A 115,343-nucleotide genomic window follows, 5' to 3' on the forward strand; every position below is an offset into this window, starting at 1 on the left:
GCAGATCTTCGAGTACGCGACGTAGTTACCGAACATGTACTCTTCCTTGCCCACCCGTACGTTCGCCTCGCGGGCGTCCTGCGCGTCGTCCTCGCGCAGGTGGATCAGGAGGGTCGGGGAGTCGGCGTGCTTGTTGGTCGCACCGTGCGGGATGCCGGGGAAGACCGTCATCTGGCCACCGGCGCTCACGTCCTCGGGGCGGATCGGGCTGCCGTCCTCCCGGGTCAGCCGGATCAGCTTCTTGGTGCCGTGGTCGTCGGTCGGGGCCCACCCGGTGGTGAACATCTGGTTCTTCTCGTGCGGCTGCTTGATCAGACCACCGATCAGCGGTGCCGCGGCGACCGCACCGACCGGAGCCAGACCGGCTAGCAGCGAGACACCGAGCAGCGGCCGGCGACGTACTCCCAGCTCGTCGGCGATGTAGGCCATGGTGCCGGCAGTGATCTTCCGGTCCTCCGGATTCGACGGTCCGTCGTGCCGGTCCTGGATCGCCACCTCCTTCGGCAGCAGCTTCTTGCCCCAGGTGAGGATGCCGAAGCCGACGCCGAGCAGCGCGACGCCCAGCGTCAGGCCGAGCAGCGGCGTGAACCACTTGTCCTGACCGGTGCCGGCGCGGTACTCCCACGGCCACCAGATGTAGATGGCCAGGAAGGCGGTAGCCGCCAGGCCGGTGAGCAGGAAGAAGAACACGACGGTACGGACCAGCCGACGCTCGCCCTTGGTCCCCGGGACCGGGAACTGCGGCTCGTAGTGGACGATCTCGATGTCGTCCCGGCGGAGCCCTTCCTTAAGGACGTCGAACCGGGTCAGCGTCGGGTCGTCGAGGTCCACCGGCTCCTGGCCGGCCTGGGATGCCTGCGTGCTCATGACTTCCCCGCAATCCAGAGGCTGGCGAAGACCAGGGCCACGATGCCGACCAGGAAGATCGCCACACCCTCGGTCGACGGACCGAGCCGGCCGAGGTTGAAGCCACCCGGGTCACGGTCGTTCTTCAGGGTCTCCTGCACGTACGCGATGATGTCGGCCTTCTCCTCCGGCCGCAGCTGGTTGTCGCCGAAGACCGGCATGTTCTGCGGGCCGGTCAGCATCGCCGCGTAGATCTGCCGGTCGGTCGCCGGGCCGAGGCCCGGAGCGAACTTGCCGGAGGAGAGCGCACCGCCGCCGCCGCCGAAGGAGTGGCAGGACGAGCAGTTGATCCGGAACAGTCGGCCGCCCGCCGCCACGTCGCCGTCCTTGGCCAGGTCCGTACCCTCGGGCAGCTGCGGGCCGCCACCGAGCTCCTGGACGTACTGGCCGAGCTGACGGGTCTGCTCGTCGGTGAAGACCGGGGGCTTCCGCTCGGCCTGCGCCTCCTGGCGGGCCATCGGCATCCGGCCGGTGCCGACCTGGAACTCCACGGAGGCCGATCCGACGCCGATCAGGCTCGGGCCACGGCCTTCGAGGCCCTGGGCGTCGCTGCCGTGGCAGGAGACACAGCTTACGTCGAACAGCGCCTTGCCGTCCTGGGCGGCACCGGTCAACTGGGGGGTGTCCTGCGCCTGCAGACCCGGTGCGAAGACGGTGTAGGCGCCGCCGGCCAGGGTCAGCGCAGCCAGTAGTCGTACCGCGGCACCCAGCCGGCGGCGGCCCCGGCTGCGTGGTGTGGATCGCCCACGGCGTAGCCGCGCGAGCACGCCTCGCCCGCCCGTCTCGGGGCGGCTCGCCGAGGATGCGGCCGCGCCCGGACGGGCGTCGGGGATGTCAGAAGTCATGGCCTGTGTCCTTAACGGTTTTCTCGACCTTGTTCCAGGGACGGAGCAGCTTGTCTCAGGGACGGCACAGTGGCGTAGCGGGTGGCCCTAGATCACTGGAGCCAGTAGATCATGAGGTATAGCCCGACCCACACCACGTCAACGAAGTGCCAGTAGTAGGAGACGACGATCGCCGAGGTCGCCTGAGCCGGGGTGAACCGACCCATGGTTGTGCGGATCATGAGGATGAGGAACGCGATGAGGCCACCGATCACGTGTAGACCGTGGAAGCCGGTGGTCAGGTAGAACACTGATCCGTACCCGTCTCCATTGATCTTGATGCCCTCGTGCACCAGCTCGCGGTACTCGTTGAGCTGGCCGAGGATGAAGATCAGGCCCATCACGAAGGTGATGGTGAACCAGCGCCGAAGCGCGTGCACATTGCCCCGTTCCGCAGCGATCACGCCGATCTGACAGGTGACCGAGGAGAGCACCAGGATCGCCGTGAAGGTCGTTGCGTACGGGACGTTGAGCACCTCGGTGTGCTTCTCCCACTGCTCGGGAGCAGCCGCACGGATGGAGAAGTACATCGCGAACAACGCCGCGAAGAACATCAGTTCGCTGGAGAGCCACACGATCGTCCCGACACTGACCATGTTTGGACGTGTCAGCGAGTGGATCCGGCTCTTGTCAATGGCTGGGGCCGCAGTCACGCGGTCATTATTGCCCGCGATCAGCCTCGCCGGACGCCGGGGTGGCCAAATGACCAGTCTTGCGGGGCGGTCGACCAGGCATGAGGACCCTGGCATAGCCTGAAATGCGTGTTGCACGTCGATCCGAGTCTGCGTACCGTGCCGGCCCTGGCGTCCGCCGTCGCGGCGGGCGGGGACGGGACGCCGCCACCCTTCACCGTCTCCGCGATCCTGACCGAGTCCACGCTGAACAACTGGCTGGCGGTCATGCTCGTGCTGGTGGCCGGCTGCTACCTCTACGGCGTACACCGGCTGCGCCTGCGCGGCGACCACTGGCCGGTGTCACGGACCGTGCTGTTCCTCGGTCCCGGGCTCGGCTCGATCGCGGCGGTGACCCTGACCGGTCTGGGCGCCTACGACACGACGCTGCTCTCGGTGCACATGGTCCAGCACATGGTGCTCTCCATGATCGCCCCGATCTTCCTCGCGCTGGGTGCGCCGATGACCCTCGCGCTGCGTACGCTGCCCGGCGTCCCCCGCCGCCGGTTGCTCGCCATCCTGCACAGCCGGGTGGCGAAGGTCGTGACCTACCCGCTGTACGCGTTCGCCATCTTCGTGATCAACCCGTTCGTGCTCTACTTCACCGACCTCTACCGGCTGTCGCTGGAGAACGCGTTCGCGCACGAGGTGGTCCACGCCCACTTCATCCTGACCGGCTGCCTCTTCTTCTGGCCGCTGGTCGGGCACGACCCGCTGCCGGGACGTTGGCCCTATCCAGCCCGGGCTCTGCTGATGGTGCTCTCCGTGCCGTTCCACACCGTGCTCGGGCTCACCATCATGGAAAGCACCACACTCTTCGGCGGCGACTGGTATCCGTCGTTGGGCCTCGACTGGTCCAATCCCTGGTCCGACCAGGAGGTGGCTGGCGGAATCCTCTGGGCCGGTGGCGAGTTCGTCAGCATCACCATGCTCGCCGTGCTGGTCGTGCAGTGGATTCGGCAGTCCGAGCGGGAAGCCCGCCGGCTCGACCGGGAACTGGACCGCCAGGAGGCCCGGGAGCAGCAGGAGCAGCAGGAGCAGCGGGAGCCGCAGTATCGGGATCGGGCCACGGCACCGGCTGGTGAGCAGGCCGCAGAAACTCGCAGCGAGTCCGCCGTCGAGCCGGCGACGCCCGCCTGATCTTCTTCCGGCCCGGAGCTGCCCAGCCCGGAGCTGCGCTACCGCCGCTGGTCAGCCGCGTGCCCGGATCAGTGCCTCGATCCCGTCGAGCACCCGTTCGAGACCGAAGACGAATTCCTCGTCGAGGTCGCCGTCGTTGCCGAAGGCGTCGGCCTCGACGACCGTGCTGAGCTCTGGGAACCGCTGGTTGTCGATCAGACTCCGGAGCAGTTGGGTGTAGCCCGTCATCACCTGGGCGAGCATGATGCCGGAAGCCTGGGCGGCGGCGTCGATATCGGCGGCCGTGGCGCTGACGTTGCGAACATAGCCGGTGAGCAGCAGGATCACCGACAACTTCTCGGCCGCGGTGAGCCCGGTGTCGCGCAGGCAGCGCAGGCCCTCCTCCAACCAGAGGAGGTTGTTGGGGGTGGCCGGTGGTCCGCTGATCGGTACCCGGAGCACCCAGGGGTGCTGTCGCAGTGCTTCCCGTTCGGCCCAGGACCAGCGGGTCAGTCCGGCCCGCCAGTCGTGGTCCGACCTGTCCGGCGTTGGCGGCCTCCCATAGGCGGCGTCCACCATCAGTACCAGCAGTTCGTCCTTTGAGACGACGTAGCGGTAGAGGGACATCGGTGCTGCGCCGAGTTCGGTGGCGACCCGGCTCATCGACACCGCAGCGAGGCCGTCGTTGTCCGCGACCCGGATGGCCGCGTCGACTATCCGCGGCAGGCTCAGGCCCCGCTTCGGTCCCTTCGGCGGTCGCTCCCGCAGCCCCCAGGCTGCCTCGATGCCGGGCGGCAGGGCGGTGCTGCTGTCGACTTCCATGGCCTTCGCTCTCCTCGGGTTGACCGCCATCCTAGTGGTGCGTATAAGGTACGCAAAAGAGCGTATGGCGTACGCATCAACGCGTACGTCATACGCAGCCATTGCGGTGGGTGACAGAAAAACGAGGTGTATCCGGATGAGCACGGTTATCCGACCCAGGGCGGGACGGCGGGAGTGGATCGGGCTGGTCGTCCTGCTCCTGCCGCTGTTGTTGGTGTCCATGGACGTGTCGGTGCTGTATTTCGCGGTGCCGTTCATCAGTCGGGAGCTGACTCCGACCAGCACCGAGCAGCTGTGGATCTTCGACATCTACGGATTCGTGCTAGCCGGGCTGCTGCTCACGATGGGGGCGATCGGTGACCGGATCGGTCGTCGTCGGCTGCTGATGATCGGCGCGGCGGCGTTCGGACTGGCGTCGGTTGCCGCCGCGTACGCCACCAGCCCGGAACTGCTCATCGCCGCCCGGGCGTTGCTCGGCATCGGTGGGGCGACCCTGATGCCGTCGACCCTGGCGCTGATCCGCAACATGTTCCACGACGACAAGCAGCGCGGTACCGCCATCGCGATCTGGTCCGCAGTACTGACCGGCGGTGTCGCGATCGGCCCGGTGATCAGCGGCCTGCTGCTGGACCACTTCTGGTGGGGCTCGGTCTTCCTGATCAACTTGCCGGCGATGGTGCTGCTGCTGGTGCTCGCACCGGTGCTGGTGCCCGAGTTCAAGCCGGCGCGGGCTGGCCGGTTCGACTGGATCAGTGCGGTGCTTTCCCTCGCCGCCGTCCTGCCGGTGATCTACGGCATCAAGGAGATCGCCGCGCACGGTGTCGACCTGACCCGAATTCTGATCATCGCGGCTGGTCTGGTCCTCGCCGCCGTGTTCGTCTGGCGGCAGCGGATCGCCGCGAGCCCGATGATCGACCCCGCGTTGTTCCGTAATCGGGGGTTCGGCAGTTCGGTCCTCACCAACCTGGTGGCGATGTTCGCGATCGTGGGCTTTGCCATCTTCACCACGCAGTACCTGCAGTCGGTGCTCGACATGCGCCCGCTGGAGGCGGCGCTGTGGAGCCTGGTGCCCTCGCTCGGGGTAAGCGTGGCGGCACCGCTGTCGCCAATGCTCGCCCAGCGGATCAACCGGGCCTACCTCATCAGCGCCGGCTTCCTGATCGCGGTCGTCGGCTTCGTCGTACTGGCCCAGGTCCAGGTCGACTCGCCCCTGTGGGTGGTGCTCACCGGTGCCGGGGTCTTTGCCGCCGGCACCGCCGTGGTGATGACCCTGATCACCGACCTGGTCGTGGGTGCCGCCCCGCCGGAACAGGCGGGCACCGCCTCGGCACTGGTGGAGTGCTCCTCGGAGTTCGGCGGCGCGTTCGGCATGGCGGTGTTGGGCAGCATCGGCCTGGCCGTGTACCGCGACGAGGTGACCGCCGGCGTGCCCGCCGGTCTGCCCGCGGAGGCGGTGGCCGGCGTACGGGAAACCCTGGCCGGTGCCACCGTGGTCGCCGAAGGCCTGCCCGGACCGGCCGGTGACGCGCTGCTCGCCGCCGCTCGGTTGGCGTTCGTGAACGGGATGCAGGTGGCAGCCGTCACTGCCGCGGTCGTGATGGCCGTCGCCGCCGTCGTCTCCCTGCTCGCCCTGCGGCGGGTACGACCCGGTCAGTCCGCTGATGGCGTACACCGAGTCCCACCCCCGGTCGGGGCGCACGAGCCGGCCTCTCCGTCGGTCCCCATCGGCTGACCGTCGGCCCACCGAGCGGCCTGACGAGGGATGCCAGCCGGGCCCTCGTCAGGTCGACCCGGCCGGGACGACGGGGCCCGACCTCGACCGGTACGATCGGCGGGCACGCCGGGGTCGTTCCACCAGCCCAAGTCCGTTGGACCTGGTGAATCACCCCACCGACGCGGGAGCCATGCGACTGATGACCGATCGTCTTTACACCGTCCTGCTCTACAGCCACGACCCGCAGGTCCGGGACCGGATGCGGCTCGCCATCGGTACCCGGCCGGCCAGCGATCTCAAGGTCGAGTTCGTCGACGCGGCCAGCTACGCCGAGTGCCTCCAGCTGGTCGACGACTACGAGATCGACCTGCTGCTGCTGGACGGCGAGGCCAAGCCGGCGGGCGGCCTCGGCATCGCCCGGCAGATTAAGGACGACCGCACCGACGCTCCGCCGACCTGTGTGGTGATCGCCCGGTCCGCGGACCGCTGGCTCGCCGCGTACGCCCAGGTCGACGCGACCCTGGTGCACCCGCTCGACCCGGTGACCACCGGCCAGACGGTGGCCAGCCTGCTGCGCTCCACCGACACCGGCACGACCAACGCTGCCTGACCCGGCAGCGTTGGCGGCCGTACCGCCGTATCCGCCGATCCACCGCCCGATCGGGAGGCCCACCATGGGCGAACGGACTTGGTCCAACCTGCTCAACGCGCTGCTGGGCAGCGAGGAGCTCTCTACCGCCGACACCGCCTGGGCGATGGGCGAGATCATGTCGGGGTCGGCGACCCCGGCCCAGATCGCCGGGTTCGCCGTGGCATTACGGGCCAAGGGGGAGACCCCGGCCGAGTTGGCCGGTCTGGTCGAGACGATGTTGGCCGAGGCCGTCCCGGTGGACCTTCCGGAGGCGCTCCGGCAGACCGCCCTCGACGTCGTCGGTACCGGTGGTGACCGGGCCCACACGGTGAACATCTCCACGATGACCGCCATGGTGGTGGCCGGTGCCGGGGTGCGTGTGGTCAAGCACGGCAACCGGGCCGCCTCCTCCTCCTGCGGTGCCGCCGACCTGTTGGAGTTCCTGGGCGTACCGCTGGATCTCGGCCCGGCGGGCGTGGCGCGGTGTGTCGCCGAGGCCGGGATCGGGTTCTGCTTCGCCCCCCGGTTCCACCCTGGCTACCGGCACACGGCGAGCCCTCGACGCGAGCTCGGCGTGCCCACCGCCTTCAACTTTCTCGGCCCGCTGACCAACCCGGCCCGCCCCCGCTCGGCCGCCGTCGGCTGCTTCGACGCCCGGATGGCCCCGGTGATGGCGAGTGTCTTCGCCGGTCGGGGCGACTCGGCGGTGGTGATGCGGGGGGAGGACGGGCTCGACGAGTTCAGCACCGCCGCACCCACCCGGGTCTGGGTGGCCCACCAGGGTCGGGTGACCGAGAGCGTGGTGGACGTCGCCGACCTCGGTGTCGCCCGGTCCGCCCCGGGCGACCTGCGCGGTGGTGACGCCGCGTTCAACGCCGACGTCGCGCGCCGGCTCCTCGCCGGTGAGACGGGACCGGTACGCGACGCCGTCCTGGTCAACTCCGCGGTGGCACTGGCCACCCAGGACGGCCTCGGCGGCGACCTCTCCGCCGCGATCCGGGCCGGACTGCGGCGCTCAGCCGAGGCGATCGATTCCGGCGCGGCCGGCCAGGTGCTGGACCGCTGGATCGAGGTGGCTCGGGCCGCCCAGGCCGCCGAATAACCGACGACTGCCCTCTATCGTCGGACTCCGGACAAGTCGGACTTTCGGTAGCAGGACTTCGCGACTCCCCGATTACATCAGGATGGTCCGGGTTGAACCCGCGTGGATGCCTAACACGCGGGTACGCCCGAGGTTCAGCCATTCGAGGGGGGATCAGAATGTTGGGGGTCAAACGCCTGGCGTCACTGGCCGGGCTGATAGTGCTGAGCCTGGCACCGGCGACAGCAGCGCACAGTGCCATGTCGGCACCGCACGCGGCAGCGCCGTCGACTCAGGACCAGCAGTTCCTGAAGGCCATCCACCAGGTGAACCTGATGGAGATCGCCGCCGGTAACCTGGCCCAGCAGAAGGGTGCGAACCAGCAGGTCAAGGACCTGGGGGCGCGGTTCGTGACGGACCACACGCAGCTGGACCAGACGGTGCAGAACACGGCGAAGTCGGTGGGGGTGGGCCTGCCGAACGCGCCGAACGCCGAGCAGGAGGCTGTGCTGAAGCAGTTGCGCGGGCTCAGCGGTAAGGCGTTCGACACACAGTGGGTCTCGTCCCAGTTGACCGGGCACGCGCAGGCTGTGCAACTGGTGCAGTCCGAGCTGGCCCAGGGCGTGGATTCGATGGTGAAACAGGTGGCACAGGACGCGTTGCCGGTGCTCCAGGCACACCATGAGGCACTTATCGCACTGGCTCAGCGGCTGGGCGTGACCGTGCCGGGCACACCGAGTCCGAGTGGTACCGGCACCCCACGGCCGGCTACGCCGGGCACTGGCACGCCCACTCCGGGCACTGGCACGCCCACTCCGGGCACTGGCACGCCCACTCCGGGCACGCCGAGCCCAGGCGGTACGGGTACCCAGGGACCTGGCGTCACCCCGACGGTGCCAGCGCCGACCGTTAGCTGATCTCGGTCAGCTGATCTGTGGATCAACGGCGGTCAGGCCGGCGGCGAACCCTGCCACCCGGGCGGCGAGCGGAGCAGAAGCTCGTACCCAGGTGAAATGATCCAGGGGGCCGCCGGCCTCTGCCGTCGTGTAACGCTCGCGGTGTACCGGCGCGGCGGTCAACATGCCGCACAGATAGTCGAGCGTCTCGTGCGGCGTGAACTGGTCGTTGTCCATACTCACGGCCAGGACCGGGGTCCGTACCGAACGGACGGCCACCTCCGGGTCGACTCCGTCGAGGATCGGGAACCGGCCGGTGCGCGCGGTGTAGGCCCAGTCGCGGATCACCCCGCGGGCCTGCCGGCCACCGAAACCCCAGCCGGGCCAGACCCCCAGCACGGTCGAAACGGCGGCAATGCCCTGGCTGTACGGCAGCAGACCGTAGCGTCGCAGGTCGGAATAGGACCGCCAGTACGGTACGCCGACGGCCAACAGGGCCAGGCCGTCCACCATCGTCTCCTCGGCTAGGGCGACGTGCAGCAGGGCCGCCTGCCCACCGAGCGAGTGTCCCAGCAGCAGCCGGGTACGACCGTCCAGCCGGGACTTGAGGCTCTCCAGCACCGCCCCGACGTCGGTGACCAGTTCGGCATAGCCGTAGCGGTCGGCGCGGCTCGGTGCCGGCGTACTGGCTCCGGTGCCTCGCAGGTCGGCCACCACGACGGCGAGCCCGGCCTCGCGCAGTGCCACCGCGAACGGCCGGTAGTAGCGTGCACGTACCCCCATCGCCGGGCAGATCACCACGACTGGTGCCCCGGTCACGCCCTCCGGCTCGGGATAGATCTGCACCCCGAGGCGTCCGCCGGGCACGTCCACGAACTCCTGTGCGTACTCCGGAGTAACTTCCACCGGCACAGGGTACGACGGCTGACGGCCGGCGCGGTACGAGGGCGGCTGACGGCCGGTCAGTCCGCGTTGGCCAGCCCGATGGCGAACGCCTCTTCCAGGTCGTGCTGGGAGTAGGCGCGAAACGCGATGTGCGACTCGGTGTTGAGCACTCCCGGCACCTTGGAGATCCGCCCGGCGATCACCTTGGCGATCTCGTCGAACTCGCGTACCCGGACCATGGCGATCAGGTCGACGTGGCCGGCGACCGAGTAGACCTCACTGACCCCGGGTAGGGCGGCCAACGCCTCGGCCACCTCGGGAATCGAGTCGGTGGCGCAGTCGATCAGGACGATCGCGGTGATCAAGGTGGTCCTCCCGTTCGCGGCCTACGTCGGCATCGTGGCCCATGCTAGATGGTCGACCAGACCGCCGAACGTGCTACCGCCCCGAACGTGCTACCGGGCCTGAACGTGCTACCGGGCCTGAACGTGCTACCGGGCCTGAACGTGTTACCCGGCCTGGACGTGTTACCCGGCCTGGACGTGTTACCGGGCCCCGGCCGGCACGGTCACGTCTCGGCCGACGCGTAGCACCTCGGTCAACCGCTCGCCTTCGGCCACCTCGGCGCCGGCCCAGACGACGGAGCGGGTGACGGTGCCCCGCACCACCGCCCCGGGCCCGACGATGGACTGCTGGCAGGCACCGGTCACCGTCGCGGTGGGATGGATCAGGTTCTCTCCGGCCGCCGCGTGCAGGTTCGCGGCCAGATAGTCGGCGGGGGTTCCGGTGTCGAGATAGGTGCCGGAGAAACTGACGACGGTCAGCTCGCCGGCGGCCTCCGCCGGCCGCCATACCGTCCGAACCAGCTCCGCCCGTTCCAGCGGCAGCTCCCGTACCCGGTGCCAGGGCAGCAGCGACCAGCCGGCGAACCGGTGACCGCTGAAGCTGCCCGGCTCGTCCGGGCCGGTGATCGGCTGGCCCAGCAGCCGTACGGTCCGGCCGTCCCAGCCGGAGAGCAGGGCAGCGATGTCCGCCCCGGGCGGTGCCGGCGGATCAGCGAGATAGCCGTCGGCGTTGCCGACCAGCACGCCGCGCCCGTCGATCCAGTCCCGCAGGTTGGCCAGCGCGCCGGCCGTGCCGAGCAGACCACCGGACTCCACCGACAGGTGGGCTCGCGATCCGACGTGCTCGACCACCTGCTCGCCGAGGTAACAGGCGTTGACGGCGACCCGGTCCGGTCCGGTGAGTCCGAGTCCGGCCAGCCGGGCCAACACCCGGTCCAGCAGCGGTACGTTGCCCACCGGGCACAGTGCCTTGGGTCGGTGCTCGGTCAACGGCCGGAGCCGGGTGCCCTCCCCGGCGGCGACCACCACCGCGCAGATCCCGTCCGGCAGCAACGCAGTCGCCGGGTTCGGGGCCGCCGGGGTGCTCATGTGGCGGTGGGGGAGGAGCCGAACTCCCCGGCTCGCGGGCCGATGCCGTAATGGCCGAGTAGGACGGCGGTCGCCCGGGTCAGCCGGGGCAGGTCGTCGAGCGGATGCCAAGCCGCCTCGTACACCTCGGCACCGTCCACCACCAGGTCGGTCGTCGACGCCGGCACCCGAGCCTCGAACACCACGTCCACCCAACCCTTGGCGTGCACCACAGCGTTCGGTACGGCCGGCTGGAGGTTCGTCGGGGAGAGTGCGACGCCGGTCTCCTCCCGTAGTTCCCGCGCCGCCCCGACGATGGGTGCCTCCGCACGGTTCAGCAGCCCGGCGGGCAGTCCCCAGCCGGGTCCGGACGGCTGGCGGAGCAGCAGGATCCGGCCGGGTGGCTCGGCCTCGGCGTCGAAGACCAGCGTGACCGCGCCCACGACGTACTTTCGCACGGTGAGCCGGACCAGCCGCCGTCGTACGGGGACGGGCAGCCGGTAGAAGACGCCGTACAGGAGGGCACGGGCGGGTGAGCGGCGAATGATCACGAGGCCAGGCTAGAGGTCGGCGGGCAGGCGGGTGAGGGTTGGGGCGGTCAGGGGCTAGGGACGCTGGTCGACCTGGGCGATGAGCTGCTCGACCACCGTATCGGGCTCGATCGCCCGGTCGAAGACCGCGACCAGCATGGTGTCCAGGTCGGGGTAGCCCAGTTCTTCCGCGAGTTGACGCAGCGGTGTGTCGTTCTTCAGGCCGCGGTTGTGCTTTCGTAGGGCCAGCCCGATCGTCGAGCGGCCAAGCCGGATCTTGTCGATGACCGAGATCCCGGGCTCGTGGTGCTCGGCGAACCACCGGTTGATCTGCATCCGGGTCTGAGGCGACTTGACGAAGCCGAGCCATTCCCGACGGGGGCCGGGCCGGGCGACCGCGACGTCGAACTCGGTGCGCCCGTCGGCCTCGGTGAAGATTTCCACCACGTCGCCCTCGTCAAGCTGTGACGAGAGCGGGGCCAACCGGCCATTGATCTTCGCCGCCAGGCAGTGGTCACCGCGTTCGGTGCCCAGTTCGTAGGCCAGGTCGACCAGGGTGGAACCTGCTGGCAGCACGACCGGGCGGCCCTCGGTGAAGACCTGGATCTGGGCTTCGGAGAGGTCACAGCGCAGCGACTGGAGGAACTGCGCCGGATCGGCGGTGTCCGGCTCCCAGTCGAGGACACGCCGCAGCCAGTCGAGCTGCTCGGTCCGAGCGGCGGCAGAGGCGGCGGCGGAGGCGTTCGGTTGCGGGAAGCGGTATTGCGCGGCGACGCCGTACTCGGCCAGTCGGTGCATGTCGACGGTGCGGATGAGTACCTCGACGGTCGTGCCGTCCGGACCGATGACGCTGGTGTGCAGGGATCGGTAGAGGTTGTTCTTCGGGGACGCGATGAAGTCCTTGAACCGGCCGGGCACCGGCCGCCACATGCTGTGGACGGCACCGAGAGCTGCGTAGCAGTCGGTCTCCGGCCCGTCCACGACGATGGCGATCCGGGGCAGGTCGAAGGGGGTCATGTGCTGCCCGGCGACGGTGTCCTTCCAGATCGAGTAGTAGTGCCGGGGCCGGGGCGTGATCGTCGCGACGACCCGGTCGCGCTTGAGGGCGACCTCGGTCGGGGCGATCACCGGCTTGAGGTAACCGTCCCAGCTCCCGCGTTCCTTGACGTGACGGCCGATCCGTTCGTATTCCTCGGGTTCGAGGTGTTCGAGCACCACGTCGTCCAGCTCGCGTTTGAGCCACTGGATGCCGAGCCGGTCACAGAGCGGGACCAGTACCTCCTGGGTGGCGCGGGCGATCCGGGCCCGGGAGGCGGGGGAGCGGACGCCGAGGGTACGCATGTTGTGCAGCCGGTCGGCCAGCTTGATGATCAGTACGCGGACGTCCTTGCCGGCCGCAATGATCATCTTGCGGATGGTCTCCGCCTCGGCGGCCTTGCCGTAGAACGCCTTGTCGAACTTGGTGACGCCGTCGACCAGGTGGGCCACCTCGGGGCCGAAGTCCTCGGTCAGGGCCTGCAACGTGTAGTGGGTGTCCTCCACCGTGTCGTGCAGCAGGGCGGCGACCAGGGTGGTGGTGTCCATGCCCAGGTCGGCGCAGATCTCGGCCACCGCGAGCGGATGGGTGATGTAGGGCTCCCCGCTTTTGCGGAACTGGCCCCGGTGCATGCTCTCGGCGATGGCGTAACTACGACGCAGCACAGTGGTGTCGGTGCCGGGGTGGATGCTGCGGTGGCTCTGGGTCAGCCGGGCCACCGGATCTTCCTGGGCCGGTGGGCGCGACAACAGGGCGCGCAGGCGTCGAGTCAGCGGGATCTCGGTCGGCTTCGTCAGCCGGGCGCCGCCAATGGCGGCCCCGTGGCCGGCGTCGAGGTCCACGTGGAGACACCTCCTTACGCAGCTTCCCGCTGGTGCGACCAGGCGAACGGAAGCAGGCCACGAAACGGGCAGGACTGCACTTCCTTAACACCCTATGTGAGTCGACGTTATCCGATCGGCCATATGCTTATGGGCGTTCGGTGGAGAGTCGCGCCAAAGTGGCCGCCTCCGCCTTGGCAAGCAGGTCACGGAAGCGGGCCGCACCCCTGATCGGTGACGCCCAACCGGTCGATGTGTGGACCAGCCGGGTGTCCGGTCGTTCCAACCAGGACAGGACGCGTTCGGACTCCTCAGCCGAGGCGTTGGGGACCGGGCCGTGGCCGGGCAGCACCGTTTCGGCGGTGGCGCGGACCAGATCGAGGGTGGGACGTGGGTCGATCCCCGGCGGGGTGGCACCCGCCCCGGACAACCGACCGTGCCGGACGACTGCGAGATCCCAGCCACCGTCGGTCCGCCGTCGGGCGGCGGCCAACTCGCCGATCCGGGTCAGCCCGGCCAGTCGCTGCATCCGTATGGCGGCCCGCAACAGTACGGCCAGCCGGCCGCGTACCACCGCCGCCTCCTCGAACCGTTGGTCGGCGGCGAGCGCGTCGATCCGGGCGAGCAGGGCGTCGACCACCGACTGCGGGTCGCCGGTCATGGCGGTACGGAACGGGTCGGCCGCCCGATGTGCGTAGTCCGACACGGAGATGCGGTGCTCGCAGGGAGCCGGGCAGCGGCCCAACTCCGCCAGTGCACAGGCCGGCATGGTGGTCCGGGTCGAGAGTCGATGGGTGCACTGTCGTACCGGCAGCGCGTCGTGGACGGCGGCCGCCGCCAGCTCCGCCGTACGCCGGGAGGTGAACGGCCCGAGGAAGGCGTCGTCGTCCGGGCCGATCGACCAGACCACCGACAACCTCGGGTACGCCTCGCTGGTCAGCTTCAGCCACACCGCCCGCTCCGGATACTTCGACCGGCGGTTGTACGGCGGCGCGTGCGCGGCGATCAGCCGCAACTCGCGTACCTCGGCCTCCAGCGCGTGCGCGCACTCGACCGCCTCGACCCGCTCGGCGGCGGCGAGCATCTCGGAGATCCGGGCCCGCTTCTCCGAGGCGGTGAAGTAGCTGCGGACCCGGGTGGCGATGTCCCCCGAGGTACCGACGTAGAGCGGGCGGTCGTCGGCGGCCCGGAAGATGTAGACCCCCGGCACCCGGGGCAGACCGTCGGCCAGGTGCCGTTTGCGGCGCTGGGTGGGGGTGACCGCCTTGGCGAACTCGATCGTGTCGCCCAGGGTGTGCACGCCGTGGCCGCTCAGCCGGCCGATCAGGCCGTGCAGCACGTCGACGGTGGCCAGGGCGTCGTCCAGCGCCCGGTGGGTCGGCTGGACGCTGGTCCGGAAGTAGGCGGCCAGGGTGCCGAGCTTGCGGTTGGGCACCTCGTCACGGGTCAGTACCCGGCGGGCCAGCGCGGCGGTGTCGACCACCCGGGGATTGGGCCAGGTATGGCCGTGCCGGGCACAGGCCGCCTTGAGGAAACCCACGTCGTACGGGGCGTTGTGGGCGACCAGCACCGCCCCCCGCAGGAACTCCAGGAAACTGGGGAGCACCGCCTCGATCCGGGGTGCGGGGGCGACCATGGCCTGAGTGATGCCGGTCAGCACGGTGACGAACGGTGGGATCGCCTCGCCCGGGTTGACCAGGGTGCCGAGGACGCCCAACTGCTCGCCACCGCGTACCTTCACCGCACCGATCTCGGTGATGCCCCCGCCGTCCGGGGCTCCGCCGGTGGTCTCCAGGTCGACCACCACGAAGGTGGTCTGGTGCAAGGGCAGGGCGTCGGCCGCGCGGCTGCCGTCGTCGTCGAGCAGCAGTCCATCCAGGGTGTCCTGCACATATCCGGGTTGAGCCACGCCGGCAGGGTACGGGTCCCACCTGACACTTCCGTCCCAGCGGTACCGACAGTGCCGGCTGGCTAACGCCGTGAGATCATCAGTGTCACTGAGCGGTGAACCTACTCGCGGTGGGAGACTGGTCACATGCCCCTCACCGAACCGTCCGACGACCGCCTCCACGAGGCGGCAGTCGCCGCTGACCCACGCGGTGGCGCGGACGGCGTGGTGGATGATCACACCGATTCGCCCGATTCTGCCCTACCGGATTCGATGCCGCCTGAACCGACAGCGTCGGACTCGACGGTGCCGGACTCAACGGTGTCGGACTCAACGGTGTCGGACTCGTCCGTGCCGGAGGTGTCGGAAACGACGCTGCCCGAGCCGACGTTGCCCGAGCCGACGTTGCCCGAGCCGGTCCGACAGCGGATCGTCACGCTGACCGCAGCGGCCCTACCTGGACTGCCGGCCGACGAACTACCCGCCCCGCTGCGCCGGGTGGCGAAGTTCGCGCCCAACCGCCGGGCCCGCCTCGGCGGCGGGGCGATCGCCACCCAGCTCGCCGGCGATCCACTCTTCCGACAGCGGGTGACCAGCCGGATCCTGACCGAGGCCGGTGACCTCGGTGCGGCGGTGGTCGATGGAGTCGTACCGGCCGCCGCCGACCCGGTGGAGGTGGCCGCGCTCGCCTACCTGGTCCGCCCACCCGGCTGGCGGGACCAGGTCGAGGCCGCCGGTGCCGCCGTGCAGGCCGACGTCGACAGTGCGGTCGTCGCCGAACTGGTCCGCAGCGCCGAGCAACGGGTGGCCCGGGCCGAGCACGACCGGGCCGTCGCCAAGGTGGAGGCGGACAAGCTGCGGGACGAGCTGGCCCGAGTCCGGGAAGAACTGGGCCAACTCCGCGAGGAGGCCCGGACGCTCAGCCGGTCGCTACGGGAGACACAGGGCCGGGAACGCAAGGCCACCGAAATGCTCGCCACCGAGAAGGGTCGGGCCGCGCGGGCCGCGAACGACCACGACGCCGAGCTGCGCCGGCTACGCGCCAAACTCGCCGAGGCCGAGACAGTAGCCGGAGCGGCGCGACACACCGCCAAGGAGGCGCGCTCGGTCGACGACGCCCGGCTCTGGCTGCTGCTGGAAACGATTGGCCGGGCCTCCGCCGGGCTGCGCCGGGAGCTGGCGCTCGACCCGGTCGACTGGCTGCCGGCCGACTCAGTGGCCGAGGCGTACGCCGAAGGGCCGACCGGCGCGACGACCAGCCGGGCACGGGACACCGACGATCCGGCCCGGCTCGACGAACTGCTTGCCCTGCCCCGGGCACACCTGGTGGTGGACGGTTACAACGTCACCAAGCGCGGATTCGGCGAGATGTCCCTGGAACAGCAGCGTAAGCGGCTCATCGCCGGGTTGGGCGGTCTCGCGGCGCAGACCGGCGACGAGGTCACCGTCGTCTTCGACGGAGCCGAACGGATGCACGGGCTTCCCCCCACGCCGCGCGGTGTCCGGGTGCTCTTCTCCCGTAAGGGGGAGACCGCCGACGAGCTGATCCGCCGGCTGGTCCGGGCCGAGCCCCGGGGTCGTCCGATCGTCGTGGTCTCTTCGGACCGGGAGGTCGCCGATGGGGTACGCCGACACGGGGCGTATCCGCTGGGGGCCGACTCGCTGCTTCGGCGACTCGCCCGATCCTGATCGGTCGCCGCCGGTCGTTGTCGTTTGCTGCCGGCCGCCCGCCTTGACCATCGCGGGGCGACTCGTCCGGTCCAGCCGGATCCTGGGCGACTCACCCGGCCCGTCGGTTTTGTCGTACCCCCGAACTACCGTCGATGTAACCGACGGTGTTCGGGTTGCGACTTGTGACCCGTCACCTCCATCATCGAGGAGGTAACCATGATCATTGACTGCAACCGCTGTACCGGACACGGAGCGGCCTGCGGTGACTGCCTGGTCAGTGCGCTGCTCGACGCGCCCCCGGTGGAGGCTCGCCTCACCGCCGACGAGCAGCGGGCGATCGAGGCGTTCGGCCTGGCCGGCTTCGACGTGCAGGTGCTCGACGACACGAGCGGCTCGGTCCCACCCACACCGATACCCGTGGCGCCCCTGCCGTCCATGCCGGCCCGACCCACCAGCCGCCCCCGATCCCGATCGCGCACCCGCCGTCCCCGGCAGGTCGCCTGACGCCGCGTCGCCCGTACCTCGCCCGCCCGGTTTCCGGGTGCCGGGCAATAGGATGGGCGGCGCGGTGCCCGGCGAGGAGGAGGAACGGCGTGCGGACTGGATGGTTCTTGGCCGCTGCCGAGGCCGAGTCAGAACGTGGCCGCGACCCGGACGCCTCGGACCGTGGCTGTGCCGAGCCCGACCCGGACCATGGCCGCAACCCGGACCGTGACCGTGGCAAGGTGTCGACGTGACCCCCCGAATCTGGGCAGCCGTGACGCTCGTCGGACTGGTCGTCGCACTGCTCGCCGCCGCCGTGCTACTCGTGCCCTGGGGACGGCCACCGGCCCCCCGATCGGATCAGCTCGCCGCCCTCGGAGACCTGCCCCATGCCGAGGTGGCCCGAGGACGGGAGTTCCGCGCCGCACTGCGCCCCGGTGGCTACGGCGCGCTGGCCATCGGCCTGCTGATCGCGTTGCTGCTCGGACTGACCCCGCTGGGCGCGAAACTCGTCAGCCTCGTCGGACGCCCCTTCGGTGACCACTGGATCGCCCAGGCGGTGCTCGGTGGGATGGCCGTGGTGCTGGTCGCCGACCTGGTCACCCTGCCCTTCGCCGCCTGGCGACACGCCATCGTCTCCCGCTACGGGCTCTCCACCCAGGGCTGGGGTGGGTGGACCGTCGACCTGCTCAAGTCGTACGCGGTCAGCGCCATCATCGGCGCGGTGGTGCTGCTCGGCTTCTACACCGTGACCCGGCTCGCCCCCCACTGGTGGTGGGCGTTCGGCGCGGCCGGTGCCGCCGCGCTGGTCGTACTGCTCTCCTTCATCCTGCCGGTTCTGGTCGAGCCGGTCTTCAACCGGTTCACCCCGATGGAACCGGGTCCGCTACGCACCGAACTGACGACCCTCGCCGCCCGCGACGGCGTACCGGTACGGGACGTGCTGGTGGCCGACGCATCCCGACGTACCCGGGCGGTCAACGCCTACGTCTCCGGATTCGGGCCGACCCGCCGGATCGTCGTCTACGACACCCTGCTGCGGGAGGCGCCACCGGCGGAGGTGGCCAGTGTGGTGGCACACGAGCTGGGGCACGCCAAGGACAAGGACGTACTCACCGGAACCCTGACCGGGGCGCTCGGTGCGGCGGCAGCGGTCGTCGCCCTCTATCTGCTCGGTTCCTGGGGCGCGCTGCTGCGGCTGGCCGGGGTCGAGTCGATCGCCGAACCGAGGGCGTTCCCGCTGCTGTTCGGGCTGATCACCGTGGCCGGTCTGGTGGCCACCCCGGCCCAGGCACTGGTCTCCCGGCACGTCGAGGCGCGGGCCGACGCGCACGCCCTGGCCCTGACCGGCGACCCGGCCACCTTCGAGGCGATGCAGCGCCGGCTGGCGACGATCAACCTGGGCGACCCGGACCCGCCCCGCTGGGAATACCTCTACTCCGCGACCCATCCGTCCACCGTGGAGCGGATGGCCGCCGCCCGCGCCCATGCCCGAGGAGGCGGCGGGTGACCCGTACGCTACTGGTCACCAACGACTTCCCGCCGCGTCCCGGTGGCATCCAGTCCTTCGTGCACAACCTGGCGATCCGGCAACCCACCGGATCACTGGTGGTCTACGCCTCGACCTTTGCCGGCGCGGAGAAGTTCGACGCCGAGCAGCCGTTCGAAGTGATTCGCGAGGACACCCAGATGCTGCTGCCCACCCCGGCGGTGGCGCGCCGGGCAGCCCGGCTGGCCGTCGAACACGACTGCGACACGCTCTGGTTCGGGGCCGCCGCCCCGCTCGGCCTGCTCGCCCGAGGACTGCGCAGCCGCACCGGGATCGAGCGGGTGGTGGCGTTGACCCACGGCCACGAGGTGGGCTGGGCCGCGCTGCCCGGAGCGCGAACCCTGCTGCGGCGGATCGCCCGGGACACCGACGTGGTCACCTACCTCGGCGAATACACCCGGGTACGGCTCGACCGGGCGCTGCACGGCCTCACCGACCTGCGTCGGCTCGCCCCCGGAGTGGACATCGACGTCTATCACCCGGAGGTGGACGGCTCCGAGGTGCGCGCCCGGTACGGCCTCACCGACCGGCCGGTGGTGGTCTGCGTGTCCCGGCTGGTGCCGCGTAAGGGGCAGGATACCCTGATCCGGGCGCTGCCCGAGATCCGTCGTCGGGTGCCCGACGCGGCGCTGCTGATCGTCGGTGGTGGGCCCTACCGTGATGCGCTGGGCAAGCTCGCCCGACAGACCGGGGCGGCCGATGACGTCTTCTTCACCGGCGCGGTGGAGTGGGCTGAGTTGCCCGCGCACTACGCGGCCGGGGACGTCTTCGCCATGCCGTGCCGGACCCGTAACCGTGGCCTCGACGTGGAGGGGCTGGGCATGGTCTTCCTGGAAGCCTCGGCGACCGGCCTGCCGGTGGTGGCCGGTGACTCCGGCGGCGCACCCGACGCGGTCCGTGAGGGCGAGACCGGGTTTGTCGTCGACGGTCGGAGTGTTGCCCAACTCGTCGACCGGATCGTGCCCCTGCTCGACGATCCGGAGCTGGCCCGACGGATGGGAGCCGCCGGTCGTACCTGGGTGGAACAGGAGTGGCACTGGGGCATCCAGGCCGCCCGGATGGCCGAGCTGATGGGGCGGACGGCCGACTCGACGCCCTGACCAGGAGAACGAACACCGGCAGCGTCACGCCGAAACGTGACACTGCCGGTGCATGTTTCGTCAGCCGAAGGCCTTGATCGTTGTCAGGTTCGTCGACAGGACGATCTTGACCGGCGCGCCGACGTTGGTCGTGGACGGATGGTAGACCCGGACTCGTCCATCCTCCCCGGATCGGACCCAGAGGTCAGGTATCCGGTCGCCGTTGACGTCGGGGATGCTGACGATCGCGCTTGCCTTCGCCTCGGTCCAGTCCGTTCCGTAGGAAACGTCTCCGCTGCGGGAGTTGGCTGCCGTCTTGAGCGAGTTCAGGTCGACGCTCCCCGCCACTGAGCCGGGCTTCCCATGCCGGATATACATGTTGCCGTTGTCCAGGTGGCGCCAGAGCAGGTCGGGGGTGCCGTCCAGATCGATGTCCGCCATATTGAGGATCTCCTGCCGGGCCCACGCGCTGCCCTCCATCAGGATCGCCTCCTGGAAGCTCGCCCCGGTGTAGCCGGTCAGCGTCCAGAACTGGGTGCCGACCCGCACGAGCAGGTCCGGGTGCTTGTCACCGGTGATGTCACCCACCGCCTTGATCTGCGTCCAAGTCGCGGGGGCAGGCACATTGGACGGCAGCAGGATCCGCAGCCGGTGGTCCACGTTGAAACTGCCGTACCCGTCACCGGGGTAGAGCCAGAAGCCGCCGTCCGGGGTCCGGGCGAACAGGTCGGTCGCGCCGTCGCCCGGATAGACGTCGGAGTGCTTGGTGATCAGGGCGGCCTTGCCGGTGACCGGGTCGTACCAGTGGCCGGGCGGGTTGAGGTGGTTGCCGGTGGTGTAGGAGGCGAGAAGCCCGCTGTACAACTCGCCGTCGACGTCGCCAGCGAAGGTCTGCAGCTTGCCCCCTCCGTCGATGAGAATCAGGTCGGGGATTCCGTCGCCGCCGGTGTCGCCCGGGCCGTCGGCCGCGTCGCGCGGTGGCACGTAGAAGGTGTACTGCTTGACAGGGCTCTGGTTGCCGGTCGCGTCGTAGGCGTACACCTCCAGGGTGTTGGGGCCGGAGTGCCGCGGTCGCAGATCGGGCACGGTGGCAACACCGTTGGTGGCCGGCACGTACGTGGTGCCGATGCCCCCGATGGAGTATTTGAACTGCACTGCGTCCGCAGCGCTGAAGGTGACCGCGCCGGTTCCGCCGAACTTCACCGTCGCCCAGGTCAGGCCGTTGCTGGTGGCTTCCTTGAACACGTCGCTGGCGACGGTCGGGGTGGAGGGAGCCTGGCCGTCGATGGTGAGCTGACAGGGCTGGTCGCCGGGCGGCGCGTACGCGGACGAGGCGTTGGACTTGTCCTCGGCGCGTACGTCCCACGAGTAGGTGACGTCGTTCTCCAGCGTGTTGGAGGGAATTGTCAGGCTCCCCTCGCCGCCGGTCAGGTTGGTGATCAGAGTGCCAGCGGGAGGCGTGGCACCCGTCTTCCAGAAGCGGAAACGCAGGCCATTGAGATTACCGTCGGGATCGGTGGCGGCCGCTGAGAGGACGATGTTGGTTTTGGCGACCGTGACACCATTGCCCGGCCCGACCACACAGGCACCGCCGGGTGCCGAGCTGACCTTCGTCGGCTCCGTGGGCGGCCGGTTGTATTCGACCTCCAGCACCGTCGAAGAAACCAGGAACCTACGCCAGGTATGCGTATCGGTCTCGCTGGTGGCCTGCATGCCGAGCGTGATGGTTGACCAGCCATTGGTGGCCCCCTGCTGGGCCGCGTTCTTTACGTCGAAGCTTACGTAGTCGTTGCCGCATTTTCCGTCGTAGCCATGGGCAAAGGACAGCTTCTGCTGCAAGGTCTTCCAGGCCGGCTGCTTGTTCCAGGTGGTGCCCGAGGAGATCGATCCGGTGAGCCAGAGCTGCATTTCCCTGGCGTCGCAGTTCCAGGAGTGGTTGTTGAGCACCTTGAAGGCGGCCGAGCTGACCGTCGCGCCCTTGAGGCTGGTGCTGTAACCCATCCGCCAGAAGGAGCGGGTCGTTAGGGGTGTGTTCTGCTCATAGCCAACCCGGGCGTCCGTGCTGCCGGAGTTGAAGTTGGTGCCGTTCCAGGTGTTGGTGTTGGGGCGCTGCTTGTAGACGGTTGCCCAGGCTTGCGTCTTGGTGTTGAGGGGCGGGTCCAGGAAGACCGGGAAGAGTGCCTTCTCGTCGGTGAGTAGGCCGGTGGCGGCGGCGTCCAGGTGGAGGTGGGCCTCACCCGTGCCGTCGCCGTCGAGGCGAGTGGGCATCTGGGCGTGCTGTGCGCCCGGCTCGACGCCGTTGAGGCCGGAGAGCCGGAGTACGTCAGCGGTGGTGGCCACCGAGGTGCGGGGGGTGGCTTCCGGGGCTGCTGGGTCCTGACCTGCGGAGTCCCAGGCGAACAGGCTGGGGATCGAGCCGATCTCCTGTCCGCTGCCGCGATCGACGATTTGCACGCCGCCGGTGGTGGCGTCGTGCCGGAAGACCGCCGTGGCGGACCGTAGGCCGTAGGTTGGGGCTTTGACGAGCGGATTCGTGGCCGCAGCGCGATTCTTGATGATCAGCAGCTGCCCGAAACCGCCATCGTCGCGGGCGACGAGGAGTAGGTCCACCCCGGGAAGGACTTCGGGATAGAGGGCACGTGGCCCGTCGAGCACCGGCTCGGGCAGCAGACCCGGCCAGGTGTACGCGACGGTGTGCCCGTCGATGTTCACCTCGGCCAGCACGCTCGTGCTGTCCGTGCTGCTGCCGTCCGTACCTCCGGCTACGCCGCTGCCGCTGGAGAAGCGGACCGGAGTAGGGGCGTTGACGGGCCGGACGCCGAGGCCGCCGGCCTCTTCTCCGGTGTGGGTCAGCGTGATGTCGATCGGTGACCACTGCCCCTTGGCGTCCTTGGTCCGCTGCGGGGTGGCGTGGATCGTGCTGCGAAGCCTCCCGCTCGGCAGTGCCCAGGTCAGCGAGGTGGCGCTGGTGGCGGTCTCCACGAGCACCTCCTTGCCGGTCCGCAGCGCCTCGGCCATGGCGGTCGCCTCATCCCGGAGGGGGGCGACGGGCACGGCACCGAGGGCGGTCCTTCGCAGATCGTCGACTTGGGACCACCACCACAGCGGCAGGGATGTGGCGACTACGGCCAGCAGGGTGACCAGGGTGAGGGTCCGCCGGGTACGCGTGCGTACGAGCGGGCTGAGTAGGCGAGGCGAGGTCACGGCGGTCTACTCCCGTTGGGCCGGGCGGATAGGAGGACGCGGAAAGGCAGCGCCGTCCGGCGGACCGCCGGGCAGAACGCGGGGCACACATTGGCATGGTCCTCGGCGTCCGTCTATCCCAGGACCGTTACGAATCTGAGATCCCTACTCATTGATCATCTGTACTCTTCATCCATATAGGAGGCTTTTTGGAAGTGTTTCCGCGACGCGAGATGCCGCCCTCGAGGGCTTGTGTCGCATTGGCGGCAGCTCTGCCATCTAGCCCTGTTGGTCCCGAGTGTTGTTATGGCGCACATCACTAGCGTCTCACTCTGACTACTTTCCGCGACTTGAGAGAGATCCCCTACCGACTGAGAATGCTCGCGCACGTGTCGTAGCGGCCCGTGTCTTCGCGGATGTCCGCACCGTTTCTTTCGTCTGCACACCTGGGTGGGAGCAACACCAATGCGTGGTTCCGGTTTGCTGTCCTGGCGGCGGTTGCCTGGCCGAGGCACCCCGACGCGGTCACGCCGTCGGTGGGTACGTCCTGCCCGTTCCGCGCTGGTCGTGGTGCTGTCGACGACGTTGACGGTGACGCTCCTGCCCGCTGCCGCGTTCGCTCTGCCCGGCCCGGGCATGGGTCGCGAGCAGGCCCGGGTCGATCTGCCCGACATCCCGCAGAGCGTGCGGGTCGGCCAGGACGAGACCGCCGAGACGAACCTGACCACCGCCGACCCGGTCGACGTGGTGCCGTACGAGCCGGTAGCCGTCACGCCGTGGCAGCAGGACACCGGCACTGTGGACCTCACCGGCCTCGCGCCGGGCACCACCAAGCCGGTCGACGACCTGCCGGTCGCCCTCGGCGTGCCGGCCGGCGGTGATCCGGCCGCACTTGCTGGCGCGTGGACCGTCGACCTCGCTGCTCCCGAGGCCTCCCAGGACGCTGGCGTACCCGGTCTGATCATGAAGATCACGCCACCGGCCACCGCCGATCCGGCCGCCGAGGTCGCCCTCAGCGTGGACTACACGCCCTTCGCCGACCTGTACGGGCCGCAGGCCGCCGACCGCTTCGGCGTCATGCTCCTGCCCGACTGCGTCTACGACGCCCCAACCAGCGGCGACTGCGCCACCGGCGGCGACCCGGCCGCCGCCCAGACCCTGTCCAGCCAGGTGAAGCTGGTCCCGGCGGCGAAGGCTCCGGCCCGTATTATGGCGGCCGAGGACCAGCCCCAGCGCCGGATTGTCCTCGGCAAGGTGCCGGTCGGTGCGCTCCGCGACGCCGGTAGTGGCCCCGCCGCGACCGCCGGGTCCTCGACGTCGAGTGCGGGCGCGAACGTCGTTGGTGTGCTGGACACCGGGGCCTCGGCCGCCGGTGACTTCACCGCCACCCCGCTGCTCTCCTCGGGCTCCTGGGCCGCAGGCTCCTCCTCGGGTGCGTTCACCTACTCGTACCAGGTGCATGTGCCCGAGACGGCCGGCGGTCTGATGCCGAAGGTGGCCCTGTCGTACTCCTCGCAGTCCGTGGACGGCCGTACCTCCGCCAGCAACAACCAGGCCTCCTGGATTGGTGACGGCTGGGACTACAACGCGGGGGCGATCAGCCGCAGCTATGCCAACTGCCGGGAGGACTCGAAGAAGGCCGGCTCGAACAACAAGGAGCACCGCACCGCCGACCAGTGCTGGGGCTCCGACAACGCCACCCTGTCCCTTGGTGGCATGACCACCGAGCTGGTCTGGGACAAGGACAAGAATGCCTGGTTCACCGCCAACGGCGACGGCTCCAAGGTTGAGCTGATCAAGGACACCGCCAAGGCCAACGGCGACGCCGATGGTGAGTACTGGATCGTCACCACCCGCGACGGCACTCGCTACCACTTCGGTCTCAACCGCCTGCCGGGCTGGTCGGACAACGGGGCCGCCGCCGACGACCCGGTCACCAACTCCGTGCTCACGGTGCCGGTGTACGGCAACCATGCGGACGAGCCGTGCTACAAGGCGGGCAACTGGGCCGGCTCCCACTGCATCCAGGCTTGGCGGTGGTCCCTCGACTACGTCGAGGACATCCACGGCAACGCGATGAGCCTGTGGTGGGCCAAGGAGACCAACTACTACGCCCGGAACTTCAACTTCAAGGAGCCGGTCCAGTACGACCGGGGCGGCTACCTGACCCACATCGACTACGGGCAGCGCAAGGACAACATCTTCTCGGCCGTCGCCCCGGCGAGGATCTCGTTCACCGTCGAGGAGCGGTGTTTCGCCGAAGGCTCCCTCACCTGCACCGAGGCCAACTTCACCAGCAAGGATCCCAGCAAGTACCGCATCTGGTACGACACCCCGGCCGACCTGCGGTGCACTTCCGGCGAGAAGTGCTGGAACGCCGGGCCGTCCTTCTTCACCCGCAAACGGCTGGACAAGATCACCACGTCGGCGCAGCGGCGTACGGACACGACCGACCGTCAGGCCGTCGACGAATACCAGCTCACGCAGTCCTTTCCGGTCCTGCTGACCGGCCCCAACACGGCGCTCTGGCTGGAATCGATCAAGCGGACTGGCTACGGCCGCGATGGCGCGAGCGGCAACCAGGCCACGCTCAACGCGGTGCGTTTCGAGCACAACGCCGAGGACATGCCGAACCGCGTCAAGAACGACGCCCGCCCCGGCTTCTCCCGCCTGCGTATCGCCCGGGTCATCAACGAGTACGGCGGCGAGACCGTCGTCACCTACAAACAGCCGGTCGACGCCTGCGCCACCGGCACCGGCCTGCCCGGTAAGAACGACACCGCCGCGCTGAAGGCCAACAACCGGCTCTGCTATCCGAGCTTCTGGCACCCGGACCCGGCGGTGGAGGACATCGACTGGTTCCACAAGTACGTCGTCGAGAGCGTCGAGGAACTTCCCAACGTGGACGGCGCGCTCAGCACCGTCACCCGGTATGGCTTTACCAATCCGGGTTGGAAGCTCGCCGAGCAGGAGTTCACCAAGAAGTCGACCCGCACCTACTCCCAGTTCGCCGGGTTCGAGCAGGTCACCGTGCGTACCGGGACGGATGATCCCGATATTGGCGGCAAGGTGACCAAGTCCGTCACCCGCTACTTCCGGGGTATGGGTGACGGCGTGTCGATGAACGACATCACCGGCACCGAGATCGCCAAGGACCGGGAGCCCTTCGCCGGTCGGGTCGCCGAGGAGTTGACGTACGCCAGTGCCGAGGACGCCGACGAGAACTGGTTGACCCGCAGCGTCACCTATCCCGAAGCTCTGGAGTTGGCCAAGCGCACCCGCGACGACGGTCTCAGCCCACTGCGGTCCTGGCGGGTCACCGAGCCGCGCCAGCTTTCGTACACCAAGTCCTCGGGTACCGGCGACGACGCGCGCACCCTCCGGATGGTCGAGACCAAGACCACCTTCGAGGCGACGCACGGGCTGCCCACGTACATCGAGTCCCTCGGCGACACCGGCAAGACCGGCGACGAGTCATGTACGTACACCGAGTACGTCCACCACACCGGCAAGAACATCATCGGGCTGACCAGCCAGGTCCGGAGCAGTCCAACGACCTGCGCCAACGCCGACTTCAATGTCCTGACGACGTTGAGCGCCGCCGGCCGCGTCGCCTACGACGGTGCCGCGTACGGCATTCAGTTGGCCAACGACACGCGCGGCCTGGCCTCGCAGACGTGGTCGCTGAAGGCCGACGGCTCCGGCTTCCAGCCCGACGGCAGCACCAGCTTCGACGCGATCGGCCGTGTGGTCTCGCGTACCGACGTGGACGGCAAGATCTCCAAGATCACATATGACCCGCCGACCGGTCAGGCATTCAAGGTCACCGAGGAGAACTCGCTCGGGCACAAGCAGGTCCAGGAACTGGACCCGGGACGCGCCGTCACGGTCAAGACCACCGACCCCAACAATCGGGTCAGCGAAGCCAAGTACGACCCGCTCGGTCGCCTCGTCGAAGCCTGGGGACCCGGCCGTACCCCGTCCAGCACGGCGACCCCGGACTTCCGGGCCGAGTACGCCATTCCGGTCGGCAAGCCGCCGTACATCACCACCTACAGCCGAGGGCACGAGGGTCGGATCGAAGTCTCCGTCACTCTCTACGACGGTCTCGGTCGTGAGCGGCAGATCCAGGAGCAGGCCACCGGCGGCGGCCGGCTGATCACCGACACGCTCTACAACAGCTCCGGCGAGATCTGGCAGACCAACAACGCCTACCTCGCGGACGGGTCACCGGTCGGCACGCTCTTCACGCCGCTCGCGGACACCGTCGTACCCAACATGACCCGCTACACCTACGACGGTCTCGGCCGGGTCACCAAGGAACTGCCCGTCCTGCGCGGTGTCGACACCCCGTCGCGGGCCACCAACTACGAATACGGCGCCGACCACTCCACCGTGATCAACCCGGCGGGTGCTGCGTCGTACCGGCTCTTCACCGACGCGGTGGGCCGGACCACCCGGGTGGACACCTTCACCGACGCCGCCCGCACCGAGTTCACCACCATGCGGTACGAGTTCGACGCGCGCGGCCAGATGGTGAAGGCCACCCATTCCGCAGCCCCGACCCACCCGTGGACCTGGGCGTACGACCAGCGCGGTCGCATGGTGACCACCACCGACCCGGACGCCGGCACCACCAGCTTCACCTACGACCATCGGGACCGGCAGCTCACCACCACCAACGCCCGCAACGTCACGACCTGGAACGGGTACGACGAACTGTCCCGCCCGATCCAACAGCGGCTCGGAAACAACAGCGGTGCACTGCTGGCCGAGTTCACCTACGACTCGGTTCCCGGCGGCAAGGGCCTGCCCGCGATCGCCACCCGGTACACCGAGGGGCTGGCGTACACGCAGACCATCGGTGGCTACACCGACGACTACCAGCCGACGTCCACCACGCTCCTGCTGCCGCAGTCGATCGCCGACACGTGGGGTCTCCAGACGTCCTACCGGTACGACTACTCGTACACCGACACCGGTCTGCCCGAGTCGACCACCCTGCCCGCCGTCGGTGCCCTACCCAGCGAAAAGATTCTGTACCGCTACAGCAAGGACGGTCTTCCGCTGTCGGTCTCCGGCACGGACTGGTACGGGGCGGAGACCATCTACTCGCCGTACGGGCAGGTGCTGCGTTCCACGCTCGGTGCGCAGCCGTACCGGGTGTGGACCATGGCCTCGTACGACGATGCCAGTGGTGCCCTCACCGACCAGCAGGTCTACCGTGAGCAGGCCGGGGACGCGAGCATCGTCACCGGGAACCTCGTCTCGCACCGCTCCTACGCGTACGACGCCGCCGGCAACGTCACCGCGATCCGTGAGGGTTCCGCCGGCATCCAGGAGCGGCAGTGCTTCAGCTATGGCCAGCTCGGTCAGTTGGCGAAGGCGTGGACGGCCAGCGACCTGACGTCCTGTGGTACTGGTCCGGTCGGCGCGGACGGTGCCGTGAATGTGGCTGCCGGGCCGGATGGCGCAGGGTACTGGCAGGAGTACGAGTACGACCTGCTCGGTAACCGTAAGAAGCTGGTGGAGAAGAACCTTGCCGGTGACACCGCCAAGGACGCCACCACCACCTACACCTACGGCAAGGCCGACGGCAGCCAGCCGCGCACCCTGACCAAGGTGGCCAAGAGCTACGTCACCCCGGCCGGCGCGGCGGTCACTGCCGAGGCGGAGCGGCTGTACGAGCTGACCGGCGAGACCAAGTCCGTCACCTCCATTCAAAACGGTGACCAGCAGACGCTGTCCTGGACCTACGACGGCCAGGTCGAGCGGATCACCGGCGCGGGCAGCAAGGGCCGTACCTCGTACGTGGGCGTGGCCGGCAAGTGTCTGGACCTCACCCATGGGCTCGCCGAGCCCGCCCGCCCGATCCAGTTGTACGGCTGCAACGGCACCGTCGCGCAGAAGTGGACGTTCACGCCAGCCCCGAACCAGGCCAATGCCAACCTCGGCACTCTCTCGATCTACGACAACTGGTGCGTGCAGCCGGCCGGCAGCACGGCCGGGTCGGCGTTGCAGATCCAGCGGTGTGACGGTTCGACCGGCCAGCAGTTGGAGCGTACGGCCACCGGCCACCTCAAGCACTCGGCTTCCGGTCTCTGCCTGACGGCCAAGGACGGAGGTACGCCCTACTCCACCCCGATCGTGCTGGCAGAGTGTGACGCGGCTGCTGAGGCGCAGCAGTGGGAGGCACAGGACGAGACCCGGCACATCTACGGGCCAGGCGGCAACCGCCTGCTGACGGTGCAGGGCCAGCAGGCCACGCTGAACCTGGGCGAGGCGCAGGTGACCGTCCAGCGGGGCGGGGTGTTGGTGAACACCCAGCGCTCGTACGCCGCTCCAGGCGGCGCGGTGCTGCGCTACGCGTACGGGACCGGGTATCCCAAACTCGCGGCTCTTGCTGGGGACCATCAGGGCAGCTCGTATGCGGAAGTGTTGCTCGCCGACACGATGTCGACGCGGTTCCGGAAGCAGGATCCGTTCGGTAACCAGCGGGGTGCTGCGCCGCTCGGCATGAACTTGCAGGCCAACGCCGGGTTCCTTGGTGCGATACAGGATGACGCCTCCGGTTACACGCCACTAGGTGCGCGGTTGTACGACCCGGTGGTGGGGCGGTTCCTGTCTGCCGACCCGGTGTTGGACCTGGCTGATCCGGTGCAGTCCAACGGGTACGCGTATGCGCACAACAACCCGGTGACGCATTCGGACCCGACTGGTCTGTCGATTTCGTTGACGCCGTCGGAGATGGCGGCGGCGTTGGCGGGTGCGGGTCTGACGGCGGCGCAGGTTGCCGAGGCGCAGGCGAACATGGGCCGGTCGTTGATGTCGGTGATCATGGACGCGGCGTGGTCCATGTTGAAGGACTTCATCGGTATCAACGATGCGATGAACTGCTTTGCCGGTGATATGTGGGCCTGTGGCAGTTTGATCATCGGGGCGGTTCCCTGGGGGAAGATCGCTAAGCTTCCGAAGATTGTGAAGGCCATCGATCGTACGATCGCGGCGATCCAGGCGTGGAAGGCGGCGAAGCGGGCCGCGGAGGCGGTGTTGGCGGCTGCTCGGGCGGCCGAGGCTGCGGCGTTGAACGCGAAGAAGTTGGCGATCGAGCGGGCGAAGAAGGCGGCCCAGGCGGCGAAGAAGAAGGCCGCTGACAAGGTCAATACGATCAGCAACAAGGCTTCCAACGCGACGAAGAAGACCGGTAACCCGGTACAGAAACAGGCGCAGGCCAAGTCCAACCCAAAGGGCTCCTCTGCCGCCTCCAGCGGTGCTGGTGGGAAGTCCGGCGGTGGTGGGGGCAAGGAGTCGAAGCCTGGTGGTTCGTCGGGTGGTTCCGCCCGTAGTAACGGCGGTTCCAGTGGTAGCGGCGGTGCCGGCCGGACGGACGACGGTGGTGGCGGTGGTGGCTCATGCCCGACGGACAGGAACAGTTTCGTCCCCGGTACCCGGGTGCTCATGGCCGACGGCTCCACCAAGCCGATCGAGGATGTCAAGCCGGGTGACGAGGTCGTGGTCACCGATCCGGAGACCGGTCGGACCGAGGTGGAGACTGTCTCGGCGGCGATCACGGGTGATGGCGTCAAGCACCTGGTGAAGGTCGTTATCGACACCGATGGCGAACAGGGTTCGGAAACGGCCGAGGTCACCGCGACCGATGGTCACCCATTCTGGGTGCCGGAGTTGGGCGAGTGGGTCGACGCCACCGACCTTCAGTCCGGCCAGTGGCTGCGGACCAGCGCCGGCACCTGGGTGCAGATCGCAGCGATCGAACGCTGGACCGCCCCCCAGGCCACGGTCCACAACCTCACCGTCGCCAACACCCACACGTACTATGTGGTGACCGCTGATACGTCAGTCCTCGTCCATAACTGCGGCGGAGGGTTTAAGAAGGGTGTCTCCGCGGATGAAATTGATGAGATTAATCGCAGCTTCGGTGGTACTCATGAACACAATGGATCCGCTGCCAATGCGTTAACCAATGCATCTCGCTACAATAGCTTTTGGGAGAAATCGGCCGTGCTGGTGCGGGATATCGCGGGTTCTCACATGTATAACAACGGAAATAAGCGTACGGCTCATGCGGTTGTGTCGGAGTTGATGCGAAGGAATAATGTTATGACTGGTCCGGATTCCGACGGGCTTTGGATGGTGATCGCCCGCGTGAGTGATTCCAGGAAGAAGGGTCATACCATGGACATTGGTGAAATCGCAGGTTTGTTGAGAGGCTTCTAGTGCTTGAGACGGGGTTTGGTCTGCCAGAACTTATGGAAGAGCTTGCTCGCCATGGCGTGACTATGCTTCTGAAGGTCGACCATGAGCGTCTCGGATTCGGGCAGAAGCCCTGGACGGTCGTGCTCTCGGGGCCGGGACTGGGTGATCTTCGGTCGCTCCACTCGGAGTTCAATACCTTGCGAGAAGTGCTAGAGTATTGCCTACCCAAATTGCGAAGCCTGCCGGGAGACTGGGAGTGGCTTGATAGATATTAGCGGCTTCGCATAATCCAGTGAGCTGATCTCAACAACTCTGCGGTAGGTATTTGTATTCGAAATGGGTCAGTTGTAGCGCGGCGGCGACGATGTCGCCGGTCCGGCGTGGGCTGACGGTGGTGTGGCGCAGGGTCTTCCAGCGTCCGACCAGGATCGCGAAGCCGAGTTCGCCTTGCCAGCGCAGTCCGCGTAGCAGCCGGTTGTCGGGGGCGAGCGGGTGGCCGCCGGTGGGCTGCTTGACCGGGGTTTTGATGCCGTGACCTGCGCCGTCGTACTGGAGTCAGCCAAGGTGGGCAGGTCGAGTTCAGTGGCGGCCCAGTTCAGCGCGGCAGTGATGCCCAACTGCCGGGCGCAGTTGATGTCGTGTAGGTGCCCGGGCATCGCCTCGGATGTCCAGATCGGCAGCCCGCCCGGGCGCATGATTGCTTGGATGTTCGCGCCGAAGTCGCGGTGCATGCCGGAATACCAGGCGTCGATCACCTCGCCTTTGACGCTGAGCGTGGTTTCGGTGAGCCGATCACAGTCGAACAGTTTGCCGTCCAGGATGATGTGGGACCAACCGTCGGCGGCCACCTTGCGCAGGGCGGTGTGTAGGTCTTGGGCCTGGGCTGCGAGGCCGTGATGCCCTCGGCAAGGTAGCGGTACGCGGTGGCCCGGGAGACACCGAACCCCGCACCCAGCAGCGTCGGATCTTTCCCCTTGCGGAACCAGACCAGCACCAGCAGCGCCTGGTAGAAGCAGGTCAACGCACGGGAACCAGCACGGGTGCCCCGAGCCCGGCGTTCAGCGGCAAGCAGCTGACCCACGTACCGCACGAGTTCCCTCGGGACGTCAGCCATGGCACGATAGGCAATCACGTGGAGCCCTCTCGAAGACGTGGTTCTGTCGCAAGGACGTGTCTATCGATGGCTCCACGCCTGTTTCCATCACCGTCTGAATCGACACCTTCGCCCGTGTCGCACCAATCAACCCTTTCGCGCTGCTGAGATCACCTCAGTGTCCCGCCATGTAGTCTTGAACGGCTAATCCGGATGCCGGATCTTGGAATTGATCGCGAATCCTGATTTCGGTTGGGCTCGTTAGTACTCCAGCAGGAGATCCGTTCTGACCTGCTGTGGCGGTGTGGTTTTGCCCGTGGGCATGGAGCCACCACTGATCTATGTGGACACGTTCACCGGCGCGCTCCATCTGAACAAGGCCACAGAAGTGCAGGCGTACGAGCTGATCTGGAAGGATCTGGAGAGCCGAGCTCTCGACGAGGACTCGTCGACAAAGCTGATCATCGAGGCATTGGAGACGCTCACCAATGGCTGATCTGAGCATCGCCACCTGGCGCAAGAGCACCCGCAGCGGCAACGAGGGCGCGTGCGTCGAGGTGGCAGACAACCTGCCCGGCACTATCGCGGTCCGGGACAGCAAGGACCCGCACGTCCGGCCCTGACCTTCCGCCCCCATGCGTGGATGGCCTTTACCACTGCTCTACGTGACGACCAGATCGACCAATTGGCCCTGAGTTAAACCCGCGCAGACGACCAACGCGTCGCCTCTCCATGAGGCTCAGTCGCTTACCGACGCGCGGAATTCGCACAGGGCGAGGGCTGCGTCATCGAACTGCTTGCCTCGGTGACCCGGCACGGCTGGCTGCTTGGTCAGCTCGGCGGTCCGTACCGCGTCGAGCACGCCGCGTGGCCCGGCCCTGTCCAGGATCGAGAACACGTCCTGCCAGCTTTGCCCGAACCGTTCGACGAGTCGCGCGGCACCGTCGGTGAGTACGGCGGCCCGGCGTACGTCGGAAAGTGGGGTGCTGCCGGTCAGCGCGTGTTGGGCTGCGACCGGGTTGGTGGACGCGACCCAGAAACCACCCGGTGCGTTACGTAGCCGGGCCACCGTGCCGGCGTCGTACGCCGGAAGCCTGGCCGTCCGGTCGTCGGTGACCACCCGATAACCACTGCCCATGTCGAAGACAATGGACGAGTCACACAGGACGAAGTGGTCGACGGCGTCCGCGTGGACGCGCAGCATGGCCACGGTTGCCGACGGGCTGTCCGGATTGTCGAGGTCGCAGCTTCCTCCGTGCCGGGTACGCAGCACCGCGATCGCCTCCTCAGCGATTCCGGTCAGCGACTCGTCTCCACGACGAGATAAGAGGTCAGCGAGGACCATTCCCAGGGTGCGTGCCAGCCACGGCACGTCGTGGACGCAGCCGTTGTCGAGGTAGGGCAGTGGCGTGACGCCGTCGAGTACGACCGCGAACCGATCCGACGCGACCACGTAGTCCTGGTTGTCCCGCCCGGGGCACGCCTCGGTGGCGAAGCTGACGTCCATCGTCGCCAACCTAACCCCCAGAGCCGTCGCCGGGATCTTAGAGCTGTACGTGCAGTGTCTGCCGGTGGAGGGTGTGTAGCGACCGGATGGCGGACCGGAGTTCCTGGAGCAGTTCGCCCGGGTGTGACGGTCCGTTCGGCCAGGCACCGAAGCTGCGGGTGTCGAAGCCGACCGTGTCGATGCCGCAGCGGTGGGGGAGCCCGAGCACCCGGATCGCCTCGGCGTGCTGGAAGGGCACGTAGAGGTCGGTGGTGGCCAAGAGTACGCGGTCGGTGGGGGCGGGGCGGGTGACGAACCGGGCCCAGCCGGTGAGGGTGTCCGGGGTGTTCGCCCGCTGGCCGGGGCGAGTCGGTGGCGCGGCGACGACGTTGATCTGCCGATCGTCCGAGGGATAGCTCTTGGCCCACCAGCCGTTGCCATCCGCGGTGGTCCCGGTGCGAGTGACGATCTCCCCGGCCGGCGGGAATGCCTGCCGTACCGCCGCCAGCATGGCGTCGCCCTCGGTGGTGATCTCGGGGTCATCCTGCTGGCCCGGACGCGCTGGCAGCTCGCGGAGGCTGCCCAGTCCGGTGACGGTGCCGGTCGAGGTGCCACTGGCCAGCAGCTCTGCGGCGAACTGGGCCCGCGCTCGGCCGGTGATCCGGCCGCCGCCGAGGATCAGGACGTGGTCGTAGCGTTCGACGGGTGGGCGCTGCCGTCCGGCGAGTCCGAGGGCCGGTGCGGCTGCCTCGATCAGCTTCCGCGTGGCGTCGTCCCGCTCGATATACCGCGCGTCGACACGTTCTCCGCCGGCGCGGCTGTCCCACACCATCGAGAAGTCTTCCAGGTACGCCAGGCGAGCGTCCACGTCGCCCGCCGGGAGGTCACCGCCGAAGGCGCGGACCAGGGCGGCCATGGCCGCCGAGCCGATCCACTGTGCGATGTCGTGGGCCAGTGCCTCGGGTGCGGCACCGCCGACCGGCCACGCCGGCAGGTGAACGATCGGGAACTGCGTCATGGCATGACCGCTGTTGTTCCGAGCGCCAGCGCGGCGGCGAGATCGATGCCGTGGCTCATGGGCGTCACCATACCTTCCAGGGTGGACTATCACAGCAGTGGATGGCGAGATCTTTTGTCTGTTGCGCGAAGAATGGGAGGCCGGACGTTCCGCCAATGGGCTCATCCCTTTATCGACAGTGTCTGATCGTGAAGGCATACTTGGCGGATGGTCGCACCGCCCCTGTCGAGCGTGGCGGCCCTTGGTCAGGCGTTGGAGAATGTCGGATATCTGCCAGGGGATGGTCTTGCGTCCGCCGTCTTTCTCGCGGTACGACTGCGCCGTCCACTATTCCTGGAGGGTGATCCCGGCGTAGGGAAGACCGCACTCGCCCAGGCGATGTCGCAGATTCTCTGCGCCGACCTGGTCCGGTTGCAGTGCTACGGCGGAATCGACGCGTCCCAGGCGCTCTACGACTGGAACTTTCCCCGGCAGATCCTGCACCTGCGGGCCACCGGTGAGCTGGTCGACGTGGCGGGAGTGGTGAATTCGCTCTACAGTCGCGATTTTCTGGTCGAGCGACCCATTCTGCGCGCCATCGAGAACTGCCCTTCCGTTCTCCTGGTCGACGAGATTGATCGTGCTGATGACGACTTCGAGGCGTTCCTGCTGGAGGTGCTGGAGGAGAACGCGGTGAGCATTCCGGAGTTGGGCACCATCCGGGGAGCCGAGCCACCGCTGATCATCCTGACCTCGAACCGTACCCGGGAGGTCCATGACGCCCTCAAACGTCGCTGCCTCTACCACTGGATCGCCCATCCGGACGTGAGCCGCGAGGTCGAGATCCTGCGCCGCCGGGTCGCCGACCTCCCGGAGTCCCTGGCGCAAGATATCGCGACCGCGATGGCTCGGCTTCGCTCCGCCGACCTGGTGAAGACGCCCGGGGTGGCGGAATCGCTCGACCTCGCGCGTGCCGTACTGGAACTCGGTGGGAGCGGCCTGACCCCGGAGATCGTCGACGCCACGCTCGGCACCGTCGCGAAACACCAGGAAGACCTGGCCACGGTACGTCGCGAGCTTCTCCCCGGGCAGGGCCGGAATGCCCGGTCGTGACGGGGCCCGCCGCACCGGAACCGACGCGATCTCCGACCTGATGGGCTTGGTGGGCGCACTCCGGGCCGCCGGCATCCAGGTCGACACCGGTCGTGTCCTCGTCACGATGGACGCGCTCACCCACCTCGATCCGCTCGATCGGGCGGCCGTCTACTGGGGTACGAGACTCACCCTCTGCACGCAACAGGCGGACCTGCCGGTGTTCGACGCGGCCTTCGCCAGCTGGTTCGAGGCGTACGCGCCGAGCATCCCGGATGCCGACGCGCCGACAGCGCTCCCGGAAGGAACAACTCCCGCGTCCGCTGACCGCTCCAGCAGCCCGGTCGTCGATCGGGGCAACGACGCCAACGCGGCAGCCGACGACGCCAGCGATCCAGCGGCCGGCACTACCGCCCCAGCTGACGGCACCAGCGACCCGGCCTGGGTCGCGATCGCCTCGGGCGGGGACGCGACCGCGCCCGAGGCGCTGGCTCGCCGCGACCTACGTACGCTCAGCGTCGCCGAACGGACCGAGCTGGACGCCTGGATCGCCCTGCTCGGCGCGGTCGGCCCGACGTACCGGTCGCGGCGCTACCGGGACGGCGGTCGGCGGATGATCGACGGAAACCGCACCGTCCGCACGTTGATCCGCAACGGTGGCGAACCGGCCCAGCTACGCTTCCGGCGTACGACACCCAAGCCGCGCCGACTGACCCTGCTCATCGACGTCAGCGAGTCGATGCGGGTCTACCGAGAGGCATTCGTACGGTTCGCCCACGGTGCCCTCTCCGTCCGGCCAGCGACCACCGAGGTCTTCACCCTCGGGACCCGGTGCGTACGTCTCACGCCAGCGCTGCGGACGCCCGACCCGGATCGCGCGATGCGTGCGACGGCCGAGCTGGAGTCCGGCTGGGGCGGCGGGACGCTGCTCGGTGCCACCCTCCGGGACTTTTTGCGGCAGTGGGGTGGCCGCAACGTCGTCCGGTCCGCGTACGTCGTCATCGCCTCCGACGGGCACGACTTCGGTCCGGCCGTGGTCCTGGCCCGTCAGGTGGAACGACTGTCCCAACTGACCCAACTTCTCGTCTGGGCCAATCCCCAACAGGGCTGGCCCGGTTACCAACCGATGGCCCCGGGGCTGGTGGCCAGCCAGCGGTTCGTCGACGTGAACGTGGCCGGGCACAGCTTCGAGGCACTGAGTGAACTGGCGGAGTTGATGACCCGATGACCGGTACGTCCTTGCACGTCAGCCGGGTGCTGGCCCGAGACGACCTGCTCCAGTTGGCGGCAGACGCGGACGATGCCGTCGGTATCGTCCGCCAACGGGAGAGCCTGGCGCGTAGCGCCGAGCGCGGGCTCGACGTGTTCGCCGTGGCGCTGCGGCACTACCTGAACGAGGTCGAATCGAGACGCTGGGCGATTCGGGCGCAGGCCTGGTCGTACGCGGCCACCATCGTGTGCTTCTGCGACCTGGTCGGCATCCCGATCGAGACGCCGTACTCGGCCCAGGAGATGTACGCGAGTGCCGCCCGCGAACTGACGGAGAACGTCGTCGACGGCAGGCGACTGGACCAGGACCTGACCCTGGGTGTCTTCAACACCCACCGGAGGGCCCGCAACCTGCGGCTGACCGGCCGGTACGCCGAGGCGCTGAACCTGGTCGTGGTCCCGCCGACCGACCTGTTCGGTACGGGGGCGGAGCCGCACTGGGGGCACTACCTGTTCGAGTTCGGGGCCTGCCTGATCTCCAACGGGCAGGCGGCGCAGGTGCCGGACGCGTTGGGGGAGCAGCGGCAGTACTGGGAACGGACCCGGGCGGCCGGTTTCTCGACCCGGCATCGGTTCGACTTCGTCCTGGCCCTGGCCGAGTGGGAGCGGGGGGAGCCGGCGGAGGCGCTGTGCGGTCTGCGGATGGCAACGGACCGGCTGGGCACCACCGACCGGACCGCAGGGCCGGCTGCAGTGGACTCGCTGCGTGCGTCCCTGGACGAGGCGCGCGACGTGCAGCGGCTGTCGGTGACCCTGGGGCTGGCCGAGGCCCTGGCCCTGGGGGAGCCGACCGAAGCACGGCTGCGTGAGGTGGTCGACCTGGGCGGCCAGGCACTGGAGGTCGCGGAGCAGATCCGGGGCCGGTGGCGGGTGATCGCCCGGTCGCGTACGCCGTTGGCGGTGGCGTTCCGCCGTATCTACGGCGACATCGCCCTGTTGGCCTCGCGCCTCCCCGGCCCCGATGCGGCGGCCCTCGGTTTCCGGGTCGCCCTGTCGGCGAAGCAGACCGGGTTCGCCAGCCGGGTACGCGAGGGCCGGCTCCTGATGAGCCCGCATGTCGGGGGACTGCTGGACGAGATCGTCGACCTCGAGGATCCGCCGGTGGAGACGTTGACCAGCGGTGACCGGACGTCCCGGGACGAGAAGTTGGAGCAGTTGCGGGTCCGGATCGAGGAGGAGGTGTCGCCGATGCTGGCGGACACCGTCCTTCCCGTACCCACCGAACTGCACCGCCTGGTCGACCTGATCGGCGAGCGCCACGCCGTGGACTTCGTCGCCTTGCCGGACACACTGAGCGGGCACCGGAAGAACTGGTTCCGGGCGATCATCCAACCGAATCGCCCGATCGGGTTCGAGCGGTTCGAGCCCGGCCCCGCCTACACAGCCTTCTTCGAGGGCAGCGAGGGCAGCGTGGGCAGCGGGAGCAGCGAGGGCAGCGTGGCCGGCGCGGCCGGCGGAGACAGCGAGGGTAGCGAGGGCAGCGAGGACAGCCGGCGGGGGCAGGCCCCATGGCTCGATCGGCTGGAGCGGGCGACCACGACGGAGCAGCCCGACTGGCAGGGCCTCGCCCACGAACTGCTGCCGGCCGCCCTGCTTGCCGAGGTACGCGCCAGGACGGTGACCGACCCGGTGGAGTTGCTGATCTCCGGCCACTCCGCGTTGAGCCTGTTGCCGTGGGCGGCACTGCGGATCGACGACGCGGGCACACCGCTGGTCGAGCGGGCGGTGATCGCCCAGTGTCCGACGCTGACCTGCCTGTCGTACCGGCGACCGCCCGTGGTGACCGGCCCCGCGCTGGTCCGGCTCGTCTCGGTGGCCGAGGGTGGGGTGAACATCGACCAGGAGCGGCTGGCCTGGGACCTGGGCGAGGAGCGGGGGCGGGTGCGGCTCAGCCGATGCGCGGCGGACCGCGCGTCGTCGCCCGTCGCGCTGGATGCCGACGTGCCGGCGGCCCTCGCGGATTCGACCGCCGGCTGGGGGTTCGTGCATGTCGCGGCGCACGGTGGCGGCCAGGGGCTGGGACAGTACCTCCAACTTCCCCGGGAACTCACGGCGGCGCAGGCGCTGGGTATGAAGTGGCCGGCCTCGGTGCTGATGGCGTCGTGTCATGTCGGGCGGTTGGTGAATCCCGAGGACGCCGAGCCGTTGAGCTTCGTCATGGCACTACTGACCGGCGGTTCGCGGTGTGTGGTCGCCGGGATGGACTGGATTCCTGACGTGTGGACCGGCCGGGCGGCCGGCCGGATCGTGGACGCCGTACGGGATGGCTCGGTCCGCCTGGACGTCGCGCTACGGGCCGTCCAGCTCGGCTCCGCCCGCCAGCCCAACGCCAGGTGGGCCTTGTTGAGCGCCTACGTCCGATGATCCTGCCGGGGTAGCTGGCCGCTGATCCTCCCGGGGTGGCAGGCCGCGCACCGGACCGTTGGTGCGGTGCGCCCGCCAAGGTATCCGACGTCGCCGTGGTCGCGGGATCAGCCGGCGGGCGGTGGACGGGCCGGGCCGTCGGGAGCGTAGCCAGACGGCAGCGGCGAGGATCGACCCGAGCCCGGCGCTGGTCAGCAGGGCCCACCAGGGGTGGAGCGGGCGGTGGAGGACCAGGTGGGCGAGGGCCTGGGCGCAGAGCCAGCCGGTGCTCGCGCCGAGCGCGCTGGCCGCCAGGTAGTCGACCGATCGCAGTGGTAGGTCGCGCGGTACCCGCCGGGACAGTCGCAGCACGATGGTGGGCAGGGCCAGGGCGAGCGCGCCGAGGGAGGCGATGATCGGCAACTGGAGTACGCGTGGGATGGGCAGGACGGTGCCGAACGCCTGCACCGCGGCGAGGATCATCAGGATGGAGCTGATGACGGAGGCCTGGACGAGTTGGAGTTGCTGCTGATGGGTGCCGAGACCACGCTGGACCGCGACTGCGGTCAGGGCGGAGATCTTCTCGGCGCGTTCCTGGGAGATCTCCAGGTAGGCGATGTCGTCGGCCAGCCGCTCACACACCGATTGCGCCAGGGCCAGGTCGGCGGCGAGTGGCCCGGGGGCCGCAGGGTCGAGTGAGACGGTGGCGCGCAGGTTCGCTTCTGCCGCCTCGATGCCTCGGGCCGTTTTCCGTAGCTGGGCGAGCGTGAAGATGACGCCGTGCGTGCGTACCTGGAGGTCGGTGAGGCTGGCGTCGGCCGCGACCAGTTGGCCGGGCGCGGTGGTCGCGGATTTGTGCAGGTCCAGCAGATCGTCGACGGTGTTGTCCATTTCCAGTCGCAGCCGTCGGATCGCTGTGGCGCTCGCCCGATGGTCGGCGTGTTGGTATCGGAGCTTCGCGGCGTCGAGTAGGTATTGGACGAATGGCCCGAGCTCCCGATCTCCGGGGGTCCAGGCGAAGGCGTCCAGCGCCAGTTCGGCGCTCTGCTCGGCGACCAGGACGAATCGGCGTTGCCGGGCTGGGGACGTGGGCACCTCCCAGATCAGGAAGCCCTCGGTTGTTCGCGACCGATGCCGGGTCCAGGCACCTTCTCCGACCTCGGGGAACTCGCCGCCGAGGGTTTTCTCGATCGCCACGATCGTCTCCGGGTCGAGTGGGGCGTCCACCAGCCCCATGTAGACCCGGGCGCTGCCCAGGTGGTCGGTGCCCGGTGCCACTCGATCCAGCAGGGCCAGTTCGCTGTCCATGGCGGCCCAGGTGCGGTCCGGATCCTGCGGTGCCAGTAACACGGTGAGGCAGGCGGCGTCGCCCGTGCTCGACAGCGCCGCCTGGTGCACGGGTATGTCCTCCGTGGACCGCTTCGCGTAGCCGAGCACAGCCAGCCCGCCGGTGGGTACGTCGACGCCGAGCGCCAGGGTGGCGCTGTCCGTGTCCGACCGCATTTCCAGGGTGGCGACGAGGTGTTGCCAGGTGTCGAGCAGGGCCGGGGTGACGGTGGGTTGGTCGAGTCGGGTGAACTCGTGCGTCAGCAGGGCGCGACTAACGAACATCTGCGGCACTCGGTCGGGTGTCGCTGCCCTGACCGTCCCGGTCAACCCGGATGATCACATCGGTGATGAGGGGGATGACCTCGTTGATCCGTGGCTCGATCCTGCGGGGGGCGGCGGTCAGCCTCGGGTCGTCCATGCTCATGACCGGTGCCCGAGCCCCGGGCACGATCGCCTCGAACTGTTCGACGACGTCATCGAGGTCGCGCAGATCCGGTGCGGTGAGCGCGGCAGCCAGGTCGTCCACCGCTTTCGCCGCGAGTTGCCAATCGTCCGGAGTGAGCCGCCAGTTGGCGGCGGCTTCGAGGAGGTTTCTCAACATGACCAGGTCTCGGTACAGTTGTTTCGCCATGCTCTCCCCATTGCGATGATCGCTTGCGGTGAATGCTAGCAGCGCTGGTCAACATGGACGCTTGTGTTCTTCCGGGCGGGATGTCAATGCCCGGTGTGGTCGGATATCGGACGAGGTCGATCCGACTATTGATGCGGTTGCTTGAGTCGGCGAGTATTGCTGGACCAAATCAAGCGGGAAAGGGCCGAACTGTCGTGATGAGTGTGGAGCAACTCCGCGATTACTGCCCGAAGATTCGCCGGCACCAACTGACCGTCGACGAACAGCTGATCGACATGATAGAGGCGGACGTCCAGGAGTACCGCAGCTATCTTCGTGACCCTCGGCCCCAACTGCCACCGGCGGAGTTGGCGGAGCTGCTGCCGCTGATGGGCTGGCTGATCCTGGAAGCGTCACTGTCGCGACTGTGGGAGATCACGGCCGGCTACGAGGTGCTGAGTGGCCCGCAGCGGGACCGAAGCGAGGCCGCCGTCGAGCTGATCGCGCGGGCGGGGGACGCCGCTAGGTCGTTGCCGTGGCCCGAGTTCGCGCCACGGGCACTGGGGGCGATCCGTGCCCAGGCGCTCGCCGCCTCGAAACGGGACACCGAGAGCGGCTACGACGACGCCTGGATTCTCCACCAGGAGGCCAAGGCGAAGCACGCCAGCTATCTGGACAGCCACGGCACCGACCCGGCCCGCGAGCGCTACGTTCGCGACCTCGGTGAGGTGTTGTTGCAGCTCGCGTTGGCCGAGACGGGCACGGCCTGCCGTACGGCGGAACGCGTGCTCGGGCGATGGGCCGAGGGCAAGGTGGAGGGGACCTGGACCGAGGCGGACAGTGCTCGTTGGACGCAGCGCATGTATCGCCAGTTGGCCGACGGAGCCGCGATCGGTGCCCGAGCCCTGGACATCGCCCGGGGCATCGAGGAACGTTGGGGCTTCACGCACTACGTGAGCGAGGATCGCCTGGCCCTGCCGACGAGCTACCGGCTACCCGCGATCATGACGGCTCGGGCCATCCTGCTGATGATCTCGATGAGCCCGGAGATGGAGGCGCTGGGCCGGCTGCCGGGCGACGGCTTCGAGACCTGGGCTGAGGCGCGGGCCGACCTGCTGAAGCGCTTCGAGGATGCCTATCGCTACATCGAGCGGCCGGTGCACAACGAGAACGGCGAGCCGTGGCCCCTGCTCGGGGACCACGAACGGTCGGTGGTCCAGCTTCGTCTACACCTCGCGTTGCTCGCGCCGGGATACGACTTCGCGGCGGATAGCGTCTTCGATCCGTGTGTCGCGGCCAATCCGCTCGACGATGACGCGGTGACGGCGATGTCGAGCTGGCTCGCCGCAGTCGGTGACGACGGTGGGCAGCGCGGGGACGCGAACGTGGTAGGCAGCGCCACCAAGCCGAGCTTCATCAGGTCGGTCGAGACCGTACGCGAGGCGCTCGGCGGGTCGAGCGGGTATGCCCAGTGGCGCCGCGACTGGTTCGAACTCGACCGGTACTGCGACGAGGACGGCCGTCGGGAGCGGGTGGACCAGGCGCTGGGCGATGCCGAGGAGTGACCCCCCGATGGACATCGAAGCTGTCATGGACTATCTGGTGGAGCACAGGGATCCCCACCTGCCTCCCAGGGCCCCGGCAAAGTCGTCAGGTGATGCCGAGCAGTGCCACCGGGCGGGTGCTGTCGCGGGCGTGATGTCGGTTGGCGGCGGCGATGTTGGTGACTCCGGTCAGGCGTAGGGCGTCGATCGCGGCGTTGCGTAACGCGGCCATGACCTCGGGTCCGGTGCCGGTGCGGATCTGGCTGCGGTCTTCGTCGTAGGTGACGTCGCGTACCCAGTGGATTCTGTTCTCGATTGACCAGTGCCCGCGGATCAAGCTGGCCAGTTGTGCCGGTTGTGCCTGGTGGACGCGGAGATCGGTGATGGCGTAGACGGTCTCGGTGGTGAAGTTTTCGGCTGGTCGAGGCGGCGTCTGCGGCGGCGGATCTGGATGGCTTGGGCGGCGTGCGGGAAGTCGATGCCGGTGGAGATCGTCAGGATCTTCAGGCTGCGGATCTCGCGGCGGCCGTGTCCGCGATCGGTGTCGCGGGTGGCTTCTGGGACTGCCCGCCAGGGCAGCGTGGTGAACTGGGCGTGCAGGTGGGGCTGGTTGCCTTTGACGGTCAGGATCCAGTGCGCGCCGCGTTGCGCGAGGTAGGTGACGTGCTCGCGTTGGCAGTGCAGGGCGTCGGCGGTGATCACGGTGTCGCGCAGGTCGCTGATCTGGTCGAGCAGCGGCGCAAATCGGGTAATCTCGTTGGTCTTGCCGTCGACGTCGATGCTGGCCTGGACCACGCCGGTGGCCTGGTCGCAGGCGGTCATCGTGCGCCGAGCGGCGGTCTCGGTGTTGCGGGAGCCGCGCAGGGTCTTGCCGTCGATGGCGATCGCCCGGCCGGCCGTCTAGGTGGTGGCGGTGGCCCGACCGGCGAGCCAGACACTGATCGCCGCGGTCAGTAGCTGCGGGTCCATGGCCTGCAACAGCCGACGGATCATCGCCTCCGACGGGCGCCGGTCGGCAGCCATGCCCAGGGCGAGCGCCGTTGCCGCCGGCACGTCGGCGACCCATTCGGCGATCGCGGCGTACGAGCGGTAGCCGGCGACCACGGCACATACGGCTGCGGTGACCACGACCGTCAGCCGATGCCGGACACCTCGCCTGGCAGGTGGATCAGGCGGAGAGGCGAGCGCTTCGGGCAGCCCACCAGCGGTTTCGGCAACGGTTAGAGCCGGTGCGCAGGACAGGGACGAGATCAGCGATGATGGCAGCGTGGGCATGACTCACTTTGGGCGATCAGCATGGCGTAGAGAACCTTGATGATCTTCTGAGACCCTCGCCCTCCCCACCGGTCGTCACCTCCACGAAGACTCCGCCAGCCCCTCCAACGATCACATCATTCGGAGATCTCGAAGTCTTTGGCGATCTGCGCGATCGTCACGCCCGGCTCGTGATGGCGGGCCACGCGCACGACGTCCTCGCGGAACTCCTTGGGACGGGACTTGGGCACGGGAGACATCCTTTCAGCAGCGCCACACAGCGCTACAAGTCAGGTGTCACCTATCCGTACAGCAGACCCGGCCGGGGCCGGTGACCGTGCGTGGACAAGTCAGCTCAAAGGTACGAGACCATTCAGACCAAGGGTCACACGCACGGCCACCAGACCACAGCCCAGCACAATCAGGCCGCGACAGCGATCCTCGCAGTCAGCCCAGGGTCGCTCGGATGACAGCGGCGTCCCCGTCCAGTTCCAGCAGGCGTACGACCCACCCTCCTGGTTCGGGTTCGGCTCCGGGTTGGTCGCATCCGACTCGCCCGCCGCCGTCGGCGTGTATCGCCACAGTGCACCCGGGCCCTGCCATGAAGCCGCCACCGCCGCCCCTGCCATTGGCGTCGGTCAGTCGCACCCTGACACCGCCATCCTCCACGGAGGACGACACCGTCCACCTGCCGAGTGGGAATTTGACCGAACCGGAGAAGGACACTTTGCAGTCGCCGTCGGCACACGCCGTGTACTTGGTGCCGCCCCCGCTCGGCGCCTCCGTCCTCTGTGCCGCTTCGGTCTCCCGTGACTTGTCCGCGGTGGGGGAGGAAGATGCGGAAGGTTCGGCGTCACGGGGACTTGGGGGGGAAGCAGCGCGGGAGGCGGTCGCGGTAGCGGCGGTGTCAGGGCTCGACCACGTGGCATCGGAGGACGATTCCGCCTTGGAGTCGCAGCCGGCTACGGTCAAGACCAGCAGTAACGCTCCGATCGCTGTGCGTTTTGCGGAGGAAAGTCGGCAATGCTGCATGCGCGGAGTCTAGTGGCCCGACTTTGCCGGAGCCCTGACCTGCCTCCCGGATACCTTTCCGAGCAACTCTTGTCGCTTTCGTGGATCGTCGATGTCGATGAGGGCGCTCGGATCTGGCTGATTCGGTGAAGAGGAAGTTTCCATCAATGGCGCCAGATGTGGATAGCTGGCCGAAGAGTTGGCATCGCGCCTGGACTGCCCGTGAAGAGCGCTCGGGTGGTGGCGTTGCGCCGTCGGCGAGACGTTTGATCGAAGCGCCTATCGCTATGAGTTCGATTGGCGCTGAGAAGGTTCCTCGCCTTGGTGTGTATGGCCGCCATGCTCCGTCGTGCCGCGCAGGCGTAGGGCGTCCTGGAATCCGGGCTGCCCGCTCTGAGGTGCAGTCAACCCGTATGCAGCGGTGCTCTTACCTGCTCGTGGTAGCTTTTACTCATGCAAGTAAACAGTGGTCCGTCGAACCGTCGTACCGTCACCAACGAGGCCCGGCGGGCGCAGATCATCGCGTACGCGATCGAGACCATCGCCGAGCTGGGCTACGCCGGTGCGTCCTTCGCGCAGATCGCCAAGCGTGCCGGGCTGAGCAGCACCCGGCTGATCTCTTACCACTTTGCCGGCAAGGACGAGCTGATGGTCGAGGTGATGCGGACGGTGCTGGCGGAGTTCGCAGCCTTCGTGCAGCGCCACGCGGTGGCCGACACCATCGCCGGTGAGTTGCGTGCGTTGATCGAGGCCAACGTGGACTTCATGCGTGAGCATCGCGCCCACCTGGTGGCGCTGAACGAGATCGCCGCCAACGCGCGTGGCACCGGCGAGGTCGCCGCGCAGACAACGGCGATCGCCGAGTCCGATCTTGCCGGGTTGGCGGAACTCCTCCGCCGGGGACAGCGTGCCGGCGAGTTCCGGGAGTTCGACACCCGGGTCCTCGCGGTGGCGGTGCTCGCGCTGCGGGACGCGGTCGTCGCCCAACTCGCCAAGGACCCCCATCTGGACCTCGCGCCCTACCGGCGGGAGTTGGCGACGCTAGTCGACCTGGCGACCAGGAAGGAGACGTCATGACAGTGACGGGCTACCGGAGCGCACTGGCCGCCGTACTGGCCGGGCTCATCGTCACGACCACAGCCACGGCAGCCACAGCGGCCACAGCCACGGCAGCCACAGTCACAGCGGCTACCGGCATCGAGGGGGACAGGATGGAGAGCAACGACAGCATCGTGGTGCGTACCGAGGGTGGTCCGGTGCGCGGTTGGCGGACCGGCGAGCACCGAAAGTTCCAGGGCATTCCGTACGCGGCACCGCCGACCGGTGAGCTGCGCTGGCGGGCGCCGCAGCCGGTCGTACCGTGGCAGGCGCCCCGGGATGCCACCAAGCCGGGCAGTCCCTGCCCACAACTGCCATCGTCCTACGCGGACGTGAGTAGCGTCGACGAGGACTGTCTGTTCCTCAACATCACCGCGCCGCGAGACGCGTACCGGGGTGCTCACAAGCCCGTGCTGGTGTGGATCCACGGCGACGGTGCGGTCGGGGCCGGGCACTTCTTCGACGCCGACCGGCTGGCTGCCGACGGCGACAGTGTCGTCGTCACCATCAACTACCGGCTCGGCGTGTTCGGTGGCTTCGGCCTGCCGGGACTCGCCGGCAGTGGGACCTTCGGCCTCCAGGACCAGCAGGCGGCGCTGCGCTGGGTACGGCGCAACATCGCCGCCTTTGGTGGTGACCCGGGCAACGTGACCCTCTTCGGGGTCTCCTACGGGGCAACGGCCACCACCGCACACCTGACCGCACCGGGATCGGCGGGCCTGTTCGACCGGGCCATCGTCGAAAGCGGTTTCGCCCTGATGGACATGCCGGCCGAGTCGATGCACCCGGGCGGCGAGGCGCTGCCCTGGTGGGCTTGGCGGCCGGAAGCGGAAGTCGCCGAGATCGGTGCCTGGGTGGCCGGGGAACTCGGCTGTGACCCGAGCGAGCCGGCCCAGGCCGTGGCCTGCCTGCGTACCCTGCCAGTCGAAAGGCTGCTGGAGTTTCCGCAGGTGATGAACATTTTCCAGAGCATGGCGTACGGCGGTCAGACCCTGCCGGACCTGCCGGCGCAGGCATTGCGGGCCGGTCGGTTCCACCGGGTCCCGGTCATCTCCGGGGCCACCCGCGACGAGCACCGTACCTTCGTCGGGATGTTCCGGGTGCTCGCCGGCCATCCGGTTTCCGCTGCGGACTATCCGAAGTTGCTGGCCCAGGCGTTCGGATCAGAGCAGGTTCCGGCGATCATGCTGAACTATCCGTTGACCGATGCTGAGTCGCCCAGCCTGACCTGGGCCCGGGTCCTCACCGACCGGCTCTGGGCGAAGTCCACCTTCGAACAGAACCAGTTGTTCGCCACCAGGATGCCGACCTACGCCTACGAGTTCGCCGACCCGTTCCCGCCGGTCTCCCTGCCGTTCCCGCCGGACTTCCCGCCGGGCGCCTACCACGCCGCGGACACGTCGTACGTCTTCCGGGACGAGCAGTTCACCTCGGCCGCCAGCCTCGAACAGCTCCGGCTCTCCGATCGGATGATCAGCTACTGGAGCAACTTCGCCCGTACCGGTGATCCGAACGGTCCCGGCCTGCCCCGCTGGTCGCGGTTCGACGGTCGCCAGCCGGTGCCGTACGTCCAGTCGTTGGCCCCCGGCTGCATCGGGGCAGTCGACTACGCGGCGGAGCATCGCCTGGCCTTCTGGACCAGCCAGCACCAGCCCGCCACGGCCGCCAGCCAGCACCGGCCCGCCACGGCCGCCAGCCCGCACCAGCCCGCCAGCTAGCTCTACGGTCGGTCCCGGTCCAGCCGCTCGGTGATCCGGGCGGCTGGTGCCGGCATGCCCAGATGCCAGCCCTGGCCGGCGTCACAACCGATGGCCCGGAGGCGCTCGACCTGGTTGGCGGTCTCCACCCCCTCGGCGGTGACGGTCAGACCGAGGGCGTGCCCGAGCGAGACCATGGTCGCCAGGATGCGCTCGTCGACGTGGCTCGCCGGATCGTCCGCCGGCGCGCGTAGACCCGCCACGAAGGACCCGGCCACCTTCAGCTCGTTGACCGGCAGGTCCCGCAGGTAGGCGAGGTTGGAGTAGCCGGTGCCGAAGTCGTCGATGGCGATCCGCACCCCGAGGTCGGCCAGGGTACGCAGGGCGTGCACCGGCTCTCCCGCGGTGCTCATCATCGCGCTTTCGGTGATCTCCAGTTGCAGCCGTTCAGGGGGTAGCCCGGTCTGTTCCAGCACCCGGACGACCTCGTTCACCAGCCCGGGATCGTGCACCTGCCGTACGGCCAGGTTGACGCTGACGAACGGGGGCGGGCCGTATCGGCTGGTCCAGCCGCTCGCCTCCCGGCAGGCTTCGGCGAGCACCCAGCCGCCGAGCCGGACGATGAACCCGGTCTCCTCGGCCAGCGCGATGAAGGCGTCCGGCCGGAGCAGACCCAGTTCGGGATGCCGCCAGCGGATGAGCACCTCGACCCCGAGCACCCCACCGTCGGTGAGCGAGGCCAGCGGCTGGTAGTCGAGGAAGAACTCGCCCCGGTCCAGGGCGTCGGGCATCGCCGCGGAGAGCGCGTACCGGAGTTGTTCCTGCTCGTTGCGTTTGGTGTCGAACACCTCGCACCGTCCCCGCCCGGCGGTCTTGGCCCAGCGTAGGGTGACGTCCGCCGCCCGCATGATCTCGGTTGGGGTGGCGTCGTCGACCGGTCGTTCGACGATGCCGACGCTCGCGGTGACACTGAGCAGATGACCATCCACGTACGACGGTTCGCGGCTGGCGGCCAGGGCACGTTCGGCCACCGTCAACATGTGGGCGGTGCCGGTGGACTCCTCGACGAGGATGGCGAACTTGTCGCCGCCCAACCGGGCGACGACATGCTCGCCCACGTCGCGGCGTAGCCGCTCGGCGACCGCCACCAGGAGCCGGTCACCGACCTGGTGGCCCCGGGTGTCGTTGATCTCCTTGAACCGGTCGAGGTCGACGAAGCAGACACCCACGCGTGCGTCCGTTCGGAGTGGCCGGGCGATCACGGCGGCGAGCCGGTCGGTGAAGAGCGCCCGGTTGGGCAGGTCGGTGAGTGGATCGTGGGTGGCCTGATGTCGGAACCGGGACTCGCTGTCCCGCAGCGCCTGCTCGGCGTGCTCCCGGGCGACCATCCCGGCCTGCCGGATGGACTCCTGTTCGTCGAGGGTACGGTCGCGTAGTGCGCGGGCGTATCCGGTCGCGATGCTGGCCAGTAGCCGGGCCAACCGGTCCTCGATGTCCTCTCCGGAGAGACCGAGGTCGCGCAGCAGTCGCAGGTGGATGATCTCGATGGTGCGGCCGAGTCCTTCGGCGGAGGCGATGTGGTGGGTGACGAGGTCGGTGCCGACCTTGATGCCGACCCGGGGGTCGAATGGTTCGGCGTGCAGTGACCGCGCCAGCCGGATGGTCAGCCGGCGGAGAAAGGCTTCAAGCTGGGCCGGGGTCATCGGGATGTAGCTGGTGTCGTCCACCGCCTTGCCCCAGGCGCGGGCGAAGGCGCTCGCCCCGGGCTGTACCGAGGCCGTGGTCCGTTTCTGGTCAGTCACCGAGCCGGCCCACTCCACCGAGGAAGGCGGCACGCTCGGCGTGCTCCGCGCCCTCCGGGCAGTCGGACCGCCACTGCGGTACCCATACCAGGCCAGGCTCGACCAGGTCGAAGCCGTCGAAGAACTTGCCGATCTCGGTTCGACCACGGGGGGCCAGGTGGTTGTCGGTACGTTGGTAGACCGTCTCGGCATCGCGCCGTTCCGTGTTGGTCCGACCGTCGTCGCTGGCCTGGGAGAGGACCAGGTAACTGCCGCGTACGAGGGTCCGCCGGATGGTGCGTAGGAGACCGGCCGGGTCGTCGGCGTCGGGGATGAAGTGCAGGACCGCGACGACCAGGACCGCGATGGGCTGGTCGAAGTCGAGCAGCCCGCGTACGTCCGGATGGGTCAGGATGTGGTCGACGCGACGTAGATCCTCGTGGATCACCGTCGCCCGGTCGTTGCCGCGCAGGATCTGCCGGCTGTGCGCCACCGCCACCGGATCGATGTCAACGTATACCACCCGGGCTTCCGGGGTCACCTGTTGGGCGATCTCGTGCACGTTGCCGACCGTGGGGATCCCGGAGCCGATGTCGAGGAACTGTCGGATGCCGGCCTTGACCAGGTATTGCACGGTCCGGCGCAGGAAGGCCCGGTTGGCCTGGGCCATCAGGGGTGCATCGGGAACCGCGTCGATCAGCACCTGCGCGGTGCTTCGATCGACCGCGAAGTTGTGCGAACCGCCCAGGTAGTAGTCGTACATGCGGGCCACGCTGGGCCGCTCGATGTCGATCTTCTCCGGTGCCCAGTCCGGCCGCTGCATAGCTGCCCCTTTTGCGCGGTACGCGACACTTTGTTGCCTGCCAGGTGTTCCCCGGTATTCTGCCCGTCGCGTGCCCGACTATCCAGAGCGATGCAAGTTCGTCCAGCCGCATCTGTCGCGGAGACGGGTAGCAGCGTTCGCGAGTGCGGGTGACAGCGTCTGCGGCTGGCGGGGTCAAGCAGCGGCGATGCCGCCGCCGCGGACCCGGACCGGCCGGCGCGATGAGATATATCGATTGCTTGTTCCGCCCGGTGTCGCGGTCGGTCCGGGCCGAGCCCTGCCCGACCGCGACAGTGGTCAGAACTTCGGCGCGTCGGGTGCTTCGAGCAGCCCCAGCCGCAGCGCGGTCATCAGGGCCTGGGCGCGGTTGGCCGCCCCCAGCTTCTCGTAGAGCTTGGAGATGTGGGTCTTGGCCGTCGACTCGCTGACGAAGAGCTGCTTGGCGATGCCGGCGACGCTCATCCCGTCGGCGAGCAGGCGCAGCACCTGGCCCTCGCGGGGGGACAGCTGCGGGCCGGAGGGGGCCAGCCGACGCTTCATCGCCTCGGCCAGGTCGGCGGCGGTGAATGCGCTCGGGGAGGAGGCGGCGTGTCGGGCCGCGGCGACCACCTCGTCAGCCGGCGCGGTCTTGGGTACGAAGGCACTCGCCCCGGCTTCGAGAGCACCGAAGAGCTGGTCGTCACCGGCGTACATGGTCAGCACGACGATGCCCATCGTGGCGCTGGACTTACGCAGGGCGCGGGTGGCCTCCAGGCCGCTACCGTCCGGCAGGCGAAGATCCATGATCACGACGTCGGGCTGCAGGGCGCCGGCCTGCCGGACCCCCTCCGCGGCGGTGGCGGCCTCGCCGACGACCTCGAACTGCCGATCCCGCTCGAAGGCGTGGCGCAGTCCCTTGCGGATCAGATCGTGATCATCCACAAGCAGGACCTTGGTACGGGTCGTCGGCGTGGGGCTGGTGGTCATGCTCGGGTTACTCCCCTTCTGGTGCGGTGACGCTATCGCGGACGCTATCGCGCCGGGGCAAGGTTCCGAGTACCACCGCCACGGTCGTGCCGCTGGGGCGTCGCGGTCTGATCTCCAGGCGGCCTCGGATACGTTCCGCTCTCTCCGCCATGATCGCAAGCCCGTAGCGCCCGTCGGGCCGCTGGTCAGCTATGCCCTGACCATCATCCGACACTTCGATCTGTGCGAACGGCGGGTCGACGGCACAGGTTACCCACAAATTGGTGGCCTGTGCGTGTTTACGGGCGTTGGTGATCGCCTCTTGCGCGATGCGGAGCATTTCGGCCTCGGTGGCGGCGGGCAACCGGGCAGTGGACTCGTCGAGGGAAAGGTGCACCCGGAGTCCGGCCGACGCGCCCACCGTCCGGGCGTACTCGGCGATCGCGGCGGCCAGCCCACCGTGCCGGTCCACCTCGCTGCGCAGCTCGAACAGGCTCAACCGCAGCTCGGTGATCACCCGGGTGACCTCGCCGCGCAGCGTACGCAGCTCCTCGGCGGTCTCCTTGGCGTCGTCGGGCAGGGTGGCCAGCGCGTTGTCGATGCCGTACCCCACCATCACGAGTTCCTGGGCGACCCCGTCGTGGATCTCCCTGGCCAGCCGCTGCCGTTCCTCGTTGGTGGCCAGCGATCGGACCTCGTCGAAGAGCAGCGCGGCCTCCAGCCGCAGCGCGGCCGGCCGGGTCAACGCGGTCACCTGGTCCACCACCGCGGCCGGGTACGCCCCTGCCACGTCCGCCTCCAGGGTGACCAGGCCGACCGTACGCACCCCGGCGACCAGTGGTACGACCAGCGCAGAGACCTCCGGACCGGAGTGGGAGCGGGACTGGGAACGGTGGGCCGTCTGCGGCTGCTGGGTGGCCCAGGCATCGGCGATGGCCGAGTCGGCGTCGAGCGTGGTCTCCCAGTCGACCCGGTCCACCCCGACCTGGGCGAGCACCACCAACCGCCCACCGCCGCTGGCCGAGAGCACGGCCCCCCGGTCGGTACGGGCCACCGTACGCAACTCCTCCAGCAGGTGCTCGGAGATGCCACCCGGGTCGAGGGTGGCCCCGGGCAGTTGCCGGGCGACGCTGCGCAGTTGGGTGAGCAGTCGGGTCGCCTCGGCGTACGGCTGGGGCTTGCTCTCGCCCCGGACCTGCATGATCCGTTGCAGGGTGCTGGCCGCGATCGTGCCGAGCACGGCCAGGGTCAACCACTGGGCGCAGACGGCGAGGTAATTGGCCTGCTCAAGCTGTCGGCCGGCGGCGGTCTCGGTGACCAGCCCGCTGACGACGAGCGCGACGGCGGCGACGCCGAGCAGGGCCGCACCCTCTCGTACCCGTCGGTTCATGGCGGTCACGGTGAGCGGCACGGCCAGGTAGGGGAGCATCGCCGCCGCACCGAGGTTGCTGCCCTGGACCGCCGAGGCGGCCACCTGGCTGGCCGCCATCGCGACGATCACCACCTCGGCGAACCGGCCGAGCGGGGCGAGGATCCGATGCCGTGGAGCGATCACGGCGGGAATGCCGGCCCCGGCGAGCAGGGCGATCCACCAGAGCTGGGTCACGTCCCGGGTGGCGATCAGGGTCAGTAGGGCGACCAGACAGAGCATCACCACCCGGGCTGCTACCGCCAGCGGGTGCAGGAACGGCAGGGGGACTGTCGATGCGGGCACCTGACGGATCGTAGTCAGCTTCCGTAGATCGCGGCGATTTCCGCCGCGTGCTTTCTGTGTACGACGTCCCGCTTGACCTTCATCGACGGGGTCATCTCGCCGGTGGCCTCGCTGAAGTCGCCGGAGAGGATCCGGAACGACTTGATTGCCTCGGCGCGGGAGACCAGCTGGTTGGCGGAGTCGACGGCGCTCTGCACCTCGGCCCGCAGGATCGGGTCCTCGGCCAGTTCGGCGACCGGAGTGCCGGCCGGATGCCCGTGACCGGCCAGCCAGTTCGGCCAGGCCTCCTCGTCGATGGTGATCAGCGCGGCGATGAACGGCTTCCGGTCACCGACCACCACGCACTGGCTGATCAGCGGGTGCGCGCGGACCGGATCCTCCAGCACCGCCGGGGCCACGTTCTTGCCGCCCGCGGTAACGATGATCTCCTTCTTTCGGCCGGTGATGGACAGGTAGCCGTCCCCGTCGAGTTCACCGAGGTCACCGCTGTGGAACCAGCCGTCGTCGGTCAGCGCCGAGGCGGTGGCCTCGGGGTTGCGCCAGTAGCCCTGGAACACCAGGTCACCCTTGATCAGGATCTCGCCGTCGTCGGCGATACGGACGGTCACCCCGGGCAGGGGCCGGCCGACCGTACCGATCCGGGTGTGGGTGGGCAGGTTGGCGGCGGCGGCCGGCGAGGTCTCGGTCAGCCCGTAGCCCTCCACCACGGGCACCCCGATGCCCCGGAAGAAGTGGCCCAGCCGGGCGCCCAGCGGTGCGCCGCCGGAGATCGCGTCCCGGCACCGGCCGCCGAGCGCGTCCCGCAGCTTGCGGTAGACCAGCCGGTCGAACAGCGCGTGCTGGAGGCGCAGCCACAGGCCCGGCCCGGACGGGGTGTCCAGCGCCTCGCTGTAGGCGACGGCCACCTGCTCGGCCCGGTCGAAGATCTTGCCCTTGCCCTCGGCCTGGGCCTTCTGACGGGCCCCGTTGTAGACCTTCTCGAAGACCCGAGGGACCGAGAGGATGAAGGTGGGGCGGAACCGCTGGAGTTCGGGGACCAGGTTCTTGACGTCGGCGCTGTGCGCCATCGTCGACCGGGTGTGTACGACACCGATCTGGATCAGCCGGGCGAACGAGTGGGCCAGGGGCAGGAACAGCAGGGTCGAGGCGCCCGGGTTGAACAGGTTGGGCAGCACCGGTACGGCGTTGGCGATGTCCGCGTACATGTTGCGGTGGGTCAGCACGCAGCCCTTGGGCCGACCGGTGGTGCCGCTGGTGTAGATGATCGTGGCGGGGTCGGAGGACCGAAGGTTCGTGCGCCGTTCGTCGATCTGGGCCGGGTCGACCGAGCTGCCCTGCTCGATGAGCCTGACCAGGTCGCCCGCATCGATCTGCCACACCTGGCCGAGGTCGGGCAGGCGGTCCCGGATCTCTGCCACGCACTGGGCGTGGCCGTCGGTCTCCACCAGGCACGCCACCGCGCCCGAGTCGGAGAGGATCCAGGCCACCTGTTCGTCGCTGGAGGTCTCGTAGATCGGCACGGTCACCGCGCCGGCCGCCCAGATCGCATAGTCGAACAGGGTCCACTCGTAACGCGTCTTGCTCATCAGCCCGACCCGCGCGCCCGGTGCGATGCCGGCCGCGACCAGCCCCCGGGCGACCGCGGCGACCTCGTCGCGGAACTGGCGGCAGGTGACGTCCACCCAGCCGTCAGTCCCCTCCGATGCCCGCCGGACGAACTGCACCGCGTCCGGTGCCGTCTCGGCGTTGTCCCAGACCGGATCGGTCAGGTTGGCCGCTTCACCGATGGTGACGACCGGTGGCACGGAGAACTCACGCACCTGCACTCCTCGCGCTCGTACTGGGCCGGTCTGCCGTCCTGGGTGACGGGGCCCGCCGTCGGCCGGTGGGGCTTGCGCCGCCGTCGACGACAGGTCCGGCACTGCCGAACCTACCCGCCCACCCGCGCGGGCTGTTCAGGCAGGTTGCCTGGTAGGCGGCGGGAACCGGCGAGTCGGGACGATCCGGCCGGCTGGACCGGCCGGATCACCGGGTAGCCTGCCCCACATGACGGACTTCTCCACCCAGTCGATCGTCATCGCCGCACCTCCCGAACGGGTCGCGGCGGTGATTTGCGACTTCGCGCGCTACCCGGAGTGGACCGAGGCCGTCAAGAGCGTCGAGGTGGTGCAGGAGTACGAGGACGGCTACGCCAGTCAGGTCCGGTTCGTGCTCGACGCCGGCGTCCTGACCGACGAGTACACGCTGGCCTACGAGTACGCCGAGGACATCTCGCGGATCCAGTGGCACCTGGCGGCTCCCTCGAAGATGCAGAAGGCCCAGGACGGGTCGTACGACATCGAGGACAACGGTGACGGCACGTCGACGGTGACCTACACCCTGGCGGTCGATCTCTCGGTCGGCATGCTCGGGATGTTCCGACGCAAGGCCGAGAAGATGATCATGGATGCCGCGTTGAAGCAGCTCAAGCAGCGGGTGGAGACATCCGCTACGGCGCAGTGAGCCGCTCGTGACGAGCACCGCCCGGGCAGAGGAGCCGAACATGGGAGGAATCGACCCGGGTACGGCCCGGGAGGAGGCCGAGCGCCTGGTCACCACGGCCCTGGCTGCCGTCCGGCTGGCCGCCGCCGGGACCGCCGGTGGTGGCAGCGAGTCCGGCCCGTCCGGTCCGTTGGGCTCACTCGGCTCGTTCGGCGACATGATCTCGGGCGTACTGGGGCCTCCCCCTGCCGGACCCCCGGCGGCGGGTGCCGGTGCCTCGGCTGGCCCCGAGCCCTCGGTGGAGGGCGACGCTTCAGAGACCGCGAGGGCGGGTGCCGTGCCGGGTGGCGGGCACTTCGCGACCGGTACGGCGGAGTGCTGCGTCTGTCCGATCTGTCGGGCGATCGTGGCGCTGCGCGACCCGAGCCCGGAGTTCAGCGAGCGGCTCGCCACCGGAGCCGGTGACTTCGCCGCCGGAGTGGCCAGCCTGCTGCGTGCCTTCTCCACCGTCACCACGACGGCTTCCGCGAGCCCGACGGCTTCCGATGCTGGACCGGAAGCCGCAGCCGGAGAGCCGGTCCGGGCAGCCGGACCGCAGCACCCGAGCGGACCGGACACTCCGGCCGGAACGGGTGCACCCTGCCAGACACCGGCTGCCGGTGGCGAGCCAGGGGGGGACCAGATGTGGCGCGAGGCGACCCGTACCGGGCATGATTCGTGGGCGGCGCCCGAGCCGGACGTCTGGGCCGCCGCGACGCGTAGGGACGGGGCGGAACCTTTGGGCGGCTCCGGCGCACCCACCGACGCGGCCGCAACCCCCGACGCTGCGGGTACGGCCGACGTCACCGGGACCGCCGATGTCGCCGGCCCCACAGCCCGGACGCGAATCCGGTCCGCCGGGACCAGCGCGACGGCCCACGGGGCGGTCGATCGGCCGGTGGTGCCCGCCTCGCGGACGCCGACGTCCGGGACCGGTGCGGACGACCTGTCAGGCGACGACGCCTGACCACGGAGGAGTTGGACCCTCGACGGCCGATCAGCCGCCGGCGGGATGAACGTGCAGCATTGCAGAGGGGAGCGGCAGCGGTGACGCTGACCATCGGAGTCGACGTCGGTGGCACGAAGGTTGCCGGCGGAGTCGTCGACGACGCCGGTGTGGTGTTGGCACAGACCCGCCGGGAAACCCCCGCCGACGATGCGGCGAAGACCCGCGACGTCATTATCGAGGTGGTCACCGAACTTGCCGCCGGCCGCGAGATCGAGGCGGTGGGCATCGGGGCGGCCGGCTGGATCGACGCGACCCGTTCCACCGTACTGTTCGCGCCCAACCTGGCCTGGCGCGACGAGCCGCTACGCGATCACGTCCGGTCGGCGGTCGAGCTGCCGGTGATCGTGGAGAACGATGCCAACGTGGCCGCCTGGGCGGAGTTCCGTTACGGCGCGGCCCGGCACGCGGACGACTCGATGGTCATGTTCACCATCGGCACCGGCGTCGGAGGCGGCATCGTGCTCGGCGGTGAACTGGTACGCGGCTCCCACGGCGTCGCCGCCGAACTGGGGCACATGCTGGCGGTGCCGGACGGGCACCGGTGTGGGTGCGGCCGACTCGGCTGCATCGAGCAGTACGCCAGCGGCAGCGCCCTGGTCCGCTTCGCCCGCGCGGGTGCCCGACAGGAGCCGCGCCGGGCGTCCGGGCTGCTGGAGTTGGGCGGCGGCGACGTCGACGCGATCACCGGACCGATGGTGACCGCCGCCGCCAAGGCCGGTGACCAGGTCTCCATCGAGGCGTTCGCCCAGTTGGGCCGGTGGCTCGGCATCGGGCTGGCCGACCTGGCGCAGATCCTCGACCCGCAGGTGCTGGTCGTCGGCGGTGGTGTGGTCGACGCCGGTGATCTCCTGCTCGGGCCCACCACACGATCCTTCATGGACTCCCTGGCGCAGCGGGGACGAATTCCGGTGGCCGAGGTGCGACCCGCCGAACTGGGTAACAGTGCGGGTGTGATCGGCGCGGCCGACCTGGCCCGCCGACGGTAGCCCCGGGACGAGTGAGGTAGGACGTGGTACACGCACAACCGGTCGACCAGGAGCCCGAGGCGGTCCGCCTGCGGGTGCTGTCGTACAACGTGCACGGTCAGCGGGACGACACGGCGGCGCTGGCGGCGGCGGTGCGCAGTGTCGAGCCGGACGTGGTGATCGTCCAGGAGGCACCACGTCGGTTCCGTTGGCGACAGCGGTGCGCCGCGCTTGCCGACCGGCTCGCGCTGGTGGTGGCCGGCGGTGGCCTCCCGTCCCTGGGCAACCTGCTGCTGACCAACCTGCGGGTCCAGGTCCTGCGCACCTGGTGCCGGCAGTTTCCGCTTACGCCGGGACGACACATGCGCGGTGCGGCGTTCGCCGAATGCGCGATCGGTTCGGCCCGGTTCGTTGTCGCCGGCTCGCACCTGTCCACCGACGCGACGGAGCGGCCAGGCCAGGCCACCCTGCTCAAGGCGGATCTGGCTGCGGTGCACCTGCCCCTGATCCTCGGCGCGGACCTCAACGAGAACTCCGGTGGTGCCGCCTGGCGTACGCTCGCCGACGGCTTGACGGACGCCGCCGTAGCCGCTGACCGGGCCGACCGATGCACGTACTCGTGTGCCAATCCGCGCGACCGGATCGACGCGCTGTTCGTGTCGTCGCAGTTCCGTGTCGTCGACTACGACGTGGTGGACACCGAGCAGACCCGGCGGGCCAGCGACCATTTCCCGGTCCTGGTCGACCTTCTGCTTCCGGTGACCCGCGCCTGAGGCCGCAGCTCGGCCTACGAACCGGCTAGCCCGGCCTAGGAACCGACCCGGTGCCGCTGGTCTGACGGCGGGGGTGCGGCTCGGCCGGGGGACACCTGGCGGATTCCCTCCAGCAGCCGGGTCAGCGCGGCGCTGGCATCGGCCAGGTCGGACGGATCGGTCGACTGGGCGAGCCAGAGTGCGGTTTCGTTCATCGCCCCGGAGAGCAGCCGGGTCAGCGGCCCGACCGGCTGCTCGCCCAGGGTTCCGTCCTGCATCAGTGCGGTGAGCGCCTCGGTGAGGTGCCGCGCCGAGTACGTCTCGTCCATCGCCCGCCACTCCTGCCAGCCGAGCACGGTCGGACCGTCCAGCAGCATGATCCGCTGCACCTCGGGGTCGGAGCCGGCGGTGAGGAACGCCTGACACCCGGCGAGTAGCTGGGACCAGGGGTCGCCTTCCGCGTCGGCGGCTGCGGCCACTCGGTCGGCGACGTCGCGTTGTACCTGTTCGACCACGGCCCGGAAGAGGCCGGTCTTGCTGCCGAAATGGTGGTAGAGCGCCCCCTTCGTCATCCCGGCGGCGCGGGCGACCTCGTTGAGGTTCACCGCGGCGAAGCCGTCCTGGGCGAACATCCGTCGCCCCTCGGCGATCAGAGCGGTCATGCTCTCCCGGCGTTGCTCGGCCTTGGTCCGCGATGTCGTACCCACTGTGCCTCCCGTTGACATACCCAGGGTACGCGTCTACCTTCTCGACAAGAAACATACTCTGGGTACGTAACTTGTGGAGGAGTCCAAGACATGACCCTGACCAGCTTCTATCCGGTCATCTGCGCCCGGCGGGTCGCCGAGTCCCGGGCCTTCTACACGGAGCACTTCGGGTTCGAGGTGACCTTCGAGGCCGACTGGTACGTCAGCCTCCGTCGACCCGAATCCCCGCATTACGAGTTGGCGCTGCTGGACCACACCCACGAGACGCTGCCGGCCGCCTACCGGCACCCGGTGCGGGGGCTGATCCTCAACTTCGAGGTGGCCGACGTCGACGCCGAGTACGAACGCCTGGTGGTCCAGGCCGGCCTGAAACTGGAACTCCCGTTGCGCAGTGAGGAGTTCGGGCAGCGCCACTTCATCGTCGCCGCCCCCGATGACGTGCTCATCGACGTCATCACCCCGATCCCACCGAGCGAGTCCTTCGCCTCCCAGTACGCCGCCCCCTGACGCCGCCAACCGATGCACGCAGGGCCCCTTCTTGTCGCTTCTTGCACTGGGAAGGGGCCCCTCCCAAGGCTCGGCGCAGGCCACCAGCATGGCTCGAACTTCACCCACTCGTCGTGCTTCGAGGTGCGGCGACGCGGTGACCGCGGAACGGGCGTTCAGCGGTGCGGACATCGGGTGCGGAGTCGTCGTGACAGATTGACATCCGGCAACTGGTGCTCCGCCGGGCTGGACAAAGGGCGACCCGAGTCGAGAGGATTCGGCGGCAGTTCGGCTTTCGTGCGGAAACAAGGAGAAACTTGGTGTCTACCTCCGCCGACCATGACCGCCCCGACTTCTCGTTCGGCGATAACGAATCCGGGAGCGCCGCCAGCCACCCGGGAGGCCGCTCGGTCTACGACCGAGGCGGTGCCGTCTGTGTCATCGGCGCCGGCGCCAGCGGGCTGACGGCCATCAAAAACCTCAAAGAGTACGGCTTCGACGTCGACTGCTACGAGCGGGAGACGGGCGTCGGAGGGGCGTGGAACTGGCGGCACGACCGGAGTCCGGTCTACGCCAGCACGCACCTGATCTCGTCGAAACCGTTCACGCAGTTCCCCGACTTTCTGATGCCGGACTCCTGGCCGGACTATCCGCACCACAGCCAGTTGCTGTCCTATCTGGACCGCTACGCCGACCATTTCGACCTGCGGCCACACATCTGGTTCGGCACGGAGGTGGTCCGGGTCGAACCGGTTGACGGACACCGCTGGGACGTCACTACCCGTAGCACCGGTGGCTACGGCACCGAACGTACCTCCCGATATGCGGCCGTGGTGGTCGCCAACGGACACAACTGGTCCCCGAAACTGCCGTCGTACGAGGGGCTGGACGAGTTTCGGGGCCAGGTCATGCACGCCTCGGCGTACAAGGAGGCGACCCAGCTTCGCGGTAAGCGGGTGCTGGTGGTGGGAGCCGGCAACACCGGCTGCGACATCGCGGTGGAGGCCGGACAGCAGGCCGCGAAGTGCTGGCACTCCAGCCGACGCGGCTACTGGTACGCACCGAAGTACGTGTTCGGTCGGCCGACCGACCAGGTGAACGACCGTGTGCTGGCAATGCGGCTACCACTGTGGCTGCGGCAGTGGCTCTTCCACCGGACCCTGCGACTGACCGTGGGTGATCTGACCCGGTTCGGCCTGCCCCGACCAGATCACAAGGTCTACGAGACGCATCCGATTGCCAACAGTCAACTCGTCTACTACATCGGGCACGGGGCGGTGACGCCGGTGCCGGAGATCATCCAGTTCCGGTCGTACAGCGTGAAACTCTCCGACGGGCAGGAGATCGAGCCGGACCTGGTGGTCTTCGCCACCGGTTACCTGCCCCGCTTCGAGTTCCTGGCCCCGGAGATCCTCGGGACGAATGCGGACGGCCGACCGGCGCTCTATCTCAACGCCTTTCCGCGCCGTCATCCGACGCTGGCCGTGGCGGGCCTGTTGCAACCGGACTCCGGGGTGTTTCCCCTGGTTCACTGGCAGACCGTGGCGATTGCCCGCTGGCTGCGGTTGCGAGAGACCGCACCTGAGCGGGCGACCTCCTTCGCGGCGCGGATCGACACCGACGCGGGCCGCCGCTTCAACCGGGCGAAGGTGAAGGACAGTAGCCGGCACTGGTTCGAGATCGGGCACGTCGACTACCTGCGTGCGTTGCAACGCACCCTCGACGAGTTGGAGACAGCACCATGAGCGCGAGGAGCGAACGAGCGCAGCGAGTGAGCCCCGCAGTCGCGAATGGAAGGCCAGCATCATGAGCGCGAGGAGTGAGCGAGCGCAGCGAGTGAGCCCCGCAGTCGCGAACGGAAGGCCAACATCATGAGCGCAAAGGGCGGACAGGTCCGCGTGATGCGGGTAAAGGACTGGACGCACCCGGTGCGGGCGGTACGCCGGGAGGTGCTGACCGCCACCCCTGAGGTCGACGAGGGTAAGCCGCCGGTGCTGTTCGTACCGGGGTTCGGCCATGGTGCCTGGGCGTTCACCGAGCACTGGCTGGAGCACACCGCGTCGCGGGGCTTCCCAGCGCACGCGATGAGCCTGCGCGGGCACGGCGGCAGCGGCCCCGCGCCGGAGGCGACGCTGCGGGCGTACACCCATGATGTGGCGCAGGTGGCGGCGAGCCTGCCCCGGCAGGCGGTGCTGGTGGGGCACGGTGCCGGTGCCCTGGTGGTGACCCACGCCCTGGCGCGCTACCCGGCCCGCGCCGGGGTGCTGGTCGCGCCGGTGTTCGGTGGCTGGGGGACGGCGGGCGTGGCGCTGCTGCGTAATCCGGTCGGTACCCTGCCGGCGATCTTCGGTGGTCGGCTGCGGTTGAGTCGTCGGCAGTTGTTCAGCCGGGAGTTGCCGGATGCGGCGGCCCGTGGCTACACCGGACGGCTGGGCCGGGCCGGGAAGCGGGCCCAGTGGCAGTTGCTGACGCACCGTGAGCCTGAGCCGGCGGTGGGGAACCCGCCGATGTTGGTGCTGGGCAGTCCCGACGATCGGGTGGTGTCGGCCGCTGCGTTGGGGCGGGCGGCCCGCCGCTACGGTGCCGCGCCGCTGCTCTTTCCCGGCATGGGCCATGACCTGATGCTCGACGCGCGGTGGCGGGAGCCGATCGACGCCATCCTGGACTGGCTCGACAAGGAACGCTGATGTCCCACCCCGCCTTGTGGTTAGGAGGGGCCCCTTCCAAGGCAAGCAGCGATGAGAAGGGGCCCTTCTAACCGCGCTAGCCGACGGTCAGCCGAGCGGCCACCGAGCCGGTCTGATCCAGCGTGGTCAGGTAGTCGCGTGCCCAGGCCCGAATGTCGTGCTGGCGCAGGTGGGCGCGCATCGCCCGCATCCGGTTCGTGCCGTCCGCAGGTTCCGCCCGCAACGCCTGGATCAGGGTCAGTTTGAGGCCGTCGAGGTCGTGCGGATTGACCAGGTACGCCTGGGACAGCTCCGCCGCCGCGCCGGCGAATTCGCTGAGTACGAGGATGCCGTCGTCGTCGACCCGGGCGGCCACGTACTCCTTGGCGACCAGGTTCATGCCGTCCCGTAACGGGGTGACCGCCATGACGTCGGCGACCCGGTAGAGGGCGGCCAGTTCGGCCCGGTCGAAGTGTTGGGTGAGGTAGTGGATGGCCGGTTCCCCGACCCGGCCGAACTCGCCGTTGATCCGGCCGACCTCGCGTTCGACCCGTTCCCGCAGGATCTGGTATTGCCCGACCCGTTCCCGGGTCGGCACGGCCACCTGGACCAGCACCGTGTCGCGGACTTTGACGTGGCCGTCGGCGATCAGTTCACTGTAGGCCTTGAGTCGCTGCTCGATGCCCTTGGTGTAGTCCATGCGGTCGACGCTGAGGATGACCTGCTGCGGGTTGCCCAGGTCATGGCGCAGTTGCTGGGCACGGGCCACCACGTCCGGTCGGCGGGCCAGTGCCTCCATCTCCGCCATGTCGATGGAGACCGGGAACGCGCCGACGTGTACTTCCCGGCCGTCTACCGAGATTTGGTCGTCGGTCGCGGGCACGTTCAGCACCTTGGCGGCGAGCTGTGCGAAGTTGTGCGCGGCCTGGGCGCGCTGGAAGCCGACCAGGTCGGCACCGAGCATGCCGAGTAGCAGCTCGGCGCGCTTCGGCAGCTGCATGAACAGCTCAGGCGGTGGGAACGGTACGTGCAGGAAGAAGCCGATGCGCAGGTCGGGGCGCTGGGCGCGCAGTAGCGCGGGGACGAGTTGCAGGTGGTAGTCCTGCACCCAGACCACCGCCCCGGGTTCGGCGGCCTCGGCTGCGGCGTCGGCGAACCGTTGGTTGATCCGCTGGTAGGCCTCCCACCAGCGTCGGTGGTAGACCGGCTGTTCGACAGCGTCGTGGAACAGCGGCCACAGCGTGGAGTTGGCGAAGCCTTCGTAGTGGTCCTGTACGTCTTCGTGGCTCAACGGGACGGTGTGCATGTGTACGCCGTCGATGTCGGCGAGGGTCGGGGCGGGACCGGTGCCACCGGCCCAGCCGACCCAGGTGGCGGGCATGTGCTGAAGGAGTGGGTGGAGGGCAGTGACCAGGCCGCCGGGGCTGCGCCGCCATTCGCAGACGCCGTCGGGGGCCACGCTGTCGTCGACCGGTAGGCGGTTGGAGACCACCACGAGGGAACTCTGTCGCATCCGGGCACCTGTGTTCCGGGCGAGGGCGCACCGCCATGAGGTTAGCGGTGACCGTGAGGGGGAGGTGACTTACAGCAGTATTCCTACTGACGCGAAGTTACACGAGTGTTACACACGTGTGTTGGGGCACCCAACGTCTCGCCATTCGGGCGGTTGGGTCAGACCACGGCCCCATCGTCCGGATCGTCCTCTTCTTCGTCGCCGGGACGTAGCCGCCAGATCAGCGTCACGAAGCCGGTGAGGATTCCGACGAATCCGACGGTCGTGGTGAGGCTGCGATCGATGGGCAGCAGCGTCGGGAAGAGCAGGAGCACGAAGCCGACGATGATGCCGAGGACGGCGGCCACCGCGAACTTCGACACCTGAGGAAGCGGTGGCGGGGGCGGGGGCGTGTAGCCCTCGTTCGGGTCGTCCGGCAGGTCCCGGCCGAAGGTGTCCAGACCATCGAGTAGGGAGGGCTCGTCGGCTCGGCCGCCTACCGAGATACCGGAGATGTCGGTGGCCGAGGTCAGTGGCCGCACGCCGGTGGTGGCTGGTCCGGGGCGGACGGCGGTGGCGGTGCCGCCGGCCGGCGGATCACCCGTCTCGTCGCCGGCATGGTCGACGGCGACTTCCTTGTCGGGGACCACTTCCTTGGTCGCTGGTACGTCCTCGACCGCTGGCCATGGGCGGGTGTCGGGTGTCACCTCCGTGTGGTAGCCGGCAACGATCTTGGCCCACTCGGCTTCGATGTCCGGCTCGTTGTTGCCCTTGGGTAGGTCCTCGTCGGCGAGTTGGGTGAGGTAGTCCCGGGCGGTGGCGAGGTGTACCCGGTCGACGTAGAGCCGGTCGGTGGGACGGGACGGGACCGTGGTGGTCCGGGTCACCGGGTTGAGGTCGGCGGATGGTTGGAGGTAGGCGGCGATACCGCCTGCGGCGAGGACATCGAGCAGGTGTTCGCCGACTCGGGGGTCCACGTCGCCAGCAACGGCGTACTCAGTCGCGTCGAGCCCGTTGTCCCGTCGCCCACGACGGGCGCCACCCGCTGACACCGGACACCCTCCCTCCCCGGGCGAACCGAGCGCCCCGACCATTCTGTACGACGCTTGGCCTGACCCGACGAGTCGACCAACGAAACCCACACACGTCGTGCCTTGAATCGTGACACGGCGGCCACTGGTTCCGGGAGTGCGTTGTGGTGTGCCGTGCTCGCTTCGTAGGCTCAGGGCCGACGGTTCCGCCCGCCTGACCCTGTTTCCGACCCGGCCGCGTTGCCTGCAGCCGGTCGTGGAGCAGCCAGCCGGCGTAGGACACGGGCCCTATCGGGAAGGACACCGGTGCTGTACTGGCTGATGAAGTACATCATCCTCGGCCCCTGGCTGAAGCTGATCTTCCGGCCTCAGGTCGAGGGGAGGGAGAACGTCCCCGACACGGGGCCGGCGATCCTTGCCAGCAACCACCTGTCGTTCTCCGACTCGATCTTCATGCCCCTGATGGTCAAGCGCAAAGTAACCTTTGTGGCAAAAGCCGAATACTTCACCGGCAAGGGGATCAAGGGCTGGCTGACGAAGATGTTCTTCGTCGGCACCGGCACCATCCCGGTCGACCGCTCCGGTGGTCGCGCCGCCCGTGCCGCCCTGGACACCCAGTTGCAGGTGCTGCGCCAGGGCAACATCGCCGGGATCTACCCGGAGGGCACCCGCTCGCCGGACGGCCGGCTCTACCGGGGCAAGACCGGCGTGGCCCGGCTCGCCCTGGACAGCGGTGCCCCGGTCATTCCGGTGGTGATGCTCAATGCCGACGAGATCCAGCCGCCCGGCAAGCTGATACCGAAGATCCGGCAGGTGAAGATCCGGTTCGGGAAACCGCTGGACTTCTCCCGCTACGCCAGGATGTCCGGTGACCGCTTCGTCGAACGCGCCATCACCGACGAGATCATGTACGAACTGATGGAACTCTCCGGCCGCGAGTACGTCGACATGTACGCCCAGAAGGTGAAGAACCAGCAGGCCACGACGAGTACCACCGAACCGGTCGAGCCGATCGCGGCCTGACAGTCCGATCGGCGCGCTCCTCGAAGGTCGGCGGCTCGCCGGGGACCGCGCAGCGGGGTCAGGTGCCGGGTCGGCTGAGCCGCAGCAGGCCCGGAGCGCCGTTTCGGTGTGCGAACGCCCGTACCTCGGCGAGCGTGTTCTGCCCGAAGACCCGGTCCCCGGCCCGGTCCAGTTCCCCGACCGCCAGTGCCAGCGCCAGCATCCGGTCGGTGATGGCCGGGATCTGCGTGTAGATCTCCGCCGCGGCGGTGTAGAGCTGGGCCGCCCGGGCGTGGTCCCCGTCGGCGGCGGCCACCGCGGCGGTCACCGTCTGGAGGGCACCGTCCGCCCACGGCGTACGGTGGCCGACCCGGTCGAGCATGCCGCGCACCCGTACGGCGGCGTCCCGACCGGCCAGGGCAGCAGCGAACGCGGCGGCGGCGACCCATTCACCGCTGGCCAGGGCCGGCACCTTCAGCCATGATTCGGCCAGTTCCGTGAGGAGCGCGTCGGCTTCCGCCCGGCGACCCTCCAGGCTCCGGCACAGCGCGGCCAGGCCCAGCATGGTCCAGTGCAGCCGATGGAAGCCGCTGCGCCGGGCGGTGTCGAGGGCGTCCGTGACATCGTCCGACGGCAGCCCAGCCGGCTGCTCGGCCACCACCGCACCGGCACCGGCTCCGGGTTCGGCTCCCGTCTCGGCCCCTGCTCCTTGGGTACTTGTCGGTGCGGCGGGAACCGGCTGGCCGCGCAGTACCCGTAGGCAGGCCCGCAGCCCCCGGACCTGCATGTCCCACGCGCCGGCGGGAGTGTCGACGAAGGCATCCGCCGCCTGTAGCAGCCGACCGAACTCGCCGTCGAAGTAGGCGCGCATCGCCTCTGCCGAGTAGCCGGTGGTCAGAGCGGCACCGTTGGCGGTCGACGCCGAGGTGAGCAGATTGTTGGACCGGATCCAGTCACCCTCCTCGCGGATCGCGTACGCGAGGTTCTGCACTGCCCGTTGCAGGGCGAGTAGCTGGTGCTTCTGGCAGAACTGGGTGGCGGCGTGCAGCTCGTCCAGCCCGGCCCGGTCACCGGCCTGGTAGCGGGCCACGGCCATGGTGATCCGGGCATCGGTCTGGGTCTCGACCAGTCCCAACCGTTCAGCGATCTCCGCTGCGGCCCCCGCTGCGGCGATCGCCGGATCACGCTCGTAGTTGAGCATGTGCAGCCGTCCCAACTCGGCATAGGCCTGGGCCTTCTGCGCGGTGTCCGGCAGCGGATCGAACAGTTCGACGGCCCGGTCCAGCCTGATCAGCGCGGTGGTCCGGTCGGTCTGTAGCCAGGCCGCCTGACCCAGCAGCGTCCAGGCTCGAGCCGCGCAGGCCGGGTCGCCGTACGCGAACAACTGGTCGGCCAGGGTGGTGAGCTGCTCGGTGCCGCCACCGGAGAGGAAGGCGCTGCCGTTGTGGTAGAACGCGATCTCGGTGCTGAGCAGTTCCAGTTGCAGCCGGCTGAGCGGGTCGGCGTCGCCGGCGAGGGCGAGCGCCCGACCGGCGTGGCTGGCCGCGGCGTCGAGGACGTGCAGGGCGTACGCCCGCCGTGCCGCGCGGTGCAGCGCCTCGCGGGCGGCCGAGGCGTACCGGTCGGTCCGCATGTCGAGGGTGCGGGCGATCTCGTGCGCCGCCCACCGGTGGTGGGCCAGGACCTCGGCCAGATCGGTGGCCCGACTCCGGGACAGGGTGTCCAGCCAGTCGGCGGTACGTTCGTGCCGGGCGACCCGTTCGGTCCGCGGCAGCCGCTGGTAGCAGACGTCGCGGACCAGGATGTGCCGGAACCGGAACTCCGGCTGCCCGGCCATGGTCGAGCCGGGCTGCTCGTGTACGAAGTCGCGTTGCTCCAGGCGGCGCAGCGCCCGTTCGACGGACTCCACCGGTTGCCCGAGGGCCGCAGCCACCGCACCGGGCCAGAACTGCATCCCGACCACCGAGGCGGCGAGCAGCACCGCCCGGTCCTGGGTGTCGAGCAGGTCGACCCGGTTGGCGATGACGGCGTGCACACTGTCCGGCATCGGCAGGCCGTGGTGTTTCTCCAGTGACCACCCCTGGACCGACCGGCGCAACGTGCCCTGCTCGATCAGCATCCGGACGTACTCGTGGGCATAGAGCGGGTTGCCATCGGCGACCTCGACCAGCGGGTGGAGCATGTCCGCGGTGAACGTCGCCTGCCCGAACATGTGCGCGTAGAGCGAGGCGATGCCACTGTTGCGTAGCGGCGGCAGGGTGATGGTAAGCGAACCGGTGATGGTGCCGGCCCAGCTGGGATCACGGTTGACCAGCTCGGGTCGGGCGGTGCAGAGCAGCAGCAACGGCACATCGCGGGCGGACGCGCCGAGCAGTTCGACGAAGCGCAGCATCGCCTCGTCGGCCCAGTGCAGGTCCTCGAAGACCAGTACGGTCGGCCGGCGCGTGGCCAGCGCGATGAGGAACCGCCGCCAGGCCGACTCGGTCTCCTCGGCCGGCAGACTGGGACCGGGCAGGCCGACCAGCGGGCAGAGTGCGTCCACGAGCCGGTCCGCCTCACCCGGCCCCACCAGCTCGTGTACGGCCGAGCGAAGCCGGGCAGCGGCGGCGGTGGCCAGGTCGGTGTCGAGGATGCCCGCCTCGGCCTTGACGATGTCGGCCAGCGCGGCGAACGTGACGTTCTCCCCGAACGGCGGGCACCGCCCGGTACGCCAGGTCAGCGGCTGGTCGATGAGTCGTTCCGCGTGCCGGAACAGTTCCCGGATCAACCGACTCTTGCCGATCCCGGCCTGCCCGAAGACCGCCACCACCTGCGGGACCTGATCCCGGGTGCATCGGTGCAGGGCGTTGACCAGCAGGCCCAGCTCATGCTCGCGGTCGATCAACGGCGTGGAGTCGGGCTCCTGATCGGGTGGCTGCCGGGCCACCGGGGCCCGGGCCAGCCAGACCTCGGTCGGCGACGACCGGCCGCGCAGGGTCACCGGTGGCTGTTCCTCGTAGCGGACCGCATCCTTGGTCAGGAGGTAGGTGACGCCACAGGTCAACACGCCGCCGGGCGGGGCCATCGACTGGAGCCGGGAGGCGGTGTTGACCACGTCACCGGCGACGATGGCCTGACCCCCGTCTCGGGCCGCGGCCACGTCGACCAGTGCCTCCCCGGTGGCCACCCCCACCCGGAACCGCAACTCGTCGGTGCCGGTCGGGGCGTACCGAGTCAGCACCCGTTGCAGTTCCAGCCCCGCGCGTACGCAGCGCAGCGGGTCGTTCTCGGTCGCCACCGGTGCACCGAAGAGCGCCATGACGGCATCACCGATGTACTTTTCCACCACCCCGCCGTACTGCCCGACCACCCGCCGGGCCGCGGAGAAGAACCCCGTCTGCATGCCCCGGACCAGCTCCGGGTCGGCGCGTTCGACGTACGGAGTGAAGTCGATCAGATCGACGAAGAGCACACTCACCCGACGTCGGTCCTCCTGGGCCGTCGACGCTGGCCGGGGCGGCCCGCCCATCCGTGGCTTACCGCAGGAGGTGCAGAACGCCGCATCGGCGACGAGCGGACGATCGCAATGCGCACAGGCAGGAGTCAGCTCGGTCCCGCAGCCACCGCAGAAACGGTCGCCGGCAGCGGCGGTCCGGCCGCACTGGGCACACGAAGCGGGGATGTCGTTTCCTCCAACTGATCGGGGCTGTCGTATCTGGTCGGTCCGACCAGACACATTCTGACGATCGGCCGGTTACGAGAGTGAGTATGGGTGTACTCGACCACTGTCGGGAACCCGGCTGTTGGCTAGTGGACAGTCCAACGAGTGGTGAATCGGGCTACAGTCGAGCGGCCAAAATGAGTGATCACACGTGGGGAGATAGCCATGGTGTACGTCCGGCTTGACGGTGAGTGGACCGACGGCGACGGAGTCAGCCACTCCGCGGGTGAAATGGTCGACGTGGACGCGGCCACCCTGGCCAAGCTGCAGGCCGAGGGGATCGTCGGCGGCGAGAAGACCGACTGGGCCGGCCCGACCGGTGGCAAGGAAGGCACGGACTGGGCGGGGCCGACCAGCACCCAGCCGTGAGCTGCGGACTGACGAGCCGCAACTAAGACGTCCCGGACACCGCAGTGTCCGGGACGTCTTCTCTTTCGACAGTCTGTCAACGATCGGTCAGCGGTCGGGCGTTATCGGGCCCCATGCCGGCTTGCCGGCGCAGCGTCCAACGATCGGTCAGCGGTCGGCCATGCCGGCTCGCCGGCGCAGCGCCCCCACGTCGGTCACGACGATCCGTCGCCCCTCGGTACGCAGCCAGCCTCGGCTGGCGAACGATCCGATGGCCTGGTTGACGCTCTGCCGCGAACCGCCGGCCATCTCGGCGAGCTGGCTCTGGTTGAGCTCGATGGTGATCATCGGAGCCTGACTCTCCCCGGCCAGCCGGACCAGGGTCTTGGCCACCCGCCCTGGCAGGTCGAGGAAGACGTGGTCGGCGTTCTGCTCGGTGAGCCGACGGATCAGGCCACCGAGCGACCGCATCACGGCGTCGAGGATGCGTGGGTTGGAGTGCACCAGTTCCATGAAGGCACCCCGGGACAGGGCCAACGCGGCGCAGTCCTCGATCGCCTCGGCTGACGCCGACCGGGTGGAGGCGTCCAGGAGGGACACCTCGCCGAGTACGTCGGGCGGGCGGATCACGTTCAGCACGGCCCGCTCGCCGGTCGGCGCGGTACGGAACACGGCCACCGCGCCCCGGCGCAGCACGATGAGTGACTCGCCCGGGTCGTTCTCCACGAACAGCAGCTGACCCTTGCGGTACGTCCGGGGCACCGCCGCGGCGATCACCCGTTGGCGCACCTCCGGCTCGAGGCCGGCGAACATCTCGACACCAGTGAGCGCGTCACCTGGCTCCGACAGGCGAACCTCCACGGCCCAACCCCTCCCCGGTTTAGGACCACATCTTGCTCCTCGCCGGACCTGTGTCGCCCGGGTGCAAGGTGAACTGACACCGGTTACCTGTCCGGTAGCGGTACACATCAGATCATGGCTGTCCTGTCGCGTGCTGTACACCCCTCCAATCACTTCTGTGACAGTCCTGAGTCCTGGCAACGGTCATTCTGGAGTCCGGATCCGCTGCTGGGTGGGGGCCGTACGGGGGCGGTGGCGGATCGGGGCCGAGGGGTGCCGTGGCCCGGCCGGGGTAGGAATGGACACCTGCTCCGGCCGGGCACGGGCATTTGGCCGATCGGCCGATGAGGGGGAGGTCGCGACGGCATTGCCAACCGACTGCCGGTGTGGTTCGCGCGACGATAGGCCACCAAAAGATCGACCAATGGAAAGATCGGCAAGCGGTAAAGATCGGTAACCAAAAGCGCGGTGATCCGTTGGGGAGGGCGGTCACCGCGCTTTCGGATTTGTCCCTGATTCGGCCCAGCGTGGCCCCGGTGATCGGCGATCAAGCCGGATCGGCGAGGATGACGCCGATGGTTTACCGCTATTTCTACGACTGTGAGTTCATCGAGGACGGCCGGATCATCGACCTCGTGTCGATCGGCGTCGTCGACGAGTACGGCCGCGAGTTCTACGCGGTCTCCACCGAGTTCGACGACTCCCGGGCGGTGCCCTGGGTGCGCCGTAACGTCCTCGACAAGCTGCCCTCGCCGGCCGACCGGGCGTGGCGCTCCCGGCAGCGCATCCGGGACGATCTCTACGAGTTCTTGATGGAGCCGGTGCGGGATCGGCCGGCGGAACGGCTGGAGCTGTGGGCCTGGTACGCCGCGTACGACCACGTGGCATTGGCCCAGCTCTGGGGCTCGATGACCGAGCTGCCCCGGGAGATCCCCCGGTTCACCAAGGATCTGCGCCAGGTCTGGGACGACCAGGGGCGACCCCCACTGCCCGATGCGGCGGCCGAGCGGCACGACGCACTGGTCGACGCCCGACACAACCTGGCCCGCTGGCGGGCCATGGGCGGCTGACCAGTGTTGCCGCGACACGCGGTCGACGCGCGAGTTCGCGCCGGTCGGCGTGTCCCGCTGCCCGTGCCTGATCAAGGCACCTCTTCCGCGTACGGGAGGCGGGGTGCGCTGGCCTGGCCTTCGACGGGCGACTACAGTGCGCAATGGCGGCCCGCCCCGGGCCGGCAACGACGCCGACGGTCTGACGTGACTCGACCCTGGGGCTCTACTGGGTCTGCCCAATAGCTCCTGGAGGATGAGCAGATCATGCGTATCGGCGTGCTCACCGGCGGTGGTGACTGCCCAGGTCTGAACGCGGTGATCCGGGCGGTCGTGCGTAAGGGCGTGGACGTCTACGGACACGAGTTCGTGGGCTTCCGGGACGGGTGGCGTGGCCCGCTGGAGGGGCTGACCCGGCCGCTCGGTATCGCGGACGTACGCGGCATCCTGCCCCGGGGTGGCACCATCCTCGGTTCCTCCCGGACCAACCCGTTCAAGATCGAGAACGGGGTCGAGCGGATCAAGGACAACCTCGCCGCGCAGGGCGTCGACGCGCTGATCGCGATCGGCGGCGAGGACACCCTGGGCGTGGCCACCAAGCTCTACGAGCTGGGTGTCCAGGTCATCGGGGTGCCGAAGACGATCGACAACGACCTCGGCGCGACCGACTACACCTTCGGCTTCGACACCGCGGTCAACATCGCCATGGAGGCGATCGACCGGCTGCACACCACGGCGGAGAGCCACCACCGCACCCTGGTGGTCGAGGTGATGGGCCGGCACGCCGGCTGGATCGCGCTGCACGCCGGCCTCGCCGGTGGCGCCAACGTGATCCTGCTGCCCGAACGGCAGTTCGACGTCGAGCAGGTCGCCACCTACGTCGAGAAGCGGTTCCAGAAGCAGTACGCCCCGATCGTGGTGGTAGCCGAGGGCGCCCACCCCCTCGACGGCCAGATGCAGCTGCACAACCAGGAACTCGACGCGTTCGGCCACGTCCGCCTCGGCGGCATCGGCCAGTGGCTCGCCGAGCAGATCGAGGCCAAGACCGGCAAGGAGGCCCGGACGGTCGTACTCGGGCACATCCAGCGCGGTGGCACACCCACCGCGTTCGACCGGGTGCTGGCCACCCGGCTCGGTCTGCACGCGATCGACGCCGTCCACGAGGGCGATTGGGGCAAGATGATGGCCATGCAGGGCACCGACATCGTGCGGGTGCCGCTGGCCGAGGCGACCCGGGAGCTGAAGACCGTGCCGCTGGAGCGGTACGCCGAAGCCGAGGTCTTCTTCGGTAGCTGAGGTCGACAACGGAAGATCGATCGGTGGGCGGCCTCGTCGTACGATGCGACGGGCCGCCCGCCTGCGGCCGGCACCGTCCGGTCGGACCAGCGGAGAGGGGTACGGCAGATGACGTCCGGTGACTCGGCGGTGTCGACCGTTGCCGTGCTCGGTGCGGGCAAGATGGGTGAGCTGGTGCTCTCCGGCCTGCTGCGCGCCGGTTGGCCGGTAGACCGGCTGCTCGTCACCGCCCGCCGCCCGGAACGCGCCGCCGAACTGGCCACCCGCTACGGCGTACGGGTGGTGGACAACCTCACCGCGGTGGCCGACGCCGACGTGCTCGCCGTCGGCGTCAAGCCGCAGGACGCGGCCGCGTTGCTCGACGAGATCGGCCCCAAGATCTCCGCCGACCAGTTGGTGATCTCGCTCTGTGCCGGGCTGCCATCGAGCTTCTTCGGCCGGCGCCTGGTCGACGGCACCCCGGTGGTCCGGGTGATGACCAACACCCCGGCCCGGGTCGACCAGGCGATGACCGCGATCTCGGCCGGTCCGCACGCCACCGAGGCGCACCTCGCCCTGGCCGAGGCGATGTTCGCCCCGCTCGGCACCACCATCCAGGTGCCGGAGTCACAGCAGGACGCGGTGACCGCACTCTCCGGCTCCGGCCCGGCCTATTTCTATCTGCTGGTCGAAGCGATGATCGACGCGGGCGTCCTGCTCGGCCTGCCCCGCGCGACCGCCCACGAGTTGATCGTGCAAACCGCGATCGGCTCCGCCACCATGCTGCGCGACTCCGGCGAGCATCCGGTCAAGCTGCGCGAGGCGGTGACCTCCCCGGCCGGCACCACCAGCGTCGCCCTCCGTGAGTTGGAAAACCACGGGGTACGCGCCGCGCTGCTCGCCGCCCTCGAAGCCGCCCGCAACCGGGCCCAGGAACTCGCCGCCCAGTCGGAGTAGCCGACCGCCTGGGCATAGCGCATGTCCTCTGGCGTAGCACATGCGGTGTCCGCATCGGTAGTTTGGTCGCCTCCGTCTAGTGCCTACCGCTGCTGTGCTGACTGCGTGTGTCAATTTACTGACAGGCGAGTGATGTCCGAAATTGATAGATCGATGACGAAATCCTCTTGATCTTGTGGCCTATACTCCGGGGCGTATTTCGCGTCTACGGGGAGGATGCGCATGCGCAACGCGCGACAACGCGAGTCTGCTAGCCCGATCGACAGACTCATCGACCTTCGGGACAGGACACTCGCATTGCGTCGGGTCATCGGGGCGGCCACCAACTCCACTCCCCGTTACCGAGGCCGTGACGCCACACGCCTGGTATCGGTGGCAGCCGGTGGGAATGGTCGCGTCGAAGCAGTTGACATCGACGAGGGTTGGTTCCACGGGCGCGGCGCATCCGGGCTCGGCCCCGCGTTGTTGGAGGCATATCAGGCGGCGATGGCCGAGGTGTTGCGTGGCGCAGTGGAACGGATCGAGGAGGCTGGGGAGGAAGGCCGCCCCTCGTTCGTCGAAACAAGCACTCCTACGCCATCCGTAGAGCCCTTCTCGTACGTCACGTTCGACGATGTCGAGGAAGCACTGCGCGCCTTCGATCGGGGGCTGGCCGAGCGTCGTGAGCATCGCACTGCTGCCCCGCCCGACGGGGAGCGGGTCCTCCATGGCCCATATTCTCTCGTCACAATCGTCGTCCGCGACGGTGCCATCACCGCGATCCGGGTCGAGAGCCATGTCACCCGTAGCCAGGTACGACTGGTGAGGCAGGATGCCGTAGCCGCCTTTGGCAAGTTGGGAGCCTGACGTGCCCACCGATAAAGACGAGTTAACCGTCGTCTTCGAGGCGTTTGATGTGGAGAAGAAGAAATGGCTCAAGCTGGCCGGCGATATTTCTGTCCTCAAGGGCAAGATGGCCGGACTGAACCTGATGCCGACCGCCTTCTTCTGTGGCGAGCCAGCGACCGCCCTGCAGCTCTCCAGGTCCTATGACGAGATCTACGCGCTCATCGGCAAGCTGATGACCGACGCGGCTCAAGAATTCGACCAGATCGGCGGGGCACTGCAGATTGCGGCCGACCGCTACGACGGCAGCGACCAGCAGTCCGCGCAGACGCTCGAGGCCATCTATGGCAGTGGCAGAGACGAAGACATCTCGGGGGGACCGTGATGGTGCCTAGCGACAAGCAAGCGAGCGCAGAAAACAGCCTCAAGGAAGCAATCGACAAAGTTGCTCAAGGGTTGACGGCGCTCGACAGCAGTAAGCGGCAGCTGGTCAGTGCCGTCAACTCCGCGATGCGGAAGACGAGTTTCCTCTCGCCAGTCATTGCCCTTGCGTTACATAACAAGGTTTCCGCAGCTGTCGGTCAGCTGTGCCAGCGAATCGGAGAGCTGAAGGATGTCTGCAATGAGTACGTGGAAGCGGCTACGCCCGTCTATTCGCTGCTCAGGGTGGGGTTCGGCTGGCAGAAGACGGTGCTGCCGGGAGTGAGCGGTATGGTGGGCATCGCTCGCGATATAAAACCGCAGGCCCTGCATGCATGGCAAGGCCCGGCGGCGAAGGCGTACCTGGAGAAGCGCTGGGGTCAACGGGACGGGCTGCAAGGGCTCACCAATGTGATCAAGGACGCCGGCAGCTGGCTCATCGACGTGGCTGCTCTCAACGCCAAGTTTCTTATCGACCTAGCGCAGCCTGTGGTTGACCTGGCCGAATCGATCGTCGAGATCGCGATCGAGTTGGTTACGGTGATCGGTCTACTGGAAGCCATCGACACAGCCGCAGACGCGATTGCCAAAGCCTCGACGGCGATCATCGACATTGCCACGAAGGCGGCTGCGCACGTTTATGCCACTGCCCAACAACTCGGCGATGCGCAGACGATCATCAGCGACAACAGCCTCTTCCCGGACGGGAAATGGCCCCAGGCCGTCTACAGGTAGAAGGAGAACCATGTCTCGCTGCGCCTTCGCCCGGCATGCGGCGGCCGCGCTTGTCCTTGGCCTACTGGTCGTCGCCGGTGCTGCGCCAGCCGCCGCGCAAACTCCAAGAGACGAGCAGTGGTACCTCGACCAGATAGGGATCGACCGCGCACATGCGGCGACAACCGGTGAGGGCGTGCTGATTGGGATGCTGTCGCAAGGGGTCAACGTTGACCATCCGGAGTTGGGCGGCCGGGTTCGTCAGCGGCAGACGTTCAGACAAGGCAATGTCGTCGAGCCGTTGACGGGCCGCATCCACGCCACCGTCAACAACTCGGAGACCGCACTCGCTGGGTTGATAGTGGCGGGTGGCGGCAGTGGGCTTCTCGGGGTCGCGCCCGGTGCGGAGATTCAGCCCTTTGCCCACTTCGGCAATGGTGACCGTATGTCGCTCGCCGTACGCTGGCTTGTCGACCAGGGGGCCCGGGTTATCAACATTGCGGGGTTCGGTGCCATCCCCGCCCGTCAGCGAGACACCTGGGACGGCATTCGCTATGCCCTCGCCAAGGATGTGGTCGTCATCGTCGATGCGATGACGGTCGACGGGACCCCTGCCGTCATCTCGCAAGGTTTGTTGGTGGTTGGCGGTGTCGATCGGGACGGAAAGCGCCCAGAAGTAGAGGAACGATACGCCGATCGAAGTCGGATCAACCTCTGTGCACCCGGCATCGCCGACGAGTTCATCGGGTTGATGGCAGCACCAGTCGCCGGTAAGACCTATTTTCCTGTCTTGGCGAACCCCGGTAACCGGGCAGCGGCGATCGTCACCGGGGCTGCTGCCCTCGTACGGGCGAAGTACCCCGACCTGAACGCCGCGTCGGTCATCAACCGGTTGTTGGCCACGGCAAAGGACGCGGGTGCGCCGGGACCGGACCCGACCTACGGCTACGGCCTGCTGGACGTGGGGGCGGCGGTGACGGCGGACATCGCACCGGTCGCGAAGAATCCACTCGGCGACCCCGGGCCACGACGGGACCAGGACGACAGCTCGGCAGGGTTGGCCATTCTGGGCGTCATCATGCTGGTTGGCCTGGTCGGGATCGGGGTGATCGTGACGGTGCTGGTCGCCGTAGTGCGTACGCAGCGCCGGCGCAGGGCAGGACCATTGCGCTGACCGATCGCTGGCCTGCCTGCGCCGGCGGGTTCGCTCGAAGAGGGCCTGCTACGGCTGGGCCGCGTCGTGGATGCTGGCCAGTTTCGGAACCCGTGACAGGGCCACCCACAGCGTGGAGAGCGAGATGCCGACCGCACCGATCGCCATCGCCGCGTACGGGCCTGCCTGCGTTGCGATGACACCGCCGATAGCGGCACCCACCGGCACGGCGCCCCAGGAGATCAGCCGGTATCCGGAGTTGACCAGTCCCCGTAGATCTTCGGGTATCGCGGCTTGGCGCAGGCTGACCGCGTGGACGTTGGCTATTCCGGTGCCGATGCCTGTGACGACGAAGATGGCGCAGAGCAGCGGCAACAGTCTGAAGCCGGCCCAGTTGACAAGTAGCGTGCCCAGAGATGCGCTGTTACCGACGACAAGCGTGACGATTAGGACCCGGCCGTAACCGAAGCGGGCGGAGAACCGGGCACCAAACCAGGCACCGAGGAACGAGCCGATGCCGCCAGCGGTTACACCGCCCCGATCGCTACCGGACAGGTCAGCGACGATGAGCTCCGTCGGGCGCGTGGCCTGTGCGAGGCGTTGCGGGCGGCGGCTACTGCGAACCACGACAAGGCCGCATTGCCTGCGGGTGTGCTGGACGTCTTGAACGACGCTGTGGAGCGTGCCGGCATTCTGCTGTCCTTCACACCAGACCGTTATTGGCGCGCGATGGCTCGGGCGGAGGGCGCTGATGGTGCGATGGGTGAACTCGTCCTTCGCGTGACCGAGTCGATGACCGCCGGCACTTGGCCCCGGCTCAAGGTGTGTGTGAGCGACGCCTGCCACTGGGCGTTCTACGACACCTCACGCGCCGGCACCGGCAAGTGGTGCTCGATGCGCGTATGCGGTAACCGCGCCAAGCAGGAAGCCTGGCGCGACCGTCGTCGCACGAACGAATAGCCGCCGCGGACGCACCCATCTGTACGCCTGCGGCGGCCCCGCCCCGCCAACGTCAGTGGCTGAGCTGGGCGTACGGCGTCCATCGCGCGTGCTGGTCGTCTTCGACGATGGATCGAAGACGAGTGTCGAACTCGGCGGCGATGCCGGCCGAGCTGGCGAGTAGCGGGACCGCAGCAGCGATCATTTTCAGTTCCCGAGCATCGCGTAGTAGCGGCCAGTCGGGGTCGGTGGTGACGTCGTAGCCGTACGCTGCGGCGAGGACGCTGTGGGCAGCGGTACGGCCGAAGCGAGCTTCGCCGACGGCAACAGCCGCAAGATCGGCTTGCCAGGGGCCGATGCAGGTGGCGTCGAAATCGCACAGGACTACGTGGCCGATGGGTTGGCAAAGCAGGTTGCCGACGTGGGCGTCACCGTGGATCAGCTGCTGTTCGCCTGACCGTCTGTTGAGGGCGGCGACCTGGGGAGCAAGTCGGTTACACCAGCCCAGGAGCAAGGCGCGGTGGCTGTCGCTCAGGGCTTCCGCGTCACTGATCCGTAGCCGCGCATCGCGGACAGGGTCCCAGGCGGCGAGCGGGAACGGCGGCGCGCCGAGGGCATGAAACTCGCGGAGAACAGTGCCAAGGTTCTCCACAGTTGGTTCCTGCGGTGCGGACGGTACATATCGCCAGACGGAGGCCAGCAGGTTGCCGACCTGAACGGGTTGCGCGATGTCCGGTGCGAGCCGGATTGTCGGAGCGTCGATCTGGGCGAACCACTGTGCGAGTCGTACGACTTTGTGCACCCGGTCGTGAAGCTGATGGCTCCGGGTGATGCGGATGACGAGCCCAGCACTGGGCAGTGCGAAGACGGCGTTGTTGGTCAGCCGTATCAGTCGAGCATCATTGACAGGTACGCCGAGTTGCCGAGCAACCTGGTGCATGGCATCGGTCATTGCCTGCCTGGTGAATCGGCCAGTTGTCGTCATGCGGTGGCCGATCCGACCTGCCGTACGCCACTACTGCTCATGTTCAGCCAGCTGTGGTGGCTTCGGGCGGCTCGGTGGCTTGTCGTACGGCGTCCTCGGGGGTGTCGACGTAGCGGACGCCGGGGACCAGTTCGCCGTCTGGAGTGACTACGCGCCACCCGCCGAGGGCGATGACCGGGATGGTGCCGCGTCGCATCGCGAGGGCGACTTCGCTGAGGGTTCCCCATGAGCCGCCGATGGCGATGACCGCGTCTGCGCTCCAGACGATGATGGCGTTTCGGGCCTCGCCCATGTTGGTCACGATCGTTATGGAGAGGTCTTCGCTGGCCCCGTCCCGGGTGTCGTTCGGGCGTACGCCAACGACCACCCCGCCATGTGCGCGTACGCCAGCGGCGACAGCCGCCATGACGCCGGTGCCCCCGCCGCAGATCGTCGCGACTCCTTGCTGGGCAAGCAGTTCACCTACCCGGTAGGCCTGGGCCTTGTCCTTCTCAGTGCAGAACCGAGGGCCACAGACGGCAACCTGGAAAGTCACTCGGTCTCCTCCACATAGCTAAGTTGAACTCCTAGCCCACGTCGTGAACTGGCGTCGGAGTTCGGCAATGGTTTCGTGGGTATCCAGGTGGTGAATTGCTGACATGCCTAGTCCCCGGGCGGGTGCAAGGTTGGCGGCAATATCGTCAACGAAGACGCTTTCAGGTCCCGAGACGCCGAGCATGTCGAGCATAAGAAGGAAGATCTCGGGCTCAGGCTTGCGAAGCTTTACTTGATCCGAGAAGATCAAGGCATCTGCGCGCTGGTCCAGGTCGTAACCGTCATATGGGTTGAAGTGGCCTGTGCCCCACGAATTTGACAGTACTCCGATGCGCGTGCCACGTGATCGCAGATCGGCCACGGCATCGAGCATCAGGTCATCAGGGCTGAGGTTGGCGCACATTCGAGCAAGCAGGCCGTCGGGGCTGATTCTGGCGGCGTTTGCCAAGCCCTTCTCAAAATCATCCTGGCTGACCTCGCCGCGCTCCATGCCGATGTAGAGCCGGTGCACTTCGTTGTCGTGGCGCATTAGATCCAAGAGAGCATTGTCGGCCAAGCCATCTTGTCGAGCGCATGCTCGTATCGAATCCCACAGGTCGCTGGTGAGCACGCCGCCAAAGTCGAGAATCAGAGCAGTCGGTGTATTGGGCATCAGGTCACGTTTCTGATGGGTAGGCCGTGATCGGCGCGGGTGAGCATCACTTCGGTTTGTAGGAGGCGGGCCAATCGTATGGCGTAGTCGAGTCTCTAGCTTGGTAGCGAGGGCAGCTCCCGAGTCGCCGGGTATGCGCAGAAAAGAGCGATCTGCTCCGTCAGGTCCCGTGCGGAGATGGATCCGGCGAACCGGGTGTCGGACAGTGTCTTGCCAGTGTTCGCCATTCGCTGAGCAATCGGAAGGGTCCGCTTTTCTGTGGGCAACCCGAGCACGGGACGTAGGTGTTCTGTTGCGCCGTCAAGATCATTCAGCGCGAGGTGCGCGGAGACGAGGTCGAGTTGGGCGGCTGCGATGAATTCCGGGCAGCGCTCTGTGGGTGGCTGGGCAGCGAAAAGTTCGAGTGCGTGTTGTGCCTCGGTGACCGCGCGTCGTAGCCGATCCTCATCGCCGAGTGCGATGAGGACCTCACTGGCGTAGTACGCGGCTTTGCCAGGGGCGAAGTGGAACACCCCCGCCGGCTCGTCGGTGTCCGAAGTGACGTGCGAGCGGGCATCCTGTGCGATCGAGAGGGCCCGCTCGGCTGAACGCTGCTCTGCTGCTGCCGCGTGTGCGCGCGCTTCCTGGCTGGCCAGCCGAACCAGGCTGCTGCCGGCAGATACGTAACGCTGCCCGCTGTGCGCGATTTCCGCTGCCTGCCGGTAGTCGCCGTTCCAATAGGCGAGGTTCGCCTGCACCCACCTGACGTAGGACCGGAGTGGGTTGTCATCGGCGAATTCCGCGCACAACCAGGCGCTGCGTGCGTGGGTCTCGGCCGGGTGACTTTGGCCAAGATCAGTGCAAGCATGAGCGAGGAGGGCACAGAGCTGTCCCGCGACCCGATAGAGCTCAGTTAGCACGTGGGGGCGCTGCCGTTCCTCAAGAAGCGCGAAGGCGTTGCTCCTGAGCTGGGCCAGTGGGCGCAGCATCAGGTACGGCGGGCGTGAGAGGTAGTCAACGGCCAGTTGGCGGACATCCGCGCTAAGTTGATCGACTATAGAGAGATCGACAACACCGGTAGTCCGACGAACGAAACGTGCCGACTCTTCAGTGGCCATCATGATCACCTCGCTCAGCGATCCATCTACGATAGATCGCTTGTTGAGCCCCTGGCCATCCATCGGCCTCATTTCGCGCTGCACGCCTGAGAGCTCCAGGTCCGCGTGCACGCCTCGCAACTCGGTCGGAGGAGGGGCCGGAGCGCTGGCGTCATTTCTGCCGTCGCTGGTGTCCTGCAGTTTGAACCAGAGTAGGTGGGCGGGGATGTGGAGGAGTTGTGCCCAGTGGATGAGGCGGTCGAGGTGGATCATGGGTGGGCTGTTTTCGGCGCGGCTGAGTTGGGCTTGGGTGATGCCGAGCCAGCGGGCGACGAGGTCTTGGGGGAGGGCGAGTCGGCCGTGGTAGGGGTGGTAGCGGTAGGCGCGGACGACTTTGCCGAGGTGGCGTTCGTGTAGGGCTTGGCGGATGGGTTCGTGGTCCCAGAAGGTGGCCGGCAGTGTGGGTGGTGTGGTGAGTCGGTCGCGTTCGGCGGTGTGGCAGGGGGTGCAGCGTCCGCTGTCGTTGTCGCGGGCCAGTCGGGCTCCGCAGCGTGGGCAGGTGTGGTGTCGTGCCGGCGTCCTCGCCATGGTGGGCGGCTCCGTCCGTTGTGGTCTGCATTCGAGCCTATCCAGTCAACACGCTGAGCTGAAGATCGCTATACGCGTTGTGTATATCGTCCATCCCTGCCGGGCGGCGTCGATCTCATGGCTCGTACGGTGGCGGTGTGCAGGAGTCGTTCATGTCGGGGTTGCGGCTATGTGAGCTGTTCTATGTCGAGGCGGTGCGTCCGCTGCTGGTGGAGGCATACCCGGATCTGCGGTACGCGGCGGGGCGCTTGGGAACGGGCTCGGACGTACTCGGCTTCGACACGGAACGCTCGGTCGACCACGACTGGGGACCACGGTTGGAGCTGTTCCTGGCCGCCGATGATGTCGTTCGCTATGGCGAGCGGATCTCGGAGTTGCTGTCGGCGCGGCTGCCGAAGCAGTTTCGTGGCTGGTCGACGCACTTCGAGCCGCCGCAGGGACGGGTGCGATCGATGGCACCGACCGATGGGCCGGTGGCGCATCGGGTGCGGGTGACCGATGTCGGCACCTGGTGCGATGACTACCTGGGCTTCGATCCGCGGCAGGGCGTCACGGTCCTGGATTGGCTGGCGACACCGGGGCAGCGGCTGGCCGAGGTCACCGGCGGGGCGGTCTTCCACGACAGCATTGGCGAGCTGAGCGGGCTGCGGGAACGCCTTCGGTGGTATCCGGAGGATGTGTGGCGCTACCTGCTCGCGTGCCAGTGGCTGCGGATCGGCGAGGAGGAGGCGTTCGTCGGTCGTACCGCCGAGGCTGGCGACGAGTTGGGCAGCCGGGTGGTCACGGCGCGGCTGGTGCGGGAGCTGATGCGACTCTGCCTGCTGCTGACTCGACGGTTTCCGCCGTACAGCAAGTGGTTGGGCACGGCCTTCGCGGCGCTGCCGGACGCGGCGGGCATCGCTGCCGCCCTCGATGCGGCGATGAAGGCCGACACCGACGCTCGGCGGCAGGCCGCCCTGTGCAATGCCTACGAGGCGGTAGGCGAGTGGCAGAACAGCCTTGGCCTAGCCGATGCGGTCGGCGCTACCGTGCGCCCGTTCTTCGACCGGCCGTATCGGGTTATCGACGCCGGTCGGTTTGCCACTGCGCTGCTGGCCCGGATCGAAGACCCGGACATTGCCGGGCTGCCGCCGATCGGTGCCATCGACCAGTATGTGGACAGCACGGCAGTGCTGTGCCAGCCCTCGTTGGTCCATGCGTTGATGGCCACGGTCTGGCGCGGTCGCAACAAGTGACAAGAATGCGCTGAGTGATATCGAGTTATACGGAGCGCCTCTGGTGATCTGCTGTCGGTGATCATGCCGATGGTGCCCGCCTTGTCGAAATCTTGGTGCATGGCCCGGGGCGGGTGCTGGCTCCGGTGGCGGGGCGATTCCCTGATCGTTTGTGTCGCTGTTCCCGCCCGTCCCGGTGCCGTTCCAGGTTGTCGGGATGGTGCAGGGGTGAGCGCTTGTGGTGGGTGTGGACGGCGATGGGTTCGGCCGGTTGGGGTCGGTGGGGGTACGGGATGCGGTGGGCCGCTGGCTGTGGCTGGTGGAGGCCGACACCGAGCTGAAGCCGTTCCTGGTGGGGTTGGATCGGGTCCGGCTGTCCGGGCATTTGGCGTTGTTGCTGACGGCAGCCCTGGGTGGTCCGGCGGGGGATGTTGCCCGTCCGTGCACAGGTGCCTGGCAGGGCCTGGGATGTCGGAGGGCCAGCGGCATCGGGCGGTCAACTACCTGGTGGGCACCCTGCGGGCGATGGGCGTCCCTGCCCCGGCCGCTGATCGGGCCGGTCAGATGTTCACCGAGGAGACCCCGGTATGAGTGCCGGTAACGGACCCGAGCTGGTGGCGTCGTGGTCGGCGACGATGCGGCATGCCGAGGTGGCGGGGGAGTTCTTTTGGCGGGCAGTGGATGAGTCTCGCCCCGGTCTACTGCCGTTGCCCGATGCTGCGTTGTTCTTCGCTGGTCTGGGCAGGTTGGTTAGTGGTGGGGACGATGCGGCGGGCCGGGCCGCTCTGTTGGCGGTGTTGGGTCGGGCGTATCGGCGGATGCGCCTGTTCACCCCGCATCATCTGCCGATCGGTGACGCGCTGATCGACACGGTGGCGAGGTTCGCCCGCCCGTGGTGGTCGCCGCGACTGGCGAGGGATTGGCAGCGGTTGTACGAGCCGACGATCCTGGCCCTGGCCCGGGTGGGTCGTCGGGTGGGGGAGGGGCCGGCCTGGTGGCCGGGCGAGGTGGTCGACCACGATCGGCCCGCGCCGGGGATCGCGATCCTCACGGTACGACCGCAGCGGCCGTTGCCTGTCTGTCCTGGTCAGGCGGTGCCGGTGACGGTGTCGCAGGTGCCAGGCCGGTGGCGCTGGTACGCCCCGGCGAACGCGTCCCGCCCAGATGGCACCCTCGAACTTCATGTGCGGGCGGTCCCGGGCGGCAGTGTGTCCCATGCCCTGGTCGACCAGGTGTGCGCAGGTGATCGGGTCTGGTTGGGGCCGCCGTACGGGATCGGGTTGTTGTTGGACCCGGACCCTGGCACAGATCTGTTGTTGGTGGCCGGCGGCACTGGCCTGGCACCGTTGCGGGCCTTGGTGGAGCAGGTCGCGGCCGCCCCGGAGGCGCCTCGGCAGGTGACTTTGGTGGTCGGCTCACGCAACTTTATGGACCTGTACGACGCCACCAGCTTGGACAAGCTGCAGTGTGCCCATGACTGGTTGACGTTGGTGCCGGCGGTGTCGCACGACCTGGAGAACACCGAGCCGGAGGAGCGGGGTGACGCGTTGAGCCTCGCCGTGGCGCACTATCGGCCGGGGCAGGAGGTGTACGTGTGTGGTCCGCCGGCGATGAACCGGACCGCGTTGCTGCGGCTGCTCGTTGCCGGGGTGCCAGCCGAGCGGATTTACTTGCCCGACGAGTACGAGAGTCTGCACCATGGGTACCTACCACAGTCGTAACGGCGGCCCGTTGACCGCCGACGGCATCCGCAACGCGCGGTTGCCGTACGCGAGGTTGGGTCGGCGTGGCTACCAGCCGGCGCAGGTCGATGCCCTGCTTGCCCGGCTGGCGGCGGAGACCGCCGACCGCTGCCAGCAGATCCGACTGCTCCAGGCCGAGAACGACCGGATCAAGGATGCCCTCCGCACCTGGCAAACCGACCAAGCCAACCACCAGTTCCGGTGAGCAGCGATCGGAGGGCCGGGGCAGCGGATACCCTTTCCGCGTAGCGGGCGGGAAGGGCATCCGCGTTGTGGTTGCTTACCTCGCGAAAGCCTCGGCGGCCTGCTCTGATCGAGGTCGTGGATGGAACGCTACGCACCTTATCCGGCTGAAATGACGTACCTGGTGTTCCAGCGAGTGTGCGGCGGAGTCGGCGCAGATGGGTGCCCTGCGCGCTTGGCACACCGAACAGGCCAACCACCGCTTCGCAGAGCCGCGATCGGAGCAATGCGGAAACTCGTCCGTCCGCTACGCCGGACGAGTTTCCGGATGGTTATGAGCGCCCGGCTGTCAGCCGTGGGGCGATGGCCAGCCGATCGGTGAGGGTGAAGTTCGGCAGTTGCAAGGTGTGGGCGTGCTGCGCTTCGGTCAGTACGAAGGTCCCGCCGAGCGCGTCCGGCTGCCAGCCGTGCGCAAGCGCATGGTCGATGACCGTCAGTACCTCCCGAGGGGTTGGGTAGGTGCCATCGGTGAGGCAGGGGTTGCCCCATGGGGTCGGCGGGGCGGTGGACACCAGGTCTGCCTGTAGGGCCTGGCTGTTCTTTCCCGCGCCCCAGATGCGCAATCGGATGCACCTGTGGCAGAGCTGATCGACGGTTACGTGGGTGATCCGAGCCGTCCAGGTGAACTGGCGATCGTGTGCGTGGAGCTTCCGGAGTCGTGACTTCATTTCGCCTCCCGGCGCATCAGGCAGCATCTGGCTGAGTCCGGCTTCTGGTCAACAGGCACCCAACTGCGAGGTCATGCTGCCACGATCGATGACCGCTACCTATTGAGTTTCCAATCGAGAGCACACTCCCTTAAGGACGCATCGACGACGGTTGCCTAGACTGCCCGCATGATCGACGACCGGGTGCGTTTGTGGGCATGGGTGGGCTTCGCCGCCCAGGTGCTGTTCGTGGGTAGCTGGCTGATCGCAGCCGCCTGGCAGGGTGATAGCTACTCCACGTTGGAGCACACCATCAGCGACATGCTCGCCTACGGTGCGCCGGCCGCTGCGGTACTCGTCGTCGTGTTCACCCTGTGCGGCCTGGCCACGATCCTGTTCGCGTGGCTGTCGGTGCGCCCAGCCCTGCGCGCGGGCGGTCGCGCCGCGACCGTTGGTGCCGTCCTGCTGGCCCTGTGTATCTTCGGCCTCGGCGACCTGCTAGCCGCCGCCGAGCGACAGGGCTGCCGCCTGGCCGACGCGGGCTGCACCGGTCCCGACCAGCGGGCCAACCTTGGCGGCAAGATCGACACGATGATCACGCCGACCGGCATCCTGCTCTTCGTGGCTGCGGTCCTCGTGCTGGCCGCGGCCATGAGGCGCGCGCCGGGCTGGCAACGCTGGGCGTGGCCGTTTCGCGGGGTCGGCATCGGCTTCGCCGTACTGCTGTTCGCCTTCGTCGGCGGCCCTGCCAGCCTGACCGGGCTCTTCGAGCGTCTGCTCGCCGCCTTCGGCGCCGCCGCGATCGCCGCCCTGGCCCTGGGCATCGCCCGTCGACAGAGCTGACCCGGCGGTACCGGTACGGCCGCGGTGCCCATGCGGCAGCCACGCCCGTACCGGTCGGTAACCACACGTACACGATCTTGGTCTTCCACTCGAACATATTTAGTGATACCTATACGAGGCTGATCATCCCAACCCCCGGGAGGACGACGTGCGCAGATCACGTCTCGTAACCATCCTGGCCAGCGCGACAGCGGCGGTATTCGCCTCGCTCGTGCTGGCCGTACCCGCCCAGGCGGCGTCCACCGTTCGCTACGTCGCGCTCGGCGACTCGTACGCATCCGGTGTCGGTGCAGGCAGCTACACGAGCGAAAGTGGCACCTGTAAGCGCAGCACCAACGCGTACCCAGCGCTGTGGGCCGCCGCCAAGGCCCCGGCGTCGTACAAGTCGGTGGCCTGCTCGGGCGCGACGACCACGAGCGTGGTCAACACACAGCTCTCGGCCCTGGCCACCAACACCACGCTGGTGAGCATCACGGTCGGTGGCAACGACGTCGGCTTCGCCAACATCATGACCACCTGCGTGCTGAAGGGCACCACCGAATGCGTGGCCGCCGTGCAGGCCGCGCAGAACAAGGCGACCACCGAGCTGCCCGGCCTGCTCGACAAGGTCTACAGCGGAATCAAGTCGCGTTCTCCGTCGGCCAAGGTCGTCGTCGTCGGCTACCCCGTCTTCTACGAACTGGGCAAGGTCTGCGTCGGGCTCAGCGAGACCTCCCGCGCGAAGATCAACGAGGGCATCAACATCCTCGACGGTGTCCTCATCAAGGCTGCCGCCCGGCACGGCTTCAAGTTCGCCGACGTGCGCGCCAACTTCGTCGGACACCAGCTGTGCAGCGGCGACAAGTGGCTGCATGCGCTGAACTTCGCCGACATCGGCATCTCGTACCACCCGTTCGCCACCGGACAGTCGGGCGGCTACCTCCCGGCGTTCCGTGCCGCTGCCGGCTGACCAGCCAGAACCGAACGGTTGTCGGGCGGCGAGCACCCCCTCGCGTCGCCGCCCGGCCCCGTCAAGCCCTCGGCCCCGCCAGACCGGGCCTACCTCGCGAAAGCCCTGGCCTCATTGCCTGATCGATGGCGCGACCTGAACGCCACGCACCTCAGCCGAGTGGAGTGACGTACCTGGCGTTCAGGTGAGTGTTAGGCGACTCGACTCGGACACCGTCGTAGGCTGACCGAATGTCCCGCTCCTACCTACTGATCCTCGGCGACCGTGACGCCATCGGCTGGGTGTTGCGCGAGCAGCGGATGGCTTTTCCGGCGACGCCGCGGGCGGAGGTCGCCGCGCTCGCAGTCGATGATCGGCTGTTCCTCTACGCCACCCGGGGAGCGTGGCGGAATCCGACCCGGGACCGGGGACGGATCATCGGTACGGCGACCGTCCGCACCGCCGTGCAAACACTCGACGAGCCGGTGGAGATCGGTGGCCGCGCTTTCGTCTCGGGCTGTGATTTGGCGATCGACGGCCTGGTGCCGTATCCGGGTGGGCTTGAGCTGGCTCCGCTGGTCGAGCGGCTGAGCGTCTTTCCCAAACCACAGGCGTGGAGCGTCTATCTGCGCCGGGCGTTGCTGTCCCTCCCGGCGGCCGATGCGGTGTTGCTCGACCAGCAGGTCCGTCCATTGTTGACCGCTCGGGCGGCGGCGCTGCCCAGCTACCGCTGGGCGGCGAGCCCGGACCCGAGCCTGAGCCCGGATCCGGTGCCCGCCTGATCGGAACGTAGCCGGCGGGGTTACCGCTTGCCGGCGGTGGCGTACGCGGCGCAGCCGATCAGTTCCAGCGACACCTGGAGCCGTTCCAGGCTGATGTTCTTCGCGATGGTGTCCTCGGGGCTGTGGTACGGCGGTTCCAGCAGCGCCGGCGACTCTTCACCCCGCCAGGAGAAGTTGGCACTGGCGATGCCGACCTCCTGGAAGGACTGGTGGTCGCTGGAGCCCCGCTGGGTGACCGGCGAGATGCGGGGCTCGTAGCCCAGCCGGGTCGCGGCGGCGGCCACCTCATCGGTCGCCCGGTTCGACTGGCCGGTGAAGGAGAGCAGCCAGTAGCGGGTCGCCGGGTCCCAGCTCGTCGCCACCATGTCGTTCTGGTAGACGGCGAGGAGGCGGTCGCGCTCGGCCTGCGGGAGTTCGCGTACGTAGTGCCGGGAGCCGATGAGGCCCTGCTCCTCCGAGCCCCACAACGCGAAGCGGAAGGTCGAGTCCGTCGGGACCTCGCGCAGCACCCGGGCAAGTTCGAGACAGAGTACGGTGCCCGAGCCGTCGTCGTTGGCACCCGGTGCGCCGATCACCGTGTCGTAGTGGGCGCTCACCATGGAGACCGGGTTCTTGCCCCTGAGCTTCTTGTTCTTCGAAGTCTCGGCGATGACGTTGTGGGAGGTCAGTCCCCGGTGGGCGGTGGTGGCGACGGTCAGGCTGAGCCGGCCCGTGGCGAGCAGGGCCCGCAGCCGGTGCTTCTGCGCCTGGGCGATCCCGACGACGGGGATGCGCACCGGGTTCGACGCCGAGCCGGGCAGGGTCGGGTTGAAGGTGCCGGCCATTCGGGGCGGCGTGGCGTCGGCGGCCAGGAGGATGACTGCGGCGGCACCACGGGCGACGGCGATCTCGACCAGTCGTTCCCGCTGGGCGGCGACGTAGTCGATGAGGACGATCTTGCCGGTGACATCGGCGGGGTAGTTCGCCACCTCACCGGCCCCGACGTCCACGACGTCACCCTGGACGCTGGTGTCCAGGGCGGCGTGCGCCGATGCGCCAACCTGCCAGCACAGGTCGGTGGGGAGCCCAGCCGGCGAGCTGAGCTGGGCGGTGAACTTGTCCGCCACCGCGAACGGCTGTAGTTCGACGTCGTAGCCGAGCCGGTCCAGCTCTCGCGCGATGTAGTTGGCGGCGGTGCGCTCGGACTGGGTGCCGCCGATCCGTGGGCCGATATCCTCGCAGAGCACCCGGAGGTGCCGGAGGGCGCGTTCGGCCGAGACGCGGTTGACCACCATGCGGTCGGTGGTGGTGAGCTGGGGTTTGCGGGCGGCACCGGGCCGCTGGTCGGTGGCGGCCCAGGCCGGGGCCGGCAGGGCCACGGCGGCAGCGCCACCGAGGGCGACGGTCAGCATGCGACGGCGGTTCAGCCAGGATTCTGCGGCACGCTCTGCGTTGTCGGTGGGGGATGCGGTCTGGTTGTCCACGCATGTCCTCCATGTTCGGGGGCGTTGACCAGAAGCCCGGGGGCGCTTGCTGGTCATGATCAAGAATGGGAATCTAGCCTGAAGTCCGAGGCATCTTCAAGACACGGCTTTGCGATATCGCAGGTAGGGCGGGTTTGGACGCCCCGACTCGGATGGTGCCGCCGGCCAGCTCCGGTGTCGCCGGCAGCCTGATTCGATGTTGTCGCCGCCCGACCTGTCGTGCCTGGTGGCTGGTCGATGGTCGAGGTGTAGCGAAACGATCACGCACGGGTAGACAGTTTGTGCGACGTGCTCCAACGTGGAACTTCTAGCGTCTGTTGTCGAGGGTGCCGGACTGATCCCGGCATCCGGGCACCGGCCGGACCGGTGCCAGCCGACAGAGCTGATAGGAGACCTGTCATGAGCATGATCGCCGCTGCGGGGCCCACCAGGGTCACCGCCGATCCGATCGGAGCCGCACTGGGGGAGTTGCCGGTGCTGGTGCCGGTCCGCCCCGAACATGTTCCGCTGGCGGTACGGGCGGTGGTCGTGCACGCCAAGCAGGAGTGGCCGGCCGGGGCGGTCTGCCGTAACGACCGGGCACCGCACCCGTGCCGGTTGGCCCGTTGGGGTCGACGGGTGCTGCTCGCCGCTGGCGTTTTCGAGGAGCGGATCCACCTGCTGGTGGCCGGGGGCGATCCGTACGCCTCGCCGTGGCCGTGAGCGGGCGCGGCGTGGTGACGTACCCGGCGGTGGCGGGGAGTCCGGCGGGGACGTATCCGGCGGCCGCGGTGGCGGCGGGGCCGGTCCTCGACGGTGGCTATCGGTGTTCGGGATTTGGTTGGCTGGGCGGTCCGGCGGCGGTACGGGACGCGGTCCGGCGGTGGCTTCGGCTGGTGTCGGCCGACGCGGAGTTGGCACCGTACCTGGTGGGCGTGGACGTGCCCCGGCTGGCGGGGCATCTGGCGCTGCTGCTGACCTCGGCACTGGGCGGCCCGGCCGGGGACATTGTCCGGCCCGTGGTGGGGGCCTGGCGTGGGCTGGGACTGACCGAGGCGCATCACCGGCGGGTGGTGGACTACCTGACCGGAGTGCTGTGGGCGATGGACCTGCCCGCTTCCGGTATCGCGCGGGTGGGGCGGGCCTTTGCCGAGGAGGCCGGCTGGTGACAGGCCGCCGACCCGCGCGAGGAAATCGATAAATTTGCATCTTGACGGGGTGATGGGGCGTGAGTAGCGTCTCCTTAACTTTCTGGAAACTTTCCTAACTAATATGGAGAGTCACATGAAGCGATCCCTCCGTCGAGCCCTCTGGGCCGGTGCCGCGATGGTCCTGGCCGTCGCGGCGGTGCCGGTCACCGCGGCGCTCGGAGCAGGAAATCTGACCACCACCTTCGCCGTCGCCTCGGACTGGGGCTCCGGCCACGAGGTCCGGGTCACGGTCACCAACGGCACCGACGCCCCGGTCAGCAACTGGCGGGTCGAGTTCGACCTGCCCGCTGGCACCACTCTGAACAGCTTCTGGGACGCCGACGTGACCCGTACCGGCGACCACTACGTCGCGGTGAAGAAGAGCTGGGCCGGCGCGCTCGCCCCCGGAGCGTCCGCGAACTGGGGCTACATCGGCAGCGGCGGCTACCGGTCGCCGCTGAACTGCACGATCAACGGTGCGTCCTGCTCCGGTGGCAGCACGCCGACCGCGACACCGACCAGCGTCCCGCCGACGTCGGTGCCGCCCACCACCCCGCCGCCGACCGACCCGCCAGGCGGGAACGGCAAGGTCGTCGGCTACTTCGCCGAGTGGGGCGTCTACGCCCGGAACTACCACGTCAAGAACATCCACACCAGCGGCTCGGCCGCCAAGCTCACCCACATCATGTACGCCTTCGGTAACACCACCGGCGGGCGCTGCTCGATCGGGGACAGCTACGCCGACTACGACAAGGCGTACACGGCGGCGGACAGTGTCGACGGCGTCGCCGACACCTGGGACCAGCCACTACGCGGCAACTTCAACCAGTTGCGCAAGCTCAAGCAGATGTACCCGCACCTGAAGGTGATCTGGTCCTTCGGTGGCTGGACCTGGTCCAGCGGCTTCACCCAGGCCGCGCAGAACCCGGCCGCGTTCGCCCAGTCCTGCTACAACCTGGTCGAGGATCCGCGCTGGGCGGATGTATTCGACGGCATCGACCTCGACTGGGAGTACCCGAACGCCTGCGGCCTGACCTGTGACACCAGCGGGCCGAACGCCTTCAAGAACCTGGTCGCCGCGGTCCGCGCCAAGTTCGGCGCGGCCAACCTGGTCACCGCCGCGATCACGGCGGACGGCAGCAGCGGCGGCAAGATCGACGCGACCGACTACGCCGGGGCGATGCCGCACCTCGACTGGATCATGCCCATGACGTACGACTTCTTCGGCGCCTGGGCGGCGCAGGGGCCGACCGCTCCGCACTCTCCGCTGCACTCGTACACCGGCATTCCGCAACAGGGCTTCTGGTCCGACGCGGCGATCCAGAAGCTGAAGGGCAAGGGCATTCCGGCCAACAAGATGCTCCTCGGTATCGGCTTCTACGGTCGTGGCTGGACCGGCGTCACCCAGGCCACCCCGGGCGGTACGGCCACCGGCCCGGCCCCGGGCACCTACGAGCAGGGCATCGAGGACTACAAGGTGCTCAAGAACAGTTGCCCGGCGACCGGCACCGTGGCCGGTACGGCGTACGCCAAGTGCGGCAGCAACTGGTGGAGCTACGACACTCCCAGCACCATCAACGGCAAGATGGCCTATGCCAAGAGTCAGGGCCTCGGCGGATCCTTCTTCTGGGAGCTCTCCGGTGACACCAGCAACGGTGAGCTGATCGGTGCCATCAAGAGCGGCCTCGGCTAGGCCGCAGTCCGACGAAGTACCCCACGCGTGGCGGGGGCCGGGCGACCCGGCCCCCGCCCGTCTTGGCTGCGCCGGCTCCCCGCCCGTTTTGAGTGCGCTCGACTGTCCCAAGTAGCCTGTGAGCGCCCGCGCAGGCTTCGAAAGTGCGTGACATGAGATATCAGCGGTTTTGGGTTTGTGGTGGGTCTACTCGGGGAGGACGACAGATGGCAGGCGGGACACTCGATCCGGAGGACGTCACCACCGAGGGGCTACGCAGGATCTTCGATAGCGCGTACCTGGAGACATCCCTGGACGACGACGGCGACCTGGTGGTGCGGGACAACTACCGGGTGCTGGTCCTGCCGCGGGAGAACGGTGAGCGGATCCGTCTCATGTCCATGTTCGGGGTGGACCCGGACTCCGCGCTGGAAGACCGACTCCAGCTGGCCAACAAGATCAATGACGTGATGGTCCTGGTCCGGGCCTCGGTGACCGAACGAGGCAGCTTCTGCTTCGACTGCGACATCACCGTGACCGGCGGTCTGCCCATCCGCACCTTCATGGCGACGTTCCGGCGGTTCCTCCGTTGCATGGAGGAGGCTCTCACCCTCGACGAGGACGACGTCCTCACCTGAGCAGACTGTCGCCCCGAGCCGCCGGAACGGACTGTCGCCCCGAGCCGCCGGAACGGACTGTCGCCCCGAGCCGCCGGAACGGACTGTCGTCCCGAGCCGCCGGAACGGACTGCCGCCGGGTGCCCCTGGACCCTTCCCCTAGGGTGGGCCGGTGGTCGCGGCACTGGAACTCTTTCTCGACACCGACGCCACCCGGCGGATCCGGGTGCTGTGGAACGCGCTGGAGTCCGAGGGCGTGCAGAGCATGCGTTCGTTGCTTGGGCAGCGGCACCGGCCGCACGTCTCGCTGGCGGTCGCCCCCCGGCTCGACCCCGAGCAGGTCGCCGGAGCACTGGCCGGGGCACCAGTGGCCCCGCCGTTACGGTTGTCGTTCCAGTACGCCGGCCAGTTCGTCGGCCGGGTGCTGTGGCTGGGGCTGGTGCCCACCCCCGAACTGCTGGCCCACCAGGCTTCGGTGTATGTCCGGCTGACCCGGGCCGGGCTCGCCCTCTCCGAGCACTACCAGCCGGGGCGCTGGGTGCCGCACTGCACACTCTCGATGCGAGTGCCGAACGTGCTGATGGGGGTCGCGGTGCGGCGCTGTCTGGAGGTGCTTCCGGTCGAGGCGACGGTGGTCGGCGGGGCGGTCACCGACCATGCCCGGGACATCGCCCACCCGCTGCCCTGACGTGAGGGCGAATCAACCTGGTGGATGCCCCTCACTGTCGCTACGCTGACGCTCCCTATTGATCATCGGAGCTGACATAGTCGAATCGCTGCCCCCCGAACCGCCGGAGCCGGAACCTGCTCGGCACTCCCCGGCCACGGTCCGTTGGGCGCGACGGCCGTGGGTCATGGCAGCGGTGACCTGTGCGCCTGCGGTTGGCGTGAGCCGTACCCCGGTTTTCCCGGCCACCGGAGGCCGAGTCAGCGGGGCTGGTCGCACCGCCGGTCCTACCCCGAACGAGGAGCGTTGGGCCGACCCGGCCAACCGCAGTCGACCCGGCTGGTCCGGCTGGTCCGGCTGACCAGCGGGGTCCCACGAGCCGGAACGGTGCCCCTCGCCGCCCCGGGGCCGCGACCGTCGCCGTACGCTTTCCTACATGCGCCAAGAGTGGCACCAGTTGAGCTACCCGGGGGTGGACAACCCCGGTCTGCAGACCAGCCGCCCCACCATCGACTCGGCCGAGGACGAGGCCCTCGGCCTTGACCGGTGGCGGGACCTGCCCCGGGCCCAGACTCCGCCCTGGCCCGACCCGGCGGTGGTCGACGAGGTGTGCAAGATCCTCGACAATGTCCCGTCGGTCGTTGCGCCGTACGAGGTCGACCAGCTGCGGCAACGGCTGGCCCTGGTCTGTGAGGGCAAGGCCTTCCTGTTGCAGGGCGGCGACTGTGCCGAGACGTTCACCGACAACACCGAGAGCCACCTCCTGGCCAACGCGCGCACCCTCCTGCAGATGGCCATCGTGCTCACGTACGGGGCGTCGCTGCCGGTGGTAAAGGTGGCCCGGGTCGCCGGCCAGTACACCAAGCCGAGGTCGCTGCCGACGGATGCGCGCGGTCTGCCCGCGTACCGGGGCGACATGATCAACTCGCTGGAGGCGGTGCCGGAGGCCCGCGTCGCCGACCCACAGCGCATGATCCGGGCGTACGCCAACTCGGCGGCGGCGATGAACATGCTCCGCGCCTACCTGGCCGGTGGGCTGGCCGACCTGCACGCCGTACACGACTGGAACAAGGGCTTCGTCAAGACCTCCCCGGCGGGGGAGCGCTACGAGGCGATCGCCCGGGAGATCGACCGGGCGCTGGCGTTCATCCGGGCCTGCGGGATGACCCAGGACGAGGCGCTGCGTACGGTCACCCTCTACTGCTCGCACGAGGCGCTGGCGCTGGAGTACGACCGGGCGCTCACCCGGGTCTCCGCCAACCGGGCGTACGGACTCTCCGGCCACTTCCTCTGGATCGGTGAGCGCACCCGGCAGATCGACGGGGCGCACATCGACTTCATCTCCCGGATCGCCAACCCGATCGGCGTCAAGCTCGGCCCGACCACCACCCCCGACGAGGCGCTCGAACTCTGCGAGAAGCTCAACCCGGACAACATTCCCGGCCGGCTCACCCTGATCAGCCGGATGGGCAACCACCGGGTCCGGGACGCCCTGCCGCCGATCGTGGCGAAGGTGTCCGCTGCCGGGGCCAAGGTGGTGTGGCAGTGCGACCCGATGCACGGCAACACCCACGAGTCGTCCAACGGCTACAAGACCCGGCACTTCGACCGGATCGTCGACGAGGTGCTCGGCTACTTCGAGGTGCACCGGGGCCTGGAGACCCACCCGGGCGGGCTGCACGTCGAACTGACCGGCGAGGACGTCACCGAGTGTCTGGGCGGCGCGCAGGGCATCGAGGACCTCGACCTGCCCGACCGGTACGAGACCGCCTGCGACCCCCGGCTCAACACCCAGCAGTCGCTGGAACTGGCCTTCCTGGTGGCGGAGATGCTGCGTGGCTGAACCGGCACCCGCAGGTGCGGCTCCCCGCCTCGTCGACCTGCGGTCGGACACGGTGACCCGGCCCACCGCCGGGATGCGCGTCGCCATGGCCGAGGCCGAGGTCGGCGACGACGTGTACGGCGAGGACCCGACCGTCAACGCCCTGGAGGCCGAGGTCGCGGCGATGTTCGGGCACGAGGCGGCCCTGTTCGCCCCGACCGGGTCGATGGCCAACCAGATCGCCCTCCAGGTGCTGGTGCCACCCGGCTACGAACTGCTCTGCGACGCCGACGCGCACGTGGTGACGTACGAGGTCGGTGCCGCCGCCGCGTACGGGGGAGTCTCGTCGCGTACCTGGTCGGCGGTGGGCGCGGCCATCGACCCGGCGGTGGTGGCCGGCATGGTCCGGCCGGACGGCTACCACGCGGTGCCGACCCGGGCGATCGCCGTGGAGCAGACCCACAACCGGGGCGGCGGCGGAGTCATCCCGCTGACGACCCTGCGCGAGCTGCGCCGGATCGCCGACGACGCCGGGGTGGGGCTGCACTGCGACGGTGCCCGGATCTGGCACGCCCACATCGCCGACGGGGTGCCGCTGGCCAGCTACGGCGAGCTGTTCGACAGCCTGTCGGTCTGCCTCTCCAAGGGGCTCGGTGCCCCGGTCGGCTCCCTGATGGTGGGCAGCGCGGAGAAGATCGAACGGGCCCGACAGATCCGCAAGCGGCTCGGTGGTGGCATGCGGCAGGTTGGCGTCCTGGCCGCCGCCGGTCGGTACGCGCTGCGGCACCACCTCGACCGGCTGGTCGAGGACCACGCACGGGCCGCCCGACTGGCCGAGGCACTGGCCCCGTTCGCCGTGGTGGCCGGAGACGGCACGGTACGTACCAACATCGTGCCGCTGGACCTGACCAAGTGCGCCCTGGACGCGCCCACCCTGGCGGCGCGGGCCCGCGCCGCGGGCGTACTCGTCTCGGTGCTCGGGCCACGGACCGCGCGGCTCGTCACCCACCTCGACCTCGACGACGCGGCGATCGACCGGGCCGTCGGGGTACTCACCGGCATCTTCCGGCGTTGACCCCGGCCCGGCCTGCCCCTGGCTGGGCCAGGGTCAGGGTCAACGCCGGGACGGAAACGCGTCAGGGGCGGAAACGCTTGAGGGTGGCGATGTCCGCCGCGTGACCGGCGTGCCCCTCCGACGGGGTCTCCACCACCACCGGTACGCCCGCAGTGGCCGGATGGGTCATCAGCTCGGCGAACGCCGGCTCGCCGATGCTGCCCTTACCGATCGTCTCGTGCCGGTCCCGGGTCGATCCGCGCAGGTCCATCGAATCGTTGGCGTGCACCAGCCACAGCCGGTCGGATCCGACCGTGGCGACCAGATCGTCGATCGTCTGGGTCATTCCACCCTCGCAGGCCAGATCGTGCCCGGCCGCCCAGGCATGGCAGGTGTCCAGGCAGACGCCCAGCCACGGGTGCCACTCCACCACATCCAGGTATGGGCCCAGGTGCTCGACCCGGGAGGCCAACGACCGACCGCCGCCCGCGCTCGGCTCGACCAGCAGCTTCGGCCCTTCGGTGTTGGCCGCCTCGTCGAGCAGCGGCAGCAGCGCCTCGCGTACCTGTCGCATGGCCGCGTCGGCGTGGCCGTCGTCCACCGCGCTGCCGGCGTGGTAGACCACCCCGGCCGCGCCGATCGCCGCCCCCCGGCGCAGCGCGTGCGCCAGCGTGGCGGTCGACTTCTCCACCGTCGCCGGAGTGGGCGAACCGAGGTTGACCAGCAGGGATGCGTGGATGTACGTCGGGATTCCGCGTTCGGCGCAGCCGTCCCGGAACGCGGCGTCCTGGGCCGGGTTGCCGGCCGGCAACGCCCAGCCCCGGGAGTTGCCGACGTAGATCTGCGCCACCTCGGATCCGGCCGCGTCCAGGTACGGCAGGGCGGCCTTGGCCAGCCCGCCGGAGGTGGGAGTGTGCGACCCCACCGGCCGGTTCAGTGACATGTCAGAGACATCCGATCGTGATCTGGGTACCCGGGGGTACCTGGGCGTTCTCGCCCGGGTTCTGGTAGCGGACAGTCCCGTTCGGGTTGAACTGCACGTTGACCGGGAAGCCCAGGCCCTCCAGTTGCTGCTTGGCAGCCGCGCACGGCAGGTCAACCACCCTCGGCACGACCACCGCCGGCGGCCCCTTGCTGACCTCCAGCTTAACCTCGGTGCCCTTCTCCACCCCGGCACCATCGGCCGGGCTCTGGCCGATGACCTGGTCCTTCGGCTTGTCGGAGTCCTTGTAGGTCTCCACGGGCACCAGTCCGAGCTGCGTCAACATCGACCTTGCCTCGGTGACGCTCTTGCCCACGAGGTTCGGTACGGAGAGCGGGGCCCGACCCTTGCTGACCGTGACGGTGATCTTGCTGTTGGGGCTGACCTCGGCACCCACCTTCGGAGTCACCGCGACGACCACGCCAGCGGGCAGGCTGTCGTCGTAGCGCTGGGGACCCTGCACCACCACCAGACCTGCGGCCTCCAGGTCGATCTGGGCGAGTTCGAGGGTCTTGCCCACCACGTCCGGCACCGGGAAACGGTCCGGCCCCAGGGACAGGATCAGGGTGATCGTGCCGCCCTTGACGATTCGCTCGCTGGACGGCGGGTCCTGGCTGATCACCGTGTCCTTGGCGGCCTTCGCGTCGTAGCGGGGGGTGCCGTAGGTCAGGGACAGTCCGGCCTTCGTCGCTGTCGACTCGGCATCTGCCTTCGTCATGGCGACCAGTTCCGGAGCGACCGTGTATCGGCCGAACCCGAACCACCAGCCGGTCAGGGCGACCACCAGGACCAGGGCCACGACGGTGGCGATCGCCGCGACGCCGCCTCGGGGATGGGCCATCACCCGGTCGCGGAACTCCAGTAGCCGCCCGCCGAACCCGGACGACTGCGCCGCCGCCCGCCGTCGGTGCGTCCGGGTCTGCCCGGTCTGTTCTGGCAGCCGGGCCCAGGACGGCCGGGTATCGCTGGGGCGTACCGCCGAGACGACCATGGTCGGCTGGGCGATCGCCGTGGTGGGGTCGGTCACCCGCCGGAGCACGGTGGTGCTGTCGTTGCTGGTGCCGCCGCCCAGGTTCTCGTGGGCGGCCTGCACCTCGGTCAGCAGGCTGCCGGCATCGGTGGGGCGGGCGGCCGGATCACGTCGGGTGGCGCGCGTCACCAGCTCGTCGAGCACCGGGGGCAGCCCGGGGACCAGGGTCGAGGGCAGCGGCACGTCCCGGTCGACGTGCTGCCACGCCACGTCGACCGGTCGGTCACCGTCGTACGGGACCCGACCGGTGAGCATCTCGAACAGCACGATCCCGGCCGCGTAGACGTCGGTGCGAGGGTCGGCGTGGCCGTCGGTGACCAGTTCCGGGGCGACGTAGGCCACGGTCGCCAACAGCTGGCCGCCCGCATCCTCGTCCGAGCTGGCCTCCACCGCGCGGGCCAGGCCGAAGTCGGCGACCTTCACCACACTGTCGACAAGATCACCGGTGCCGCCGCTGGGCGCCTCGGCGACCAGTACGTTCTCCGGTTTGACGTCGCGGTGCACCAGGCCGGCCCGGTGGGCAGCGGCGATCGCGGCGAGCATCTGCTCAAGGATCGCCAGTGCCTCGTCCGGCTTGAGGCGGTGCCGTTCGACGAGGATGTCGCGCAGGGTGCGACCCCGGACGTACTCCATGACCAGGTAGGGCAGGCCGGCGTGGGTGCCCTGGTCGTAGACCGCGACCACGTTGGGATGGGTCAGCCGGGCGATGGTCTTGGCCTCGTCGGTGAACCTGTCCAGGAATCCACCCGGGCGCTGTTGTGCGTCGTTCGCCTGGCTCGGGTGAATGATCTTCAGAGCCACGGTGCGGTCCAGCCGCTCGTCCGTGGCGGTGTACACGGTTGCCATGCCACCACGGGCCACGCGACCGCGAATACGGTAGCGCCCGTCGACCAGCGAACCCAGCAACGTATCGGCGACCTGAATGTCCATCGGCAGGCAGTCTATGTGTCCGGAGGGTGAAGGCAGAACAGGATGCCACAGGTGGTGTCCGGCGACAGGCCCAGCCCAGCCGACCGAGGCGTAAGGTAGGGCCCGTTGTCATCACTTTTTGTATGGGAAGGGCCCCTTTCTGACGAGGGTGCCCGTTGACCGGGCCCGGGGCGGGCGTGGCAGGGTGATCGGGTGACCGAACCCGTACCCGTCGCCCCGGCCGGCTGGTTGACCCTGCCGGAAGTGGCCGAACGCCTTGACGTGTCCATCAGCAAGGTGCACCAGATGATCCGCGAGCGGGAGCTGATCGCGGTCCGCCAGGACGGCATCCGCCGGGTGCCCGCCGAGCTGGTCGCGAACAGTACGGTGCGCAAGCACCTGCCCGGTGTGCTCAACCTGCTGTACGACGCGGGGTACGACGACGACGCGGCGCTGCGCTGGCTCTACCTGGCCGACGCCACGTTGCCTGGCACCCCGGCGGAGGCGCTCGGTGGTGACCGCGCCCGAGAGGTCAAGCGTCGGGCGCAGGCGCTGGGCTTCTGACCACCCCGGCATGGGACATTTCGCCTACCTTGCCGTTTTGGCCGGCTGTGCCTTCTGCGCCCTGTGGCTGGAGCCGGTCCTCCGGGTCGGCGTTCTGCGGCGCTGGAAGCGCCTGCTGCTCACCTTGGTGCCGGTAATTGTGATCTTCGTCCTGTGGGATCTGGCGGCGATCGCCGCCGGACACTGGACCTTCGACCCGGAGCAGATCACCGGGGTCATGTTGCCCGGCGGGTTGCCCCTGGACGAGCTGCTCTTCTTCATCGTGGTGCCGATCTGCGCCATCCTCGGCTTCGAGGCGGTACGGGTGGTGCGCGGCTGGCCGGCAGGTGACGAGGAGTGACGTACACGGTCGCGGCGCTGCTCGGTGTGGTCGGCGCCGTACTGGTCGACCTCTTCGTGCTGCGTACCCGGCTGGTGCGGCATGCGGTGTTCTGGGCGACCTATCCGATCATCATCTTCTTCCAGCTGATCTCCAACGGCATCCTGACCGGTCGCGACATCGTCCGGTACGACCCGGAGGCGATCATCGGGTTGCGGGTGGTCTACGCCCCGGTGGAGGACCTGCTGTTCGGGTTCGCCCTGGTGCTGCTGACCCTGTCCGTGTGGGTCTGGCTGGGCCGACGAGGCGTGCAGCGCGCCCGGCGCTAGACGTGAGCGTAGGGCGGTAGGGGTGAGATGTGCGGTGTCGCGAAGTCCCTTGCTATCGCATCTTGCCTTGGGAGGGGCTCTTCCCCGCACCTCGGCGGACCGTGACCACGATCAGCGCAACGACGAGGACCACGTCGAGCAGGGCACCGGGCAGCTTGGTCAGCGCCGCCACGCCCTGCCCGTTGGGCAGCACCAGGAGACTGAGCACCACGACGACTCCCGCGAGCCGCCGCTGCCAGCGGTGGTCTGCCACCGCCCCGGCGAGCACCGCGATCGCGGTGAGGCCGTACCAGGGGTAGAACACCGGGGAGAGCAGGGCCAGCGCGGCGAGGGTGCTTCCAGCGGCCACCAGCACCCCCCGTCGGCCGGGTGCTCCCGGCTCGGCGGTCGCACGCCAGGCGCGTACGACCAGCGCCGCCGAGACCGCCGCCAGGGTGGCGAAGCCCAGCACCCGGGCGACGGTCACCGCGCTGTCGAATGCCTCCGGTCGCCCGACCAGCCGCAGCAGATAGCCGGCGGACATGCCCAGGCCGGTCGGTAGCGACGTCCACTGCACCAGTTCACCGGTGTCGCGCAGTGCTCCGAGCCAGCCCAGACCGAGACCGGTCACCAGGCTCAGGCCGGCGAATGCCAGCACCGCCCCGGCGAGCACCACCCCTGACGCACGTGCCGCCGCTCCCAGGCGCGCCCGCGATCGAGGGGTGCCCACCGTCGTCCCCGGGCCCGCCTGCGACCGGGAGCCGGCCACCGTGGCCAGCAGGATGACGAACGGCAGCGCGACCAGCGCGGTGACCTTGATGGCGATGGCCAGGCCCACCGCCGCCCCCGCGCCGACCAGAACAATGTGCCGACGAAGCGCTCGTTCCCGGGTCTGACAGGAGGGTGGTCGGTCGGCGGCCATGCCCAGGGCGGCCAGCAGCAGGCCCACCAGCAACGCGTCGTTGTGCACCCCGGCCACCACGTGCACCGCGACCAGGGGGGAGACCAGGCCGAGCCAGGCAGCGGCCACCGGGTCGACACCGCAGAGTCGGGCCAGGCGCGGTACGTATCCGGCGACGAGCAGGCTGCCGGCCAGTGCGACGGCCCGGAAGAGGCCGAGCGCGACGAGCAGTTGTCCGTCAGTCGAGGTGGCCACCATCCGGGCGACGGCGACCACGGCACCGGCCAGCGCGACCGCCAGCGGGCCGTACGGTGTCGGGGTGTCCCGCCACAGCGGTGGCACGGTCTCCACCCACGGGCAGCCGCCGGCCGCCACCCCCTCGACGTACGGATCGGTGCCGTCCAGCCACACCGCCCCCTGGCAGGCGTACGCGTACACGTCCCGGCTGCCCATCGGCGGGGCGACCAGCAACGGCACCGCCCAGAGCGCGCCGGTCCCCAACAGCCAGCGCAGCGATACCGACCCCGGCAGCGCCCCCGACACCGGGGGAGGGCGCAGCCGCCCGCCGAGCCGCCACCAGGTCACGATGAGGGCGATCAGACCGGTGAGCCAGCCGGCGAGCCCGAGCCAGTAGGGCCAGGAGTCGGCCAGCGGGCCAGCAGGCCGCAGAGCGGCGTCCGGGTCCGCGTCGGGCGTCGCCCCCGCCCAGTACGCGCCGACGGCCATCAGGGTGGTCGCGGCGAGCCCGGCCATCCGGAGCCGTACGAGGTGAACGGGACCGGGCACGCCCCGAGGATCCCACAGTGCGAGTGTCGCTCGGAGTCGAGCAGCGGGACCGGGTGCCAGTGGGGTCAGTCCCGTCGACGGGTCGCCGCGACCGCCAGTTCGACCAGCATCTGCCGGGACTCGCTGTCCAGTTCGACGCCGGAGAGCGCGGTCAGCGCGGTCTCGGTGAGGCTGGCGATCCGCTGCTCGGTCCGCTCCAACGCCCCGCTGGCCCTGATGATCTCCCGGAGCTGGTCGACGCCGGCCGAGTCGAGCCCCGGGTCGCCCAGCCGTTCGGTCAGCAGCACGCGGCCCGCCCGGTCGGCCGCTGCCAGGGCCGCGGCCACGAGATAGGTCCGCTTACCCTCGCGTAGGTCGTCCCCGGCCGGTTTGCCGGTCTGCTCCGGGTCACCGAAGACGCCGAGCACGTCGTCGCGGAGCTGGAACGCCTCGCCCAGCGGTAGCCCGTAGCCGGAGTAGGCGTGGTGGATCGTGGCGGGTGCCTCGGCGAGCGCGGCACCGAGCAGTAGCGGCCGTTCCACCGTGTATTTCGCCGACTTGTAGCGGGCCACCTTGCTGGCCCGCGCCACCGAGGTGTCCCCGGTGGCCTGGGTGAGCACGTCGAGATACTGCCCGACGGTGACCTCGGCACGCATCTCGTCGAAGACCGGGCGGGTCCGAGCCAGTGCCACCGGGTCGAGCCCGCTGCTGTGCAGCAGCTCGTCCGACCAGACCAGGCACAGGTCACCGAGGAGGATGGCTGCGGATTCCCCGAAACTGTCGGCGTTGCCGCTCCACCCGGTCGCACGGTGCGCGATGGCGAACCGTCGGTGTACGGCCGGTTCACCGCGTCGGGTGTCCGAGCGGTCCATCAGGTCGTCGTGGATCAGCGCGCTGGCCTGTACGAGTTCCAGGGCGGCGAGCCCCGCCACGACGTGGTCGGAGTCGACTCCACCGGCGGCCCGGTAGCCCCAGTAGGCGAAGGCGGGGCGTAGTCGTTTGCCGCCCCGGAGCACGAACGCCTCGACGGCGTCGGCGACCGGCACCAGCCCGTCATCGACGCTGGTCAGCCAGCTACGTCGGTGGGACAGGAACTCGGTCAGTGCCTTGTCGACCCGCTGCCGGAGACCGGCGCGGTCCAGCAGGGGGACGGGATCCTTGTGGGTCACGCCATGACGCTAGCCGTTGGACATGCTCGCCCCGGTTGCGACCCCGACCGCAGGATGCCCGGCAGGTACGGCGGTCATCGAAGTACGACCGGTGTCGGTAGGTAGGAATGGGCTGCGGCGACCAGGGCGGTATGTTGCCGTACCGCCGGTTCATCCCGGTGCGGCGCTAGTTGCCGGCGTACCCGCACCAGTTCGGTGGCCGCTCGCACGGACCCGACCCGGATGGCGTCGAGTAGCGCCGCGTCCGCGATCACGCAGGCTTGTTCCACCTCGCCGAGGCGCAGGTAGGTGCGGGCCAGCCAGGCACCGTAGACCGCCGAGCTTCGACCGGGTGCCACCTGGTGCCGGGCCTGCGCCAGCAGCGGCTCGGCGCGTAACGGTCGACGCAACGCGGCCAGGCAGCGGCCGGTCATCGCGGTGAGTTCGGTGTCGTCGAGCCAGTAGAGCCACGGCGGGTCGTGGGCCGGATCGCGCCGGTCGGCGGCCCGATGCGCGGCGGTGAGCGCGGTCTGGGCGGCCCGGGTTCGCCCGTCGAGAGCCGCGGCGAAGGCGATCCGGTGCAGCAGCAGCGCGCGTACGCCGGGGGTCGCCCGTCGGCGCGACCCGGCGTATGCGGTCTGGGCCAGGATCAGGGCACCGGCCGCTTCGCCGAGGCTGGCGAGTAGATGACTGGCCGAGCCGAGGACGTGCGCCGCCAGGCATCGGTCGCCGTCGGCGGCGGCGGTGACCAGGGCCAACCGGTACGCGTCCCACGCCGTCTGCTCGGCTCCGGCGTCGGCGGCCAGCCAGCCGGCGAGCTGCCCGGCGGTGGCGACGAGGGAGCGGCCCGAACGGCGGGTGGCCGCCTCGGGACCAGCCAGTACGGAACGCGCCCGGGCCAGTTGGTCCAGGCCCTGGTGCAGCAGGTCCACCCCGCCGACCAGGTCGTCCAGCCGCCGTAGGTTGGTGATGTCGGCCATGGTGATTCCTGCGCCACCTGTCGGGCCGGTGGTCGAGGTGGCTGGGGGGAAGGGCAAATCGCCCAGGTCGGCGCTGAGTGGACCGGTCGGGTCGGCGAGCCAGGCGTGGGCCAGCGTGATCAGGCGCTGCCGGTCCGGCATCGGGGTCGGGCCGGGCCCGGCCGAGCGGCCCCGCACCCTCAGGGTGGCCGTGGCAGCGGCCGTCAGGCAATCGAGGGGCACCTCCAGTACGGTGGCGAGCCAGCCCAGCCAGAAGTCGCCGGGCACGCGCTGCTGCCGTTCCCAGCGGGAGATCTCGTGTCGGCTCAGGGTGGCCAGGCCGGATGCCTGGCACAGCCGTTCGGCCACGTCGAGCTGACTCCAGCCATGGGCCAGCCGAAGCTGGGTGAGCAGCGGGCCGAGGAGCGTCGACCGGTCGGGCCACGGGTATGGATCGGGCGGTGTCACGGGGGTCCTCCCGCTGAGCTGTCGTGCGAACCGGCTCCCTGGTGAACCGGCTTCTCCGGCGAACCGGGTTCCCTGGCCCGCCCGACGCCAGGTGAGCCGGCGTCGGGCAGCCGGTCGCGGTCCGCGACTGGATGTGACCCCCGCGTGCGACCCCCGGGACAGCTGGCTGCCCCGTACACGCTGTGTTCCCTTCTACCCCACTGGTACGACAATCCGCCGGCCCAGGTGGCTGGCCGACGTAGCTGGCCCCGGGGGCCAGCTCGGCTGGCCCCCTGTGCTGGCTCCTCCCTGCTTGCCCCTCCGGCGGTTTGCTGGCGGACGTCGTGGAAACCCACGTCATCCGAACGACCGCGAGGAGTGAGCCGATGAGCGAGTTGCCGTTCGACCTGGAGAACCCGCCCGACGAGCCGCCGGCCGGAGTCCCGAGGCCCATGGCGTGGCGACTGGCCATCCGGCTGTACCGCGATCATGTTCCTGTGGTGGGCGATCCAGCTCAGCCACCGGCCTGCCAGACCTGCGGTGAGCCGTGGCCCTGCTACGGCCGCCGCCTCGCCGAGCGGGGGCTGATCTCGGCCTGGCAGGACCTGCCCCGGTCCACCGGGTGGGAAGGACACCGGGAATCCGGTGAGTCGGAGCCGCCGGACCGGTAGGGTCGGAGGGTGGCACTCGGTCTTCCCTCCGTTCTCCCTCAGTCGCAGCCGTCGATCGGGGAGCTGATCCAGGGTTCCCGCCCGACCTTCTCGTTCGAGTTCCTACCGCCGAAGACCGCCGAGGGCGAGCGGCAGCTGTGGCAGGCGATCCGGGAGTTGGAGCCGTTGCGGCCGTCGTTCGTGTCGATCACCTACGGCGCGGGTGGGACGACCCGGGACACCACGGTCTCGGCCACCGAGCGGGTCGCCACCGAGACCACCCTGCTGCCCATGGCGCACCTGACTGCCGTCAACCACTCCGTCGCCGAACTGCGGCACGTCATCGGCCGACTGGCCGGCGCAGGGGTGCGCAACGTCCTCGCCGTGCGGGGTGACCCGCCGGGCAACCCGACCGGTGAGTGGATCCAGCATCCCGAGGGCATGCTCTACGCCGAGGAACTGGTCCGGCTGGTACGGGAGTCCGGCGACTTCAGTGTCGGAGTGGCGGCCTTCCCCTACAAACACCCCAGGTCACCCGACATCACCACCGACACCGCCCACTTCGTCCGCAAGTGCCGAGCCGGGGCCGACTTCGCCATCACCCAGATGTTCTTCGACGCCGACGACTATCTGCGCCTGCGGGACCGGGTCGCCGCCGCCGGCTGTGACACGCCGATCGTGCCGGGCGTGATGCCGGTGACGCAGATCGGCACCATCGAACGTTCGGTCCAGCTCTCCGGAGCCCCCTTCCCACCGGCCCTGGCCACCCGCTTCGAGCGGATCGCCGACGATCCTGAGGCGGTACGTCGACTCGGTATCGAACAGGCCAGCGAGATGTGCCGGCGACTGCTCGACGAGGGCGTGCCGGGCATCCACTTCATCACCCTCAACCGGTCCACCGCGACCCGGAAGGTCTGGCATAACCTCCAGCTCGCCGCTCGGGTGTAATCCGGGCTGGCGCGCTACCTGAGCCGCCGCTGACAGGTTGAGTTGGGTGGTGGGCACACGGGTGAGACTGAGCTGGGACGACTACGCGGCCATCTGGGCGCGGCTACACGGGGGATTCGACCCCCGACTGGCCGCGCCGAGCGTACGCGGCTGGCTGCGGATGGCATACCGGATCGGTTATCTGCTCGCCAGGCTGCGGGTGACCCCGAGCGCGGTGACCGTGGTCGGCGTGCTGCTCTCCGTCGCCGTACCGGTGGCGGTGCTGCGTACCCCGACCGGACCGCTCATCGGCGCGGGCCTGGTCGTGCTCTCGGCGGTGGCGGACAGCGTCGACGGCGCGCTCGCCGTGGTCACCAACCGCTACAGTCGGCTCGGCTACGTCTACGACTCGGTGGCCGACCGGTTCGGTGAGGCCTGCTGGCTGGTCGCCTTCTGGTTGGTCGGTGCGCCGGGGATCCTGGTCGTGGCGGCCGGCGCGCTGTCCTGGCTGCACGAGTACGTACGGGCTCGTGCCGTCTCGGCGGGAATGAAGGAGATCGGCACGGTGACCGCCGGGGAGCGACCCACCCGGGTCTCGGTCGGGCTGGTCGGGCTGCTGGCGGCCGGGGTGACCGGTCTGATCCAGCCGGACCTGGCCGCCGGCACGATCACGGTGGTCAGCGCCGTGTGGATCCTGCTCGCCCTGTTCGGACTGGCCCAACTGCTGGCCGTCGTCCGCCGTTCCCTGGCCTGAGGTGCCAACGTCGAGCAGTGATCTGTCGATCGTGAGTCCCTCGCCGTGTGCGGCAATACCACTATTTGGTCAGGCATCCTGGAGAACTGACTGACCTGACTGTGAGTGAGCTGGTCAAGATGCGCGTCGGAAACACCGGCCAGGTGTGGGGTTGACGGCCAAAGATCCACAATGGAGGATGGCGCACGAAAACCGTGAGCAAGAAGAAGGAAAAGTATGCCAAAGCAGCAACGCTTGCACCCGATGCGGCGAATATTGGTCGCCTTCGCAGCCACAGTCGTGGCGCTACTCGGCTCCGCTGTGGTCGCCTCGCCGGCCCAGGCCTACTGCGGATGGGCTCCCCAGATAAACGGTGAAGGTTACGTCGTCTCCAACCATATGACGTATCTGCGAACCGGTCCACGCGCCGCGTGTTCGCACAACCTCGAGATCGGCGCTGGCAAAAAGATCTGGCTCCATTGCGAGTATCAGAACGAATACGGCAACGTGTGGTACTACGGCCGCCTAGAGGGCACCAATGTTTATGGCTGGATCTACGACGGGAACGTCGGCTACTACTATCATGACGATAATGGCAACGGACTCTACGAATTCGCCACGTGCTGATTTTTGTGGGTGTTGATTTGCTGCCGTAACGCACTCCGCTAAACGGCAAGTGCTCCGCATGGAATGTCCTGCGGCGGCGATCCTCATCGACCTCCTGAATCGACCTGGCCCCGCCCGCGACGAGTTGGCGGGGCCACCACCACTAGAGTCAGCACGTGAGTCAATCTCGCGATAGCGATGCCGGGTCAGATCAGAGTGGACGGCGGCGACCGCGAAGCCGGTGGTACATGCGGATCGTGCCGGTCGCAGTCGCCGTACTGGCGGCGATCCTGTTGGTTTCCGGGGTGCCAGGGGCGACCGTTCAGCGGACCATGGCACGGGCGGTGCCCTCCGGCGTTGCCCAGCCGGGTGCCAGCGGCAGTCCAGAGCCCACCGCCGCCACCCCCACGCCGACCCGGCCAGCCAGCAAGTACGCGGCCCGGCTGCCCCAGTTCTCGGCCCCGCCAACGCCGGAACCGGTCACCGTGCCGGACGGTCCGAACGCGGCCTGGTACCACCGGATCCCGACCAGTCAACCGGTGGCGTTCATAACCATCGACGACGGCTGGGTGAAGCATCCGGAAGCCCGGGAACTGCTGGCGGCGGCCGGGGTGCCGGTGACGCTCTTCCTGACCATCGACTCGATCAAGGACAACCCCGACTACTTCCGACAGCTCCAGTCGGACAAGGTGACCATCGAGGCGCACACGATCAGTCACCCGTCCCTGCGCGGCCAGTCGTACGCACTGCAACGCCGGGAGCTGTGCGGATCGGCCGACCAGCTCGGCAAGTGGTACGGCCGCCGGCCGATCTTCTTCCGGCCGCCGTTCGGCAACAAGGACACCACCACCCTGAAGGCCGCCCGGGACTGTGGCATGAAGGCGGGCTTCTTCTGGACCGAGACGGTGCACGAGGGCAAGGTCCGCTACCAGAAGGGAAAGACGGTCCAGGCGGGCGACATCCTGCTGATGCACTTCCGCCCGGCGTTCGTCGAGGACTTCATCGCCGCGCTCGTCGCCATCCACCGGGCCGGTCTGACCCCAGCCCTGCTCAGCGACTACGTACGTTGAGAACGGTCAACGCAGGAGAAAGCTAGTCTGGTTCCGAGACGTTGGCCGGCGGCAGTCGGGCCAGGTCCTCGGCGGACACCGGTCGTAGGGCCATCAGGTTCATCAACGGCCCGAGGCTCCACTGCTCCCGATCCGAGCTGTCCCGACTATCGGCGGCCGAATAGCTCGTCACAGTGATCTCATAGGGGGCATCGCCCAGGCAGAACTCTACGATGCTCAGCCGGTCATCATATGAAGGCTCGATCAGAACCCGGTCGGTCGTACCGTCGCACCTCTCACGGCCCCGCGCGGGCTCGATGACGACTCTCAGGGTGGGCCCGGTGGAGGTATCCGCCCTGTGGTGATCGGAGAGGACGATCGCAACGCTGTAGTTGCCGGCACCGGCGCGCACGGCGTGGAATCCGGGCACATCCACCATCACCAGCGGTACGCCAACCGCCCGAAAGTCGTCGGCCCGCCAGGCGACCTGACTGAACCGTTCGACCAACACGGCTCCAGTCGGCGCGACGACTATCGCCAGCGCCGCCAGCAATGCCCGCCGGGCGCTGACCGGACGGGCCGCCATGGCCAGGGCGAGGTGCACCACGAGCACGACAACCGCCCAGCAGATCGCGATCGCCCACTTGTCCCGGGCCTGCCCGCCCGCCGTCACTCCCATCGGTATCACCACCATGGAAGCAAGGGGGACGAGCAGGTGCACCGGGTGGGAGCGGCGGCGGCCAGCCAGCAGAAGGACCACGACCGCCAGTACGGCGGTGGTCACCACTCCGGCCAGCCACAGGACGGGAATCGGGAGAGGGGAACTATGCCAGTCCTCATCGGTGAGGCGTAGGGCGACCACGACAACAGCCAGCGCACTTACCAGCCCGCAGGTGAGCCCCTCGACCAGCCGGCGCCGCCAGGTGCTGGGGGTCGTCGTACGCGGTTTAGCCATTCATCGATGTTCGCAGACGCCCCTCATCCGTGCCTCCCCGCAGCATCCACCACGGTGGGGCGGGTACCGGCAACGGAGCCCACGCACAGTCAGCGGAGTACAACAACCGTCAGCGGTGCCGCGTCATTTCGATGCCTTCACTACTGCGGTCACCTCCACCTCCAACACCGCTCCGGGCAGGAAGAGTCGGCTGACCTCGACGGTCGTGCTCGCCGGTGGAGTGGTTGCCGGGGCGGCCGGGAAGAGTCGACGGCGTATCGCACCGTAGGCGGGCAGGTCGTCCAGATCGGTCATGAAGGTACGGATGTGCAGGACGTCGGCGAGCGTCGCGCCGTGGGCGGCGAGTACTCCGTCGATGATTTCGAATACCCGTTCCGCCTGGGTGGCTGCGTCGCCCGGTGCGACCACCTCGCCGATGTCGTCGACCGCGACCTGCCCGGAGAGCATGAGCAGCGCGCCCCCAGGGAGATCGACCCGAGCGATGTGTGCGAAGCGGTCGCCGAACGGCGCGGCGACGGTCGAGGGGTTGTCCAGGGTGAGATTCATCGGGGCTCCGTACTGACGAGGGTGCAGATGTCCGCTGCCGGATCGGCGGCGACCAGGAGTTGGAGGGCGGCGGTCGCCACCGGAACGTTGGTGGTCACGTCGCGCAGGGCGAGCCGTACGTCCTTGGCGGCCAGGGCGTTCGCGAACGACGCGCCGGTGGCGGTCGCCCGCCTGACCGCCCCGCCCAGCGGCCCGGCGGCGAGTACGTCGAACGCCACCGCCCGGTCGACGTCGAGCGCGTCGGCCACGGTCAGGGTGTCGCGCAACGCGCCGAGAGCGGTGAGCATCGCGGTGTTGACCACGAGTTTCAGCGCGGCGGCGGCACCAACCGGGCCACAGGAACGGATCGTGCCGAGGTGCCGCAGGACGGGTTCGACGAGGTCCAGGGCGGCAGTTGGGCCACCGGCGAAGATGGTGAGACTGCCGGCCGCGACGGCGTCGACACTGCCGCCGACCGGCGCGTCCAGGAGCGACACCGTGTCGGGCAGGCGGTCGGCGATGTGGCGTACCTCGTCCGGGCTGATCGTCGACATCTGCACCACGACCGTGCCGGGACGCAGCGTGTGCACCACCGCGTCGCCCTTGCCGGACGTAGGGGAACCGAAGAGAGCGGCCTCGACCGCGCCCGCATCGGTCAGCATGGTGATCACCAGGTCGGCCCCGGTCACTGCGCGGCTGGGGGCGGCGGCGAGCACCGCCCCCGCCTCAGCCAGCGCGGCGGCGCGGCCCGGGGTGCGGTTCCACACGGTGACCCGATGACCGGTGGCCAGCAGCCGACGGACCATCGCCGACCCCATCTGACCGGTGCCCAGCACTGCGATTTCTGACATGGCCACCACGCTAGGGCTGACGCTGGTATGCGACCAACGAATGTCTCGCATCGCTGCCATGCGGCGATAGCATGATTATGTGGATACCCAACTCCTGGAGGTGTTCCGGACCGTCGCCCGGTACGGCTCGATCACGGCCGCCGCCCGCGTCCTGCGTTACACCCAGTCGGCCGTATCCCGACAGATCGCAACGCTGGAGACGGAGATTGGAGCGCGGGTTCTCGACCGGCTGCCCCGGGGCGTGACGCTTACCGAGGAGGGGCGAATACTGCTCGGCCATGCCGAGGCCGTCCTCGACCGGCTCACCGCCGCCCGGCGGGACCTCGACGCACTGCACGGCCTCGGCAGCGGACGGCTGCGCGTCGGCGCGTTCCCGACCGCCGTCGCCGCCCTCGTACCCCGGGCGCTGGCCGCGTTCCGCACCGCGTACCCGGAAGTGGCATTGTCCCTGGTGGAGGGCCTGACCCCCGCGCTGCTGGAGCGGCTGGTCGCCGGGGACGCCGACGTTGCCGTGGTGAGCACGTCCCCGACGAGCCTGCTCGACCAGGGTCGATTCGACCTGCACCACCTGCTGGACGAGCGGCTGCTGGTCGCCGTCTCCCGGGAGCATCGGCTGGCCCGGCGACGCACGGTACGGCTCGCCGAACTCGCCGACGACGCGTTCATCGTCGGCTCGTCGACCGCCGAGGAGACCCTGCTGCGGGCCAGCCTGCCCAGCGGCTTCCCGCCGCGCATCGACATCGTCGCGGCCGAGTGGACCGGCAAGCTCGGCTGTGTCGCCGCCGGGCTGGGCGTCGCGCTCGTCCCGGCGCTGGCCGTTCGGGGCACGCCGACCGACATCGCGCTGCTGCGCCTACATACGCAGGACGAGTCGGTCCGGCAGATCTACGCCGCCACCGTCGCCGGGCGAGCCAAGCCACCCGCGTTGACCCGGTTCCTGACCTATCTAGACGAGTCGGCACGCGGACTCGACCAGGACCGGCAGCCGGGGACAGCGGTCAGGCGGGGCCGATCTGGCCGGCGACGATCTGCGCCGACAGGGTGACCATCGGCAGGCCACCACCGGGATGCGCGGAACCACCCACCAGGAAGAGCCCGTGTGCCGGCCCTCGGTTGGCCGGACGGAGCAGACTGCCGGCCGTACCGTAGATCACGCCACCCGGGGCGGCGGTGTCGGAGGCCAGGTCCGCCGGGGTCCGGACCTCTCGGAACACCAGCCGATCGCGCACGTCGACCCCGCGCGCGGCGAGCACATCGAGGACCCGATCCGCGTACGCCTCGGCGAGCCCCGCCCGCCGCCAGTCCACCCCCGACATGCTCCGACCGTGGCGGGCGGCGTTGACCAGCACGAACCAGGATTCGTGCCCGTCCGGGCGGACCTGCGGATCGTCGGCCACGGTGACGAAGACCGTCGGATCCAGCGCCGGCCGGGCCGGGACACCCCGCCCCGGGTGGCCGAAGACCGCGTCGAACTCGGCGTCGTAGTCGTCGGGGAAGAACACGGTGTGGTGGGCCAGTCCAGATGATCCCCGTACGCCGAGCAGCAGGACGAAACCGGCCAGACTCCGGTCTGTCAGCCCGGTCAGCCGGCTGGGGGAGGGGAGCAGGTCCCGATAGACGGTGAGCGCGTCGACGTTCGCCACCACCACGTCCGCGCGGGCGGGGGCGGTGGCGCCGGCCAGTCGTACACCCTGCACCCGGCCGCCGGCGGCCTCGATGCGGGTGACCGTGGTGCCGGTCTGCACCACCACGCCCAGGTCGAGGCAGCGGGACAGCAGCGCGTCGGCGAGCGTGCCCAGGCCGCCGCGCAGATACCAACCGCCGAAGGCCAGTTCGGCGTACGGCACGGCGACCAGCGCGGCCGGGGCTCGGCGCGGATCGGCCCCGGTGTAGGTGGCGTACCGGTCCAGCAGCATGCGCAGCCGAGGATCACGCAGGTGGTGGCGGCCCAGTCCCCGCAGGGTCCGGCCCGGGGCGATCGCGGCCAGGTCACCCAGCCGCCAGGCCAGCCGGGCCAGGGAGAGCGGCGAGTCGACCGGGCTGCGCAGAATGTCCCGCCACGAGGCGTCCCAGACCCGCTCGGCTCGCCGCCACAGCCGCGCCCAGTCGGTGGCGGCCGGTGCGCCGAACGCCTCTTCGATCCGGTCGGCGAAGATTGTCGGCTCGGCGCACGAGTCCAGCCGGGTGCCGTCCGGAAAGACGTGCCGCACGATCGGGTCGAGCGGCACCAGGTCGACGTACTCGTCCAGCTTCGCGCCGGTGGCCTCGAACAGTTCGGTGAAGACCTGCGGCAACGTGAGCAGACTCGGGCCGGTGTCGAAGTGGAAGGTCCCGTCCGGGGTCTCCCGGGAATAGCGGCCGAGTTTGCCGCCGACGGTGTCCGAGCGCTCGTAGACGGTGACCTCGTGTCCGGTGGCGGCCAACCGGGCCGCCGTGGCCAACCCACCCACCCCGGCACCCACGACCGCTATCCGAGCCATGGCAGTCTCCTTATGCTGCTCTGCCCAATGCCTTTCAGGGGCAACCCGGTGGACCAGCTTCCCGGTGGACCGGGCAAAGGATCGTGGAAACTTGTCCGGCCTGTGCGCCGGAAGAGTTTCCACGTTAGTCACCGAACGGGCCACACTCGGCTGACCCTACCAGCGGGCGACTGCGCAGCAGCGCTCGTGACCTGCTGTTTCCTGTCTTCGAAAGGTGATCATGGAACGCGTGTTCCTGCAACCGGAGGATGTACGTGAACTGGTGACGGATCAGTTCGGCGTCAGTTGCCGGATCGCCGCGCTGGACCGACTGACGGGTGGCACCAAGAAAGGCGTATACCGGCTGAGCCTGGACGATCAGACGAGCGTGATCCTCTACGTGTGGGCGGCCGGCGAAGACTATTGGCCGCCATTGCCGGCTGTCCCGGACGATCCGTTTACCGACGCATCGGGCGCGGAACTGTTCGCCACCAACCACGCGGCCCTCGCCGCCGTCAACGTACGGATTCCGCAGCTGCTGATGCTCGACCGCGATGGCCGCTACCTCGACGCCGATATCGCATTACTTGAGGATGCGGGCGCGGTGAAGCTCGAAACGTTGATCGAGCGTGATCCGGTTGCCGCCGCCACGCCACTGTCCATGCTTGGTGACGCCCTGCGGCGTATGCACACCACGTTCAGCTCGAAATGCGGCAGGCTCGCCGCCACCACCGCCATCGCCGAAGCGTCCCAGAGCCGACGCGCCGAGGACATCATTCTCGACCAGGCGCTCAGTCAGCTGTACGCCGTGGCCATCCGCGATCCTCGGCTGGCCACGGCACACGACCGGATAGCCGGACATGTCCGTCGCCTCCGTGACGCGATCACGGACCGTCAGACGTACGGGCTGGTGCACGGCGAGCTCGGGCCAGATCACGTACTCGTCACACCGGCCGGTGAACCTGTCATGATCGATGTCGAAGGCCTGACGTACTTCGACGTCGAATGGGAGCACGCCTGGCTACAGATGCGCTTCGGTGACGCGTACCCGTTGTTGCGCCCCGTCGACCTCGACCCGCACCGGTTGGCGCTCTACCGGTACGCCCAGGTGCTGTCCCTGATCGAGGGGCCGCTGCGCATCGCGGAC

Annotated in this window: 106 protein-coding genes and 1 pseudogene (2 of these 107 cut by a window edge); 60 read left to right on the forward strand and 47 right to left on the reverse strand. The window is 68.8% G+C overall.

The features are described 5' to 3' along the window. From qcrA to ctaE, 3 genes are all read right to left on the reverse strand, one after another. Positions 1-867, reverse strand: the 5' portion of a protein-coding gene (gene qcrA / locus FHR38_RS23830) for a cytochrome bc1 complex Rieske iron-sulfur subunit (RefSeq protein WP_184536756.1). It extends 225 nt beyond the left edge of the window; only the first 867 of its 1,092 coding nucleotides appear in the window; its start codon is at positions 865-867; its stop codon lies off the left edge, out of view. Then, positions 864-1,751: a cytochrome bc1 complex diheme cytochrome c subunit gene (gene qcrC / locus FHR38_RS23835; protein ID WP_184536757.1), complete on the reverse strand. Its 888-nt coding sequence runs from the start codon at positions 1,749-1,751 to the stop codon at positions 864-866. The genes qcrA and qcrC overlap by 4 nt, the downstream gene beginning before the upstream one ends. A gap of 92 nt (positions 1,752-1,843) precedes the next feature. After that, the gene (gene ctaE, locus FHR38_RS23840) at positions 1,844-2,443 is read right to left on the reverse strand and encodes an aa3-type cytochrome oxidase subunit III (RefSeq protein WP_184536758.1); all 600 of its coding nucleotides are present in this window, start codon (positions 2,441-2,443) and stop codon (positions 1,844-1,846) included. 108 nt (positions 2,444-2,551) lie between these two features. Between ctaE and FHR38_RS23845 the strand changes: the two genes are divergently transcribed. Beyond that, positions 2,552-3,601 (forward strand): cytochrome c oxidase assembly protein, encoded by a 1,050-nt coding sequence (locus FHR38_RS23845; protein WP_376771428.1) that lies wholly within the window; start codon positions 2,552-2,554, stop codon positions 3,599-3,601. Positions 3,602-3,652: 51 nt separating this feature from the next. Here the strand turns inward: FHR38_RS23845 and FHR38_RS23850 are convergent, their stop codons facing one another. Next, the gene (locus FHR38_RS23850) at positions 3,653-4,402 is read right to left on the reverse strand and encodes a TetR/AcrR family transcriptional regulator (protein ID WP_184536759.1); all 750 of its coding nucleotides are present in this window, start codon (positions 4,400-4,402) and stop codon (positions 3,653-3,655) included. A gap of 136 nt (positions 4,403-4,538) precedes the next feature. Between FHR38_RS23850 and FHR38_RS23855 the strand changes: the two genes are divergently transcribed. From FHR38_RS23855 to FHR38_RS23870, 4 genes are all read left to right on the forward strand, one after another. Further along, a complete protein-coding gene (locus FHR38_RS23855; RefSeq protein WP_184536760.1) occupies positions 4,539-6,134 on the forward strand; it encodes an MFS transporter in 1,596 nt (531 codons plus the stop codon). 181 nt (positions 6,135-6,315) lie between these two features. Continuing rightward, entirely contained in the window at positions 6,316-6,726 is a 411-nt protein-coding gene (locus FHR38_RS23860; RefSeq protein WP_184536761.1) for a response regulator, read from the forward strand. Positions 6,727-6,790: 64 nt separating this feature from the next. Beyond that, positions 6,791-7,849 (forward strand): anthranilate phosphoribosyltransferase, encoded by a 1,059-nt coding sequence (trpD, locus tag FHR38_RS23865; RefSeq protein WP_184536762.1) that lies wholly within the window; start codon positions 6,791-6,793, stop codon positions 7,847-7,849. Between the two features lie 158 nt (positions 7,850-8,007). Next, positions 8,008-8,745 carry a DUF4142 domain-containing protein gene (locus tag FHR38_RS23870; protein ID WP_184536763.1) on the forward strand — a complete coding sequence of 246 codons (738 nt, stop codon included), beginning with the start codon at positions 8,008-8,010 and terminating at the stop codon, positions 8,743-8,745. A 6-nt stretch (positions 8,746-8,751) separates the two neighbouring features. Here FHR38_RS23870 and FHR38_RS23875 read toward each other — a convergent pair whose 3' ends face one another. The 6 genes from FHR38_RS23875 to FHR38_RS23900 form a co-directional block, all read right to left on the reverse strand. After that, positions 8,752-9,630 (reverse strand): alpha/beta hydrolase family protein, encoded by an 879-nt coding sequence (locus FHR38_RS23875; protein ID WP_184536764.1) that lies wholly within the window; start codon positions 9,628-9,630, stop codon positions 8,752-8,754. A gap of 56 nt (positions 9,631-9,686) precedes the next feature. Further along, positions 9,687-9,974, reverse strand: coding sequence for an Lrp/AsnC family transcriptional regulator (locus FHR38_RS23880; protein ID WP_184536765.1), 288 nt, complete (start codon positions 9,972-9,974; stop codon positions 9,687-9,689). Positions 9,975-10,154: 180 nt separating this feature from the next. Further along, the gene (locus FHR38_RS23885; protein WP_184536766.1) at positions 10,155-11,042 is read right to left on the reverse strand and encodes a nucleotidyltransferase family protein; all 888 of its coding nucleotides are present in this window, start codon (positions 11,040-11,042) and stop codon (positions 10,155-10,157) included. Further along, positions 11,039-11,569, reverse strand: a complete 531-nt coding sequence (locus tag FHR38_RS23890; protein ID WP_184540121.1) for an NUDIX hydrolase — start codon at positions 11,567-11,569, stop codon at positions 11,039-11,041. The genes FHR38_RS23885 and FHR38_RS23890 overlap by 4 nt, the downstream gene beginning before the upstream one ends. A 57-nt stretch (positions 11,570-11,626) precedes the next feature. Then, positions 11,627-13,429, reverse strand: coding sequence for a RelA/SpoT family protein (locus FHR38_RS23895; RefSeq protein ID WP_184536767.1), 1,803 nt, complete (start codon positions 13,427-13,429; stop codon positions 11,627-11,629). 127 nt (positions 13,430-13,556) lie between these two features. Further along, entirely contained in the window at positions 13,557-15,317 is a 1,761-nt protein-coding gene (locus FHR38_RS23900; RefSeq protein WP_184536768.1) for a DEDD exonuclease domain-containing protein, read from the reverse strand. 315 nt (positions 15,318-15,632) lie between these two features. Here FHR38_RS23900 and FHR38_RS23905 point away from each other — a divergent pair, with 315 nt between their 5' ends. The 5 genes from FHR38_RS23905 to FHR38_RS23925 all read left to right on the forward strand — a co-directional run bounded on the left by FHR38_RS23905 (position 15,633) and on the right by FHR38_RS23925 (position 20,099). Further along, positions 15,633-16,985: an NYN domain-containing protein gene (locus tag FHR38_RS23905; protein WP_376771429.1), complete on the forward strand. Its 1,353-nt coding sequence runs from the start codon at positions 15,633-15,635 to the stop codon at positions 16,983-16,985. A 198-nt stretch (positions 16,986-17,183) separates the two neighbouring features. Next, positions 17,184-17,471 (forward strand): hypothetical protein, encoded by a 288-nt coding sequence (locus FHR38_RS23910; protein ID WP_184536770.1) that lies wholly within the window; start codon positions 17,184-17,186, stop codon positions 17,469-17,471. Positions 17,472-17,560: 89 nt separating this feature from the next. After that, positions 17,561-17,704 (forward strand): hypothetical protein, encoded by a 144-nt coding sequence (locus FHR38_RS23915; protein WP_184536771.1) that lies wholly within the window; start codon positions 17,561-17,563, stop codon positions 17,702-17,704. Then, positions 17,701-18,960 carry a M48 family metallopeptidase gene (locus FHR38_RS23920; RefSeq protein WP_184536772.1) on the forward strand — a complete coding sequence of 420 codons (1,260 nt, stop codon included), beginning with the start codon at positions 17,701-17,703 and terminating at the stop codon, positions 18,958-18,960. Before FHR38_RS23915 ends, FHR38_RS23920 begins: the two co-directional genes overlap by 4 nt. Next, positions 18,957-20,099, forward strand: a complete 1,143-nt coding sequence (locus tag FHR38_RS23925; RefSeq protein ID WP_184536773.1) for a glycosyltransferase family 4 protein — start codon at positions 18,957-18,959, stop codon at positions 20,097-20,099. The genes FHR38_RS23920 and FHR38_RS23925 overlap by 4 nt, the downstream gene beginning before the upstream one ends. A gap of 60 nt (positions 20,100-20,159) precedes the next feature. On the opposite strand, the gene FHR38_RS23930 is transcribed toward FHR38_RS23925, so the two are convergent. Then, positions 20,160-23,282, reverse strand: coding sequence for a DNRLRE domain-containing protein (locus FHR38_RS23930; RefSeq protein ID WP_184536774.1), 3,123 nt, complete (start codon positions 23,280-23,282; stop codon positions 20,160-20,162). Between the two features lie 444 nt (positions 23,283-23,726). On the opposite strand from FHR38_RS23930, the gene FHR38_RS23935 reads away from it, so the two are divergent. Next, entirely contained in the window at positions 23,727-31,496 is a 7,770-nt protein-coding gene (locus FHR38_RS23935; RefSeq protein ID WP_184536775.1) for a ricin-type beta-trefoil lectin domain protein, read from the forward strand. Positions 31,497-31,816: 320 nt separating this feature from the next. On the opposite strand, the gene FHR38_RS33630 is transcribed toward FHR38_RS23935, so the two are convergent. Then, positions 31,817-32,323, reverse strand: a complete 507-nt coding sequence (locus tag FHR38_RS33630) for a transposase family protein (protein WP_376771430.1) — start codon at positions 32,321-32,323, stop codon at positions 31,817-31,819. After that, positions 32,227-32,589 carry a transposase family protein gene (locus FHR38_RS33635; RefSeq protein WP_376771431.1) on the reverse strand — a complete coding sequence of 121 codons (363 nt, stop codon included), beginning with the start codon at positions 32,587-32,589 and terminating at the stop codon, positions 32,227-32,229. The genes FHR38_RS33630 and FHR38_RS33635 overlap by 97 nt, the downstream gene beginning before the upstream one ends. A 283-nt stretch (positions 32,590-32,872) precedes the next feature. Between FHR38_RS33635 and FHR38_RS23945 the strand changes: the two genes are divergently transcribed. Both FHR38_RS23945 and FHR38_RS23950 read left to right on the forward strand, forming a co-directional pair. Next, positions 32,873-33,064, forward strand: coding sequence for a Scr1 family TA system antitoxin-like transcriptional regulator (locus tag FHR38_RS23945; RefSeq protein WP_512698625.1), 192 nt, complete (start codon positions 32,873-32,875; stop codon positions 33,062-33,064). Continuing rightward, positions 33,057-33,268: pseudogene (locus FHR38_RS23950) on the forward strand (DUF397 domain-containing protein). The gene FHR38_RS23945 and the pseudogene FHR38_RS23950 overlap by 8 nt, the downstream one beginning before the upstream one ends. A gap of 39 nt (positions 33,269-33,307) precedes the next feature. Here the strand turns inward: FHR38_RS23950 and FHR38_RS23955 are convergent. Together FHR38_RS23955 and FHR38_RS23960 are read right to left on the reverse strand one after the other, a co-directional pair. Next, positions 33,308-34,075 carry a protein phosphatase 2C domain-containing protein gene (locus FHR38_RS23955; RefSeq protein WP_184536777.1) on the reverse strand — a complete coding sequence of 256 codons (768 nt, stop codon included), beginning with the start codon at positions 34,073-34,075 and terminating at the stop codon, positions 33,308-33,310. A 37-nt stretch (positions 34,076-34,112) separates the two neighbouring features. Continuing rightward, positions 34,113-35,072 carry a hypothetical protein gene (locus FHR38_RS23960; protein ID WP_184536778.1) on the reverse strand — a complete coding sequence of 320 codons (960 nt, stop codon included), beginning with the start codon at positions 35,070-35,072 and terminating at the stop codon, positions 34,113-34,115. 207 nt (positions 35,073-35,279) lie between these two features. On the opposite strand from FHR38_RS23960, the gene FHR38_RS23965 reads away from it, so the two are divergent. The 3 genes from FHR38_RS23965 to FHR38_RS23975 are packed head-to-tail and all read left to right on the forward strand — an operon-like array spanning position 35,280 to position 39,776. Continuing rightward, positions 35,280-36,164 carry an AAA family ATPase gene (locus FHR38_RS23965; protein ID WP_184536779.1) on the forward strand — a complete coding sequence of 295 codons (885 nt, stop codon included), beginning with the start codon at positions 35,280-35,282 and terminating at the stop codon, positions 36,162-36,164. Then, on the forward strand, positions 36,151-37,371 hold the full coding sequence (locus tag FHR38_RS23970) for a vWA domain-containing protein (protein ID WP_184536780.1): 1,221 nt from the start codon (positions 36,151-36,153) through the stop codon (positions 37,369-37,371). Before FHR38_RS23965 ends, FHR38_RS23970 begins: the two co-directional genes overlap by 14 nt. Beyond that, complete coding sequence (locus FHR38_RS23975; protein ID WP_184536781.1) at positions 37,368-39,776, forward strand: CHAT domain-containing protein; 2,409 nt, start codon at positions 37,368-37,370, stop codon at positions 39,774-39,776. The genes FHR38_RS23970 and FHR38_RS23975 overlap by 4 nt, the downstream gene beginning before the upstream one ends. Here the strand turns inward: FHR38_RS23975 and FHR38_RS23980 are convergent. Then, positions 39,702-41,366 (reverse strand): CATRA conflict system CASPASE/TPR repeat-associated protein, encoded by a 1,665-nt coding sequence (locus FHR38_RS23980; RefSeq protein ID WP_184536782.1) that lies wholly within the window; start codon positions 41,364-41,366, stop codon positions 39,702-39,704. The genes FHR38_RS23975 and FHR38_RS23980 overlap by 75 nt on opposite strands. Continuing rightward, positions 41,356-41,715: a CATRA system-associated protein gene (locus FHR38_RS23985; RefSeq protein WP_184536783.1), complete on the reverse strand. Its 360-nt coding sequence runs from the start codon at positions 41,713-41,715 to the stop codon at positions 41,356-41,358. The genes FHR38_RS23980 and FHR38_RS23985 overlap by 11 nt, the downstream gene beginning before the upstream one ends. A 197-nt stretch (positions 41,716-41,912) precedes the next feature. Here FHR38_RS23985 and FHR38_RS23990 point away from each other — a divergent pair, with 197 nt between their 5' ends. Further along, positions 41,913-43,259, forward strand: coding sequence for a hypothetical protein (locus FHR38_RS23990; RefSeq protein WP_184536784.1), 1,347 nt, complete (start codon positions 41,913-41,915; stop codon positions 43,257-43,259). An 85-nt stretch (positions 43,260-43,344) separates the two neighbouring features. On the opposite strand, the gene FHR38_RS32495 is transcribed toward FHR38_RS23990, so the two are convergent. From FHR38_RS32495 to FHR38_RS33790, 4 genes are all read right to left on the reverse strand, one after another. Next, complete coding sequence (locus tag FHR38_RS32495) at positions 43,345-43,575, reverse strand: hypothetical protein (protein WP_246448075.1); 231 nt, start codon at positions 43,573-43,575, stop codon at positions 43,345-43,347. Continuing rightward, on the reverse strand, positions 43,572-44,123 hold the full coding sequence (locus FHR38_RS32500) for an ISAs1 family transposase (RefSeq protein WP_312882594.1): 552 nt from the start codon (positions 44,121-44,123) through the stop codon (positions 43,572-43,574). Before FHR38_RS32500 ends, FHR38_RS32495 begins: the two co-directional genes overlap by 4 nt. 15 nt (positions 44,124-44,138) lie before the next feature. After that, positions 44,139-44,366: a transposase family protein gene (locus FHR38_RS33315; protein ID WP_312882373.1), complete on the reverse strand. Its 228-nt coding sequence runs from the start codon at positions 44,364-44,366 to the stop codon at positions 44,139-44,141. A 263-nt stretch (positions 44,367-44,629) separates the two neighbouring features. Beyond that, the gene (locus FHR38_RS33790; protein ID WP_460777323.1) at positions 44,630-44,743 is read right to left on the reverse strand and encodes a transposase; all 114 of its coding nucleotides are present in this window, start codon (positions 44,741-44,743) and stop codon (positions 44,630-44,632) included. Between the two features lie 1,213 nt (positions 44,744-45,956). Here FHR38_RS33790 and FHR38_RS24000 point away from each other — a divergent pair. Then, positions 45,957-46,580: a TetR/AcrR family transcriptional regulator gene (locus FHR38_RS24000; RefSeq protein WP_184536785.1), complete on the forward strand. Its 624-nt coding sequence runs from the start codon at positions 45,957-45,959 to the stop codon at positions 46,578-46,580. Then, on the forward strand, positions 46,577-48,319 hold the full coding sequence (locus FHR38_RS24005; protein WP_221449159.1) for a carboxylesterase/lipase family protein: 1,743 nt from the start codon (positions 46,577-46,579) through the stop codon (positions 48,317-48,319). The genes FHR38_RS24000 and FHR38_RS24005 overlap by 4 nt, the downstream gene beginning before the upstream one ends. 2 nt (positions 48,320-48,321) lie before the next feature. Here FHR38_RS24005 and FHR38_RS24010 read toward each other — a convergent pair whose 3' ends face one another. The 5 genes from FHR38_RS24010 to FHR38_RS24030 form a co-directional block, all read right to left on the reverse strand. Then, positions 48,322-50,118: a putative bifunctional diguanylate cyclase/phosphodiesterase gene (locus tag FHR38_RS24010; protein WP_376771494.1), complete on the reverse strand. Its 1,797-nt coding sequence runs from the start codon at positions 50,116-50,118 to the stop codon at positions 48,322-48,324. Continuing rightward, positions 50,093-50,902, reverse strand: coding sequence for an SAM-dependent methyltransferase (locus FHR38_RS24015; protein ID WP_184536786.1), 810 nt, complete (start codon positions 50,900-50,902; stop codon positions 50,093-50,095). The genes FHR38_RS24010 and FHR38_RS24015 overlap by 26 nt, the downstream gene beginning before the upstream one ends. A gap of 297 nt (positions 50,903-51,199) precedes the next feature. Further along, positions 51,200-51,868, reverse strand: coding sequence for a response regulator transcription factor (locus FHR38_RS24020; protein WP_130460771.1), 669 nt, complete (start codon positions 51,866-51,868; stop codon positions 51,200-51,202). 7 nt (positions 51,869-51,875) lie between these two features. Continuing rightward, positions 51,876-53,561: a sensor histidine kinase gene (locus FHR38_RS24025; protein ID WP_312882375.1), complete on the reverse strand. Its 1,686-nt coding sequence runs from the start codon at positions 53,559-53,561 to the stop codon at positions 51,876-51,878. Positions 53,562-53,575: 14 nt separating this feature from the next. After that, positions 53,576-55,381: an AMP-dependent synthetase/ligase gene (locus FHR38_RS24030; RefSeq protein ID WP_184536787.1), complete on the reverse strand. Its 1,806-nt coding sequence runs from the start codon at positions 55,379-55,381 to the stop codon at positions 53,576-53,578. 226 nt (positions 55,382-55,607) lie between these two features. Here FHR38_RS24030 and FHR38_RS24035 point away from each other — a divergent pair, with 226 nt between their 5' ends. The 4 genes from FHR38_RS24035 (at position 55,608) to FHR38_RS24050 (ending at position 58,828) form a co-directional block, all read left to right on the forward strand. After that, positions 55,608-56,063 carry an SRPBCC family protein gene (locus tag FHR38_RS24035; protein ID WP_184536788.1) on the forward strand — a complete coding sequence of 152 codons (456 nt, stop codon included), beginning with the start codon at positions 55,608-55,610 and terminating at the stop codon, positions 56,061-56,063. A gap of 40 nt (positions 56,064-56,103) precedes the next feature. Next, complete coding sequence (locus tag FHR38_RS32510; RefSeq protein WP_246446723.1) at positions 56,104-57,048, forward strand: hypothetical protein; 945 nt, start codon at positions 56,104-56,106, stop codon at positions 57,046-57,048. Positions 57,049-57,128: 80 nt separating this feature from the next. Next, complete coding sequence (locus tag FHR38_RS24045; protein WP_184536789.1) at positions 57,129-58,076, forward strand: ROK family glucokinase; 948 nt, start codon at positions 57,129-57,131, stop codon at positions 58,074-58,076. Positions 58,077-58,099: 23 nt separating this feature from the next. Next, entirely contained in the window at positions 58,100-58,828 is a 729-nt protein-coding gene (locus FHR38_RS24050; protein ID WP_184536790.1) for an endonuclease/exonuclease/phosphatase family protein, read from the forward strand. A 35-nt stretch (positions 58,829-58,863) separates the two neighbouring features. Here the strand turns inward: FHR38_RS24050 and FHR38_RS24055 are convergent, their stop codons facing one another. Beyond that, positions 58,864-59,514, reverse strand: coding sequence for a TetR/AcrR family transcriptional regulator (locus FHR38_RS24055; RefSeq protein ID WP_312882376.1), 651 nt, complete (start codon positions 59,512-59,514; stop codon positions 58,864-58,866). Between the two features lie 90 nt (positions 59,515-59,604). Between FHR38_RS24055 and FHR38_RS24060 the strand changes: the two genes are divergently transcribed. From FHR38_RS24060 to FHR38_RS24070, 3 genes are all read left to right on the forward strand, one after another. Continuing rightward, positions 59,605-60,021 carry a VOC family protein gene (locus FHR38_RS24060; RefSeq protein ID WP_184536792.1) on the forward strand — a complete coding sequence of 139 codons (417 nt, stop codon included), beginning with the start codon at positions 59,605-59,607 and terminating at the stop codon, positions 60,019-60,021. A gap of 299 nt (positions 60,022-60,320) precedes the next feature. Further along, a complete protein-coding gene (locus FHR38_RS24065) occupies positions 60,321-61,745 on the forward strand; it encodes a flavin-containing monooxygenase (RefSeq protein WP_184536793.1) in 1,425 nt (474 codons plus the stop codon). Positions 61,746-61,871: 126 nt separating this feature from the next. Next, the gene (locus FHR38_RS24070; protein ID WP_184536794.1) at positions 61,872-62,687 is read left to right on the forward strand and encodes an alpha/beta hydrolase; all 816 of its coding nucleotides are present in this window, start codon (positions 61,872-61,874) and stop codon (positions 62,685-62,687) included. Between the two features lie 76 nt (positions 62,688-62,763). On the opposite strand, the gene FHR38_RS24075 is transcribed toward FHR38_RS24070, so the two are convergent. Next, positions 62,764-64,179 carry an alpha,alpha-trehalose-phosphate synthase (UDP-forming) gene (locus FHR38_RS24075; protein WP_184536795.1) on the reverse strand — a complete coding sequence of 472 codons (1,416 nt, stop codon included), beginning with the start codon at positions 64,177-64,179 and terminating at the stop codon, positions 62,764-62,766. A 158-nt stretch (positions 64,180-64,337) separates the two neighbouring features. Beyond that, complete coding sequence (locus FHR38_RS24080; protein ID WP_184536796.1) at positions 64,338-65,210, reverse strand: DUF308 domain-containing protein; 873 nt, start codon at positions 65,208-65,210, stop codon at positions 64,338-64,340. Positions 65,211-65,495: 285 nt separating this feature from the next. Here FHR38_RS24080 and FHR38_RS24085 point away from each other — a divergent pair, with 285 nt between their 5' ends. After that, on the forward strand, positions 65,496-66,212 hold the full coding sequence (locus FHR38_RS24085) for a lysophospholipid acyltransferase family protein (protein ID WP_184536797.1): 717 nt from the start codon (positions 65,496-65,498) through the stop codon (positions 66,210-66,212). Between the two features lie 58 nt (positions 66,213-66,270). Here the strand turns inward: FHR38_RS24085 and FHR38_RS24090 are convergent, their stop codons facing one another. Then, positions 66,271-69,885 carry an AAA family ATPase gene (locus FHR38_RS24090; RefSeq protein WP_376771495.1) on the reverse strand — a complete coding sequence of 1,205 codons (3,615 nt, stop codon included), beginning with the start codon at positions 69,883-69,885 and terminating at the stop codon, positions 66,271-66,273. Positions 69,886-70,056: 171 nt separating this feature from the next. Between FHR38_RS24090 and FHR38_RS24095 the strand changes: the two genes are divergently transcribed. Continuing rightward, complete coding sequence (locus FHR38_RS24095) at positions 70,057-70,260, forward strand: hypothetical protein (protein ID WP_184536799.1); 204 nt, start codon at positions 70,057-70,059, stop codon at positions 70,258-70,260. A 147-nt stretch (positions 70,261-70,407) separates the two neighbouring features. Here the strand turns inward: FHR38_RS24095 and FHR38_RS24100 are convergent, their stop codons facing one another. After that, a complete protein-coding gene (locus FHR38_RS24100) occupies positions 70,408-71,100 on the reverse strand; it encodes a Crp/Fnr family transcriptional regulator (RefSeq protein ID WP_184536800.1) in 693 nt (230 codons plus the stop codon). A gap of 554 nt (positions 71,101-71,654) precedes the next feature. Here FHR38_RS24100 and FHR38_RS24105 point away from each other — a divergent pair. The 7 genes from FHR38_RS24105 (at position 71,655) to FHR38_RS24135 (ending at position 77,493) form a co-directional block, all read left to right on the forward strand. Then, complete coding sequence (locus FHR38_RS24105) at positions 71,655-72,149, forward strand: polyadenylate-specific 3'-exoribonuclease AS (protein WP_184536801.1); 495 nt, start codon at positions 71,655-71,657, stop codon at positions 72,147-72,149. Between the two features lie 246 nt (positions 72,150-72,395). Further along, positions 72,396-73,424, forward strand: coding sequence for a 6-phosphofructokinase (locus FHR38_RS24110; RefSeq protein WP_184536802.1), 1,029 nt, complete (start codon positions 72,396-72,398; stop codon positions 73,422-73,424). Between the two features lie 108 nt (positions 73,425-73,532). Continuing rightward, complete coding sequence (proC, locus tag FHR38_RS24115; RefSeq protein ID WP_184536803.1) at positions 73,533-74,360, forward strand: pyrroline-5-carboxylate reductase; 828 nt, start codon at positions 73,533-73,535, stop codon at positions 74,358-74,360. Positions 74,361-74,582: 222 nt separating this feature from the next. Next, positions 74,583-75,206: a hypothetical protein gene (locus tag FHR38_RS24120; protein WP_184536804.1), complete on the forward strand. Its 624-nt coding sequence runs from the start codon at positions 74,583-74,585 to the stop codon at positions 75,204-75,206. A gap of 1 nt (position 75,207) precedes the next feature. Further along, on the forward strand, positions 75,208-75,570 hold the full coding sequence (locus FHR38_RS24125; protein ID WP_184536805.1) for a hypothetical protein: 363 nt from the start codon (positions 75,208-75,210) through the stop codon (positions 75,568-75,570). A 2-nt stretch (positions 75,571-75,572) separates the two neighbouring features. After that, the gene (locus FHR38_RS24130; protein ID WP_184536806.1) at positions 75,573-76,340 is read left to right on the forward strand and encodes a hypothetical protein; all 768 of its coding nucleotides are present in this window, start codon (positions 75,573-75,575) and stop codon (positions 76,338-76,340) included. Positions 76,341-76,350: 10 nt separating this feature from the next. Next, on the forward strand, positions 76,351-77,493 hold the full coding sequence (locus FHR38_RS24135; protein ID WP_184536807.1) for a S8 family serine peptidase: 1,143 nt from the start codon (positions 76,351-76,353) through the stop codon (positions 77,491-77,493). A gap of 48 nt (positions 77,494-77,541) precedes the next feature. Here the strand turns inward: FHR38_RS24135 and FHR38_RS24140 are convergent, their stop codons facing one another. After that, a complete protein-coding gene (locus tag FHR38_RS24140) occupies positions 77,542-78,099 on the reverse strand; it encodes an MFS transporter (protein WP_184536808.1) in 558 nt (185 codons plus the stop codon). Between FHR38_RS24140 and FHR38_RS33320 the strand changes: the two genes are divergently transcribed. Beyond that, positions 78,013-78,432: a CGNR zinc finger domain-containing protein gene (locus FHR38_RS33320; RefSeq protein WP_312882596.1), complete on the forward strand. Its 420-nt coding sequence runs from the start codon at positions 78,013-78,015 to the stop codon at positions 78,430-78,432. The two genes, FHR38_RS24140 and FHR38_RS33320, sit on opposite strands and share 87 nt — an antisense overlap. Positions 78,433-78,484: 52 nt before the next feature. Here FHR38_RS33320 and FHR38_RS24150 read toward each other — a convergent pair whose 3' ends face one another. From FHR38_RS24150 to FHR38_RS24165, 4 genes are all read right to left on the reverse strand, one after another. Next, entirely contained in the window at positions 78,485-79,396 is a 912-nt protein-coding gene (locus FHR38_RS24150) for an aminoglycoside phosphotransferase family protein (RefSeq protein WP_184536809.1), read from the reverse strand. Positions 79,397-79,439: 43 nt separating this feature from the next. Continuing rightward, a complete protein-coding gene (locus FHR38_RS24155) occupies positions 79,440-79,931 on the reverse strand; it encodes a TIGR00725 family protein (RefSeq protein WP_184536810.1) in 492 nt (163 codons plus the stop codon). Between the two features lie 18 nt (positions 79,932-79,949). Then, positions 79,950-80,582, reverse strand: coding sequence for an HAD family hydrolase (locus FHR38_RS24160; RefSeq protein ID WP_184536811.1), 633 nt, complete (start codon positions 80,580-80,582; stop codon positions 79,950-79,952). Between the two features lie 95 nt (positions 80,583-80,677). Further along, positions 80,678-82,246, reverse strand: a complete 1,569-nt coding sequence (locus FHR38_RS24165) for an NsdA family TPR-like regulatory protein (protein WP_184536812.1) — start codon at positions 82,244-82,246, stop codon at positions 80,678-80,680. Between the two features lie 137 nt (positions 82,247-82,383). Here FHR38_RS24165 and FHR38_RS24170 point away from each other — a divergent pair, with 137 nt between their 5' ends. From FHR38_RS24170 to FHR38_RS24180, 4 genes are all read left to right on the forward strand, one after another. Further along, a complete protein-coding gene (locus tag FHR38_RS24170) occupies positions 82,384-83,481 on the forward strand; it encodes a DUF4037 domain-containing protein (RefSeq protein ID WP_312882377.1) in 1,098 nt (365 codons plus the stop codon). Positions 83,482-83,928: 447 nt separating this feature from the next. Further along, positions 83,929-84,051 carry a hypothetical protein gene (locus FHR38_RS32935; protein WP_281384908.1) on the forward strand — a complete coding sequence of 41 codons (123 nt, stop codon included), beginning with the start codon at positions 83,929-83,931 and terminating at the stop codon, positions 84,049-84,051. Then, positions 84,048-85,181, forward strand: coding sequence for an FAD-binding oxidoreductase (locus FHR38_RS24175; RefSeq protein ID WP_246446726.1), 1,134 nt, complete (start codon positions 84,048-84,050; stop codon positions 85,179-85,181). The genes FHR38_RS32935 and FHR38_RS24175 overlap by 4 nt, the downstream gene beginning before the upstream one ends. Beyond that, a complete protein-coding gene (locus tag FHR38_RS24180) occupies positions 85,159-85,407 on the forward strand; it encodes a DivIVA domain-containing protein (protein ID WP_184536813.1) in 249 nt (82 codons plus the stop codon). Before FHR38_RS24175 ends, FHR38_RS24180 begins: the two co-directional genes overlap by 23 nt. 310 nt (positions 85,408-85,717) lie before the next feature. On the opposite strand, the gene FHR38_RS24185 is transcribed toward FHR38_RS24180, so the two are convergent. Continuing rightward, entirely contained in the window at positions 85,718-86,008 is a 291-nt protein-coding gene (locus tag FHR38_RS24185; RefSeq protein WP_184536814.1) for an integrase, read from the reverse strand. Positions 86,009-86,281: 273 nt separating this feature from the next. Between FHR38_RS24185 and FHR38_RS24190 the strand changes: the two genes are divergently transcribed. The 3 genes from FHR38_RS24190 to FHR38_RS24200 all read left to right on the forward strand — a co-directional run bounded on the left by FHR38_RS24190 (position 86,282) and on the right by FHR38_RS24200 (position 88,645). Beyond that, complete coding sequence (locus tag FHR38_RS24190) at positions 86,282-86,935, forward strand: DUF998 domain-containing protein (RefSeq protein WP_184536815.1); 654 nt, start codon at positions 86,282-86,284, stop codon at positions 86,933-86,935. 148 nt (positions 86,936-87,083) lie between these two features. Next, positions 87,084-87,884: an SGNH/GDSL hydrolase family protein gene (locus FHR38_RS24195; RefSeq protein WP_184536816.1), complete on the forward strand. Its 801-nt coding sequence runs from the start codon at positions 87,084-87,086 to the stop codon at positions 87,882-87,884. A gap of 230 nt (positions 87,885-88,114) precedes the next feature. Continuing rightward, the gene (locus tag FHR38_RS24200) at positions 88,115-88,645 is read left to right on the forward strand and encodes a hypothetical protein (RefSeq protein WP_184536817.1); all 531 of its coding nucleotides are present in this window, start codon (positions 88,115-88,117) and stop codon (positions 88,643-88,645) included. Between the two features lie 20 nt (positions 88,646-88,665). Here FHR38_RS24200 and FHR38_RS24205 read toward each other — a convergent pair whose 3' ends face one another. Then, positions 88,666-90,108, reverse strand: a complete 1,443-nt coding sequence (locus FHR38_RS24205; protein ID WP_312882378.1) for a M28 family metallopeptidase — start codon at positions 90,106-90,108, stop codon at positions 88,666-88,668. A gap of 399 nt (positions 90,109-90,507) precedes the next feature. Here FHR38_RS24205 and FHR38_RS24210 point away from each other — a divergent pair, with 399 nt between their 5' ends. From FHR38_RS24210 to FHR38_RS24240, 7 genes are all read left to right on the forward strand, one after another. Further along, positions 90,508-90,810, forward strand: a complete 303-nt coding sequence (locus FHR38_RS24210; protein ID WP_246446728.1) for a hypothetical protein — start codon at positions 90,508-90,510, stop codon at positions 90,808-90,810. Continuing rightward, positions 90,807-91,256: a globin family protein gene (locus FHR38_RS24215; protein WP_312882380.1), complete on the forward strand. Its 450-nt coding sequence runs from the start codon at positions 90,807-90,809 to the stop codon at positions 91,254-91,256. Before FHR38_RS24210 ends, FHR38_RS24215 begins: the two co-directional genes overlap by 4 nt. Positions 91,257-91,371: 115 nt before the next feature. Next, complete coding sequence (locus FHR38_RS24220; protein ID WP_184536819.1) at positions 91,372-92,970, forward strand: glycosyl hydrolase family 18 protein; 1,599 nt, start codon at positions 91,372-91,374, stop codon at positions 92,968-92,970. Between the two features lie 206 nt (positions 92,971-93,176). Beyond that, positions 93,177-93,587, forward strand: a complete 411-nt coding sequence (locus FHR38_RS24225; protein WP_184536820.1) for a YbjN domain-containing protein — start codon at positions 93,177-93,179, stop codon at positions 93,585-93,587. A 151-nt stretch (positions 93,588-93,738) separates the two neighbouring features. Next, on the forward strand, positions 93,739-94,254 hold the full coding sequence (locus FHR38_RS24230) for a 2'-5' RNA ligase family protein (RefSeq protein ID WP_184536821.1): 516 nt from the start codon (positions 93,739-93,741) through the stop codon (positions 94,252-94,254). Between the two features lie 415 nt (positions 94,255-94,669). Then, the gene (locus FHR38_RS24235) at positions 94,670-96,076 is read left to right on the forward strand and encodes a class II 3-deoxy-7-phosphoheptulonate synthase (protein WP_184536822.1); all 1,407 of its coding nucleotides are present in this window, start codon (positions 94,670-94,672) and stop codon (positions 96,074-96,076) included. Then, positions 96,069-97,130 (forward strand): threonine aldolase family protein, encoded by a 1,062-nt coding sequence (locus FHR38_RS24240; protein ID WP_312882381.1) that lies wholly within the window; start codon positions 96,069-96,071, stop codon positions 97,128-97,130. Before FHR38_RS24235 ends, FHR38_RS24240 begins: the two co-directional genes overlap by 8 nt. Before the next feature lie 61 nt (positions 97,131-97,191). Here FHR38_RS24240 and FHR38_RS24245 read toward each other — a convergent pair whose 3' ends face one another. Together FHR38_RS24245 and pknB are read right to left on the reverse strand one after the other, a co-directional pair. After that, entirely contained in the window at positions 97,192-98,052 is an 861-nt protein-coding gene (locus FHR38_RS24245; RefSeq protein WP_184536823.1) for a deoxyribonuclease IV, read from the reverse strand. 1 nt (position 98,053) lies between these two features. After that, complete coding sequence (gene pknB, locus FHR38_RS24250; RefSeq protein ID WP_184536824.1) at positions 98,054-100,051, reverse strand: Stk1 family PASTA domain-containing Ser/Thr kinase; 1,998 nt, start codon at positions 100,049-100,051, stop codon at positions 98,054-98,056. Positions 100,052-100,243: 192 nt separating this feature from the next. On the opposite strand from pknB, the gene FHR38_RS24255 reads away from it, so the two are divergent. From FHR38_RS24255 to FHR38_RS24265, 3 genes are read left to right on the forward strand one after another with little or no spacing between them, the layout of a single operon-like run. Beyond that, positions 100,244-100,594 (forward strand): Rv2175c family DNA-binding protein, encoded by a 351-nt coding sequence (locus FHR38_RS24255; protein ID WP_184536825.1) that lies wholly within the window; start codon positions 100,244-100,246, stop codon positions 100,592-100,594. Between the two features lie 10 nt (positions 100,595-100,604). After that, positions 100,605-100,934 (forward strand): lycopene cyclase domain-containing protein, encoded by a 330-nt coding sequence (locus FHR38_RS24260; RefSeq protein WP_184536826.1) that lies wholly within the window; start codon positions 100,605-100,607, stop codon positions 100,932-100,934. Beyond that, positions 100,931-101,242 carry a lycopene cyclase domain-containing protein gene (locus FHR38_RS24265; RefSeq protein WP_184536827.1) on the forward strand — a complete coding sequence of 104 codons (312 nt, stop codon included), beginning with the start codon at positions 100,931-100,933 and terminating at the stop codon, positions 101,240-101,242. The genes FHR38_RS24260 and FHR38_RS24265 overlap by 4 nt, the downstream gene beginning before the upstream one ends. A 52-nt stretch (positions 101,243-101,294) precedes the next feature. Here the strand turns inward: FHR38_RS24265 and mptB are convergent, their stop codons facing one another. The 3 genes from mptB to FHR38_RS24280 form a co-directional block, all read right to left on the reverse strand. Then, positions 101,295-102,908: a polyprenol phosphomannose-dependent alpha 1,6 mannosyltransferase MptB gene (mptB, locus tag FHR38_RS24270; RefSeq protein WP_184536828.1), complete on the reverse strand. Its 1,614-nt coding sequence runs from the start codon at positions 102,906-102,908 to the stop codon at positions 101,295-101,297. 65 nt (positions 102,909-102,973) lie between these two features. Next, positions 102,974-104,056 carry a polyprenyl synthetase family protein gene (locus tag FHR38_RS24275; protein WP_184536829.1) on the reverse strand — a complete coding sequence of 361 codons (1,083 nt, stop codon included), beginning with the start codon at positions 104,054-104,056 and terminating at the stop codon, positions 102,974-102,976. A gap of 74 nt (positions 104,057-104,130) precedes the next feature. Beyond that, positions 104,131-105,462, reverse strand: a complete 1,332-nt coding sequence (locus FHR38_RS24280; protein ID WP_184536830.1) for a helix-turn-helix domain-containing protein — start codon at positions 105,460-105,462, stop codon at positions 104,131-104,133. 365 nt (positions 105,463-105,827) lie between these two features. Here FHR38_RS24280 and FHR38_RS24285 point away from each other — a divergent pair, with 365 nt between their 5' ends. The 5 genes from FHR38_RS24285 to FHR38_RS24305 all read left to right on the forward strand — a co-directional run bounded on the left by FHR38_RS24285 (position 105,828) and on the right by FHR38_RS24305 (position 109,427). After that, positions 105,828-106,112 carry a hypothetical protein gene (locus FHR38_RS24285; RefSeq protein WP_184536831.1) on the forward strand — a complete coding sequence of 95 codons (285 nt, stop codon included), beginning with the start codon at positions 105,828-105,830 and terminating at the stop codon, positions 106,110-106,112. A 9-nt stretch (positions 106,113-106,121) separates the two neighbouring features. Then, complete coding sequence (gene metF, locus FHR38_RS24290) at positions 106,122-107,039, forward strand: methylenetetrahydrofolate reductase [NAD(P)H] (protein WP_184536832.1); 918 nt, start codon at positions 106,122-106,124, stop codon at positions 107,037-107,039. A 46-nt stretch (positions 107,040-107,085) separates the two neighbouring features. Beyond that, on the forward strand, positions 107,086-107,772 hold the full coding sequence (locus FHR38_RS24295; RefSeq protein WP_184536833.1) for a CDP-alcohol phosphatidyltransferase family protein: 687 nt from the start codon (positions 107,086-107,088) through the stop codon (positions 107,770-107,772). A gap of 216 nt (positions 107,773-107,988) precedes the next feature. After that, positions 107,989-108,378, forward strand: a complete 390-nt coding sequence (locus tag FHR38_RS24300) for a hypothetical protein (RefSeq protein WP_184536834.1) — start codon at positions 107,989-107,991, stop codon at positions 108,376-108,378. Between the two features lie 227 nt (positions 108,379-108,605). Beyond that, entirely contained in the window at positions 108,606-109,427 is an 822-nt protein-coding gene (locus tag FHR38_RS24305) for a polysaccharide deacetylase family protein (RefSeq protein ID WP_246446732.1), read from the forward strand. Between the two features lie 22 nt (positions 109,428-109,449). Here FHR38_RS24305 and FHR38_RS24310 read toward each other — a convergent pair whose 3' ends face one another. The 3 genes from FHR38_RS24310 to FHR38_RS24320 form a co-directional block, all read right to left on the reverse strand. Next, the gene (locus FHR38_RS24310; protein WP_184536835.1) at positions 109,450-110,361 is read right to left on the reverse strand and encodes a hypothetical protein; all 912 of its coding nucleotides are present in this window, start codon (positions 110,359-110,361) and stop codon (positions 109,450-109,452) included. Between the two features lie 123 nt (positions 110,362-110,484). Continuing rightward, on the reverse strand, positions 110,485-110,907 hold the full coding sequence (locus tag FHR38_RS24315) for a RidA family protein (protein WP_184536836.1): 423 nt from the start codon (positions 110,905-110,907) through the stop codon (positions 110,485-110,487). Then, positions 110,904-111,737, reverse strand: coding sequence for an NAD(P)-dependent oxidoreductase (locus FHR38_RS24320; protein WP_184536837.1), 834 nt, complete (start codon positions 111,735-111,737; stop codon positions 110,904-110,906). Before FHR38_RS24320 ends, FHR38_RS24315 begins: the two co-directional genes overlap by 4 nt. A gap of 79 nt (positions 111,738-111,816) precedes the next feature. Here FHR38_RS24320 and FHR38_RS24325 point away from each other — a divergent pair, with 79 nt between their 5' ends. Continuing rightward, on the forward strand, positions 111,817-112,782 hold the full coding sequence (locus FHR38_RS24325; protein ID WP_184536838.1) for a LysR family transcriptional regulator: 966 nt from the start codon (positions 111,817-111,819) through the stop codon (positions 112,780-112,782). Here the strand turns inward: FHR38_RS24325 and FHR38_RS24330 are convergent. Further along, positions 112,736-114,217 carry a phytoene desaturase family protein gene (locus tag FHR38_RS24330; protein ID WP_184536839.1) on the reverse strand — a complete coding sequence of 494 codons (1,482 nt, stop codon included), beginning with the start codon at positions 114,215-114,217 and terminating at the stop codon, positions 112,736-112,738. The genes FHR38_RS24325 and FHR38_RS24330 overlap by 47 nt on opposite strands. Before the next feature lie 220 nt (positions 114,218-114,437). On the opposite strand from FHR38_RS24330, the gene FHR38_RS24335 reads away from it, so the two are divergent. Next, on the forward strand, positions 114,438-115,343 hold the 5' portion of the coding sequence (locus tag FHR38_RS24335) for a phosphotransferase family protein (RefSeq protein ID WP_184536840.1). It continues 81 nt past the right edge of the window; only the first 906 of its 987 coding nucleotides appear in the window; it begins with the start codon at positions 114,438-114,440; the stop codon falls past the right edge of the window.

Origin of the sequence: Micromonospora polyrhachis, from assembly GCF_014203835.1 — a bacterium.
GTDB classification, from domain to species: Bacteria; Actinomycetota; Actinomycetes; order Mycobacteriales; family Micromonosporaceae; genus Micromonospora_H; species Micromonospora_H polyrhachis.

What these genes read in the sequence shown, in the direction of transcription:
- qcrC (WP_184536757.1), bottom strand. Translation starts at nt 1,751, where the DNA reads ATGACTTCTGACATCCCCGACGCCCGTCCGGGCGCGGCCGCATCCTCG.
- FHR38_RS23850 (WP_184536759.1), bottom strand. Translation starts at nt 4,402, where the DNA reads ATGGAAGTCGACAGCAGCACCGCCCTGCCGCCCGGCATCGAGGCAGCC.
- FHR38_RS23855 (WP_184536760.1), top strand. Translation starts at nt 4,539, where the DNA reads ATGAGCACGGTTATCCGACCCAGGGCGGGACGGCGGGAGTGGATCGGG.
- FHR38_RS23860 (WP_184536761.1), top strand. Translation starts at nt 6,316, where the DNA reads ATGACCGATCGTCTTTACACCGTCCTGCTCTACAGCCACGACCCGCAG.
- trpD (WP_184536762.1), top strand. Translation starts at nt 6,791, where the DNA reads ATGGGCGAACGGACTTGGTCCAACCTGCTCAACGCGCTGCTGGGCAGC.
- FHR38_RS23870 (WP_184536763.1), top strand. Translation starts at nt 8,008, where the DNA reads ATGTTGGGGGTCAAACGCCTGGCGTCACTGGCCGGGCTGATAGTGCTG.
- FHR38_RS23885 (WP_184536766.1), bottom strand. Translation starts at nt 11,042, where the DNA reads ATGAGCACCCCGGCGGCCCCGAACCCGGCGACTGCGTTGCTGCCGGAC.
- FHR38_RS23910 (WP_184536770.1), top strand. Translation starts at nt 17,184, where the DNA reads ATGATCATTGACTGCAACCGCTGTACCGGACACGGAGCGGCCTGCGGT.
- FHR38_RS23935 (WP_184536775.1), top strand. Translation starts at nt 23,727, where the DNA reads ATGCGTGGTTCCGGTTTGCTGTCCTGGCGGCGGTTGCCTGGCCGAGGC.
- FHR38_RS33635 (WP_376771431.1), bottom strand. Translation starts at nt 32,589, where the DNA reads ATGGCTGACGTCCCGAGGGAACTCGTGCGGTACGTGGGTCAGCTGCTT.
- FHR38_RS23955 (WP_184536777.1), bottom strand. Translation starts at nt 34,075, where the DNA reads ATGGACGTCAGCTTCGCCACCGAGGCGTGCCCCGGGCGGGACAACCAG.
- FHR38_RS23960 (WP_184536778.1), bottom strand. Translation starts at nt 35,072, where the DNA reads ATGACGCAGTTCCCGATCGTTCACCTGCCGGCGTGGCCGGTCGGCGGT.
- FHR38_RS23965 (WP_184536779.1), top strand. Translation starts at nt 35,280, where the DNA reads ATGGTCGCACCGCCCCTGTCGAGCGTGGCGGCCCTTGGTCAGGCGTTG.
- FHR38_RS23970 (WP_184536780.1), top strand. Translation starts at nt 36,151, where the DNA reads ATGCCCGGTCGTGACGGGGCCCGCCGCACCGGAACCGACGCGATCTCC.
- FHR38_RS23975 (WP_184536781.1), top strand. Translation starts at nt 37,368, where the DNA reads ATGACCGGTACGTCCTTGCACGTCAGCCGGGTGCTGGCCCGAGACGAC.
- FHR38_RS23980 (WP_184536782.1), bottom strand. Translation starts at nt 41,366, where the DNA reads ATGTTCGTTAGTCGCGCCCTGCTGACGCACGAGTTCACCCGACTCGAC.
- FHR38_RS23985 (WP_184536783.1), bottom strand. Translation starts at nt 41,715, where the DNA reads ATGGCGAAACAACTGTACCGAGACCTGGTCATGTTGAGAAACCTCCTC.
- FHR38_RS23990 (WP_184536784.1), top strand. Translation starts at nt 41,913, where the DNA reads ATGAGTGTGGAGCAACTCCGCGATTACTGCCCGAAGATTCGCCGGCAC.
- FHR38_RS24000 (WP_184536785.1), top strand. Translation starts at nt 45,957, where the DNA reads ATGCAAGTAAACAGTGGTCCGTCGAACCGTCGTACCGTCACCAACGAG.
- FHR38_RS24005 (WP_221449159.1), top strand. Translation starts at nt 46,577, where the DNA reads ATGACAGTGACGGGCTACCGGAGCGCACTGGCCGCCGTACTGGCCGGG.
- FHR38_RS24015 (WP_184536786.1), bottom strand. Translation starts at nt 50,902, where the DNA reads ATGCAGCGGCCGGACTGGGCACCGGAGAAGATCGACATCGAGCGGCCC.
- FHR38_RS24020 (WP_130460771.1), bottom strand. Translation starts at nt 51,868, where the DNA reads ATGACCACCAGCCCCACGCCGACGACCCGTACCAAGGTCCTGCTTGTG.
- FHR38_RS24035 (WP_184536788.1), top strand. Translation starts at nt 55,608, where the DNA reads ATGACGGACTTCTCCACCCAGTCGATCGTCATCGCCGCACCTCCCGAA.
- FHR38_RS32510 (WP_246446723.1), top strand. Translation starts at nt 56,104, where the DNA reads ATGGGAGGAATCGACCCGGGTACGGCCCGGGAGGAGGCCGAGCGCCTG.
- FHR38_RS24060 (WP_184536792.1), top strand. Translation starts at nt 59,605, where the DNA reads ATGACCCTGACCAGCTTCTATCCGGTCATCTGCGCCCGGCGGGTCGCC.
- FHR38_RS24070 (WP_184536794.1), top strand. Translation starts at nt 61,872, where the DNA reads ATGAGCGCAAAGGGCGGACAGGTCCGCGTGATGCGGGTAAAGGACTGG.
- FHR38_RS24075 (WP_184536795.1), bottom strand. Translation starts at nt 64,179, where the DNA reads ATGCGACAGAGTTCCCTCGTGGTGGTCTCCAACCGCCTACCGGTCGAC.
- FHR38_RS24095 (WP_184536799.1), top strand. Translation starts at nt 70,057, where the DNA reads ATGGTGTACGTCCGGCTTGACGGTGAGTGGACCGACGGCGACGGAGTC.
- FHR38_RS24105 (WP_184536801.1), top strand. Translation starts at nt 71,655, where the DNA reads ATGGTTTACCGCTATTTCTACGACTGTGAGTTCATCGAGGACGGCCGG.
- FHR38_RS24110 (WP_184536802.1), top strand. Translation starts at nt 72,396, where the DNA reads ATGCGTATCGGCGTGCTCACCGGCGGTGGTGACTGCCCAGGTCTGAAC.
- proC (WP_184536803.1), top strand. Translation starts at nt 73,533, where the DNA reads ATGACGTCCGGTGACTCGGCGGTGTCGACCGTTGCCGTGCTCGGTGCG.
- FHR38_RS24120 (WP_184536804.1), top strand. Translation starts at nt 74,583, where the DNA reads ATGCGCAACGCGCGACAACGCGAGTCTGCTAGCCCGATCGACAGACTC.
- FHR38_RS24135 (WP_184536807.1), top strand. Translation starts at nt 76,351, where the DNA reads ATGTCTCGCTGCGCCTTCGCCCGGCATGCGGCGGCCGCGCTTGTCCTT.
- FHR38_RS24150 (WP_184536809.1), bottom strand. Translation starts at nt 79,396, where the DNA reads ATGACGACAACTGGCCGATTCACCAGGCAGGCAATGACCGATGCCATG.
- FHR38_RS24160 (WP_184536811.1), bottom strand. Translation starts at nt 80,582, where the DNA reads ATGCCCAATACACCGACTGCTCTGATTCTCGACTTTGGCGGCGTGCTC.
- FHR38_RS24165 (WP_184536812.1), bottom strand. Translation starts at nt 82,246, where the DNA reads ATGGCGAGGACGCCGGCACGACACCACACCTGCCCACGCTGCGGAGCC.
- FHR38_RS32935 (WP_281384908.1), top strand. Translation starts at nt 83,929, where the DNA reads ATGTCGGAGGGCCAGCGGCATCGGGCGGTCAACTACCTGGTGGGCACC.
- FHR38_RS24175 (WP_246446726.1), top strand. Translation starts at nt 84,048, where the DNA reads ATGAGTGCCGGTAACGGACCCGAGCTGGTGGCGTCGTGGTCGGCGACG.
- FHR38_RS24180 (WP_184536813.1), top strand. Translation starts at nt 85,159, where the DNA reads ATGGGTACCTACCACAGTCGTAACGGCGGCCCGTTGACCGCCGACGGC.
- FHR38_RS24190 (WP_184536815.1), top strand. Translation starts at nt 86,282, where the DNA reads ATGATCGACGACCGGGTGCGTTTGTGGGCATGGGTGGGCTTCGCCGCC.
- FHR38_RS24200 (WP_184536817.1), top strand. Translation starts at nt 88,115, where the DNA reads ATGTCCCGCTCCTACCTACTGATCCTCGGCGACCGTGACGCCATCGGC.
- FHR38_RS24210 (WP_246446728.1), top strand. Translation starts at nt 90,508, where the DNA reads ATGAGCATGATCGCCGCTGCGGGGCCCACCAGGGTCACCGCCGATCCG.
- FHR38_RS24220 (WP_184536819.1), top strand. Translation starts at nt 91,372, where the DNA reads ATGAAGCGATCCCTCCGTCGAGCCCTCTGGGCCGGTGCCGCGATGGTC.
- FHR38_RS24225 (WP_184536820.1), top strand. Translation starts at nt 93,177, where the DNA reads ATGGCAGGCGGGACACTCGATCCGGAGGACGTCACCACCGAGGGGCTA.
- FHR38_RS24235 (WP_184536822.1), top strand. Translation starts at nt 94,670, where the DNA reads ATGCGCCAAGAGTGGCACCAGTTGAGCTACCCGGGGGTGGACAACCCC.
- FHR38_RS24245 (WP_184536823.1), bottom strand. Translation starts at nt 98,052, where the DNA reads ATGTCACTGAACCGGCCGGTGGGGTCGCACACTCCCACCTCCGGCGGG.
- pknB (WP_184536824.1), bottom strand. Translation starts at nt 100,051, where the DNA reads ATGGACATTCAGGTCGCCGATACGTTGCTGGGTTCGCTGGTCGACGGG.
- FHR38_RS24260 (WP_184536826.1), top strand. Translation starts at nt 100,605, where the DNA reads ATGGGACATTTCGCCTACCTTGCCGTTTTGGCCGGCTGTGCCTTCTGC.
- FHR38_RS24285 (WP_184536831.1), top strand. Translation starts at nt 105,828, where the DNA reads ATGAGCGAGTTGCCGTTCGACCTGGAGAACCCGCCCGACGAGCCGCCG.
- FHR38_RS24300 (WP_184536834.1), top strand. Translation starts at nt 107,989, where the DNA reads ATGCCAAAGCAGCAACGCTTGCACCCGATGCGGCGAATATTGGTCGCC.
- FHR38_RS24305 (WP_246446732.1), top strand. Translation starts at nt 108,606, where the DNA reads ATGCGGATCGTGCCGGTCGCAGTCGCCGTACTGGCGGCGATCCTGTTG.
- FHR38_RS24310 (WP_184536835.1), bottom strand. Translation starts at nt 110,361, where the DNA reads ATGGCTAAACCGCGTACGACGACCCCCAGCACCTGGCGGCGCCGGCTG.
- FHR38_RS24315 (WP_184536836.1), bottom strand. Translation starts at nt 110,907, where the DNA reads ATGAATCTCACCCTGGACAACCCCTCGACCGTCGCCGCGCCGTTCGGC.
- FHR38_RS24320 (WP_184536837.1), bottom strand. Translation starts at nt 111,737, where the DNA reads ATGTCAGAAATCGCAGTGCTGGGCACCGGTCAGATGGGGTCGGCGATG.
- FHR38_RS24330 (WP_184536839.1), bottom strand. Translation starts at nt 114,217, where the DNA reads ATGGCTCGGATAGCGGTCGTGGGTGCCGGGGTGGGTGGGTTGGCCACG.